Below are 115343 nucleotides of genomic sequence, written 5' to 3'. Positions count from 1 at the left end.
CCCATGGAAAACAGGCCATGCTCTGTTTCGGAGATACGGGCACCGATGCCCAGCATTCTTTTTTTCAGATGCTGCATCAGGGACGTTCCATTCCTCTGGAATTTATCGGCGTACTCCAGCCCCCACCAGGGGAAACGCTCCGCCACGAGGCCTTAACAGCCCATGAAGAACTCTGGATCAACCTTCTGGCCCAGGCCAATGCCTTTGCCATGGGACGCAGTCAGGGTCGGCTGGAACAGTTCTGCCCTGGCAATACCCCTTCCAGCATTCTGACTCTGGACGATCTTGGAGCCAGAAATATCGGTCGCTTTTTTGCTCTCCTGGAAGCGAGAACCGTTTATACGGGCTTTTTGAAAGGAATCAACCCCTTTGATCAGTTTGGGGTTGAAAACGGAAAAGAACTGGCAAAAAAGTTCCGTTCAGTGCTGCTGGATAAACCAGACAGTAAAAAAACGGACAATGGGAATCCGTATTTCGACGCCCTTGCCAGGGGAAGTTTCATGCCCCGCAGCTGAAAACAAAACGGACAGAAAACGGCTCTCATTTTTCTGAGAAACGGCTTTCTGTCCGTGAACCTCTCTTACCATGCAAAAATTTTATGATAAAAACTTGAAAACATATATTTTTCAGGTATCCCCCTGCCACCCTGTACAGGATTTGGATATAGACTTACAGCACCTGCAAAGACTCACTGGCAATCTGGGCAAAGGCACTGTGATTATGAATGGACTCATAATTTTCAGCACTTACGGAAAACCAGGTGATGTTCGAATCAGCCTTCAGTGACAGGGCCACATCCCGGACAATGTCCTCCACAAACTTGGGGTTTCGGAAGGCCTGCTCCGTCACCGCTTTTTCATCCACCCGTTTCAGTACAGAAAAAACATCGCTTGAAGCACAGCCTTCAATACGCTGAATCAGGGCTTCTATCCAGAAAAATTTCCGGAAACGTACGGAGACCGTCACCATCCCCCTCTGGGTGTGGGCACCGATATCACTGATCTCGAGGGAACAGGGGCAGACCGACATGACAGGAACCCGAACCGTGGAGATCAGATCCGTTTTTCCCTCAACGGAAATGGAACCGGATATGGTGCAGTTATAATCCATCAGACCTGGCTCACGGCTTACCGGGGCTTTTTTTTCTATAAAATAGGGAAATGTAATATCAATGTGGGCACTCGCTGCCTCCAGAAGCGTCCGCATTTCCTGCAGGATAGTGGAAAAAGACCGGAGAGAAACCTCCTCACGGAAAAGATGCAACATTTCCACAAAGCGGCTCATGTGGGTTCCCTTGGCATCATGGGGCAGATCCACATACATGGAAATATCCGCTATGGTCTGCTGCCGTCCCTTTTCCCTGTCCAGAACAGTAATGGGATAACGCAGATTTTTGATGCCCACCTTATCAATGGGAAGATTGCGCTCATCGCGCTGGCGCTGTACGTCTTTCATTCCGGATCGCTAACCCGCGTACGGGTTCCTTTCCCCTTCCTTCACGGGTGGATGCAGCATATACTCCATACGCACATTGGCCATCGACCTGAAAATATTCCCTTTGATCTTCTTATCCTGACGATAGAGGGTGTGAAGAAAATCCTTCACCTCTTTGCGTTTGGTCTGTCCCGCAGAGGGACAGGGATTGGTAAAAACCGGGAAAATTTCTGGGAAATTTCGAGTAAGCCGAATTACCTGTTGCTCATCCACAAAGCTTAAGGGCCGGATAATACGGAACCTGCCATGGAAAAGATCCTGGCGGGGAACCATGGTGCCAATTTTTCCGGCGTAGCACATATTCATGAAAAGGGTTTCGATAATATCATCTTTGGTATGTCCCAGAGCCAGAGTGCGGCACCCGAGACTCTCGGACAAGGCAAAAAGGCGCTTGCGCCGTAGGAGGGCACAGAGAAAACAGGGGCTTTTCTTCCGGTTTTCACTGCTGTGGGCCAGAAGGCCATGGGAGGTTCGCTCCAGCGTCAGCTCAAGTCCCAGATCCTGACACCAATCCGCAAGTTCCTGATGGAAGCCGCCCTCAAAACCCGGATCCACATAAATGGGATGCAGGGTATAGGGGAGGGAGGAAATTCGCTGTCTGTCCTTCAGAATACGTAAAAGGGTCAGGCTGTCCTTACCACCGGAAATTCCTACAGCAATGCGCTCTCCTGCATCAAACATCTGATACCGGAAAGCGGCTTCTCCCACAGCTTTTGAAATTTTGCTGTACTGCTTGTTCTTTTCCAGCAAGCTTATTTTTCACCTTTTTTTTTAAGGCTCTCTTCACTCTGAACGACCCGGCCTGCGGCAATTTCCCGAAGGGCCATGACCACGTCTTCATTTTTTGCCCGCTGTACAAGATATTCGGATCCTTCCCGGAGCTGACGAACCCGTTTTGCAGCCATGTGTACAAGCTGAAAGCGGTTGGGTACCTTGCTCAGGCAATCTTCGATGGTTACACGCGCCATATCCGGCTCCTTTCATGGAAATTATAAAATCTGAACAAGCTCATAACATCGTTTTCCAGCGGGAGCATCCACAATGACTTCATCCCCGGGTACTTTTCCCAAGATGGCCCTTCCCAGGGGAGAGGAAACGGAAATTTTTCCCATTCCAATGTCCGATTCATCGGGGCCTACCAGCTGATACGTTACCTCATCTCCGGAATCCACATTTTCAAGAAGGATACGACAGCCAAATACCACTTTATCCTTGGACAGCTTGGCTGGATCAATGATGTCCGCATTGGCCAGTTTGTAACTCAGTTCAGAAATTCTGCCTTCAACAAAGGACTGCCTTTCCTTTGCCGCGTCATATTCGGCATTTTCTGAAAGGTCACCATGGGCACGGGCAACTTCAATGGCCTTGATGGTTTGTGGCCGTTCCACGCTTTTGAGATGTTCAAGCTCCTTTTTCAGGCGCTCATACCCTTCTTTCGTAATGGGGATGCGTTCCAATTCTAAAACTCCTGTTTTTTGTTCAACAACATAAGTAAAGAAGATGAAGCTTCTCTTTGCCAGCACACCGGTGAGAGGCTTCATCCCCTTGTAAGCTATTGCCTGCATTGAATTTTCAGAAAAAATACTTCCTGAAAGTAGTGTATTTCAAACTTTATGGCCCTTACAGATATTTTTCTGCAAGCAGTTCAGCGATCTGTATGGCATTGGTGGCGGCCCCCTTACGGATATTGTCCGCCACAACCCAGAGATTAAAACCGTTTTCTATGGATTCATCTTTCCGGATACGTCCGACCAGGGTATCATCCTGTCCGGCAGCCTGCACGGCCATGGGATAGACATTGTTTGCAGGATCATCCAGCACCCGAACTCCGGGAGCGGAACTCAGGATAGAGCGGATATCCTCCATGGTGAAAGGCGCACGGGTTTCCACATTCACCGCTTCGGAATGGGCATAAAAAACGGGAACCCGCACCGTTGTCGCCGTCACACCAATGGACGGATCTTCAAGGATTTTGCGGGTTTCATTCACCATCTTCATTTCTTCCTTGGTATAGCCATTTTCCAAAAAAACATCAATATGAGGAAGACAGTTAAAGGCAATACGATGCGGGTAGACCGTACGTGGCACATCAAGAAAGTTGATCATGGCCCGTGTCTGGTCAAAGAGTTCGTCAATGGCCTTTTTACCGGTTCCGGATACGGCCTGATAGGTGGAAACCACAATACGCCGGATCGGATATTTGCGGTGGATGGGAGCAAGAGCCACCAGCATCTGGATGGTGGAGCAGTTGGGATTGGCGATGATCCCCTTTTTGGTATAACCTGCTATGGCGTGAGCATTGGCTTCCGGAACCACCAGTGGTACATCGGGATCCATACGCCATGCACTGGAATTGTCCACCACCACACAGCCCGCTTCCGCAGCTTTGGGGGCAAATTCAAGGCTGGGGCCTCCTCCTGCGGAAAAAAGTGCGATATCCACGCCTTTGAAAGCGTCCGCAGTCAGTTCCTCAATGGCAATGTTGTCTCCCAGATATTTCAGACTCCGGCCCACAGATCGTTTTGAAGCCAGCAACTTCAGGTTTTTTACCGGAAAGTTACGGGATTCCAGGCCACGAATCATCTCATTTCCTACGGCTCCTGTGGCACCAGCCACTGCGACAGTGAACATTTTCCGGGACATAGACTTCTTTGGCTCCTTCAGTACTTAAGGTTTAGGAGCATCTGTTTCAAGGGAGGCTCCTTATTGCAAAAAAGAGGGATCCACCCCCAATACCATCAATCCGGATTCGGGATGGATCCTTATCTGGTTTTAAAAAAGATCATCAGCCCTTCAGTTTATCTTCTTTGATATCATGCTCCAGAGAAACAGTATCGGCATGATGTGCTCTGCCTCTGTTCAGAAGCCCCAAAGGGCCGGAAAGAACGTAGGCAAGGGAAATCAGAAAAAGGGCAACGGGAGGTTCTGCTGCTATAAAAACGAATATAAGAATACAGGCCACCAGTACATTAAAATTGAAACGTTTGAAAAGGCTGTGTTTTTTAAAACTGCTGTAACGGATATTGCTGACCATCAGAAAAGATAAAAAATACAGCATGATCATGGGAACAACCGGCCAGTCTACAAAATTGACCAGGGTTCGCTCGCACAGCAGCAGGGTTGTTGCCGCCATGGCAGCAGCCCCAGGAATGGGAAGCCCTGTGAAGTCACTACCCGGAGCAGAATCCGTCATGGAATTGAATCGGGCCAGACGCAGGGCACCGCAGACCGTAAAAAGGAAAGCCGCAAGCCAGCCAAGACGTCCCATGGGCTGCAAGGCCCAGAGGTAGATAAGAAGACCGGGAGCAAGGCCGAACGAAATCAGATCTGCAAGGGAATCATATTCCACCCCAAACCGGCTGGTGGTGTTGGTCGCCCGTGCCACCTTACCATCCAGAATGTCAAAGACAATGGCCACAAAAATAGAGATGGCTGCATTTTCAAAATTCTGATTGATGGCAGCGATAACGGAATAAAAACCACAGAAGAGGTTCATTGAAGTAAAAAGGTTGGGCAATACATAGACACCTTTACGGGCACGACTCATTTTTTTTCCTTTGATCATTGCATGCTCCCCAGTGTTGTTGTGCCAGCCTGGGTAAGCTCCCCCTCCCGGACGGCACAATTGAAATCAGGCGGCAGATAAAGATCCAGTCTGGAACCGAAACAGATAAGACCGAAACGGGTTCCCCGGGATACACTATCACCTTCCTGAACATGGCAGATGATCCGGCGGGCAATGAGTCCGGCAACCTGCACAGTCCAGAATTTTCCAGCAGAAGGGGTTTCAATGAGAATGGCATTCCGCTCGTTTTCCGTAGCAGCCTTGTTGAGGCTGGCATTGAAAAAACGGCCAGGATGATACTGAACTTCCCGAATCGTACCGTCAAAGGGAATACGGTTGACGTGTACGTTGAAGACGGACATGAAGATGCTGATCTGAAAAGCCGGGCCTTCTCCGTAAGGATAGGAATCCACCCTGCGGGCCACCACTACTTTACCGTCTGCCGGGGAGACCAAAGCTTCCGGATTTGCAGGAATCACGCGATCCGGATCCCGGAAAAACCAGAAACAGAAAAGGCTTGCGCAAAGTCCTGGTACCGTGAGCCAGTGCCATTCTGATAGGGCTGCAATAGAGGTGATGAAAACAGCAAGAAAAATAAAGGGATAGCCTGCCTTTGCAATGGGAAATCCGCTTCCAGAAGGTGTGTCCGGTCTCAAAAATGTCTTCATGTCGCGTATCATATCCGTCTTTAGGGCTTTAAAAAAAAGAGAATCCGGAATGCCATCAGCGCATTCCGGTTTTCTGTCATTATCCGAGGCAGTTAGGAAAATAAGGGGAAAAAACGACCCGGGAGGCATCCCGTTAATTCCAAAGAAATTAACAAATTCAGTATCCGGTGTCAATCCTCATGGATTTTCTTGAATGAGGTATATTTTTTACGGCTTGCAGTTTTACCCTCACGTTTGATGCACAAGAGTTTAAAAAAACTAAGCATTCTTAAGAAGACCTGATTTTTCTGACAAGCCATTTTAATTCCGGAAAAATGTCAAGGCGGGCTGATGTTTTCGGATCATTTCCATCCTACCAACTCCTGCCCCCACCGCCACCGGAACCGCCTCCGGAGAATCCGCCGGAAGAGGAACTTCCGCTGCTTCCAGAGCTGCTGCTGGAAGAAGATGATGAAGCAGGTGCTGCGTTCATGCAGCGCGTAAGGGAAACCATGTCATTGTTGAGGCGTCTTTCAAACCCCCGTGTGTCGAAGCGGTTCTGCTCTCCCCCTCTGTACCAGGAAGGCGGGGCAAGGGCCATGCCCTCAAAACAGGAGAACCACCGGGTACTGAGACCCAGCACAATGGCATAGGGGAGGATACGGAAGAAATACTGGGGGTCGGACTCAAACATCCTTTCAAGCTTGTCCTTTTCAGCCTTTTCAATGAACTCCCTGAATCCCAGCACCCTTCCCAGAATTTTGTCGCCATAGGGCGTTCTTTTCGGCATGAGAGCGATGAAGAAACTGCCGCCAACCGTTGCTCCAAGGGCCGCAAGGTATTGGATAACCGGGATGTCGGTGAAATATACCGTGGCAAAACCAATTCCCACCGCCGAGACAATAACAAAATACAGGGTGGCGATGAGGAGGGCTTTTTTCTTCACGCCCCCTTTTACGCTTAAGAATTTTGCCAGTGCGACCATGGGCCCCATGACAAAAATGACGGCAAAAAATGCCAGCATGAACCGCATGATGGCGACACCCCAGTCCGTGCTTTCAGGTTCAAAGGCTTTGGCAAGCTCCGTTGTGATAAGAAAGAGGGGGATAAAGGCAAAAAATCCCACAACAAAGCCTGAGGAAAAATAAAGACCTCCCAGTTTCACGGTCTGGCTTTTCACATCATAAAGGGCTTTTTCCGGATTGCCAGAAAATGTGGTCATCACATCATGCTGGGTCTCAGCGATGGTGCCGTAAAATTTCAGGTTCAGATTCTCCGTGGTCACCCGGCCATCTTTTCCAAGCTTGAACATCTCCCGGAACATTTTCTTTTCATAGGGTTTTGCCTCACTATCCAGATCCTTTATTTTCGTGAGAACCAGCCCGCCATCCTTTTTTCCCTTTGCTCCGGGAAGTTCTTCAATGCTGAGGCAGCCCTGCTGTGCCCAGTGGATGACCAGGGCGGTAACGTCTTCGGTATCAACACTGCCATCCACGATATAACCGATCTCCGCCGGGTTCATTTTGTCGGGCGGCCAGAATTCAACCACGGGTATGACAGGATTGTCCCTGCCCTTTATAAACCACAAAAGAAAGCTCAGGAAAAGCATCAGGGCATAAAGGGGATAACCCAGAAGGAGCTCCTTCATGGGAGGCCAGTGCCGTTTGGCTCCGACCCAGTAACCTTCGGGAAGGGGCAGTGCCACCGTGAGTCCTTCATAACTGTCAAGGGGCTTTTTGATGCTGCCCCGGATACGGGTGCCCTCAACGGTCCAGGTGACACCCGTACTGTCTGTGGAACCATAGGGCCCTGAGGTCACATTCACATCTTTGGCATGAAAGGGTTTGGGAAGCCGGATCTCAAAGCTTGCCGAGGCAATGGGGCTTGCCCACTCCACACCGATGAGGTTGTGGTTGAACTCATCCATATCCTTAAGATTATCCGTGCCCACATCATAGACATAGCGGATCACATACCGCTGTTTTCCATGAAGAAAAATGTCCGGATCACCGATGCGGATCAGAATTTTTCTCTTTTCTTTCATAATTTTGTATGGGTGAGACAAAACCGAGATGGAGTGGATCCGGATCCGCTGCTGATCAAAAAAAAGGGGCAGCTCCCGGATGATCCCCCGCCGCTCCTCCCTGAAATCAAGCTCAATGATTTCGGTGATGTGATAGGCATTGGTTTCCATCACCTCCATATCGATGTGATAGTTTTCAATGTCAAAGGCTTCCATGGCGCTGGAAGAAAGAATAAAAGCTGCAAAAAAAACGAACACAAGGCAGATGATTCTCATGTTGTCACCCCAAAGCTTATTTCAACAGTGCTCCGCTCGGATCCATCAATATGAAAATATTCCTTTTTCTTTAATTTCATCAGAAAAGCAATGAGGGACTGGGGAAAAAGCTCCCGTTTGGTATTAAAGGCCTTGACCACGGCATTGTAGTATTTCCGGGCCTGAAGGATGTCCGTTTCAATGTTCTGCAACTGGTTCTGAAGGTTAGTGAATCCCTCGTTGGCTTTAAGATCCGGATAGGCCTCGCTCAGGGCAAGGAGGTTTTTCAGCCCCTGACCCAGGGCGTTCTCGTTTTTCTGAAGCTCCCCTATGGAAGCAGAGTCCATGGCCCTGTTCCTGGCCTCAATCACCTGATTGAAGGTTTCCTTTTCATGGGAAGCGTAGCCCTTTACCAAGGTCACAAGATTAGGAACAAGATCCCAGCGTTTCTTGAGATAGACATCCATGGTGGCAAAGGCTTCCTCGCACTGGTTTCTGAGCCTGATGAAGCCGTTGTAGATGAGCACAAAAAACAGGAAAAGCAGAAAAAACGGGCCGACAACTGCGATCATCATGGTTGTTGTCATGGATTCATCCCCATAGGTTGAAAAAAAGTTTGGGTTGTCAGTTTATGGGCAAGCCCAACCAGAATCACCGCCCGTTTTTCAAGCTCTTATCCTTATTTTTAACGGACTTGATGAACCTGCCAAAATCCCGGTCTTTTTTTCGTTTTTCCGCATAGGAAAGCTGATTGAATCCGGACTCGGCTTTGAGCTTCACGTAGTTGTCAAAATGATCCTGACAGATCTCTCCCCTGTGCAGGGCGCTGAGAACCGCGCAGTCCGGCTCGTCCGTATGCGTGCAATCCCGATACCGGCAAAGGGGAGCAAGATCCGTGATATCGGAAAATCCGCTCCCGATGCCAGCGTCCGAAGCCAGAATGCCGAACTCCCGCATTCCAGGGTTGTCGATCACCAGCGCACCGCCTTCAAGGCGGATCAGCTCACGACGAACCGTGGTGTGCTTTCCTTCGCCTGTCTCGCTGACAGCCTGGGTTTCCTGCATCTCCCGGCCGATCAGGCCGTTGATCAGCGTACTTTTGCCAACACCGGAAGAGCCCACAAAACAATAGATTTTTCCGGGCAGAAGCCGTTCATGCAGTGCTGCCACGCCTTCTGTTGTCACGTTGCTTAAGGTGTGAACCGGCGCACGGATGCCCGCAGCATGAATGGCCGCCACCTGATCCGAAAGGACTTCCGGGGTCACAAGATCGGTTTTCGTGAGCAGGATGCAGGGCATTGCCCCGCCGTCCATCACCATTACCAGATACCGCTCCAGCCGCTTCAGATTAAAATCCAGATGACAGGACTGAACGATCATCACACAGTCCACGTTGGCTGCGATCATCTGATAGTCGATGGCGTTTCCCACAGCTTTTCTCCGCAGAAACGTTTTCCGTTCCAGGAGCGTATGCACTACAGAAGGGCCATCGGAAGAAGATTTCTCCACACACACCCAGTCTCCCACACAGGGCCTCTCATGGGAAAAAAGATGACGGTGACGATAATTGCCCGCAAGTTTCGCCCTGAAAACCCCTGTGGCATCCACAAGGAGAAGCATATCGCCACGATCCACAGCCACAACACGGGCAACACCACTTTCCGCTTCACATGGCATCATGCGGTTCCAAAATTCTCCCCAGCCGAGGGCCTTCAGTTCATCGAGATCCTTGCCGCTCACTTCCTGGTCTGTTTTCAATTCCTTCTCCGTTTTTCCGGGTAAAATTCTACGAATTTTTCCACCATCGTAAAGGCGGAACTATCAGAACCAAAAAGCTGGGGGATATCCAGAAACCGTGCAGGCCTCGCCAGACACTGAAGGCCCCTTGCGGCGTTCCCATGCCGGAACATGGGAACCCTTGCTGAGACAACGGAGTAATCAGTCAAAAAAGGTCTTATGCAGGAAGATCCGCAGGCAGGTCACCGGGTCGGTAACGGCGCAGTACACCCAGAGTTTTTGTACGTTCGAGTTCTTCAAAAAGTCCGGATTTTTTTGCCGTTTCATACACATACCATGGGGCCTGCCCCCCCTCTTCGGGATGCTCAAAAATATCATGAACCACCAGAAAACCATCGGGCTGAATATGGGAAACCCAGCTGATGTAATCCGTAAAAGCAGCTTTGAAGGTATGTCCGCCATCAATGAAGACCAAAGCCAGAGGGGTTGACCAGAAACGGGCAATGTGGGCGGATGCACCAACAAGGGGCACCACCGTATGCTCCAGATCCCCTGCCGCCAGGGTGTTCCGGAAAAAAAAGAGGGTATCCATGCGCCCGGTTCTGGGATCCACAAGATCCGTATCATGATAAAACTCACCAGGCTGCTGTTCCTCGTTTCCCCTGTGATGGTCAATGGAATAGAGGATACTGTCGTTGCTACGGCAGGCAGGCCCCATGTACAGGGCGGATTTGCCGCAGTAGCTGCCGATTTCAAGGCAGGGCCCCTGCTGACTGGCTTTCAGGGCCAGCCGAAACAGACGTTCTCCCTCTTCAGGATCCATAAAGCCCTTTGTTTTTTCAATCAGATCAATGTTGTACACAAAGACATCCCTTCACTTTAATCTCGGTTTGTTGGACGGATTCGCAAGGAAATCCTCCGGTATATCTGCAAACGTTCCCATTACATGGCTTCCAGATTGGGAACAAGAACCTCTCTGGGACGCGCACCATCCGCAGGCCCGATCACCCCTTCCTGTTCCATGGATTCAATAATGCGTGCTGCCCGGTTGTAGCCGATACGTAAGTGACGCTGCACCATGGAAATGGATGCCTGACGGGTGCGTGCCACCAAAGCGAGGGCTTCATCATAGCGGGGATCCATGGCATCCCCCTCCCCTTCTTCTCCGGTATTCTCTCCGCCAGCAGAAATTTCCGTTACTTCAGCAATGTATTCGGGCGTCCCCTGGGCCTTCAGAAAACTGAGAATCCGCATCAGCTCCTCTTCTCCGATATACGCCCCATGTATCCGCTGCAAACGGGCGGTTCCGGGCGGGACAAAAAGCATGTCCCCGTTGCCGAGCAGGGCCTCCGCCCCTCCCGTATCCAGTACGGTTCTGGAGTCGATGCGGGAAGAAACCTGAAACGCCATGCGGGTGGGAAAATTGGCCTTGATAACACCGGTGAGCACATCCACAGAAGGTCTCTGGGTCGCGAGGACAATGTGAATTCCCGAAGCCCTGGCCATCTGGGCCAGACGGGCCAGGGCCACTTCCACATCTTTGGAAGCCACCATCATGAGATCTGCAAGTTCATCAATGATAATAACAATATAAGGCAGTTTTTCTTCCGGTGCAGTCTCCCCTTCGGGTACCGTATCGGTGTCCGCTGCCTGCGGCGCAGGTCTCACCTTTTCATTGTACTGGCCAATGTTGCGGCATCTGAAGGATGCCAGCAGTTCATAGCGCCTTTCCATTTCCTTGACAGCCCAGAAAAGAGCGGAAGTGGCTTTTTTCATGTCCGTGACAACGGGGGTGATGAGGTGGGGGATGCCGTCGTAAACCGACAGCTCAATGCGCTTGGGATCAATCATGATGAGCTTCACCTCTTCCGGACTTGCCTTGAAGAGGAGACTTGTGATCATGACATTGAGACCGACACTCTTTCCCGCTCCCGTTGCACCTGCAATGAGCAGATGGGGCATACGGTCCATTTCCACAGCCACGGGAAGGCCCACAATATCCTTTCCAAGACAGACTGTGAGGGGAGAAGGATTTTTTCTGAAAGATTCTGAAACCACAATTTCCCGAAAATGAACCATTTCCCGTACCACATTGGGAACCTCAATGCCGATGGCTGCCTTTCCGGGAATGGGAGCCACAATGCGTATACTTAAGGCCCTCAGGGCAAGGGCCAGATCATCGGCAAGGTTGGTCACCTTGCTGATCTTGATACCCGGAGCAGGCTGGTATTCAAAGGTGGTGATGACAGGGCCGGGGGTTACCGTTACGACTCGGCCCTGAACACCAAAATCCGAGAGTTTTTTTTCAAGGATATCCGACTGGGTCTTGAGAAAGTTTTCATCCACAGGGCTGATGTTTTCAGGGATTTTGTCCAGAAGATCCAGAGAGGGCAGCGAAAACTTTCCGGCAGGATGCAGGGGAAGTTCTTCCTGAACCGGACAGGGTCTGCTTTTCAGTTTCACGGGGAGACGGGATGCAATGACAGGGCCGGATGGCGTGGCAGGCAGGCTGGCAGGCGGGAGACTGTCCTGGGCATTCCGGGAAGATACTTTGTCTATAACAGGAATTTCTTTTTTCGGGGGGGCGGGTGCAGGTCGCAGACGACTTCTGAAGCGGCCATTTTTTTTTCCCAGCCGAATAAAAAAACCAGGAATGGCCTTCAAACAGACCCATAAAAGCAGCCCGGCCCTGGCGCAGCCCCTGACAAGAACTCCCGGCCGGATACCCGTTGCCAGCATAAGGCCTGAGAGCTGTAAAAAACAAAGTACCAGAACAGCCCCTTCAGCCTTGGCGTAATAATTGAGAAAATCCCGGAACAACCCCGCCACCAGGCTCTTTTCACCAAAACGGCCTTCCATGGATAAAAGTCCGCTTCCCAGGGCACCGGTGGACAGAATGAGCATGAGGCCGCCAAGAGCCCGAAAAAAAGGTGAAAAGGGATGAAGCTGATTCTTGACAAGCCTCCGGATACTTTCTCCCATAAGCAGAGGCAGCCAGAAAGCCCCAACGCCAAAACATCCCATCAGAAAACCTCCCACCCAGGCACCTGCAAGGCCGAAAAAATTGTGTACCTGGGGATCTCCTGAAGCATGCAGGATGGAAGGATCTTCAGGATGAAAACTGGCAAGGCTTCCAAAAACAAAAAGGGCCGCAAAGATAAGAACCAGTATGATAAAGTCCCGTCGCATGGGGAAACTCCGCTTGACCTTTGAAATCAGACCTCAAAAATCTGGGCAAGGATAATAGGTCTTCTGCGGATGGCAAAATAAAAATACTGGCGCAGGGCTTTTTGCAGTCTGGCTTTAATGATCTCCACCCGGTTGGCAACATCCGGCCCCACATCCTCCACAATTTCCAGAATGACACATTGGGCGTCATCCAGCACATGACCCGTTTCCGTCCAGAACACAAAGCCTCTTGAAATCAGCTCAGGGCCATAAAGCACCACCCCGGTTTCCTGGTCAATCACCATGGTGACAACGGCAATACCGTCTTCGGAAAGAATCCTGCGCTCCCGGAGAACGCTGCGTCCCACATCTCCGACGCCCTTGCCATCAATGAGAATTCTGCCCGTATGGACAGTGCTGCCCATGCGTCCGCCCTTATCATCAAAGAGAATGGTCTGTCCGTTTTCAGCAAGCAGCACCCTCTCTCTGGGAATCCCCGTTTCAACGGCCAGACGGGCATGATGCACCAGATGTCTGTATTCCCCATGCACAGGAATAAAGTAGCGGGGACGGGTGAGGTTCATCATCAGCTTCAGCTCTTCGCGAAAGGCATGGCCGGACACATGGACATCTGCCATCTTGTTGTAGATGACATTGGCCCCTCTGCGGTACAGGCTGTTGATGATCGCCGTGATGGCCTTTTCATTGCCCGGAATGGATTTGGAGGAAAGGATGACCGTATCTCCCTCCCGGATGCGGATCTGTTTATGGTTGCCCTCGGCCATCCGGGACAGGGCACTCATGGGCTCTCCCTGACTGCCCGTGGTGATCATGATGACCTTTTCATCTGTTCTCTGGGAAAGATGGGCAAGATCCATCTCCATACCTTCAGGAATGGACAGGTATCCCAGTTCCCGCGCTACCCGGACACTCAACTCCATACTGCGACCATTGAAAATGACACGGAAATTGTCTTTTCTGGCAATTTCAATGATCTGCTGGATACGGGCCACGTTAGAGGCAAAAAGGGCCACGATCACCCGTCCCGGTGCATCCAGGATCAGTTGTTCCAGGGTACGGCCTACGGTCTCATCGGAAATGGTATAGCCTTCCTTTTCCACGTTGGTCGAGTCCGAGAGGAGAGCAAGAACCCCTTCTTCTCCGCAGAGGGCAAAGGCATTTACATCCGTGACCATGCCATCCACAGAATTGTGGTTGATACGAAAATCTCCCGTATGTACCACAAGGCCCTGGGGCGTCCGGATGGCCAGCCCCACCCCGTCCACGGTACTGTGGCTGACACGGATAAACTTTATGGAAAAAACACCGATATCCAGCACATTGCCAGGACAGATTACCCGGAGATCCGGGTCTATGGGATAGTCAAAATCTTCGAGTTTGTGGCGGATCATGCCAATGGTAAAAGCGGTTCCGTAAACCGGAACACGCAGATCCTTAAGGAGATAGGGCAGGGCACCGATGTGATCTTCATGGGAATGGGTGATGACAACGGCTCTCACCTTATGCATATTCCCCCGGATATACTCCATGTCCGGGATCACAATATCCACACCCAGCATGTAATCTTCCGGAAACATGAGGCCTGCATCCAGTATGAACAGATCCTCCCCATGTTCAAAGACCATCATGTTCAGTCCAATTTCTCCAAGCCCGCCAAGGGGAATAATCTTCAGCATACAGATGGTTCTCCAAAAAGAAAAATAAAGGAATAAGCCCGTCAGAATTCCGTATTTTTACGAAATTTTCTTTCCCATTCCAGCAAGAATACGCTCAGGCAATCACAGAAGCTTCTCCAAGGAGATCATCCACCATGTCCATGATCCAGATTCGCTGCTCCGCTGTGGCATAGGCCATGCAATCGCAACGAATGACTTTCATGGTTCTGATGAGAAATTCACAGGAAATGCGTCCTTCCTCAAGAAGAAGGGCCACCACATGGGGGGCACATTCCGCATGGGCTTTCTGGATGGGGGTCAGCACGGCCTCGGGTACCGGAACCCAGTAAATCGCTTCCAGTACGCGCGTTCCCAGACGGACATCCAGAACCTTCTTCAGACGATGGGTGTCCTGGATACCCAGGCCATCTACCAGATATTGCTTCACGGGACTCTCCAGCAGGTGAGGTGTTTTCCTGATAGGTTTTTTTAAGGATGCGCTATCATACGGGCAGGATTTCCATATGGACAAAACAGCGCAATGAAATTAGCATGGTTTTTCCTTGCAGGCAAGGTACATGCCTGTATCATGGCAGGAGCCTTGCCATACTGAAAACAAAACTTCAGAAAAATTTTTCTCAGGAGTGTTCATGGTTTCAGAGCCTCTCATCCTGTTATTTCTGCTGCCCTACCTTGCGGCGTCAGTTTTTGAGCATTTTCTTGTCTGGTCCAACGACCGCCATCAGGCCCGTATGGGAAAACGCATCCCTGAGGTGTTCCAGGGAACCCTGGATCAGCAAGGTGTGGAAAAAATGCGGCGCTATGCCTCGGATCGCAACCGCTTCAGCACCCTGCACCGCATCACGGCGGATCTTCTTCTGATAACAGCCCTGCTGTCCGGATGGATACAGGCCCTGGATCGCCTGGTACACCCCCTTCCTCCCCTCCTTGCCGGGCTTCTTTTTATGGGGATTCTGGGTCTGGTCTCCCTCCTTGCCAGTCTTCCCTTTGACTGGGCCCATGCCTTTATCGTGGAAAAACGACACGGTTTCAGCACCAAAACGCCCAGAATATGGGGACAGGATCAGATCAAAGGATTTCTTCTTTCCCTGGTTCTGGGAACCCCCCTTCTTGCCGCCGTTCTGGCCAGTTTTCTCTTTGCCGGATCCTCCTGGTGGATTCTTGCCTTTGCCCTTATCATGGGATTTCAGGTTCTCATGATCTTTGTCTATCCTCTCTGTATTGCTCCCCTCTTCAATACCTTCACCCCTCTCCCCGAAGGTTCCCTGAGGGAAAGGATTTTTCAGCTATGCAAAGAAACGGGACTTGATGTACGGGATGTGCTGGTCATGGACGCTTCCCGGAGAACGGCCCACACCAATGCCTACATGACAGGGCTGGGGCGCAGTCGCAGGGTGGTACTGTACGATTCCCTTCTGGAAAAACATCCGGAAGAAGAAATTCTCGCCATCCTTGCCCATGAGATCGGACACTGGAAGTTCCGTCATCTCCCGCGTCAGGTTTTTTTCTTCGGCTGTATCGCCTTTCTTTTTCTGGCCCTTGCGGGAAAACTTCTCGCCTGGCCCTTTCTGTATCAGGTCTTTTCCTTTGAACAGGCCAGTGCCCATGCAGGACTTTTTCTCCTGATCCTCTTCTGGACACCCGCAGCCCTGATTCTTTCTCCCCTGTCCAGTACCCTTTCCCGCAGAGCCGAATACAGTGCCGATGCCTTTGCGAGAAAAAGCACCGGTTCCGGAAAAGGCCTGCAAAAAGCCCTGCTGCGCATGGCAAAGGACAATCTGGCCAATATTGCTCCCCACCCCCTGTATGTTTTTTTCCACTATACCCACCCCCCCCTGAAGGAACGCATTGAGGCCCTGGAAGATGACCCTGGCTCCGGCACAGTGAACTTCTGAAAAGCTTAAAACACAAACCCCAGCGCCGTATAAAACTGATCTTCCCCAAGATCCGCATCCAGTCCCCTGGCATATCCCAGGATCAGGGGAACCCGGAGGTGGTAGGCAAGAAGAAGATCCATGCGAAACTCCAGCCCCAGACCCGTCAGCTGATGCATGCTTTCCCCTTGCCGCCAGGCACTTCCGGAGTCCAGAAACAGGCTTGCGGAAAGATCGCCCATACCAAGAGGCATCAGAGAGAGATTCCGTTCCACCCGGTAAAGCCAGGGATTAAAGAAAATGCGCTGGGTAAAATAACGGTCTCCCCGCTGTACGGATCTGGGATAACCGCGCAACTCCGCTTCCTCCCTGCCAAAAAGATCCCTGTCTCCCAGAGCCTGCACCCCACCAATATAAAAAGGCCTTGCCTCCTCATCCCCATGGCCTCCGGCAAGACGGATACCCAGGGTGGAGCGACCCGGAAGATCCCAGATTTTCCTGATCCGGGACTGCACCACAAGGCCCCTGTAATCTCCGGGCAAGAGATCGTTGGATTCCACCGCAAGATCAGCGTACAGGCCCCAGCCGATCCCCGGAACATTGAGGTACATTTCCTCATCCTCAAAGGTGAGTCCCAGCCCCGCAAGGGAAGTTTCCGTATCCTTTCTGCGCACTGGAAAGGGAAAATCAAGAAGACTTTCCCGTTCATGGACAAGGCCTGCATGCAGGCTCATCCGGTCTTCAAAAAAACTCAGCAGGTGACTGCGCTGGAGAGTGACTTCATCCTTGCGAAGGGTGTACTTCAGAGTCCCCTCTCCCAGAGACCGTTCAGAAAAACGGTGACTGCGTTCCAGCATCAGGGACCAGCGGTTGTCATATCCATAGACCAGCTGTCCGTTGGTGAGATCATTTTTCACATCAAAGGTTCCTGAAAACAGATAGACATGACGGCCCAGAGCATCGTTGCCGCCGGTCTGTATCCCGATCTGCCCGGAATCGCCGTCAAACTGCCACACCGGAAACCAGTACCGGGGCTTGAGGCTGGGCCAGGGACTGTAATTTTTTTCCCTGATCAAGGGAAAAGAGCCGGAAAGTATCGGGGAAGACTGTCTGGACAGGGGCTTGTCTTCAACGGAAAAAGCCCGCAGGGGCTGAGGATGCTGAACCTGGAAAAGCCGATACCCTTCTGCCGTATAGGCCTGATAGAAAAGCCCCTCCCTGCCCGCCCACCTGGGACGAAAGGCCCCTCCGGAAACATCCGTCCACTGTTCCACCCAGCCCGTTTCCGGATCCAGTACATGAATGTTGTAGGTTCCCCCATAATCCGCACTGAAGAGGATGCGGCCATCGGGCAGAAACTGGGGCTCGTTCTCAACTTCAGGGGTTCGGGTCAGGGGCTGCCAGCTTTGGGCAGCAAGATCCAGCAGTTCAAGGTTCCAGCCCAGACCCGGCCGCTTCAGAGCTGCGACCACCGGCCCCTTTTCCCCTGCCACATCAAAGGCGGCCAGCACCTCTCCCTCCTTTCCCTGCCATACAAGCCGACTCTGCCCCTTTAAATCCAGAATGTGCAGTTCGCTGATCCCCCCTTCCTGCCGACTCACCAGCAGGGCCTCTTCCCCAGGAAGCCAGCGTACCCTTTTAAACCGCATACCGTAGGTCAGCCGCCGCCATCCACCGGAAGCTTCATGGAAAAAGACATCATGGAAAAAACGGCCATCTGCCCGGCCTGTTATGCGGGTGGCAGCCATGCAGCCATCTTCCCGGATGCTGAGATCCGCCAGGGAGCGCGTGAAAATTTCAGCCTTTCGGGTGCCTCCCCCATAGCGGAAAAGACGACGCCGGTCTTCCCCGGAGTCTTCCACAAGGTAAAAGGCATCCCCCCGGGAAGCTGCCACCTGCATAAAAAAATTTCCGGAAGGCCGCATCTCCCCTGCCAGAACGGTTTCCGGAGCTTCTTCCGAAAACCTTGAAACCATATCCTGCCTGAAATCCTCCCACAGGCCGGGAAAGTTTTTCCCGAATACCCGCCGGGCCTGGGCATTGAGCGTAAAAAAGGGGATCAGCTCCCCGCTCTGGCGGTAGAGAAACTCAAAAATGGCATCTTCTCCGTATTCCCTTGCCAGATAGTCTACAAAAAATGCACCGTAAAGATAGGCCTTGCCCAGAGGCCATTCCCGCAGATCCGCCACCACCTGGGAAAGGCTCTTCCAGCGGTTTTCCACAATTTCCTGCCGCATCTGCGCTTCATAATGGCTGCCATGCAGACGGCCCGCCCCCTCTTCACCATACCCCTCAAAATAAACGGCCAGCCCTTCCAGAAGAAAGGTCGGGGTAAGGGCATGGGGAAAAAACAGGGGAAGGCGGCCAAAGATGTTGCGGCCAACGGATACAAAGCCCTTTCCCATTTCCATATGAAGAATATGAACATACTCATGGCGGATCAGGATACGCATCCACTCATCATAGCGTTCCAGAGTGGCGGCATCCTCGGGCCGGGACACAAAAAGACGGATCTGGGCAAAGGGCAGCACCGTTGCCCAGCCATTGGCAAAATCCACCTCATCGCTCAGTACCATGTGCACAGGTGCTGCGGGCTGAGACCGGAAATGGGGAAGAAGCTCCCTGTGCACATCCTCTGCGATGACGAGACAGCGCTGGGCCAGATCCCGCAACTCTTCCTGAAAATGAAGCTCAAAATGGGGGCTTACGAGGGTACGCCATTTTCCTCCCCAGGCTACGGGCTGAGCGAGGGCAAGGTCAAAGCCCGGAAGAGAAATGAAAACCCCAGTCCCCATAAAGCAAAGAGCCGTCAGGATCCATCGCCAGAAGCCTTGCCGTTTCCGGTATGGGCTGCACGGTTTCTTCTTGTCAGAAAAACAGGGGCCGTCATGTTGTGGTTCCAGGACTCTTTTTTTCATTGTCACCTGTCTCCATACCGAATAGGGTCATCCCATGAGAATGCTTTGCAAGGTTTTTTTGTATGTCTTCTTTCCAGAAATGCTGTTATACACCCTGTTTTCAATAAAATCCTTAAAAACAAGGGAGAATCATTTTCCCTCATAAGATCAGGGCACTGTCATGCCATTTTTTCACATTCATTCTTTTTTTTCACGACTCCCTTTACGGACGAAAACAACGGCAGCCATAGGACTCACGGGTACACTGATTGCCGGTGTTTCCATTTTTCTTTTTTTTATGAAAAGTGCCTTCCTTCTCCATCAGGACTTCAACAGGAACCTTACCCTCAGCATTGCACTTCTGGAAAGCCGCTGCCTTCTTGCCCTCTATAAGGGGGATCCCGGAACCTTTGTCTTCCCTTCGGATCTTCAGCCTTCCGTTTCCGCCATGGCCCTTCATCTGCCCGATGGCAGCCCCTTTGTCTCCTGGAATCGGAATCCGGCCAACGTTTTCCCCTGGGAAACCTTTCTGCATCGGAATCCCCCGGAGCAGAAAGCCACGATCCGTTCCGGAGAATTGCACCCTATTCTGGAAATCAGGGATCAGGGAAAAATTCAGGGGATACTGTCCCTTCAGATGGATTTTTCTTCATACCGAAACAGGCTGGCCCTGCATGCACTGTTTGCCCTGCTTCTTTTTCTTGGCAGCAGTGTCTCTGCCTTTTTTCTTTCGCTGTATTTTCGCCGTATCCTTCTGATGCCAATTTTCAAGCTGGTGCATACCGTAAAAAAAACCATCCGCCAGCAGGAAGCGACCATTCCCCCCACCCTTGATGTTAGCGATGAGCTGAACCTTCTGATCTCAGAATTCAACCATCTCCTTCAGGAAATCGAGGGCAAGAAAAATGCCCTGGCCCACCACAGATCCAGGCTTCAGGATGAGGTGGTGAGGCGTACCATGGCCCTTATGGCAGCCAACACCAAACTGGCACATCTGAACATGGCCTTGCGGGAAGCCAAAAAAAGGGATCACCTGCTCTTAAAACGCAGTGAAACCCTTGAAGGTCAGGTCGTGGAACGCACGGTGGCCCTTACCCAGGCCAACACCCGCCTGACCCGGCTGAATATGGAACTGCGGGAAGCCAAAAAACGAGCAGATGATGCGAGCTTTGCCAAAAGTACCTTTCTGGCAAGCATGAGCCATGAACTCCGTACACCCTTGAATGGTATTCTGGGCTATGCCCAGCTTCTGCACAGAAATGGAGACTATTTAAATCCAAAAGACCAGGAACGGATTCACATCATCCGTCAGTGCGGAGAACATCTGCTCCGCATGATCAATGACATCCTGGATCTTTCCAAGATTGAAGCCGGTAAAATGGATCTGGTATTGCAGCCCTTCAGGATTTCCTCCTTTGTCCAGAGTACGGCGGGGATGGCCAGAACCCGTGCAAAAGACAAGGGGCTTTCCCTGGAGATCTCCATGGCCGAAAATCTTCCCGTGACCGTATTGGGGGATGAGCACAGACTGCGTCAGGTTCTTCTGAATCTTCTGGGAAATGCCATCAAGTTCACGGAGCGCGGAAGTATTCAGATGGATGTTCAAATGGCCGGTGACCGTGTACTTTTTGAAGTTTCCGATACGGGCATGGGAATACCGGAAAAGGATCTGCCCCTTATCTTCAAGCCCTTCTCCCAGGCGGACAGCATCCGTAAAAAGCCTGAAGGAACGGGCTTGGGTCTTTCCATCAGCCAGTATCTTGTCCGTATGATGGGCGGATGCATTCAGGTGGAAAGCCGTATGGGATCAGGCAGCCGTTTCTGGTTCGCCATTCCTCTGCCCCAGAGTGGTGAAGGATCTGAATCCTCCATGGAAACCTGCTGCGATCATATCATCTCCTACAAACGGACGGATGAGGAAAAATCTCCCCTGCGTATCCTGCTTGTGGATGATGTGAAGGAGAACAGGGGCTTTCTTACGGATATCCTTTCTCCCCTTGGATTTGATGTGGATGAGGCCGGGGATGGTGAGGAAGCGCTTCGTCTCTGCATGGAGAAAAAACCGGATATTGTTCTTATGGATCTTGTGATGCCAGGCATGGATGGCTTTGAAACAATTGAAAAAATACAACTTGTTTTTTCAATGATCCCCCCACCTGTCATTGCCGTTTCCGCCAGTGCAACCCCGAATGTCATCGAAAAATGTATGAAAGCGGGCTGTGTCTCCTTTATTTCAAAACCCGTTCATATTCCAAAACTCTTTGAGCTTTTATGCAAAACCCTTCCCATGGTATGGATTTCAGAACGTCCGTCCCGGTCTTTCCCCACGGAGTCCTCCCTTGTATCCATACCGGATTCAGCCGCCATGGAAAAACTCGAAGACGCTGTGAGCCGGGGAGATATTTCCGCCATAGAGAACTGGTGTGACAGTGAGCAGGCCATGATGTATCCGGACTTTACGCGTCATGTCAAAAACCTTGCCACAGCTTTTCAGATCCGGGAACTCAGTCTGTGGCTTGAAGCGATCCCCAAAAAACAAAAAGAGCAGAACGCCCTATGAAAACCATACTTGTCGTGGACGATAATCCCGCCAATCTTGGCATTCTTTTCCACTGTCTGGATCAGGACGGCTACCGGACGCTGGTGGCCCAGGATGGTGAGACGGCTTTTAAAATGGCGAAAAGGACAAAACCGGATCTGATTCTTCTGGATATCGTCATGCCGGAGATGGACGGGTACAATACCTGCCATATCCTCAAATCCGATGCGGAAACACGGAATATCCCCATTATCTTCATTACAGCGCTTTCGGATACGGCGGATAAGGTAGCAGGTTTTCAGGCAGGTGCTGTGGATTACATTTGCAAACCCTTCCAGCAGGAAGAAATTCTTGCCAGAATCCGCCTCCACATGATGTTGCAGGATCAGAAAAATCAATTGCTCCGCATTAACCGGGAAAAGGAAAAAATTCTTTCGGTGGTGGCCCATGACCTGAAAACCCCCTTTGGCAGTATGCTCGGTTTTATGGGGCTTTTAAAGGAAGGTTATGAAGACTACACGGAAAAGGAACGCAAAGCCTTCATTGGCCATGCCCATGCCTCCACCGTGAAAGTATATGAAATGCTGGAAAAACTGCTGGAATGGGCACGTTCTGGGGGAGGCTTTCAGGACTGTCAGGTTGAGCGCATCAACCTTTCCCCCCTGATTCATGCCACCCTCTCCCTTTTCAAAGAAAGTGCTGAAAAAAAAGACATCCGCATACGCGGCAGGATACCCAAAAGTCTCCATATTGCTGCGGATGCGAATATGATGGCTTCCATATTGCGAAATCTGCTTTCCAATGCCATCAAGTTTACGGAACCCGGTGGTACCGTGACATTTTCCGCAAAAAAAAAGGGAAACCAGGCAGAAATCCGCATTGCGGATACGGGGACGGGAATGAGGGAAGACCTTCTTGAGAACCTGCTTTCCGGTTCCTGCACCGCAACACATCCTGGAACATGCGGAGAAAGGGGGACGGGTCTGGGGATGGCAATATGTCTTGAATTCGTTGAAAAAAACAATGGGATACTGTCCGCTCAGAGCAGACCGGGCGGAGGCAGTACCTTCATACTGCGCTTTCCCTTGTCACCTGCCTTCACAAAATGAGGCTGATAGGCCCCGGTTTTAAGACCCCTGCTGCTGTCCTGATAGCACTTCCTTACATCCGGCTTCGCTTTATGGCCAGAAGGGTAAGGGTTTTCAGTTTCTGCATCAGGACTTTGACATCATTGGAAAAGAGCGGGGTACACTCCTGGCTCCAGTCCACGTAGATCAGACCAATCTTTTTTTTCTGTACAAGAATGGGATAAAGGGCAAAGGCCTCCGAAAAATTTCCTCTCTGATACCATTCCGGAACCCTGCTGTTCCAATCCCGGTTTTCCACATCCTCTATCACAATATCCAGTCCCGTATTCATGGCCTTATTAAAGATATCCCCCCCATAGTCATCCACAGGAAACTGAAATTCTTTTTTAAAATTCTGGATATCATCCCCAAGGACAAACCGTGGGATCATGAGATTGTCTGCCTTGTTTAAGATACAGATAGCAATTCTTGAAAAAAAGAAACCTTTATAAATCGCCGTAATAATTTCAAGAAGCACATCACTGAGACGAAAATCGGACATCAGGATCTTTTCAATGGCACGAATACGCTCTTCAAGCCAGGAACTCTGCACCTCCAGTCCCTGAGTCTTGTCTTCAGAGCGGGAGGAACATATCAGCGAAGGCTGTTGCAGAGAACGAACCCCGGCACTGCGACCCGAAGTACGGTCAAACCGGGTGTCTTTCAGTTGGATTTTCAATATTCTGGCATGGCGTTCCATCTGGGTAAGGGCATGATCCAGCAGAGTTTCTGCCTCTTCCGGACTGATGGAAAGAAAACGGCTGTATTTTTGAAGAATTTCCTCAATCCGGTTCTTTCTGAAAACGGCATCCATGGGCCGTTCCATGTTGCACATCTCATAGGTAAAGGAAGCCACAAGGCGTTTGAGATGTTTCAGGGAAAGTTTTCTCTCCTTTCCGTCAAAACCCTGAAAGGGATACAGGCCTTCCACGATAGCCTCCGGAAATCCCCATCCCATGGCAATCCCCCTGCCGACTTCACTGAAAGAAACCCCCAGCATTTTTTTCGCCACGAGATCCTGATCCAGTTTTTCGGCCTGTGCATAGGTGGCTATCCTCTGATAGACTTCCGGCTTACAGAAAATTAAAACCTGTTCACCAATATCATGAAGCATGGCAATCAGCTGAAAGGCATCCTTTTCTTCTCCATGAAGACTTTCTGCAATCTGCCTTCCCATGATCCCCCGCATCAGACTGCTGAGGGATTTATCCTGTAACAGATCACTTTTGGCAATGTCCCGCATAAATTCAAACAGCAGTACCGTTGCCGCCGTCTGCTGCACGGCTTCAGTGCCCAGAATCACCATGGCTTCTGAAATGCTGGCAACGCCATCCTTTCCAAAGTGAGCATAAAATGCTGAATTAACAAGGGAAAGAACCTTTGATGCCACGGAAACATCCTTGAGGATCACCTGGGCGATATCCCGGCTGGACGCATAATCTGTTTTGATAATCCGATTGATTTCCGCAATCTGCGCCGTAAAGGTATGGAGAAATTTTCCGGCTTTCATTTCTTTGTCAAGGTTTTCCAGTATACCGGAAAGCAGATCATCCACCCGGTCTCCCGGTCTCTCCTCCTGAGCACCGGGGACACTTTCCATATCTTCCAGGTCTGGAAGATCCAGGGGATCCAGCTCAATCCCCAGGCCCTTCGGTTGCTCCGTATTCATTCTGTCTTCCTCCACCATAGCGTATGCACTTTCTGTCAGATCCTTTAAGGCCTGACAGAAAAGTTTTTTTTGCCTCTTTATGGGTTTTAGGATAGAAAATCAGGATAAACGGGTGCCCACTACAAAATCCATAAGGAGTCCCTTTGAGTCCACCTGAACTGTCTTCCCCGTCTTCTAATATCGCCGCGACCGACCAGAAGTATGTTCTGCTGCTCCATGAAAATCCCCAGATTCTGTCTGAATTGACCAAGGCAGTCCATACATTGGGTTTTCATCATACGCTAGCCACCCAGGTTTTTGAAGAGGCCGTTCAGGAAAGCCTGAAAAAAAATATTGCCTGCTTTTTTTCCGCTTTCTCCACAGAACAGATCAACGGTCTCGATTTTCTTCGTACGATTCGAAAAAACAGCAGGTTCCATCATACCCCTTTTTTTCTCATGGATCCTGAATTCACCTCCCTCAAGGTGATGAAGGCTGGCTACAGCGGGGTAACGGGACTGATCGTTCTGCCTTTTACGCTTCCTGTGCTTCAGGAAAAACTGAAAAAGGGCATAGCTCCGAAAAAAGATCTTCATATTCAGAAAGCGGAAGCCCAGATCAACCAGGGCGTCTCCCTGATTCAGGAGGGCCACTACAAAGAAGGTATCAAAAAGCTGAAATCCATTCTCGACGACAGGGAAGGGCCTGAATATCATTACAATATCGGCTATATCCGCAGTATTCAAAAGCGTTACCCTGAAGCCATTGATGCTTTTAAAAAAGCCACAGAACTGGATCGTCTTTTTGCCAAAGCTTACGAAGCCATGGGGCGGGCATACAGAGCCATGGGACGGGATGACCTTGCGGATTCCCATATGCACCATGCAGCCCAGATTTATCTGGAAAGGGATCATGATGGTCATGCTGAAGACATCTTGCAGGAAATGCTTGCCATTGGCTATGAATCCCTGAATGTCTTCAATTCTCTGGGTATTATCTACCGGAAAAGGGGGGATCATGAGAAAGCCATGCAGCATTACGCCAAGGCCCTGAAAATCCATCCGGATGAGCCCAATATCTATTACAATATGGGACGGATCTGTCTGGACACCAAAGAGGTGGAAAAGGCCAGGCATTTTTTTGAGAAGGCAATTTTGTTCAAAAAAGACTTCAAGGAAGCCAAGCAGGTATTGAAAGCCATGGATCTTGGCCTTCTCTGATGTCTGCAACAGGCAGGTAAGGGAGGTTTTTCTGAAGCCTGACTGCCACAGTTTCGGAATGAAAAGGAAAAAAGGGGCTTGACGAAATCCTTCCCCGTCTTAATGTTTCAAAAAAGAGACAGTATGTATCTTTTATCCCAAGACAAGGAGTGTGTTTCATGGCCACTGTTACCCTTAAGGGTACCCCCGTTCAGACCGCAGGCATCCTTCCCGTCCCAGGTACCCAAGCACCGGAGTTCACCCTGACATCCACCGATCTCGGAGAAACCGGCCTTGGGGATTTTACCGGAAAAAACCTGGTGCTCAATATCTTCCCCAGCATTGACACCGGCGTATGCGCCGCATCGGTACGTCGTTTCAATGAAGAGGCCGGAAAACGGCCCGATGCCGCCGTGCTCTGCATCTCCGCAGACCTGCCCTTTGCCCACAGCCGCTTCTGCGGCAGTGAAGGCCTGACGAACGTGCATTCCGCTTCCACCTTCCGCACCCCGGAATTCGGAACAGCCTATGGTGTCACCCTCACAGACGGCCCCCTGAGGGGCTTGCTGGCCCGTGCGGTGGTACTCATCGACAGGGAAGGCAAGGTTGTCTACACGGAACTGGTTCCGGAAATCGGTCAGGATCCGGATTTTGAGGCCGTTCTCAAGGCCCTTGATACACTGAAATAAAAAAACAAAAACGGGAGAAGAGCAGCATCCAACGCTCTTCTCCCGGAATTTTATTCAGGAATCTTATTCATATGACATGGGATTTCAAGGGGGGGGCCACATCCGCCTTTGCCAGGATATCCGCTCCTGTGATCACCGCAACTCCCCGCTGATCCGTTTGTGAAAGAACACGTCCTGCCACCTCGCAGACCCCCTTCTTGTCCACCTGAAGCAGTCTTTCCTTGAAACGCTTCCGTTCTCCATCAGAAAGTCCCACCAGATCCCGTATAAAGGCTTTACGGGCCGCAGCAGAGGGGGTATCCGGCTTGTCCATTTCAGAACAGACCTGCAAGAGCGCCTCCTTGATATCCGTTTCATCAAATTTCCCCGAAAGCAGAAAATCCGAAGCTCCGGCAAAGACATCAAGGGTTCTCCGGATGTGGGGATCGCGATAGGAGGCCATGGAAAAAACCCCTTCCTCGGCATTGTAAAGGGCAAAACCACCATAGGCTCCCCCTTTTTCCCGAATTTCCCGATGCAGGTAAGCAGAACGCAGAAGCTTGGCCACCACGGAAAGCACCGCTGCATCCGGGTGATCCAGGCGGGGGGCTCCCAGAGAGAGGGCTACAAAATTCACCGCAGTGGACGTTGTCCAGGCTTCGCGGACAGCCCCGGCCTCCTGTCCAAAGAGAGAAGGCAGGATAAAACCCGGCTGTCCTTCCTTTCCCAGATCGGCCTTCAGACCTTCCATGCCGGAAAGGGCCTCCTCCCGGATACCCTGTTCGGAAACAAGAGCCGCCCGCAGGTTTTCACCCGTAAAAAGCGTTTCCGCCATGGTTGCAAAGTGCTTCTGAAGGGTTTCAAGGACTCCGGTATTTCCGGCCATGATGCTGTCCGTGAGGGTCTTGATGCGTTTAAGCTGATGTACCCCATTCCAGTCTTCGGAAAGAGCACAGCCGGGACTTAAATTCCGGGAGGAAAGGGAGATGGCCAGCCGGTGTCCGCTCTGCACCACAGCGGACTCCATGGCGGCCCGGTATTCAAAGAGAAGCTGGCGCAGACGTTCCGTATCGGAAAAATCATAGCGGGCCGTGAAATCCCCCAGAAGTTCCAGCATGGGGGTAAGATTGCGTTCCAGGGCCTTAGCGCTCAGGGTGACAAAGGGCGAAAGGCTGCCATTGTCCAGACGGGTACGACTGTGGCTGGCAGCACCGATGCCCCCTGTCGTGGCGTCCATTTTCCGGGCCACGGCCACATAATCCATGTCCCGGGTTCCCATCCGGGTCAGCACATGGGAAAAAAGCGGTACCAGGGCCAGATGCTCCGGCTCCAGATCCGCCGTACCAAAGGCCAGGGTGGTATAGACAATACCCGATGTGGGAGCATCGTAATACACAAGCCCGTTCCGCTCTCCCGAAGGTGCTACGGTTTTCACATCCGGCGAGATATCTTCCCGTTCCAGGGTGGGCAGCAGGGAAAGATCTTCCTCGGATTCCTGCAACACCTTCAGGGTCTCCGCTTCCTTACGGATGCTTTCCATATCTGCCGGCGTGAGAGAGGCTGCAAGGGCATCAAGGGTCTGACGTTCCTCCGCATCCATCCGCCGCTGTTTTTCCGCGTCCGGTGCGAGAACAAAACGAACCCTGTGAGGATTCTCCAGAAGATGGCACCGGATCAGGTTTTCAAAATACCCGGCATCCAGCCCTTTCCGGATGGCTTCCAGATCTTCTTCAAACTGAAGTACCTTAAGGGGGTCTCCCCCGTGAAACCAGGTACCCGACATTCCCAGGATGAGCTTCAGACCATAGGGATAAGGTGTGTTGGAAATTTCCTTTTTCTGGAACTCCAGCTGATGGATGGCCGCTTCCACCAGTTCCCGGTCAATGCCCTTTTCCGCAAGATCCTGAAGGGTTGTCAGAATCAACGTTTCCAGGGCAGGGGCATCCTTTTCCGCCATGCCCTTCAATCCGCAGGAAAAGGCCGTGTCCCGGTTATCCCCGTCAAAGCCCGCGCCATCACAAAGTGCCGTGCCCAGCCCTGAATCCATGAGGGCTTTGCGCAAGGGGGCTCCCGCATTGCCCAGAAGCACCTGCTCCAGAAGTACAAAACCCAGAACGGAACGGGTATCCAGAATATCCGGAGTCAACCAGGCCAGGGCCACCTGACACTCCTTTTCAAGAGTGCTTCCATCCACAGCGGGATAGGTTTCCCGGATTTCTTTGGGAGTTTTCCAGCGGGGCTGAGAGGGCACATCGGTTTTGGGATCAATGCGGGAAAAACGGGAGAGTACCTCTTTTTCAATGACAGCCAGATGGTCTTCCAGGGGCAGATCCCCATAGGTAAAAAACCAGGCGTTGCTGGGATGATAATGATGGCGATGGAAGGCCAGAAGATCCTCGTGACTCAGATCCGGAATAAAGGCGGGATCTCCACCGGAATTGTGTCCATAGGTGACATCCGGGTACAGGGCCTTTAAGAGACCCCGGCCCATGATCTGGCTGGGAGAACTCATGGCGCCCTTCATTTCATTGTAAACGACGCCCATGCGCTGGAGCACCCCTGCCTCGTCAAACTCCAGACGGTGTCCTTCCTGACGAAAACTCAAAAGATCCAGTTTTGGGAAAAAAGCCGCATCCAGGTACACCCCGAGAAGGTTGTAGAAATCCTTGGGATTCTCGGTGGCAAAGGGATACATGGTCCAGTCTGAGGCGGTGAAGGCGTTCATGAAGGTATTGAGGCTGCGCTTGATCATGGAAAAAAAAGGATCCCGCACAGGATACCGGGCTGAACCACACAGTGCCGTATGTTCCAGAATGTGGGCCACCCCCGTTTCGTCCGCAGGTACGGTCTTGAAACCAACGGCAAAGGTATTTTCACTGTCGGAACAGGCAATGTGCACATGCCGGGCTCCTGTCGCAGGATGCTCCAGAGCATAATAACAGCCACGGATCTCCGGCAGAAGCGCCGTTTTTTGGACAATATATCCCCCCAGACACTGACCCTCGGACAGCAGCGCTATGCTGTGATCTTTCAGTATGGACATGAAATTCTGGTTATCCTTTCATCATGATAGCTCTGACAAAAAATACGTTCCCGGTCAGTTTATTTTTCTGCGATTTCTTCCTGAGCTTCGGGGATAATCCGATAGGTTCCCCGGCCTTCCCGAAAAATCTTTCCCGTTTTGAACAGGCGGAAAACAATGTTCCTCAGTTTCTTGTCATCGTAACCGGTTTTTTGACGGATCTCCTTAAACTCCATGTCACTGCCATGGTCACGCAGGACGGACAGCACCACATCCGAGGCACTGAGACCACTCCGCTTTCCCCTGCGACCTGCCCCCTTTCGGGATCCTCCCATGTCCGTTACAATCTGAACCTGCTTCATCAGATTTTCAAGCTGGGCCATTTTACCCATAAGGTTTGCGAAATCCTTGCGGGTCGGAATATCATGCTGCTCCATCACTTCTTTAATCAAATCATGCAATGCGGGATGTACGGCATTTTTTCTGGCCATGGAAGTACTCCTTCTGCATAGGGGGTGTAAGGGCTTTTCAGGATGAAAAAGACAACAATGAGTTAAAAATACTTTCTTCTGAAAAAAATTCAAGAAAAGAATTCTTCTTTATCCAGAAAAGAATTAAAAAAATAAAACCATTCAGAATTAGAACCACGGTTTTTCTTGGAAAAACATTTTGAAAAATTGATTTCCTCCCTAAGGACAGGGCAAGCAAAAGAAAGGGATCAATACATCACACCCTGACAGAAATAAAAAACAGGGTCAGATATTTCAGTCTTTCTTTTTGAATGCATATGAGTACAGGCCGAAACAATACTTATACCTTGCGGTGTATGGACATCCTGCCCCAGTGATGGGCCGGACAGTGTGTGTTGCATCCCATGAATTTTCGGAAACCCTGCCGGAGATGTCATCTTCTGCACCACTGTCGCATAAAGCGACACTTTTCCCCCTGAATATCTGTACCCTTTTGTGACATTCCCCGGCCTGCCCCTTATTTTACCCAGCTCTTGAAGACCCAAAAAAACGGCACACAACTTGCTAAACTGGCGGAAGGCATTTTTGGCGCAAAGGAGACTTTCCATGCCTGTCCATGTCCTCATCGCAGAAGATGAAAATCATACCCGCTTAGGACTTTCCCTGATTCTTCGTAAGTCGGGCTACAGGGTCAGTCTCGCTGAAGATGGAGAAGAGGCCCTTGCCCTTCTGCGCAGAACCCAAAATGAAGACTCTCCCGTTGACATCCTGCTCACGGACGTGCAGATGCCCGGCCTCACGGGCCTCGAACTGCTGGAGGCCATGCGGGAAGAAGGCCTCAGCCTGCCCACGGCGGCCATCACGGGATACGGCGACAAGGACATGGTTGTGAGCCTCATGCGTCGGGGGTGCACGGAATATCTGGACAAACCCTTCAGTCCGGAAGATGTTCGAAAATGCATGGAAAATCTGTTGCAACAGAAAAAAAACAGCCAGGAAAGGGGCACGGGAGGACAGGCCAGAGACGTGGAACGTCTGCGTCTTAACCTCGCATCCCGGCAGAAGGAAATGGAGGAAGCCCGCAGGGCCCATGCCTCCCTCACCCGCGTTCCCAAAGCCCAGGGAAAAATAGGTCTCCGTTTTCTGACCCATGCCTTTGGGGAAATGGGTGGGGATTTTCTCGATTTCCGGGAACACGAAGGGGGGTGTGATCTGCTGCTTGCCGATGTGGCGGGCCATGACATGGGTGCTTCCTACCACACGGTCATGCTCAAGGCTTTTTTTGAGGACAGGCCGGAAAGGGACGGGGCCACATTCTTCAAAGCCCTCAACACCCAGCTTCTGAATTCGGCCAATGAACGCATGATCAGCGCCCTCTTTCTGCGCATTGACCTCAGAACAAACTGTCTTGAGATCACCAGCGCCGCCCATCCCGCCCCCCTGCTTCTCCAGAAAAAGGGCTGTCTTCAGCCCCTTGGCACAGCCGGAGACGGCATCGGTCTCTGGCCGGACGCCACCTTTTTTACCCAGACCTACAGCCTTCAGGCCAGGGACCGCATTCTTCTCTTTACGGATGGTATTTCCCAGGCCAGACGCATCCATGGGCCTACGGGAGAAAAAAAAATTCTCGGAGAAGAAGGGGTCATGACCCTCGCCAGAACCCACGGGAAAAGGGATCTCGAGACCTTTCTTTCCCGCATCTGGGATGGGGTCATGGATTTTTGCCGTCATAAACCCGCAGATGACATGCTCATGGCCGTTCTGGAGATGCCCGGCCTGTAACTGAAAAAACAAGGGAAGCCTCTGGCTTCAGAAAGGATGCGCCATGTTTGCCATCCAGGAGAAAGAAAAAGAACTCCATTTTTCCATGGCTTCGGACATGCAGCTTGTGGACCGCCTTGTGGCCCTGGCCAAGGACTTCATGGAACGTGCGGGCTGTCCCCGTTTTTCGGAAATCATCATTGTGCTCCGGGAGCTGCTCATCAATGCCGTGGAACACGGTAATGGCCGTCAGCGGGGAAAAAAGGTGGAGGGCCGCATGGAGACCCTGACGGCAAACCGTTTTTTCATTGAAGTAACGGATGAAGGCAGCGGTGTCGATCCGGAAAGCCTTTCCTTCACCATGCCCGAAGATCCCTCCCAGGACCGCAGCCGGGGCTTTGCCCTGATCCACGCATTCTCCGATGAGATCCGCTTTTCCCGAAACCCTTCTGCTGTCCGGGTCTGGGTGTCTGTCCCCCTTCAGACCACGGCAGACTGCCGCATGGAAGGGGAGAGGGCCTGCATCCTGCCCGGAGGGGATATCACCGCGGCTTCCGCAGAGGTGCTGCGCCGCCTCCTCGTCAAGGTTCTGGATCAGGGAGTGAGACATTTCACCTTTGACATGTCCACCACCTCCGACATTGACTCCATCGGTCTCAGCCTGCTCATCGGCTTTGCCCGTATGCTGAAGGAAAACGGCGGCGGCAGTCTTGAGATTCTTCATGCGCCCTCTTCCCTCACCACCCTTTTCCGTATGACCCGGCTCGACCGCATCTATACCCTGATACCGGCCAATGGTGCCCAAGGAGACCCTTCATGCTGAACGACAAGGCCATTCTTGACGAATTTGTCATTGAGGCAAGGGAGCATCTCAGTGCCGTGGAAACGGATATTCTGGGGATGGAAGGGGCCATGGAAGGGACAGGTTCGGAAGAAGGCAGAGAACTGGTGGACCGCCTGTTCCGTGCCGTGCATTCCATCAAGGGCAGTGCCGGATTTCTGGGGCTTACGGCCATTGGCAGCCTCACCCATGCCATGGAAGCCCTGCTTTCCCTGGTGCGCTCCGGGGACATGGTGGTGGACAGCCTCCTTGCCGATGCCCTGCTTTCCGGAGTGGATCATGTACAGACCCTGCTGGATGATGTGGAAAACAGCAACAGCGTGGATGTTTCTGCCCTGCGCAGCCGTCTGGAAACCCTTCTGGAAAACCGCCTTCCCGATACCGCAAAAAAAGAACGTGAAACCCCGGCTCTTCTCTGCACACGGGAAAGTCTCCTGCCTTTTTCCGTTTCTGCCTATACCCTGAACCGCATCGATAAGGCCAAAAACCTCTACCTCCTTCGCTACAATCTGGCTTCCATGGAAAGGGATGGCAAAAAACCCATGGAAGTGATTGCAGGACTTATGACCGCAGGGGAGATCGTGGAAGCGGAACTCTCCCTGGAAGCCTGTGACCTGCGCCATGCCCTGCCCTCAGGCCCCCTCACCTACCAGGTCCTCTACGCCAGCATTCTGGAGGCCGATCTCATTCCCATGGTGAGCGGCCTTGAAGACCGGGCCATCCTGCCCGTATCCCGGGATGAGGCCTGCGCTTTTGGTGCTGCCCCGGAAACTGCCGGTGAAAGAGACGTCCTGCCCCAGGAAGAAAAAAGGCAGGTGTTTCTGCCTCCGGCCCCACTCAGCCCACCAGAACTCCCGGCCCTTCCCCGGCAGAAAAAGACCGAAACCGGCCTTCCTGTACCGGAAAAAATCCACGGTACGGGTGACAAGGCTGCCAGCATCCGCATCCGTCTCGATATCCTCGACCGGCTCATGACCCTTGCCGGTGAGCTGGTGCTGGTACGCAACCAGCATCTTCTGGCCTCCGATCTTTCCGCTGATCTTTCCGCAAGCCTCGCCCAGCGCCTCGATGGGGTCACCACGGAGTTGCAGCAGACCATCATGCGTACCCGGATGCAGCCCATCGGCAATGTGTTTGCAAAGCTTCCCCGCATGGTGAGGGATCTTTCCCAGAAACTTGAAAAATCCATAGACCTGGAGATGGAAGGCCAGGATGTGGAGCTGGACAAAAGCATTCTGGAAGCCCTGGCCGATCCCCTGACCCACCTTATCCGAAACGGCTGCGACCATGGCATCGAATCCCCTTCCGAGCGCCGTGCCGCGGGAAAATCTGAAACGGGCCGTATCCGCATTACAGCCCGCCACGAGGCTGGACAGATCTGCATCCTTCTGACGGACGACGGGCGGGGCATGGATACGGAAAAAATCCGGGCCAAAGCCCTGGCTCTCGGGCTTAAAAAAGAGGCGGAGCTGAGTGCCATGTCCAGGGACGAAATCTGCCAGCTCACCCTGCTGTCCGGTTTTTCCACGGCAGACCGGGTCTCCGAGGTTTCGGGCCGGGGTGTAGGCATGGATGTGGTGAAAACCTCCATTGAAGCTTTGGGGGGAAGTCTTGTGCTTTCCTCCACCCCCGGGGAGGGAAGTGCCTTCCGCATCGCCCTGCCCCTCACCCTGGCCATCATTCCCTGCCTTACGGTACGGGTGGGAGAAGACCGTTTTGCCATTCCCCAGGTAAATCTCGAAGAACTGGTCAGGCTTTACGATGCAGAAATTTCCGAACGGATTTCCTGCGTGGGTTCCCACGAGGTCTGCCGCCTCCGGGAAAATCTTCTCCCCATGGTGAGGCTTGGGGAAGTGCTCCGCCGTCCCCAGCCCTTTACGGAGGCTGTTCAGAGTGCCATTGCCCGGACAGCCCGGAAAAAGGAGCAGAAAGCCCTCACCTTTGCCGTGGTCAAGGTAGGCAGCTTCCGTTTCGGGCTTGAGGTGGATGAGGTCATGGGCACAGAGGAGATTGTGGTGAAACCCATGCACCCCGTCCTGAAATCCCTTCCCCTGTACTCGGGAGCCACCATCATGGGAGACGGAACGGTGGCCCTCATCCTCGACATTGACGGCATTGCCCGGCATACGGGCATCCCCCTTGCCCCACGGGCGGAAGAAACCCTCCGCAAACCCGTCACCACCCAGCCCGTGCTGCTCACAGCCTCAGGCCCCCATGAGCAGTTCGCCATGGCCCTGCAACTGGTGAGGCGGGTGGAAAAAATCTCGAAAACCGCCATTGAACGCATGGGAGAGCGGGAATTCATCAACCTTGACGGCATTCCCACCCGCATTCTGAGGCTTGAGAACCTGCTGCCCGTATCCCCCTGTCCGGACAGCGACAGCTATCACCTGCTCCTGCCCAAATTTTCCGAGCGGCCCTTCGGCATCCTCTTTTCAGAAATCCGGGACATTGAGGACATCCCCCTGGATCTGGCCACCCGGAGCGTTCCGGGAAAGGGCATACTCGGTGCTGCGGTGATCCGGGAAAAACTCTCCCTTTTTCTCGATCCCTTTCAGCTCATTGAAAGTGCGGAGCCGGACTGGTTTGAGGATAAGAAAAAAAGGCAGGAGAAACGGGAAAGCCGGATTCTCCTTGCCGAAGACACGGTTTTTTTCACCCAGCTGGTGCGCAGTTATCTGGAATCCGACGGGCACAGGGTACAGACCGTGGTCAACGGGAAAGAAGCCCTGACACGGCTTAGGGAAGAACCCTTTGATCTTCTGGTGAGCGACATCGAAATGCCGGAAATGAACGGATGGGAGCTGATCCGGGAAATCCGCAAAGATCCTTCCCTTGACCGGACACGGGCCATCGCCCTCACGGCCCTGGCTACGGAGGCGGATCGCAGCCGTACCCTGGCCGCAGGCTTTGATGCCTTTGAGGTCAAGATTGACCGGGAGACCCTGCGCCGCAGGATTGCACAAATGCTCTCCCAGGATACTGAAACCCGGAGGAGCTTCCCATGACATCCCAAAGCGGAAACGAACGCCAGATCTGCACCTTCCGCATTGCAGACGAGCATTACGGTGTCGATATTCTCCAGATCAAGGAGATTCATACGGAAAACCGTTTCACCCCCGTTCACCACGCCCCCTCTTCCGTGCGGGGCTATGTGAACATCCGGGGTCAGATCCACCTCATTGTGGATCTCCGGGTACTTCTCGGTCACAGCCCCCTTGGGAATCTGGAAGGCAGCCGGATTCTTCTGTTCAAGCCGGAAGTGGGAGAAGCCTTCGGGGTGCTGGTGGATGCCATCGGAGATGTATGTCCGGCCCCGGAAAAACACCTGGAAGCTGTGGACAACCAGCCGGGCCGAAGCCTGTCTTCGGACAGCCTGCTTCGTTTGCTGTCCACAGGAATTCTGAAAAACGAGAGGGAACTGGTGACCCTGCTGTCAGCCAGCAGCATCTACCGTTACCTGAGCGGTCTTTTTAATGAAAGCGGTTCCGATTCTGTTTTTTCATCTTCAGCAACATCAGGTAAACAGACTGACTTCATACCGTATTGAACCCAAAGATGCCTCCCGGCATCCCACAAGACCCAATAGAAGGAGCACAGCGTGAAACTGAAAGATCTTGGGATTGCAAAAAAACTCGGGCTTGGTTTTGGCAGTGTCTGTCTGGCCCTTATCCTGCTCAGCGGTGCCAGTATGCGGGGCATGTTCCGCATCGGTCAGGATATGACCCGTACCGGAACGTATACCCTGCCCGTCGCCAATCTGGTCACGGATCTGGAAAAATCCACCCTGGCCGCCATTGTGGCCATGCAGAACTTCATCATGCAGGAAAATCCGGCTGAACTGGAGGAAGCCCGCAGACAGATCGGGACTTTCCGCAAAACCCTGGATACCCTTTCCGGTCTGCACCAGCAGCATATCGGCGACAACACGGCGGCCAATGATGCGGGAAGGGCCGCCATGGCACTTTTTTCCCAAAGTGTGGATCTCAGCGAAAAACAGATTCAGGAAAACCAGCGGAATCAGGAAAAATTCAATGCCTCCGGCCAGGAAGTGATCACAGCTTTTGTGCTGCTGCTCACCCATTACGACTCCCTTCAGAAAAATACTCAGGCCTCCCTGGCTGCGGCCAATGAAATGAAATACCTCATGGCCATGATGCGTCTTGCCCTGACCGCCAGTGCCCTTTTTGACAGTGAAGAACGCTTCCGGGAGATGGATGGCCACAATGCCCGCATGACGGGTCTTGCCGAGGAACTGAAAAAGGGAGAACAGAATGAGTCCCTCATCCATGCCCTTGCATCTCTTGTGGATCTGTGCAGGCAATACCGGGAAACGGCGGATGCTTGGCTGAGTGCTTTTCGCCAGAATCCCGATACGGTGCGAACCGGCCCCCTCGCTCAGAAACTTGTGCAGCAGGGAAATGGCATCACCCAGCATGTGGAAACCTTTCTTGCCGCCAAAGAAAAGGCTGTGGAAGAGACCCTGAACGAGGGGGAAGTCATGGCAGCCCTTACCCGTCAGGTGTCCCACATGCGCATCCTGGAAAAAACCTATATTCTGGATCGCAATGAAGAACACCGGAAACTCTGGCTCGAAAACTACGCGGATCTCAACAAGAAGGTTCAGGACGCGGAAAAAAGACTCCATGAACCCGGCACCAGAAAACATCTCGAGCTTGTGATCCGCAACCTTGCCCTCTACCGCCAGAACGCCAGCACCTGGGTGCAGAACCGCCTGACCCTGGAGAACACGACCCTTCCGGAAATGAAAGAGCGGGGCAATGCCATGCTGGCACTCTGCCGCAATGCAGGAGAGCTGACCTGGAAACAGTTCCATGAAGCCACAGACACCACCCGCGCCATTGTGAAACGGGCGCTCTGGGGGATTTCCCTTGTGTCCCTCATCGGTCTTGCCTTTGCCCTTTCGGCAGGACTCACCATCTCCCACAGCATCACGGCTCCCGTACGGCGTCTCGTAAAAACGGCAGAAGCCCTGGCAAGGGGGGACATGACGCTGAAAAGCCGCCTCTTCCGTAAAGATGAGATCGGTCAACTGGGGGTGGCTGTGGATCAGTCCATGGAACAGCTTGCCCTTGTCATAAGGGATGTGAAGGCCAATGCCGATACCCTGGCCGGGGCTTCCGAGGAACTTTCCACCGTTTCCCGGCAACTGGCTTCCGGCTCCGAAGAAGTGACAGCCCAGGCCGCCAATGTGGCCAGCGCAACGGAACAGATGAGTACCAATATCAGCACCATGGCTTCGGCTACCGAAGAGATGAGCGTCAATATCCAGGGCATTTCCAGTACGGCTGAACAGATGAGCAGCAATATGAAGGCCGTAACCCAGTCCATCGAAGAAGTCAGCCAGGGGATCCGGAAAATTGCGGAAAACGCCAGCACCAACACGGCCATTGCGGAAAAGGCCATGGGCCTTTCGGGAAGTGCCACGGAAACCATGAATCTTCTGGGACATGCGGCCAAGGAAATCGGGGATGTGACGGAGGTAATCAAGCGCATTGCGGAACAGACCAACCTTCTGGCGCTGAATGCCACCATTGAGGCTGCCAGCGCAGGAGATGCGGGACGGGGCTTTGCCGTTGTTGCCAGTGAGATCAAGGTGCTGGCCAGCCAGAGTGCCCATGCTGCGGAAAATATCGCAGCCAAGATCCGCAGTGTTCAGAACACCACGGGCGAGGCGGTGAAAGGCATTGCCGATGTTTCCGGTATCATTGCAGACATTGCCGGCCGTACCCGTCAGACCACGGAAGCGGTGAAAGATCAGACCCGGATTTCCGAGACCATTTCCAGCAACATTGCCGAAGCCACAGCGGGTATCCACCACATTGCCGCCTCCATCGCCGAAGTGGCCCAGGGAGCCAATGATATGAGCCGCAACGCAGGCGAAGCGGCTCAGGCGGCGCGGGATATTGCGGCCAATATTCAGGGAGTCAGCGCGGCAGCCCAGGAATCCAGCGCCGCAGCCAGCCAGGTGCATGGGGCTTCCACCGATCTCAGCCGCCTTGCCACGGATCTGCGTCAGCACATGGCAGGTTTCAAAACCGAGTAGCCCAAGTTCGTCAAAATAGTGACCATACTCCTGAAGGCTTAGGCTCTGTTGACATTTGATCAGATAGCAAGCCAGTTCAGATAGTTAGCAATAGTCTAGCTCGACCACACAAATAAACATAACTTATTGCAATCAATGACTATTAATGAAATTTAAAAAACGAAATGTCAACAGAGCCTAGTTTAAACGGCTGAAAAGTGAATATGTAGTACCCATAAAAAATCACTTCGTTTGATTTTATTGGGTTTTCAGAAAAAAAATGACGAACTTGGGGTAGCTGTTTTTTCTGGCAGATGTGCTGGAGCGGGCTCCACAGCCCCTCCAGCCTCTCCTCTCCGCGTCACAATTTTCCGTTTGCCGTTCCAGGAACCTTCGGCCTATACTGACTTCCATGGCCGGAGGGGCTGGCCGCAACGGATTTTTTTTTACAAAGCCCTGCACTTCACTGGAAATGGAGTTTTTTCATGTCCTCCCCCATTACCGTACTCATCGTAGATGATTCCCGCATTTTCCGGAATGCCCTGGCCTTAAGCCTTGGGGAAGAAACGGACATCCGTGTGCTGGGCTCTGTGAGAAACGGTAAAAAAGCCCTGGAATTTCTTGAAAAACAGCCTGTGGATGTGGTGACTCTGGATCTGGACATGCCGGAAATGGACGGTATGGAAACCCTGAAGGCCATCTCTGCCTTAAACCAGAAAAACCGGCATCTGCCCCCCATGGGCGTTCTCGTGGTCAGCGGTCACGCAGGAAGCGCCGAGGATCTCCGGAGGGAAAGTCTTGCGGGGGGAGCCTTTGCCTATGTGCCCAAACCGGTGGCCGTTGCGGATGAACTTCCCCTGGAACGTCTGCGCAACGCCATTGCCCCCCGTATCCGCTCCTGGCTGCGCCAGCGCCGTCTCATCCTGCCCGCTGCGCCTCGGCCTCTGACGCCTCCCCCCTGCACGGCCGCTCCGGACAGAATCGAGGTGATTCTCATCGGTGTTTCCACGGGCGGGCCCAAGGCCCTGCACACCCTTCTCCCCCAGCTCTGTGCCCTCTGCGATCTGCCCATCCTGGTGGTGCAGCACATGCCAGCGGAGTTCACCCTTTCTCTGGCGGAAAGCCTTTCTGTCACCTGCCGTCATACGGTGGTGGAGGCGGAAGAGGATATGGAAATCCTGCCTCAGAACGTTTATATCGCACCGGGAGGCCGACATATGCTGGTTCGCAAAACCGGTGCCCGTGTCCGGGTACAGCTCAGCAACGGCCCTCCGGAAAAAGGCTGCCGTCCTTCGGTGGACATTCTCTTCCGGTCCGCCGCTCCCGTATGGAACCATCGCATCCTGGCCCTGGTCTTGACCGGCATGGGCAGAGACGGTACCCAGGGGGCGGCCACCCTGAAACGGGCCGGAGCCACCATCTTTGTTCAGGATGAAGCCAGCAGCGTGGTCTGGGGAATGCCGGGCAGTGTGGTGGCCGCAGGACTCTCCGATGCCATTTTTTCCCTGAACACCCTGGCCAAAGCCGTTGACCAATACCTTCATTCCTGCTCCGGAGCCTGATCACCATGGAACTTTCCCAGACCGCCTTTGACCAGATCCGTGCCTGGATCCACGAAGCCTGTGGCATCTACCTTCACCCGGGCAAGGAATACCTCATTCAGCAACGCCTGGGAGGCATGGTGCTTTCCGAGGGCTGCCGGGACTTCACGGCCTTTGCCCAGAAACTCCGCAACACGCCGGATCCGGATCTCAAAAAACGGGTGATTGCCGCCATCACCACCAATGAAACCTATTTTTTCCGGGATCAACACCCCTTTGACACCCTGAACAGCCAGCTTCTTCCCCATTTTTCCAAAAAAATCCGTCAGAAACGCAGCAAGGGACAGAAGGCTGTAATCCGTATCTGGAGTGCCGGGGCTTCCACGGGTCAGGAAGCCTACAGCATTGCCATGCTCATCCATGAATACTGTCAGAAAAACACCGCTGCCGGATTGAGGGTGCAGGACTTTGAAATTCTGGGGACAGATATTTCCACTCCGGCTCTGGCCCGCGCCCAGGCTGGAGAATACTCGGATCTTGAGATCGGACGGGGACTCTCCCCTGCCCGCAGGGACAAATATTTTTCGCGCATTGCAGAAAATCGCTGGAAACTTTCCCATGAAATTCGTAATATTCCTGTTTTTCGTACCATGAACTTCATGGAAAATTTTTCAGGTCTGGGCGTTTTTGATCTGATCTTCTGCCGCAACGTGCTCATTTATTTCGATGAAGCCACCAAAAACCGTATTTTCGACCGTTTTGCCGCCATGCTGGAGCCCGATGGGCACCTCATTCTCGGCGGAAGCGAAAACATTTACGGACTGAGCACCGCCTTTCGCAGCAGAAAAGAGGGCATGACCCTTCTTTATGAAAAGAACGCCAGCCATGGCAGCCTCTGTATCTCCGGCAGTACACGGTCATTCTGAAGCGCCCTTCTCTCAGGGCTTTTTTACCGGAGCGGCAGCCATATCCCCCCTTATCAGAGAAAAGCATTTCGGAAAAAACATGGCCCTTTCTTCGGATGCAGCACACATCGAGACGGTAAGGCTTCTGGAAGCAGAACTTGCGGAAACCCGTCAGGCCCTGACCCATGAACGGGAAAAACGCCAGCGCCTTGAAAAAGGACGGCTTTTCAACGACAGGGTGGCCGATGCCCTCCTGGATGCCATCAGCGATGCCCTGCTCCTGATCACCCCGGAAGCCCGTATTCTCCGGATCAATCAGGCCATGCGCAGGTGGTACGATATCCCCGACTCCCTTGAGGCCACAGGACAGCGGCTCTGGGATCTTCTTTCCGAAGAAGAGAGAGTCCGGCGTAAAAAACGCCTGACCGCTGTACTGGCAACGGGGCGGCCCCTGCATTACGAAGACCAGAATGCTTCCCGCCATATGGCCCTTTCCATCTGGCCCGTCTTTGACTCCGATAAAACGCTCATCGCCCTTTTCGTGCTGGGCCGGGACATCACAGCCCGCAAGGAAGCCGAAATCCGAACCAAACACCAGCAGGAACAGCTGATCCAGGCCGCCAAAATGGTGGCCCTCGGCACCCTGGTTTCCGGTGTGGCCCATGAAATCAACAACCCCACCAACTTCATCATGCTGAATCTTCCCCTCATCGAAGATTCCTGGGAAGCGGCCCGGCCCATTCTGGAAGAATTCTTTCATCGTGAGGGGGACTTTGACTTCGGGGGGCTTCCCTATTCGGAGATGAAAGAACATCTTCCAAGTCTTTTTGAGGGCATCCGCGAAGGGGGCCGCCGCATCCGCAATATTGTGGAAGACCTCAAGAATTTTGCCCGTCAGGAAAGCTCCGATATTTCCGGGAAGGTGGACATCAATGCCGTGGTGCGGGATGCCATCAGCCTCCTGGGTAATCTCATCCGTAAAAATGCCCCCCGGTTCCGGGTACGCTATGGGGAAGGGCTTCCCCCCATCCGCGGCAATGCCCAGAGGCTGGAGCAGGTAATCATCAACCTGGTACAGAATGCCTGTCAGGCTCTCACAGACCGGGATCAGGCCATCCGGGTATTTACCGTCCATGATGCGGAAAAACAGGAGATCCGGATTGAGGTGCAGGATGAGGGCCGAGGCATTCCCAGCCATGTCCTGCCCCACATTCAGGATCCTTTTTTCACCACACGCAGGGATCAGGGAGGCACGGGACTGGGGCTTTCCATATCTGCCACCATTATCCGGGAGCACGGGGGCAGAATGGATATCCGGAGTAAAGAGGGGGAAGGCAGCAGCTTCAGTCTTTGTCTGCCCCTGCGCCCTCCGGCCCTGCGCAAAAAAGTACTGGTGGTGGATGATGACAGGGATACCCGGCTGGTGCTTTCGGAGATGCTGCGTGCCAGTGCCCTGCTGGATGTCCATGAAGCAGACTCAGGCATGGCCGCCTGTCTCAAGCTCGGCTCCCTGAAACCCGATCTCCTTGTCCTGGATCTGCACATGCCGGACATGGACGGACTGGAAGTCTGCGAATGGGTTCGTACGGAGCCGGAGCTGAAGAATCTCAAAATTCTGGTGGTCACGGGATATGCGGGACAGAAGGCTCAGAATCAGCTCCAGGCCTTAGGAATTTCCCATATCCTCACCAAACCCGTCAGCCTGAAAACCCTGCGGCAGGGGACGACGGATCTGCTGGGGCCGCTCAATGAAGAGGAGCTGTCATGAGAGCCGGGGGCAGTTCCATCCTGGTGGTGGAGGATGAAATCCACAGCCGTAACGCCTGCCGTCTCATCCTTCTGAAGGCGGGATATGACAGTGTCCACCTGCTGGACTCAGGGGATGCGGTGCTTCCCTTTCTTTCCGCCCATTCCGTTTCCTGTGTACTTCTGGATCTCAACCTGCCGGGTATGGACGGCGAAACCCTTCTGCCCCGTATTCTTGCCGAACATCCTGAAATTCCCGTACTGATCCTCACCGGTGCCCATTTTGTGGAAACAGCGGTACGCTGCATGCAAAAGGGAGCCTTTGACTTCATGACCAAACCCGTGGAAAGGGACAGACTGCTGGCGGGTATCCGCAGGGCCATGGAAATGCGGGATCTCTCGGATACCACCCGTCGCATGGCCCTCCCCATGGGGACGGAACTCCAGCATCCGGAGTACTTTCAGCCCATTCTCTCCCGGAACCCCGCCATGACGGCCATTTTTCACTACATGGAGGCCGTTGCCCCCTCGTCCATGCCCGTGCTCATCACAGGGGAAACGGGAACAGGGAAAGAGCTGGTGGCCCGGGTACTCCACAGCCTCTCTGGTCGTAAAGGGGCCTTCATCGGCCTGAATATTGCGGGCCTTGAAGAATCCCTTCTTTCGGACACCCTTTTTGGGCATGAGAAAGGGGCCTTCACCCAGGCGGACCGCAGCCGTGAGGGGCTGGTAGCCCAGGCCGCACAGGGTACCCTTTTTCTGGATGAAATCGGTGACATGCCGCCCATGACCCAGGTCAAGCTGCTGCGGTTTCTGCAGGAGGGCGAGTACCTGCCCATTGGTGCGGATAAACCCCGCCGCTCCACAGCCCGCATTCTGGCCGCCACCAACCACAGTCCCGCCACCATGAAGGCCGGGGAGGGATTTCGTAAAGACCTCTTTTTCCGTATTGCCCCCCATGCCATCCACCTGCCGCCCCTGAAGGAAAGACGGGAAGATATTCCCCTGCTCCTTGCCCATTTTACCGCCCTTGCGGCAGCAACCCTGGGCCGACCGCAGCCGGGAATCCATCCCCAGACAGAAACCCTCCTTCAGCACTATGCCTTTCCCGGTAATGTCCGGGAACTGCAAGGCATGGTGCTGGATGCGGTGAGCTGCTGCCGGGAAGGCCTTCTGCTCCCGTCCCACTTTCCGGCCCTGTGTCAGATTCTTCCCGATTCCACAGAACCGGAGATCAAAGAGATGGAACCTCCCTTCCCCGATTTTCTTTCGGATCTGCCCACCCTGGCCGAGGCCGAAGACCGCCTCATCGCCCGCGTCCTCCATCTTGAGGCGGGAAACCAGACCCGGGCCGCAAAACGTCTGGGGATTTCACGTCAGACCCTGAACCGGAAACTGCATCGGCATCCCGGGATCCAGGCTTTTGAAGAGAGAGGATAACATTTCCCATGCGCCCCTCCGTTTTCGTCAAATTGATGGGGGCGCTGCTGCTTCTGGTTTTCATTGTCCTCGCCGCTTTTTTTTTCATGCTCAAAGACCTGTCCCCCCCCCCTTCTGCCAGCCCCATTCCACCTCAGCGTTCTCTTTCCATCCCCCCCCTGTCCTCCCCCCCCACGGCCCCGTCCGTCCTTTCCCCCCCTCCGCCGTCACCTGCTCCCCAAAAGACAGCGGAAAACACTGTACCTCCGGAGCTGTATAAGCCCCTGCGCCACTGTATCCGTACATGCAGTCAGGAAGAACTCCTGCATTTCATGGAAAACAATCCCGTCGATTTCCATATGCAGTGGCGGGAAGGACGGGTCTTTACGGTTTTTGACACCATCGTCCGCTTTCGTCCTGAAACGGCCCTCCATCTCCTGCGCATGGGGCAAATTGTGGTAAGCCGACATCCCCAGGCCCTTTCCGCTGCGGTCATCAGCGGTAACGCAGAGCTGGTCTCCCTGCTCCTGGCCCTGGGGGCGGATCCCAACGGCCATGGCAGCACCGGGCCTTCTCCCCTTCTCCTGTCCATAACTCTGGGGAAAGTCGCCATCATGGATCTTCTGCAAGCTTCGGGAAGCCGTATGGATCCTGTATACAACAGGAAAAATGCCATGGATCTGGCCGTACGCTCCCAGAAGACACGGGTCAGCAACCTGCGCCGTCTGGTGGAAGAGGGATTTCCCATTGAAAGCCAGCACATCGAAAGCACCCTGCGCCACGGCAACCTCGGAAGCCTTGCCTATCTTCTCAAACTGAGACCGGATCTGCGGAATATGTGGCACCGGAACACGGATATCCTTTCTCTGGCTATCCAGTATAACCGCCCCCTTTCCTTTATCCGTTATCTGCACCTGACCGGCAGTCCTCTGACCGCAGAGCATCTGGATCTGGCCCGTACGCTTTATGAAAAAAAGGCCGGAAATAAAGATCCCTTATCCCAGAAACAGGCCCGGATCCTGGAAGCGATCCTTCCCTACATTCAAGAACAGATACAGTAAGCCTGAACCCAGCCATGAAAGGACGATGGATGCGGAAGACATCGCACGCTCAACATCCCCGGACGCTGTCCGGACACCCCTACCTTTTACGCCCCATTTTTCTCATGCTCTGCCTTGCCGCAGGCATCTGGATGCTTTCTCTGCGTCCGCCCGTCCTCCTGTCCGCCCTGGCCGCAGCCCTCAGTGACACCTATTATACCTTCAACGCCCGCAAGCCTTCTCCGGAACTCCTCTTCGTGGACATTGACCATGAAAGTGTTAAGAATTTTGGCCGCTGGCCCTGGCCCAGGGATGTACTGGCACGCGGGCTTTCTGCCCTGTCCCAGGCCAGGGTGCTGGGGCTGGATGTTATTTTTGCGGAAAAAACGGAGCCGGAAAGGGACAGGGCGCTGGCCGATGCACTGGCCGATCTGCCTGCCATTGGCGGGGTTTTTCTCAATGGTCCCCGCCTCTCTTCCCTGGGAGATGCGGTTTATCAGCAGCTTCTCGACTCTTCCCTCATGCAGACGGACAAGGCCACCCTCATCGAAAGTGAGCGGCTGGAAGCCCCCGTTTCTCCCATCCGGGAATCCATTATGCTCCTTGCGGCGCTCAATACCCTGCCCGATGCCGATCAACGTTTCCGGCACTACCCGCTGGCCTTCTGGGTAGGGGATCTGGCCCTGCCCAACCTGGGGGTACAGATGGCCCGCATGGCCCGTCAGGAAGATCTGGTTTTTAAGGATGAGTCTGTTTTCATGGGAAAACAGAACATTCCTGCGGACAAAAGAGGGAGTATCCGCCTCAATTTTTACCATCCCCAGGACTATGCACGGATCAGCTTTTCCCGGCTTATGGAAGCCGATTTTGACCCCGCCTCCCTCAAGGATAAACTGGTCGTTGTAGGGGTCAGTGAGGCCGGAGTCAGTGATCTGCGGGCCACCCCCACAGGCCAGTTTCCCGGGCCACTCATGCATCTCACCTTTGTTGCCAACCTCATGGACGGCTCCATCCCCAGGGAACTTTCCGGATGGATGATGGCCGGAGTACTCTTTTGTCTCTGCCTGCTCTGGTGGCCCTGCCTCTTTCTTCATGCCCCCTGGAAAAGGATGGGACTGTACCTGCTCCTCTTTGGGGGGCTGTACGGAGCAGGTCTCAGTGCCTATCTTCACGCCGGAATCTGGCTGGAAATCTTCTATCCCGGACTCTGGCTTATCCTTGCGCTTATCACCGGAGAGGTTCACCTGTTCATGGAAAGCCGTGCGGGCAGCGAGGCGCTGCGTTCGGCCTTTTCCAGCTACCTGGCACCGGAGGTGGTGGAAAGCCTCATTGAAAATCCGGAAAAACTGCGGCTTGGCGGAGAGTCGAGGGAGCTGACCCTGCTTTTCACCGATCTCAGGGGGTTCACAGCCCGCTCTGAAACCATGGCTCCCGAAGACATGGTTCTTCTACTCAACGCCTATTTTGAACCCATGACCCGGGCCGTCTTTACCTACAGAGGCACACTGGACAAATATATCGGAGATGCCATCATGGCCATTTACAATGCGCCCCTTGAGGATACAGACCACGCCTTCCACGCCTGTCTCACGGCCATCACCATGCTGCGGGATCTGGAAGACTTTAATGCCGCCCACCCGGAACACACGCCTCTGCAAATGGGGATCGGTATCAACACAGGCCCGGCTGTGGTGGGCAATCTCGGCTCTTCCTTCCGTTTCAGTTATACGGCCATCGGTGATACCGTGAATGTGGCGGCCCGGCTGGAAAGCGCTACCAAGGAAGTCAATCTGGAACTTGCGGAACAGCGTAGTCGGGGAGAAGAGATTCCTGTGGCTTACGGGGATATCCTGCTGGGGGAGAAAACCTGGGAAGCGGTACGGGATCGCCTTCCCTGCTCGGCCCTTCCCCCAAGGCCCCTGAAGGGAAAAAGCGCTTTCCTGGCCCTCTATGCCCTGCGCTGGAAAGAAGTCCCCGAAGATCTCATCATCGCCCATCGGGCACGATGAGGAAGATTCTCCTGCACACTGGGTCTGGCGCTAACCCTGTCCTTGACCCTATCCATCCCAAAGCGTATATTTCCGGACTTCTCTTCCCTCTGCTCCTTTGGGCCGGGAAGACGATATGGGTCATTTTGCCATGGAAGCACCCTGGTTTTTCCCTGGCTTTCATTTTTAATGGTATCCCCAAGGCAAAAAAGGAAATGCAATGAGCGAAACCGTAAAGCTGATCATTGAGGGCAAGGAATACGAACTTCCGATCATTGTCGGGGCAGAAGGCGAAAAAGCCTTTGACATTACGTCACTGCGCCGGAAAACGGGGTATATCACCTATGATCCCGGTTTCGGCAATACGGGAAGCTGCGCTTCGGCCATTACCTTTATGGACGGTGAAAAGGGCATTCTGCGCTATCGGGGCATTCCCATCGAAGCCCTGGCGGAAAAAGCCACCTTCATTGAAACGGCTTTTCTCCTGATCAACGGTCATATGCCAACCCTCGATGAACTGAATCAGACACGGGTACTGCTCAATGATTTTTCCATGGTGCACGAAAACATGCAGGTTTTTTTCCAGAATTTCCCCCAGGGTTCCCATCCCATGGGGATTCTGTCCGCCATGATCATGGCCCTGCGCAGTTTTTATCCGGATATGGGCCGGGAAGAAGATATCCATACCCATTTTCTCTATCTCATCTCGAAAGTACGCACCATGGCGGCCATGTCCTACCGCATGTCCAAAGGGGAAAAGGTGGTCTACCCCAGACATGATCTGTCCTACTGCGCCAATTTTCTGAATATGATGTTTGACAGTCCGGTGCATCCTTATATTGTGGACGAGGATCTTGTGAAGGCACTCAATGTTTTTTTTATCCTCCATGCTGATCATGAACAGAACTGTTCCACAGCAGCCGTCCGTGTGGTGGGTTCCAGCCGTGCCCCCCTTTATGCCTCCATTGCAGCAGGCGTTTCCGCCCTCTGGGGGCCCCTTCACGGGGGAGCCAACCAGGCCGTGATTGAAATGCTGGAAAAGATTCACAAGGACGGAGCAACCATTGAAGAGGTCATCCGCAGGGCCAAGGACAAAAAGGATCCCTTTCGTCTCATGGGCTTTGGTCACCGGATCTACAAGACCTATGATCCAAGGGCCAAGATCATCAAAAAAATGTGTGACCGGATCATGCCCAAGCTCAAGCAGGAGGATCCCCTCCTTGACATCGCCAAACGTCTGGAGGAAGTGGCCCTTACGGATCCCTACTTCATCGACCACAACCTTTATCCCAATGTGGATTTTTACTCCGGTATTGTACTCAGGGCCATGCGCATCCCCACGAATATGTTTACCGTCATGTTTGCCATTGGCAGATTGCCGGGATGGATTGCCCAGTGGAAGGAAAGCATGGAAGATCCGGCCCACCGCATCAGCCGTCCCAGACAGATTTATACCGGACTCACGGAAAGCCCCTTAATTCCAATGGGAAAAAGATGAACTGACCAGCAGGCGGACTTTGCCTTTCCCGCCGGATCCCCAGCGTATTTTTTTTACTTCTGTGCAAGGTCAGGTCAGCCCCTGACCTTGTGGCACACCGCAGAAAAACAGAGCTGCACAGTTTGTTACACATTGCTACATCTTGCAGACAGACTTTCCCGGAAAAATCCCGTATACAGGCAAACAAAGCATGGGGCTTTGCACAGCGGCGCAAAAAGCCTTGATCTTTTAACGGATACACCCTAGCTTTCCAGAATGAAATTCTACTCCCAGCCGTTCTCTTCAGGGCGTTCAGCAGAAGCTCCTCCTGCCAGCGTCTCCCTGCACAGGGTTCCTTTCTTCAGGTGAATGTGATGATGCATTACAAAACAAGGTTTCTTTTCATCGGGCTTTTCCTTTTTCTCTCCGCCCTCTCTACGGATATCATGGCCGCAGAGCCTTCCCCCCCCGCTTCCTTCACCCTGGAAACGCTCTACCGTCTTGCCCTTCAGGATGCGGAGCGTATCCGTCTGGCCCGGGAATCCGTCCGTATGGCAGCGGCTGTACAGGATCAGGCAAAATCCGTGCTGCGGCCTCAGATCACAGGCTTCGCCTCCCACCGCCAGTATCCGGATCCCGGCTATGGAGAACCGGATCGCCTCAATACCTTCGGGGTGCGCATGGGGCAGTCCTTCACCCTCAATGGCAAGGAATGGATTGCCATGCAGATCAGCCGCAGTGCCCTGGAAAAATCCGGAGAAGATCTGGAGGCCGTACGCGCTGCCTATCTTTTTGAAGTAGGAAGCCGTTTTTATCAGGTAATCCGTGCGGAAGAGGAAATTGAGATCGAGGAAGCGGAGGTGAGAAGGCTTTCACAGCATCTGGATCAGGTGATGGCCAGGGTACGGCTCAACGATGCCACACGACCGGATGTCCTCCGTACCCAGGCGGAACTGTCCGGTGCAAAAAGCCGTCGGAATGTGGCCAGAGAAGCCCTTTCTGACCAGCGGGCCATGCTTGCAGCCCTGGTGATGCTGCCCCCCCGGTTTTTTCTGGCAGCTCCCGCCCGTTCGGGTGCCAAAAAACTGGAAAAGGATCTTGAAGCCCTTATTCATGAAGCCCTGGAAGCAAGGCCGGAGCTTGCCGCCCTCAAACTTGAAACCCGCATTGCAGAAGACAGGGTCAGACTGTACAGGGGGGATCTCTGGCCCGTTCTCTCCTGGTCGGCCCAGTATCAGGATACCCATCCCTCCCCCTCGGAGACAAAAGACCCCCATTCCCTTTCTCTGGGACTGGAGCTGAGTATTCCTCTGTACACAGGCGGTCTGACACCTGCACGTATCCGGGAGGCAGAGGCGGAAAAGCATCAGAGTGACCTTCGCTATGCCCAGACCATCAAGGATGTGCGTCTTGAGGTACAGCGGGCCTACCATGGTCTGGAAAAGGCCTTGAGCGGCCTGGATGCCCTTGAAGATCAGCTTCGTTTTGCAACGGAAAACTATCTTGCCGTCAGCCGTCAGTTTGAAGTGGGCCTTGCCGACATCGTGGATCTTATGGATGCCAACAGCCTGATGCTCACCTCCCAGAGCAGTCTGGCCACCACACGCCTGGACAGTCATCTGGCCCGACTGGCCCTGGATTACGCCACAGGCAGACTGAAGCAGCAGATCCGGGATCTGCTGACCGATCCGCATCCCTGAAATCTCCCTGACAAGACCCGGACACCCCAAATTACACCGACAGACCTGGAAGATCCCATGAAAAGCAATGAGAAAAAACCATCCCTCCCTGCCCTGCTGTCCAGAAAGCTGCCCCTCATCACCCTTATCCTCCTTGTCCTTCTGGTCACGGGTATGGTCTTCGCCCTTGCCCGCAAAACGGAACATCTGGAGAAGGAGCGTTCCAGTGCCATGGCCGCAGAAGATCCCGGCGTTAATGTGGTGGTGCTGACCCTCAGCCCCTCGCGTATCAAAGACCGCATCAATCTGCCGGGCATGACAGCTCCCTGGGTACGTCTGCGGGTCAGTGCTGAAGTGGCGGGCAAGGTGGCGGAAAAACTGGCGGCGGAGGGAAACTTCATTCAGAAAGAGGCGCACCTGTACCGTCTGGATGACAGGGATTACCAGAATATCTACAACGCCGCCAAGGCTGCCTTTGAAACTGCAAAGGCCACCCATGCCCGTCTCAAGGAACTCTACGGGGAACAGCTGGCCACAAAGTCTCTCCTCGACACGGCCATTGCCGATCTGGAAGGTGCCCGCTCAGCCATGGACACGGCCAGACTCCAGTGGGATCGCTGCCTGGTACAGGCGGGCATGGGCGGCGTCATCAACCGTATGCTGGTGGAGCCAGGACAGTTTGTGGCCGTCGGAGATCCCGTGGCAGAAATTCTGCAACTGGATCCCATCAAGGTGACGGTGGGGATTCCCGAGTCGGATATTCATGCCGTCCGCCAGGTGGATACCTTTGAGGTACGGGTGGATGCTCTGGGCGGAAAACTCTTTACCGGGAAAAAACACCACTTTTCCCGTTCTGCAGAAAGTACGGCCCGGCTTTACGACCTTGAAATTCTTATTCCCAACCCGGATGGAGAGATTCTTTCGGACATGTTCACCCGTGTGGACATCGTCAAACGCCTCAGCCCCGAGGCATTGACCCTTCCCCTTTATGCCGTGATCTCTTCAGGAGGTACCCACGCGGTTTTTGTGGTGCAGGATGGAAAAGCGGAAAGACGCGAGGTACGCCTTGGGATTCAGGAGGGCTGGGTCGTGGAAATCACCTCAGGCCTTGAAGCCGGAGAACAGGTTGTGGTGGTGGGACAGCGGGATCTGGCCCAGGGGCAGAAGATCAATATCATCAAAGAAATTCAGGATATCAAGGAACTGTAATCCATGATCGTCTCCACAAGTGCCGTTAAAAACCGCACCAGTGTCATGGTGCTGGCCGTTCTCCTCTTTCTCTTTGGCATGTATACCTACAATACTCTGCCCAGAGAAAGCGCGCCGGATATTTCCATTCCCTATGTATTTGTCTCCACGGCCTACAAGGGCGTGGCCGCTTCGGATATAGAAACCAGCATCACCATTCCCATTGAAAAAAAACTCAAGGGGATGAAGGGTGTCAAGCGGGTCAAATCCATCAGTTCCGAGGGTCTCTCCCAGATCAACATTGAATTTCTGCCCGATGTGGACATCAACGACGCCCTGCAGGATGTCCGCAACAAGGTGGATGAAGCCAAGGGAGAACTGCCCACGGATCTTGAGGATGATCCCGCTGTCTTTGAAGTGAATTTTTCCGAGTTTCCCATTGCGGTCTTTTCCCTTTCCGGCACGTCCGGTGTTGCCGACCTGAAAAAAATGGCTGACGATCTGAAAGACGCCATAGAATCCATCCCCGGCATTCTGGAGGTGGATATCACCGGTGGGCTTGAACGGGAAATCATCATTGAGATGGATCCGGACAAGCTGGCCTATTATCGCATTCCCATCACAGCCTTTCAGGAGGCGGTCAGCCGGGAAAACCTCAACACCTCCGGAGGGGCTATCACCCTGGGACACGGGAAATACCAGCTTCGGGTTCCCGGTGAATTCTCCACTCCCGAAGAAATTGATCTCCTGGTCATTGCTACCATGGAAGGGCAGCCCATCTACCTGAAAGACGTCGCCAGGGTACAGGACAGCTTCAAGGAAGAAACCAGCCGTTCCCGCATTGATGGACGGTCTTCGGTGAACATTGCCGTCAAAAAACGCTCGGGAGAAAACATCATCAGCATCAGTGAAGCCATTGATGCCCTGATTGAAAAGGAAAAAACACGGTGGCCCAAGGGAACGGAAATCACCAAAACCATGGATGCGGCAAAGGAAATCCGCATGATGGTGGCCGACCTTGAAAACAACATCCTCTCCGGCCTTGTGCTGGTGGTGGTGGTGCTTTTCTTTGCCATGGGCGGACGCAACGCCCTTCTGGTGGCCATGGCCATCCCCTTTTCCATGTTCATTTCCTTCACCGTGCTCTATGCCCTGGGTATCACCCTCAATATGGTGGTGCTCTTCAGTCTGACCCTGGCCCTGGGCATGCTGGTGGACAATGCCATTGTCATCGTTGAAAACATCTACCGCTACATGGAACAGGGCGTTCCCCGCTTTCAGGCCGCCATACAGGCCAGTGCCGAGGTGGCCTGGCCCGTCATCGGTGCCACCCTCACCACCCTTGCGGCCTTCATGCCCATGCTGTTCTGGCCCGGTGTCATGGGGGAGTTCATGAAGTACCTTCCCCAGACCCTGATCATCACCCTTTCCGCAAGTCTGTTTGTGGCCCTTGTCATCAACCCGGCCATGGCCTCCCTTTTCATGCGGGTCAGGGGAGAAAAACCTGCAGGAGACAAGGTTTCCGACAAGGATGCCCCCCTTTCCCCTGGCGGTGAAGAGCCGATTCTTATCCAGGGCCCCATCCTCAAATTCTATGAAAGGCTGATGGAAATTTCCCTTCAGAACCGGATTACCATGATTTTTCTCTCCTTCATGGTACTGCTTGCCTGCTTTTCCTGGTGGCTGCTGCGGGTCGGGCTGGAAAGGCCTGTGGAATTTTTCCCTGCCGTGGATCCCAAAAACATCTACGTGAATTTCAGAATGCCCGAAGGTGCGGATATCGAGTACATCGATCATGTGGTCAAACGTGCGGAAATGGCCATTGCACGGGAAACCTACAGCGGTGAAAGGGGACTTGAACCCATCACCCGGGAAAGTTATGCCCAGGCCCTTTCTCCCCTTGTTCATGAGACCCTTTTGGGAAACTCCTTTTCCGGACCCAGCGATTTTGACAATATCGAGCACATCTACACGGAGTCTGTCACCGGAGCCACGATTTCCGGCTTTGGCGGCAACACTCCCACCCACATTGGTATTCAGTTCATTGATCTGGAAGCACGGAAAACCCCTTCCCCCCAGACCCTGGAGCGTATCCGGAAACGTCTGCGGGACATCCCCGGTGCCTATATCACCGTACAGGAACAGGAAGAAGGCCCGCCCACAGGCCCGCCCATCAATATTGAAATATCCGGAGATGATTTCACGGTGCTGGGATCCCTTGCACGGGAAATCCGGGAGCAGGTTTCGAGAATCCCCCACGTCCAGGACGTGGAAGATGACTACATTGCCGCCATCCCGTCCATACAGGTCAAGATTGACAGACAGAAGGCCGCACTCTTTGGTCTTTCCACCAGTGCCATCGGCTTTGCCCTGAAAACCGCCTATAACGGCCTCGAGGTTTCCAGTTTCAGGGAAGGGGATAAGGACTACGATATCACCGTCCGTCTGCCCGAAGCGGACAGGCGGGGCAGCGCCGTGCTGCGCAAGCTGATGATCACCAGCCCCTCAGGTCAGCTCATCCCCCTCAGCACCCTTGCGGAAATCTCCTATGTGGGAGCCATGGGCAATATTGTACGGATCAATCATGAACGTGTGGTAACGGTAAAAGCGGAGGTGGATGAAACGCGGGTTCCCGGTGCCACGGCAAGACTGTATGCGGAACAGCTCATGGAAAAAATTCCCTTCCCCCATGGCTATACCTACCGGTTTACCGGGGAGGAGGAAGAACAGCAGGAATCCCAGGAATTTCTCAGCAAGGCTTTCATGGTGGCCCTGCTCCTGATCTTTCTGATCCTGGTCAGTCTTTTCAACTCCGTTTCCCAGCCCCTGATCATCATGACTTCGGTGATTCTTTCCCTTGGGGGGGTTTTCCTGGGACTGACCTCTTTGAATCTGCCCTTTGGCGTTATCATGAGTGGTGTCGGTGTGATTTCCCTGGCCGGGGTGGTGGTGAACAACGCCATTGTGCTCATTGACTACATCAATAAGCTGAAGGAAAAAGGATATGATGTGCAAAAGGCCGTCATCGCCGCAGGTGCAACCCGTCTCCGGCCCGTTCTTCTCACCGCCGTGACCACCATTCTGGGCCTGATCCCCATGGTGACGGGAATCTCCTATGACTTCAGGAACCTGAGCCTTTCCCTGATCAGCGAATCCTCCCAGTGGTGGCGTTCCATGGCCATTGTGGTCATCTTCGGGCTTCTGGTCTCCACCTTCCTCACCCTGGTGGTGGTGCCTGTGCTCTACTCCCTCTTCCACAGCGTGCAGGAGGGGCTGGGGAAAATCCTAAAACGCATTTCTCCCGGAAATAACCGTCCCTGATGCCTCAGGCCGGGAACAAAGCCGTTACGGCATGACCTCGCTTCAGTTTTTTTGCTTCCTGTACTCCCCCTCCTCCATAACCGCGTTCATAAAGGCATGAAGGTTTTCCCTGCTGCATTCCCTGTCCATCAGAATCCGGGTCAGACCGGAGGGATCGGACAGGGGGGAACCAGGGAGAACTTCTTCCGACCAGAGTGCAAGGATGGGAGTGCAGGGTTTTTCAGCAAAATGTTCCCAGTTGCGGATCTGGGCAATGGCATTGCGGTTTTTTTCCGGGCAGAAATGCATAAGGACGGCATCAAAAGCACCTTCCTCCGCCACATAGGCCGTCACCAGCGCCGAAGGCTCAAAAAGGGCCTTGCGCCGATATCCCGAGGCATCCAGCAGGCCTGTCAGAAGTGTCTCCGTCTGTTCTTCCCCCGCGAGGAGACGAAGATTTTTTTTCTTCACTTCGCGCAGTCTGTGACGGGTCAGCATTCCCTCCCGGTGCCCCCCCTCCAGAAGACCGGCCGACATGGACACAAGAAAAGAACGGGATACGGGCTGGGTGAGATACCCCGCATAGCCCATAAGGCGACAAAGTTCCGCGCTGCCCTGTACCGGCCTGCAGATGGCAATGACGGGAACTCCCTGAAAGGGCAGAGCCGCAGGACTTTCCGCGACTGAAGGCTCCACATCCTCCAGAGCCTGTACCAGAAGATCCGGTTTTTCATCGGCTGGAAGTTCATGCATCTTCCGAAAAATGCTGACCCGTCCCCCCGCAGCCGTGAGATACTGCGCGCAGACCCTGGCCTGCCCGCCGTGGCTGTCCACAAGAAAAATGCGGCTGCCTCCAAGATCCGGAAAAAACCTTTCCGCACCAGAGTCCCTGTCCATATCCTGGTCTGCCACAAGGGTGAAGGAAAAGGTACAGCCACCATCGGGGTTGTTTTTTGCCCGGATCTTCCCCCCCATCATGGAAACCAGGCTGCGGCAGATGGCAAGGCCGAGACCCGTTCCCCCGTACTGACGCTTCCAGGTACCTTCGGATTGGCGAAAAGCGGCAAAAATAGCTTCCTCATCTCCTTCGCTGATACCGATTCCCGTATCCTTCACCGATATGGCAAGGTGAAGCCCCTTCTCCGTCTCGGCCTCCAGGGAAACGGAAAGGACAATCTCCCCTGCTTCCGTAAATTTCACGGCGTTGCCCAGAAGATTCACCAGCACCTGGCGAAGTTTCTGGGGATCTCCCACCACACGGGAAGGAACACTGTCCTCAAAGTGGGAAATCAGGGTGACACGACTGCCGTCCACACGGCTGCGCAGCATTTCCATGGCGTCAAAGCAGAGGAGCTCAAGATCATAGGGGATCTTCTCCACAGTCACCTTACCGGCTTCAAGGCGGGAAAAATCCAGCAGATCATTGAGAAGATCCAGAAGCACATAACTGCTGGATCGGATGATCCCCAAAAATTCCCGCTGCTCCTCGTCGAGGGAGGTATCCAGTAAAAGATCCGTAAAACCGATGACTCCGTTGAGGGGGGTGCGGATCTCGTGGCTGATGTTGGCAAGAAATTCACTTTTCGCTCTGGATGCGGCTTCCGCACGGGCGGTGAGCTGGCCGGAAACGGAAACAAGACGTTCCAGAGAGTGGTTCATTTCCCGCAGGGAGGCCATGGCGGCGTGCTCCCGCTCCACACGACGGATACGGGCCATGAGTTCCCGCCGTTCAAAGGGCTTGTTCACATAATCCGAGGCTCCGGCCTCCACGATATCTGCATAATTGTACTTTTCCGACATGCCCGTCATGATCATTACGTCGAGACCGGGAAAGCGCTCATGGAGCAGCCCCATCAGCCTGACGCCGTCCATACCCGGCATGGTGATGTCTGTCAGCACAAGATCCGGACGTTCCGCTTCCGCAAGAGACAAGGCTTCAGAAGCACTGGACGCCTGTCTGCATTCATAATTTTCATGGGTCAGCATACGATGCAGCAGCTGAAGCAGAGCCGGATCATCATCCACCACAAGAACCTTGCGGAAACGGAACATAAAACCCCTCTCACAGCCCTATTGCCTGAAGATTCAGATGAAAAACGGGGATCCCGATCAAGATCCCCATGTGAAAATCAGCCCTTCACCCGCTCCACATATTCCCCTGAACGGGTATCAATGCGGATTTTTTCTCCTTCTTCCACAAAGGACGGTACCTGTACCGTAATTCCTGTTTCCAGAGTCGCCGGTTTGGAATTACCGGATGCCGTATCTCCCTTGACCCAGGGTTCTGCCTTGGTCACCACAAGCTCAATGAAATTGGGCAGGGTCACGCCAAGGGCTCTGGATCCCCAGAACAGAACGCTGCATACGGTGTTTTCCTTCAGAAAACCCACCACGTCCGCCACCTGGTCCGGCGTCAGAAACTCCTGCTCGTAGGTGCTGGTGTTCATGAAACAGTAATTTTCCCCATCCATATAGGAAAATTCCATGGTGCGTTCTTCAAGGTCGGCCTTGTTGAACTTTTCACCGGAACGGAAAGTTCTGTCAAACTGACTGCCGTTCACCATGTTTTTCAGACGACATTTATAAAGTGCCTGTCCCTTACCCGGCTTCACAAATTCAAACTGGGTGACAACATAAGGATCTCCCTCATATTCTATTTTCAGGCCCTTGCGAAGGTCTCCACATTCCAGCATATTTCCTGCTCCTTAAAAAAAATCCCGATTGAAAGAATACCGGCGGTTCTTCAGGAAGCCGCCCCCAAAAAAAGCTTCCTTACGGAAGCTGGGCCAAGACCGGAAGCCATCATATTTAAAGGTATAAAAGCCTAAAATAATAATAAAATGGTATAAATATCCAATCTTGACAATACCAGCGGTATCTACCATATTCCAAAAAGGTTCGCAATTGTTCATCTATCCCCGGCCCCTTCCTTTCCCCTTCCGGGATTCCGGCTTGCAATTTCCGGGATTTTATCGGAAAAGGAAACAGCTTTTTTGTACTTTCTTTAAAGACCCCACATCTCCTACCTTGAGGAAAACCCATGATTCTCATCATTGATTTTGGCTCCCAGTTCAACCAGCTCATTGCCCGCAGGGTACGGGAGCATTCCGTTTATTGTGTCATTGAACCGCCCTCCATTTCCCTGGAAACGATCCAGGCCTTCAAGCCCGAAGGCATCATCCTCTCCGGCGGTCCGGCCAGCATCTATGATACCGGCAGCCCCAGGGTCAATCCGGCCATTTTTGACCTCGGCATTCCCGTTCTCGGCATCTGCTACGGTATGCAGTTCATGGTGGATCATTTTCAAGGTTCGGTTAAAAAATCTGAAAAAAGGGAATACGGCTTTGCCTCCCTCAACGTTCACCAGAGAGACGGTATCTTTACCGGTGTGGAAGATACCACCTGCTGGATGAGCCATGGTGACTCCATCGATGCCTTGCCCAAAGAATTTCAGATCACGGCCAGTACGGCCAATACCGCTGTGGCGGCCTGTCGCCATCCGGAAAAAAAGCTTTATGGCGTACAGTTCCATCCTGAAGTGGAGCATACAAAGGAAGGTCGCAGAATCATCGATAATTTTCTTGCCATCTGCGGCTGCTCCCGCACCTGGACCATGGCTTCCTTTGCCAAGGAAACCATTGAAGACATTCGCAAAACCGTTGGAAGCAAAAACGTGGTTTTAGGGCTTTCCGGCGGTGTGGATTCCTCCGTAGCAGCCCTGCTCATTCACAAGGCCATCGGCGATCAGCTCACCTGCATTTTTGTGGACAACGGCCTGCTCCGCAAAGATGAAGCGGCAACCATGGAAACGGTACTCACCCAGAACCTTTCCATGAATATCCGCTTTGTGGATGCGAGAAACCAGTTTCTTTCCGCCCTGGAAGGGGTCACAGATCCTGAAAAAAAACGCAAGATTATCGGCAACCTCTTTATTGAGGTTTTTGACGCCGAAGCCCATAAGGTGGAAAATGTGGCCTTTCTGGGGCAGGGTACCCTTTACCCCGATGTCATTGAATCCCGATCCGCCTTTGGCGGCCCTTCGGCTGTCATTAAAAGCCATCACAACGTGGGCGGGCTGCCGGAAAAAATGAACCTCAAGCTGGTGGAACCTTTGCAGTATCTTTTTAAAGATGAGGTTCGCGCCTTAGGAACGGAAATCGGACTTCCGGATTTTATGGTCTGGCGCCAGCCCTTTCCCGGCCCGGGTCTTGCCATCCGCATTTTAGGAGAGATTACCGAAGATCGGCTCGCCATCCTCAGGGAGGCGGACGCCATTCTGCTGGAAGAGGTCAAGGCCGAAGGCCTGTACAAAGATCTCTGGCAGAGTTTTGCCGTGCTGCTGCCCATCCGTACCGTTGGTGTGATGGGCGACCACCGCACCTATGAGTACACCTGCGTCATCCGGGCCGTAAACAGCAAGGATGCCATGACAGCAGACTGGGCCCGCCTGCCCCATGAATTCCTGGCAAAGGTTTCCAGCCGTATCATCAATGAGGTTCGGGGAATCAACCGTGTGGCCTATGATATCAGTTCCAAGCCTCCCGCAACCATTGAGTGGGAATAAGCCTCTCCCCAATCGTCCGGTTTTCCGAAACCGGACGATTTTTCCGAGTCCATTGCAAGGAGTCATCCGGTATGCAGATCCGGCGAGATCTTTCCGAGACCGCCTTTGAGACCGAAAACCTGCAAAAACAGGTAGACGGTCTCTCCTTTCGTTTCACCCTGATCCTGCTTTTCTTTGCAGGTCTTCTGGCAGCCATCCTTTTTGTGGTCTATGGACAGCTTCAGAAACAAATTCAAACCCTTGAAAGCAGGAATCAGGAGATTTTTTCCCCCAGCTCTCCCAATCACCCTGTTCAGCAGCAGATCTTTCAGCTTTCTGTGCAGAATGAGGAGCTGAGCTTGCAGGTCAATCAGCAGAAAGCCGCCATGAAACGGATACAGGACAGTGCGGATAAGACCTGGAAAGAAACGGGCAGCAGCCTGGATATCTTTGAAAAAAGCCTGGAAAATCTTGCCCAGGGTATCCGGAATATGGGAAAAGGTCTGGAAACCCTGGATAAACGCCTGACTTCCATTGAAAGCCAGGAAAACACAGACCCAAAGGCCATCACAGCTCTTGTGGAGAATCTGCACCAGCTTCGTCGCACCCTTGCCACCGAAGGGGAGGAGCGTAAAAAAATCGCCAGTGAACTGGCAAACCTGAAACGGGAAAATACCCAGGAAGTTGCTGTTCTGAAAAAAGAGAACCTCCATCTCCGGCAAGCTCAGGAAACCCAGAAAGGCCTGATGGAACGCCTGCAACGGGATATGCAGACCCTGATTCAGGCCCAGCAGAATGATCAGAAAACACTTCTGCAAATTCGCAGTGAACAGCAGGCGCTGCAAAAACATCTGGAAAAACTGCCAAAGGATGCCATTGGCAGGACGGATTTCGAGGCCCTTCTCCGCCGCAATGACAATGAACGGACAGCCCTTGAAAACCGTATCCATCAACGCTTCCAGCAGATTCAGATTTCTCTGGATGCCGCGATCCGATCCGGAACATCACCGGTGGAAACAGGCCCCGTGCAGAGGCCGACACCCATTGTGGAACAGGAACTGCTTCAGCAATAAGACGGAGACTGTCCTATGTCAGAAAATCCCGTACTGGCCGCCCTCAATCATCCCTTTATCCGAAGGGTGCTCTTTCACCCCAGACCCGATGAAGAAACACCTCCCCTGCATCCTGCGGCCTACAAAGATATCCAGGGGCCTGAAGGCCTCCGTCTTTCCGGAGAAATCCATGCCTGTGGCATACCCGATGCGCCCCTGCTCCTTTTTTTCCACGGCAATGGGGAAATCGCCTCGGACTACAGGGATATCGCTCCCCTCTTCACCGCTCTAGGCTGGGATTTTCTTGTCATGGACTACCGGGGCTATGGCAGATCCGAGGGAGAACCCACAGCTGCCAACCTGCAAGAAGATGCCCTGTACATCTTTGACACCCTCCGTGACGAGGCCCCAGACCGCCCCATGGCCCTCATGGGCCGCTCCCTGGGATCGGCGGCAGCCCTCTACATTGCATCCCGGAGACCGGAAGCGTTCCGTGCCCTCATCATCGAATCCGGCTTTGCCGATACCCGTCCCCTGATCCGGCTGCTCGGCGCAGATCCGGAGATGCTGGGCATCTCAAAAGATGCGGATTTCGGTAATCTTACTGGCATCCGCAGCTACCAGGGACCCACCCTCATCCTCCATGGAGAAAATGACCATGTCATCCCCCTGGCCCAGGCGGAAAAACTGAAACAAAACGCCGCAGGCAAGCCCTTTTCCATGGTGGTGATTCCCATCGCAGATCACAACAGCCTGCTCTATTACGGCATAAAAACCTATTTTTCGGCCCTGGCCACAGTGCTGGGGGAGGCGCTTCATGCCCGGTTATAAAGCCCACCTGGGTTTCGGAATTTCCCTCGGTTTTTTCACCCTTGCGGGTCTTTTTTTCTGGGGTGTTTTCAAACCTTCTCCGGAAACCATGGCCGTTCTTCTGGGTCTTTGTCTGATCGGCTCCCTCACACCCGATGTGGACACGGATTCCAAGGGACAGAACCTGGTCTATAGCCTTCTTGCCCTCTTTGATCTTTTTCTCATTTACAGGGAAGAATACAAGTGGGCCGCCATTCTGGGATTCTGTGCCATGCTGCCTGCCCTGGGACATCACAGGGGCTGGACCCATTCCTGGTGGGCCATGCTTCTCATTCCCCTGCCCATTCTGGCAGTGCCGGTCTTTCTGTTTCATCAGCCCTGGGAAGTGGCCCTCCCCTACTACCTTGCCCTGGTGCTGGGCTATTTTTCCCATCTGCTTCTGGATAAACAGTTTTTCTGAAAAAAGCCTGATCGCCCTCAGCAGCTCGCCCCACACATCCTCTCCCAGGCATTGACAAAAACTTCCGCTTCGGCCTATGCCATCTTTATCATGAGCACGCAGGGCGTCTCCTTGTCTGTGCTTTACGGATTAACCCCAGACCAGGATTTCCCCATGCACACAGCTCCGGCCAAGGCCAGCCCCTGGCAGGTTTTCTTTTTGGTGGCCATCGGTGTTTTCATGTCCACCCTGGACAGCAGCATTGTTAACATTGCCCTTCCCACCATCCTCAGGGACTTTGACAGCAGCCTCGCCATCACGGAATGGGTGGTGATGATCTACCTTCTCACCATCACTTCCTTTCTTCTCACCTTTGGCAGGCTGGGCGATATTCTCGGCAGGAAACGCATCTATGCCGCGGGTCTTTTGATCTTCACCCTTTCTTCCCTGTTCTGTGCCCTTTCCCTCCACATTGCCATGCTCATCGCCGCCCGCCTTTTGCAGGGCCTGGGATCGGCCATGATCATGGCCTGTACGCCCGCCCTTCTCGTAGACGCCTTTCCCGACTCCCAAAGGGGCAGAATCCTGGGAATCAACGGAGCTGTTGTGGCCTGCGGTCTCACGGCAGGCCCTGCCATCGGAGGCTTTCTCCTCTCCATGGCCTCCTGGCGCTTGATTTTTTACGTAAACATTCCCATCGGTCTGGCCGCCACCCTTCTGGTGCTGCGCTATCTTAAAGAATCCACCCGACAAAAAGGTCTCCGTAATTTTGACTGGCAGGGAACCGTCTTTGCCGCCATCAGCATAGGGTTCTTGCTCATGGCCCTGACCCATGGCTATGACTGGGGATTCACATCCCTGCTCTTCCTTGGCACCCTGGCCTTCAGCATGGTTTTCGCCATGCTTTTTCTTCTTACGGAAAAGAAGAAGGCCGACCCCATGCTGGATCTCTCCCTTTTTCAAAACCGGCTTTTTGCCCTGCCCGCCCTCTGCGGTCTCCTGCTTTTTTGCAGCCTGTTTTTCATGGTCTTTCTCATGCCTTTTTATCTCATGCTGCCAGCGGGATTTTCCAGCATTCTTACGGGAAAAATGCTCATGATTCCCTTTGCCTTTCTTCTCATCCTGTCTCCCCTTTCCGGAAGCCTTTCGGATCGTATGGGATCCCGCTTTCTCTGTACCCTGGGACTTTTTATTATGGCCACAGGTCTCTTTTTCCTCTCAAGACTTCCGATTACCCAGAACCTCTGGGATATTGCCTGGCGTCTTTCCCTGGTGGGCATCGGAACCGCCATCTTCGTGTCCCCAAATTCTGCAACGGTGATGGGAGGCGTACCCGCCAGCCACAGGGGCTCCGGAGGGGCTGTACTGGCTTCCGCCAGAAATCTCGGTATGGTACTGGGGGTGGCACTTGCCGGTGCCATCTTCCACTTTGTCTTTGACCGCAAAAGTGGCGGTGCATCCCTCTCCGCCTTAACGCTGGAACAGGGTGAGGTCTTCATGCAGGCCTTCCGTACCGCCATGGGGACAGGGGCGGCCATCGCCCTTTTTTCCATGATTCCCTCATGGCTGCGGGGATCGGAGAAAAAAAACTGAACGCATGAAAGCCTTGACGAAAAGACGGCCCCTCCTTATGGTGCAGGAACGATAAAACCTCTACCTGTCTCCAGCCCCTGTAAAGGAGTTTCCCATGTCACAAAGTGCCCCTCTGGAGGGCTATGTCCTTCATCCCCAAAAAGGCCCCCTGCACTATATCGACTGGGGCGGCAAAGGCCCTCTGGCCCATCTGCTTCATGCCAACGGTTTCTGTGCCGGCACCTATGACCCCCTCATCCGTAAAATGACCGAAGAAATCCACATCATCGGCAGTGATGTCCGGGGGCATGGCAGCTCCCTATCGCCAGCTGAAATGCCCATTCGTCACTGGAAGATCTTTGCGGATGACCTCCAGTTCATGCTCTCTCGTACCACCACCCCTCCTGTCATCGGCATCGGTCACTCCCTGGGAGCCGTGACCACACTGATCACCGCAGCCAGACATCCGGAACTTTTCTCCTGCATCATTCTCATGGATCCCGTCATTCTGCCGAGACGCTATCTCCTCTTCATGCAGCTTCTCCGCATGACAGGACTCATCGGACACTTCCCTCTGGCCAAAGGCGCCCGCCGCAGAAAATTTGTCTTCAAAGGAAAACAGGAAGCCCTTTCCCGCTTCACCTCAGGCCGGGGAATTTTTAAAACCTGGGATCCCGCCTTTGTGGATGCCTACCTGGAATGCGGCCTTCTGGAGGTGGATGAAGAAACAGCCATCTTAAAATGTGATCCTGAACTGGAAGCCCAGATCTTTGAATCCGTTCCCGCAGACATCTGGGCCTACGCCCGCAGGGTGAAGTGCCCGGTACTGGCCATCCGGGGAAAAAAATCCGATACCTTCCTCGGGGATGCGGCCAAACGCCTTGTCCATACTATGGCCGACTGCGAACTTCAGGTGGTGGACAAGGCCGGGCATTTTGTTCCCATGGAGCAACCGGATATCTGTGCCGCCCACATTCTGGACTTTATCCGCCGCAAAGGATTTCTGTCCCATGTACCTGCAACGGCTTGAAAGGCAGCAGCACCTTTACGGAGACCTGGCAAAGATCTGGGCCTTTTTCGCCGATCCCGCCAATCTTGAAAAAATCACACCGGAATGGATGCATTTTGACATCCGTTCCGGCCACAAAAGCCCCATGTTCCCCGGCCAGATTCTTTCATACCGCATCCAGGCCATTGCAGGCATCCCCATGACCTGGATCACGGAAATCACCCACGTGGATGAAGGCCGGTTTTTTGTGGATGAACAGCGCTTCGGGCCTTATGCCTTCTGGCATCATCTGCACCGCTTCACCCCCTGCGACAAGGGGCTTTTGATGGAAGACTGTGTACACTACGCCCTGCCCCTGGATCCCCTGAGCCGCCCTTTCCATCCGTTCATTCGCAAAAAACTTGAAGCCGTATTTGATTTCCGGGAACACGCTGTGGCGGCCCTCTTTGGATATCCGGAAACAAACTGACCGCCAGTCCATCCTCTGGGGATGTTCTGCAGCCCCTTCAGTTCCCGGTATCCCCCTCTATGGAGCGCAATGGAGGTTTTCATGAAAGTTGTGTTTGACCCCGCTTTTTATGAGGTTTATTCCCGGGATCCGGCTGCGGAACCTGGCCGTATGCAGGCCATTGTGGAAGAAATCCGGGATATCGCTGTGTTCATCTCACCGGAACCTGCCACAGAAGCGGATCTCCTCCTTGCCCATACCGAAGGACATCTGGCGGAAGTCCGTTCCGAAGGGGTCTTTGACATCGCAGCCCTTGCCGCAGGTGCTGCCATACAGGCCGCCCGCATGAGCTTCCGGGAACCGGTTTTCGGGCTGATACGTCCGCCGGGACACCATGCCTCCCGGGACAGTTTCTGGGGCTTCTGCTATTTTTCCAACATGGCCATCGCCATTCTGGCCATGAAAGCCGAGGGCCGTATTGAAAAGGCCCATGTGCTGGACTTTGATCTGCATTTTGGCGATGGTACCACCAACATTCTCGGCCCCCTGCCCTGGGTGAGCCTCCACAATCCCATGTCCGGCAAACGTCACGACTACATGGCCGACGTTGCCGAACGTCTGGAAAGCCTGGAAACGGATATTATCGGTATTTCGGCGGGATTCGACCACCACAGGGAGGACTGGGGAAAACTGCTGACAACGGATGATTATTTCATGATGGGAAAATGGGCAAAGGAAGCCGCAGAACGCTGCAAGGCCGGACTTTTTGCCCTGCTGGAAGGCGGATACAATCACAGGGTACTGGGAAAAAATGTCCGTGCACTGATGGAAGGCATGGGCGCTTGAAACAACAAAAGCCGTATGAAAATTCTCATACGGCCCCAACCTCACTCCGAAGACTTCAGGGAACAGGAAGAATCTCTTCCCCCGCCGCCTTCCATGCGGAAGCATCAAATCCCCGGACATGCCATTTTTCGTGGAGTTTTTCCAGCTCTCCAGAAGCTAAAAGGGCCGCCATGCCCTCATCAAAGAGGGCCATCAGTTTCAGGGAAGAGGGCGTATTGGAAAAGGCCAGATAGGCCTTCTGGCCCCAGAGGTTCACCACACGGTACACAGCCATATCCACGAGCTGCTCTTCCACATGGGTATCCACATCCACGGTGGCGTCAATCAGTACATCCACCCGGTCGGCCTCCAGCATACGCCAGGGCTTACTTTCCGAGGGAAGTTCCATCCAGCGCATGGAAATATCCGCAAGGGGCTTTCTTAAATGGTAGTTGTAGCCTTTAAACCAGACAACGGAACGGTTCTGAAGGGAACGGATTCCCTGCCACCCGGGAAAGGTCTTTCGCTTGAATACAGCCGCCGTATACTCAAGATAAAGGGGGAGATCTGGCACCTTCAGTCCTGCTGCATCGGCATCTTCTCTCCAGACACTGGGCATGGCATCCGCATACCCCCTTTTGACAAGATCCATGGATCTTTCCCAATTGGCAAATTCCCAGGTCACCTGAATTCCCCTGGGTTCATAAATGCCTCGGATGATGTCAAAGAAAAATCCCGTCCCGTCAGCCTGGGTCTGTCCTTCCCAGGAAGGGGTCGCGATGTGCAGTACGGAAGGACGTTCTTCCGCAGCAAGGATTCCTGGAAAAAAAAGGCAGAAAAAAAGCCCCAGTGCTGCCCCCATCATTCCGGAACAAGGTTGCATTTTTTTTCGGAAAATCGTCATCTCCTGTACCCTTCTTCAAAAAATCAGCCCCGGTTGTATCCATGGGACGCCGTTCCGACACCCCTGAATCCTGTCATAAACACCGTTTCTTTATAGCAGTTTCCGTTCTGGAAACAAGTCCCGGCTTCTTCTGCATCGGCCTTTTTACCTATCCAAAGATCTTAAAACACGCAAAAAAATCCACTGTCCCCGCATTGGCAAGCATACAAAACAAAACTGTCAGGAAAAAATTCGGCCTTGCCCATTTCCGAAAAGCACCGACCGTGATAACCATAGGAAAATTTTATCCTGTACCGCCTATGGGCTGCAATTTTTTAAAAAAATGCATTACGGGAGTTTTCCATGTCCCTCTTTGAAAAAAGTAAGAATCCGACAGTCCTGGCCTATGGTCTTGGGCTTTCCATCATGTTTCTCATCGTTCTGCTGATGATGGGAAATGCCTTTCTCCGCTATGGAGAAAAATTTCAGTCCGCAGAAAAAAAAGCCCTGGAACTGAGCCGTATGCTGGCCTTAAGCTCCACCCAGCATCTGGGCGGCATCAAAATTCTTTTCCAGAGCATCGCCTTCACCCTGTCTTCCTGTGAAAAGGATGCGGAAAGCCAGAGGTGCGGGAATCTCTCCGCAGAAATTCAGACTCTGTGTCAGAACAATCCCCACATCATGAATTTTCTTGTCATTGATCCGGAAGGTGAAATTTCTCACTGGGGGGGAGATGGCCCGCCACCGGATGTCCGGGACAGACCCTACGTCCGTACGCACCAGGCCAGCCGGATTGAGGGTCTTGTCATCAGCCCTCCCCTCCAGTCCCGTGTTCCGGATCAGGGCTGGTTTTTTGCCATCTCCCAGGCCTTTTACAGTGAGACAGGACATCTCCAGTACATCCTTGCCGCACTCATTGATCTCGAACACCTGCGCCAGCGCTATACCTCCATCCTTCTTCCCGAAGGCGGCACCGCAGGACTGATCATGGGGCAGGGACAGATCCTCATCCGTATCCCGGATCATGAAAAATTTGTGGGCAAATATGCCCATATCCGGCCGGATCATACCAACAGCTATGAAACAAACGCCATGAGAAGCAAAGGACTGGACGGTATCCCCAGGGTACTGGCTTTTCAGCCCATAACCCCCTATCCCCTCTTTGCCTGGGTTTCCTTGTCCGAAGATGAAATTTTACGGGAATGGTGGCGGCACGAACGGATTTCCCTTGGTATCGGTCTTTTCATCCTGCTCTTTTTTGCCTTCCTGACCCATGCCCTGGCCAGGGCCGTCAAGCGTCAGGAACAGGAAAAACATGCCCTGTTTACACTGGCAGGCACCGACGCCCTCACCGGACTTGCCAACCGCAGGCAGGCACTTTTGGCTCTGGATCGGGCCATGGCCCGATCCAGACGCACGGGCCAGCCTTTAAGTCTTCTGATGATGGATCTGGATCATTTCAAGGCCGTTAACGATACCTTTGGACATCCCAGGGGCGATGCCATCCTCCAGCTGGCAGCCAAAAACATTGAAAAACGGCTGCGGGCTTCGGATCTTGCCGCCCGCATCGGTGGGGAGGAATTTCTGGTGGTTCTCCCGGACACGGATCTGAATGGGGCGAGTATTCTTGCAGAATCTCTCCGCCTGGGGTTCAAGGAAAACCTGAAACTGCCGCATCCGGTATCCTGGAAGCTTTCGGCCAGTATCGGGGTCTGCGAAATGCACCCCGAAGACACGGCGGAATACCTTCTCTGCCGGGTGGACTCGCTGCTTTACAAGGCCAAAAAAAACGGACGGGATCAGGTGGTGACGGAAGACCCCTGAATCTATCCCCTTTTTCCCCGGAACAAGGCCCCCACATCCTCCAGAATCATATAAAAAGCCGGGACAAAAATCAGGGTGATGATGGAGGCGAACAGAATACCAAAGCCGAGGCTGATGGCCATGGGGATGAGAAAACGGGCCTGACGGGAGGTTTCAAAAATCATGGGCGCCAGCCCCCCGAAGGTGGTGAGCGTGGTCAGCAGAATAGGACGGAACCGGGAAACTCCCGCTTCCCAGATGGCGGGCAGGGATTCCACTCCCTCAGATCGCCTGCGGTTGGCCAGGTCGATCATGACCAGCGCGGCATTGACCACCACGCCACAGAGGGCCACGATACCAAAAAGACTCATCATGGAAAGGGAATATCCCATGACAAGATGCCCCAGAACAGCGCCCACAAGACCAAAGGGGATACAGCACATAATGATGATGGGCTGAAAATAACTTTTGAAGGGGATGGCTAAAAGGGCGTAGATACTGATCATGGCGAGAAACAGCCCCTGAAAGAGACGTTGGGTGCTCTCCTGCATATCCGCCTGTCTTCCCTCAAAGCCCGCCGTCAGCCCCGGATAACGCTGCACAAGATCCGGAAGCAGCTCGGCCTGGAGTCCCTGTACCACTTCACCCGCACGGGATGGGGGGGTGATATCCCCCGTTACCTGAAGAATCCGCCGTCCCGACCGCCTGCGGATTTCCGTATAGGCCCTTCCTCCCTCCAGAACCACCACCTCCCGCAAGAGCACCTCTCCTCCCGAAGGTGTCCGAAGCACCAGACTTTCCAGATGTTCCAGGCGAACCCGTTCCTCTGCTGGCAGTCGCACCCGCACCGTGACCTCACTCCTCCCCCGCTGAAAGCGCAGGGCTTCCACCCCCTGAAAGGCGGCCCGTACCTGCCGGGCCACTTCCCTGGCATTCAGTCCCAGCGCCTCACCTTCGGGCCGCATCCGGAAATCCATCTGCCGTTTACCCCGGGCCGAACCGTCATCCACGTCACTGACCAGGGGGAAATCCCGGATTTCATCAGCCAGATACCGTGCCGCGGCCTCTAAGGTGGCAATATCCCTGTGGGAAAGCTCTATGGTCAGGGCCTTGCCCGAACCCGGACCTCCCCGATCCGACTGAAAGGAGAGCGTCTCCAGACCGGCAAGTCCCCCCACATCCTCCCGCCACTTCCGTACCAGTTCCGACGTTCCCACGGGCCGCATGGCAGGGGGCGTCAGGTAGATGCGCACCTGGATGGTGTTCTCCTGGATATGGGAAAAAATTCCCAGAGCCAGGGCATCGCCGCCATGCAAGGTGACCAGCTTCCGGGCTGAGGCCATCAGACGGTCGTGAACCTCCGTGGCCCTGTCCCTGGCGGAACCATAGGGAATCACCGCCTCACAGAAGGCATAATCCGATTCGATACGGGGAAACAGCTCCATTCCCATGCGCCCGCTTTTCACATACCCAAAGGTAAGCAGCAGCATGGCAAAGCCCCCTGCCAGCACGGTATAACGATGGACAAGACAGCGGGAAAGCAGAGGACCATAAAACCCATTGATAAAACGGATCAGTCCCTGACTGAAAGCTTCCTGAAAAGCGGCAAAAATTCCCAAGACCCCTTTGCCCCTCCTCTGGTATCCGAGGTGTGCCGGTAGCACAAAAAGACTTTCGATGAGGGAGACAGCAAAAACCGCAGCCACCACCACAGGGATGGTTCCAAAAATTTTACCCAGCATACCGGGAATAAAGGCCATGGGCAGAAAGGCCACAATATTGGTCAGTACGCTGAAGGTTACGGGAACGGCCATTTCCCGGGCTCCGACAATGGAGGCTTCCAGAAAGGGCAGCCCCCGCTGCCTCAGGGAATAGATGTTTTCTCCCACCACAATGGCATCATCCACCACAATCCCCAGGGTAATGATAAAGGCAAAAAGGGTGATCATATTGATGGAAAAATCCGTCATGGGCAGAAAAAGAAAGGAACCCAGAAAACTGACGGGAATACCGAGACTCACCCAGAAGGCCAGCCGGATTTCCAGAAAAAGGGCCAGGCAGACAAAGACAATGAGAAGTCCAAGCCCCGCATTGCGCAGCAAAAGATCCGCCCGCTGCTGAAACACCTCGGAAAAATCCCGTACCACATGCACATCAATCCCATGGGGCAGAAAAAGCGAAGCGTCCGCCAGTACGCCCCGCGTCGCCTCTGCAACGGCGATGGGGGTTTCTTCTCCGACACGATAGACATTCACCATCACCGCAGGGTGGCCATTGAAAAAAGCCCGGACGTCCGTATCCTCAAAGCTTTCTTCCACACGGGCAAGATCTCCCAGACGCAAGCGTGATCCGTCCCCATGGGTCAGTATGGCCACCTCCCGGTAATCCGCTGCGGTATACCGCCGCTCCTTCATGCGCAGCAGAATTTCACCGCCAGCCGTGTCCAGACGTCCGCCGCCCATTTCCACGGAAATTTCCGCAAGCCGCTTTGCCACCGTCTCCAGGGTCAGACCATAACGTCGCAGGGTGTCTTCGGAAATGCCCACCGTGATCTCATGATCCCGAACCCCTTCCAGGCTCACCTGGGTGATTCCCTGCTCCTGAAGAAGCCTGTCCTTGAGCTGCTCCGCAGCTTCCAGCAGCACCGCTTCCGCATGGGCACCTGAAACGGCAATGGAAAGAACCTCCCGCATCCGGGCATCCACAACAATACGGGGTTTTTCCGCACCTTCCGGGAAGGTTGTAATCCGGTCAACCTCCCGCTGCACATCCTGGGAAAAACGGCTGATGTCCGTGCCTTCCACGGTTTCAATCTGTACCTGTCCCACACCTTCGGAAGCCACACTGGTAAAGGTATCCATCCCTTCCAGACCCTGCACCGCCTCCTCCAGAGCCAGTACAATCCCCTGCTCCACCTCCTCCGGGCCGGCTCCGGGATAGGCCACGGAAACCGTCACCGTCCCCAGGGCAAAATCCGGAAAGACCTCCTGCTTGATTCCCCGGAACAGTACCAGTCCACCGACCATACAAAGCAGCATGAGCAGGTTGGCCGCCACATGGTTGCGGGTCATCCAGGCCATGGCCCCCCGTGTTTCCTCGCTTTTCATGGCGTCTTCCTTTTCTGTCCGGAAGGCTCCCCGGAATCCCTGTCCGTCCATTCCCTCTCCACAGCCATATGTTCCACGGCAAGACTGAGATCCGATACCACAAGCAAAGCCCCCTCTGCGACATCAGCCCTCACGTATACCCCCCTCTCATCCCTTGCCATGGGATCCACGGAAAGAATCTGCAAACGGTTCTCTTCATCCAGCAACCAGATACGGTTCCCCTCCCGCAGAGCACCGTGGGGCAGCAGGAAGCCCGTTTCAAGCCGTCGCCCTTCCAGATCCAGGGAAAGCATATCCCCCAGAAAAAGGGGGGGTTTTTCCTGGGAAAGCCCCAAAGGATCCTCCACCTCCACCAGAATCCTCACCATGCGGGAACTTTCCGAAAGATCGGGAAGTATTTTGAAAACAGAGGCTTCCTCCAGGGCGGAACCGTTCTGAATCCAGGCGGCGGAAGGCCCGTCCGGATGCCCCTTTTCCCGCAGAAAAGGGACATGATCCAAAGGAACACGGGTTTCAATCCAGAAGCGCTCCCTGCCTGCCAGCGTGGCCAGCACCTCCCCCACGGCAACCCGCCCCCCGACCATCCCCTGACGCCGGGTCAGCACCGCAGCAAAGGGGGCTGCAATGCGGGTACGGGCCAGCTGGACTTTTGCCAGTTCCAGATCCGCAGCCGCCGCTGCCACAGCCGCTTCCATCTGCCGCATCTGGGGCTTGCGAAGGGTAAGATCCGTTGGACTCAGCCCTTCACCCGTGAGGGTTTCCAGGGCTTTTACCTCAGACCGGGCCATGGCCGCCCGGCCCTTTTCGAGATCCAGATCCGCTCTCGCCTTGGCAAGCGCAGCCTCCGCACGCTCCAGTGCGATACGATAGTCCTCAGGATCGACCACCACCAGAAGCTCCCCCTGCTCAAACTGCCCGCCAGGATAAAAATGCGGGCCCATGGAGACCAGGGTTCCGGCAACAGGACTGCGGATCTCCACCGTCCTTTCCGGTATCACCGTACCCATCACACGGAAACGTTCCACAAAAACGGATCGCTCCATGGAAAGCACACGCACCAGGGGAAGCACCGCTGTTGCGGGACGCTTCTGGGCTACAGGCCGGGTTTTCATAAAATAAAGGCCGAAGGCCCCACCGAAAACCAGCAGCAGCAGAGGAATCAGAATACGCAGCCACAGGGCCATACGGGATACCGCTGCTCTCTGGGCTGGAACAAGGGAATGTGCTGTCATATCAACTCCATTTTACGAGGCTTCATCCATGGATCCTTTCAAATTTTCCCCCGCAGGCAGCCAGTGTCCTCCCAAAGCTCTGTGCAGACTGATACGGGCCTGGGCATGACCGGTCTCCTGGGTCAGACGCCTTTCCTCCAGCTCCCGGATACGGCTGCGGGCCGTCAGCACAGCGTCAAAATTATCCCCGCCCAGTCCGTACCGGCGCAGGGCTTCCTCCAGGGTCAGACGGGCCGCATGCAGGCGCAGGGCCGTTTCCTCAAGAAGGCTCTGCTGACGGGCCTCCAGTATCAGGGCATCTTCCACTTCCTTCACAGCCGTCAGAATACTGCGTTCATAGGCAGCAAGCTTCTCCTGCATCTGGGCTTCCATACGCCGCACATCGGCCTTTCTTTTTCCCGCATCAAAAACAGGCAGGGCCACACCTGCCGCAGCATCCAGCAGCCAGCCCTGACCGATAAGCCTCCAGGAGGCTGCACTCAGCCCCCCTCTGGCCGAAAGGGTGAGGCGGGGCAGACGCAGGGCTTCCGCCGCATTCCTGTCCCATCCTGAAGCCAGCAGGCGGGCTTTTGCAGCACGGATATCCGGTCTGTTTTCAAGAAGTCCCAGAGGAAGTCCCGGATTGGGAAGGGCAGGCAGGAGAGCAGGCTCTTCCGGACGGCTTTCCTCGGAAAGGGAAAACAGGGCCGGACTGGTTCCCGTGAGAAGGGCCAGACGATGGGTCTGCATATCAAGATCCGCCTCCAGCTCCGGCAGACGGGAGACCATGGCCAGCAGTACCTCCTGCTGACGCAGCACATCGAGGGCTGAGGCCATGCCCTGGACAAAGCGGGCTTTCTCAATGTTCAGGAGGGTTTCTTCTTCACGGATCTGGCGTTCTACCAGAGCCTTGAGGGCCAGCGTCTGGCGGTGTGTGAGCCAGATTTCCACCACCGTTGCCGCAACCCCCATGGACACACTTTCCAGATCTTCCGCCGTTGCCCGGAACCGCTCCCCATCCGCAGCGGAAGCGGCAGCGATTCGGCCCCAGGCATCTATTTCATAACTGGCTCCAAGAAAGGTGCTGTACCGGTCCGCTGTCCGGGTGTTCCCGGTTTCCCCATCCCCTGTCCGCTGCTGCCCCAGCTCTCCGGAAAGGGAAAGCTCCGGCCAGAAAGCGGATCTGCCTGCCTCCACCCCCGCACGCGCCGCCTCCACGCGGGCCACAGCCTCCCGGATATCAAAGTTTCGGAGCAAAGCCTCACGTACCAGCAGATTCAGTTTCCTGCTGCCAAAACTTTCCCACCAGGCCCCAGGGGAAGTGGCTTCCCCGTCTTCCGGAAAAATTGCCGCAGCATAGCCATCCGGCAGCTCAGGCGGTAGGGCTTCGGGGAGAGACGGGCGGGAAGAAGCACAACCCCAGAGCAGCATCCCCAGTCCCAGACCGGCAAGAAAACGAAACCCTGGCACCCCGTATCCCCTTTTTTTTTCTGACAGGTATCGGGGCATCAGCTTTCCTCCTGAACAAAAAACATGCGGGCATAGGCCCTTGCCGCAGAACGGCCTTCTCCTGTTCTGGCAAGTCCTTCCATGACGAGAAAACGCCTCCCCCTTTCCACGAGATTTGTCTGAATTTCAATGGATTCTCCAGGACTCAGGGGACGCAGAAAAGAAGCGTTGAATTCCAGGGTCAGGGCAGAACGACCGGACTCCAGAATGGAAAAAGGGCCAAACACATTGTCAAAGGCTGCCATGAGAAAGCCGCCCTGCACATAGCCCATGGGATTGGCAAAGGATGCCGGAAGAACAAGAACGGCGGAAAGAAAACTGCCGGGAAGATAGCCCGTAAACCGCATCTGCATGGTATCGAGACAGGCTGGATGGATAAACTCTGCGCCAAGATGCCGCCCCGCATGGTGCAGGCAGGCGACAATGTCATCGTGGGTGGTGAGGGGGTTTTGCATCCGTGCTCCTTAGGGCCTTGGGGAAGAATTGCCACACATCGGCAGCAGCTTTCCTTCAATGCCTGAAAGAGGTCAAGTAAAGTTGGGTAAAGCTGCCAAAAACAGGAAGGGGGTTCCGGAAAAAAGGCGTCCCTCCGTTCCGCAGATTTTCACGCCTTGATGGATAGCCTGAAAAGGGGTAAGGACAGCCATCCCTGACCAAAGAGGGAAAACCCGGAAAAACCCTACACCAAAGGAGGAAAAGATTCCATGTATGCATCAGCACCAGAACACCTGGAAATCCGGAAAGAGACTGCGGAAAAGGAAGAGGGAAGAATCCCCTCCCCCATGGAAGACCCCGCTGCCATTGCCCTCATAGAACGGGCACTTTCTGGGATTTCTCAATAAATTTCGAAGAGAAAAAAGGATTGCCCCCTTTTTTCTCTTCGCACCGCCCCCGTACCCCCTTTTATGGTTCATGAGGAATGTTCATGCTCAGTGATTTCATGGATACCGTCATCGTCCTGGGAGCCGACGCCGTGCTGCCCCACAATCTTTCCGATACCTGGCTGGAACCCATCTGCCGGGCTTCTACCCGCTTTTTGCGCCATGTGGCCCGAAATCTTCCGGTGGATACAAGCCAAGGCCCCCTTGATCTCTTTGAAGACATGGAGGGTTCCCTGTTTCTGGCCGCTGTCACGGAAATCCTCCAGTCCCGTTACGACTACCCCGCCCATTTTCAGATGGAAACCCTGCCGGAAGACGTACTTTTTGAAAGCATTGCCTGCTATGCCCTGTACGCGGCACTGGAAGATCTTGCCCGAAAGCATGGCATCTCCTATCCCCATCCGGATGCGGACACCCTTCTTGAAACCGAGCGCATCCGGGAACTTGAATCGGAAAATCCCCGTCTTTCCCGGCTTCTCCATGAGAGCTACAGCCCCTCGGGAGACAGGGCCTGAAGAAAACCCCCCAGCCCCATACGCCTGCCCAGGCCATACCGCCACTCAGGGAAGACCATGGATATGTCCCCCCCATCTCCCAATCTGCTCCCCCCCTGTACGGAAAAAAGGGACTCCCCCGCCTTACGAAAAATCCTGCATATCGACATGGACGCCTTTTATGCTTCGATTGAACAGCGGGATCATCCTGAACTGAGGGGCAGACCCGTAATTGTGGGGGGAAACCCGAAGGGCCGGGGGGTTGTCGCCACATGCAGTTATGAAGCCAGAAAATTCGGTATCCACTCGGCCATGGCTGCCTCTGTGGCTGCGCGAAAATGTCCCCAGGCCATTTTCATCCGGCCCAGAATGGAAACCTATGCCGCCGTATCCCGACAGATTTTCAGCATATGCCAGGAATTTTCCTCCTGCATTGAACCCCTGTCCCTGGATGAGGCCTTTCTCGATGTGAGTGAGGATATGCAGGGCCTGGGATCCGCAACCCTTACGGCCCGCAGGCTTCTGGAAGCCATCCATGTGGCAACGGGACTCACGGCCTCTGCCGGAGTTTCCTACAACAAATTTCTTGCCAAAGTGGCATCGGACATCCGCAAACCCGGGGGACTCACCGTGATCCGACCGGAAGAGGCACCGGCCTTCCTTGAAAAACTTCCTGTCCGCAAATTTTACGGTATCGGAATGGTAACGGAAAAAAAGATGCTGCAATACGGTATCCGTACGGGAGGGGATCTGCGGAAAAGGGGAAGGGAAAATCTCATCGCCCTCTTTGGAAAGGCGGGAGGGGATTTCCATGATTTTGCCATGGGAAAGGATGAGAGACCCGTTTCTCCCCACAGGGAAAGAAAATCCGTTGGCCGGGAAATCACCCTGGAAAAGGATATCCGGGATCTGCCTGCAATGCTTGCCATCCTGGAAGAGCTGGCCACAGACGTGGAAGCCTCCCTGGTACGAAAAAAATGTGCAGGCCACACCCTGACCCTCAAGGTGAAATATCAGGACTTCAAATGTGTCACTCGGGCCAGCAGCCTGCCCCTGCCCATCTGGCGGGCAGAAGACATGCTCCGGGAAATTCCGGCCCTTCTGGCCCGCACGGATGCGGGAAAAAAAGAAGTACGCCTGCTGGGGATCAGCATCTCCCATTTTCCAGGAAACGACAGCGAAAGGAAAAAGGGACAGATGGTTCTCCCTTTTCAGGAAATTTGAAAAAAACGGCAACGCACCGGCATAGCGCAACGTTATTCTGGATTTTCCGGTGGAAAGAGGGTTTCCGGAATCTCCACCCATACGGCACGGGCAAGGCCCAGCACTTTGCCGGATTCGGAAAAAACCGCCGATCCCGCCATCCGTTTTCTTCCTGCCACCCCAAGGGGCCAGCCCATGGCAATACAGCGCTCTCCAGCCCGTACTTTTCCCTCAATACGTGCCGTTAACTGCCCCAGAACCAGGGTATTTCCCTTTTGTACGGAAGCCACGGCAAAGGCCCCCGGACAATCCAGGGCCGCCCAGATGAAGGCCTCAGGCACACCGTCCTCCTGCACGAGGGAAGCGTCCACCACCCAGGGCGAGGCCACCACGCCACGCTCCTTTACGCCACCCGCAAAGATCCTCAGTCCATCCCCTTCTTCACGCAGGGTCCCGCAGACAAAGCAGCGGGGAAAACTGTGGTGACGGAAGCCCGCATAATTTTTCGATGCCGCCACAGCCTCTTCAAAGGAGAGGCAATCCGGTACTGTCATCTCCAGTTCTGAGGAAACCCCTTCACCGATCAGCATCTCTCCGGACAGCAGCCGGACGACGTCTCCCGTCTTTTCAATGCGGAGTTCCGTATCCAGAGGCGGCGGAACACGCAGGGAAACGGAGGCTGTCCCTTCAATATGATGTGCAATACGACCGCAGACATAGCCCCCGTTCCCAGACTGGGAGGGGCCGCAAAAACGGGGATGGATTTTCAGCGTTTCCAGTAGCATCTTCTTCCTCCAGGTCATTTTACAAAAGGTGTTCAGGTAAACAGAACAAAGGGGGGATGGCGAAACTTCAATTCAGAAAACGGTATTTTTACAGCTTTCTGTCCTCCCCCGCACAGGATGAAAAAAAATTACAGGGAACGGTTTCCGGAAGCAAAGGGGCACTCCGTTGAAATCCGTTCAAGAAGACTATTCAGAAAACGGAAAACCGTATCCATCTCTTCCGGGGAAAAGCCTTCATGGATCACGGCATTCAGGGCAGCCACCATGGGCAGGGCCTCGGAGGTGATCCGCAATCCTTCCGGGCTGAGATGGATACGAAACCCCCTGGCATCCTGAAAACAGGTTTTTTTTTCAATGAGGCCATTTTTTTCCATCCGCTGCACCAGCCCCGTGATACCGGAACTTTTCAGCTGAATCCCCTCTCCCAGATCCTTGAGCAGACAGCCGTCATGCTCCCGGATATAAAACAGGGCCATGAGCTGCACACTGGTGATTCCCAGTTTTTCCGAAAGATACTGATCCAACGCGTGAAGAAAGCGGGTATGTACACGATGAATAAGATAAAAAAGCCTTTTATCCTGCATGAGAAAATTCCTTGAAACCATAAATTCCGATGGCTGTCAGGCCTGTTTAAAAAGGCAGGGAAAGGTGGATACCGCTTCCCTCAAGGGGCAGGACGGCATCTTTTCTGAATTTCTGCATCAGATCTGCCTCGTACCTGTCATCCAGATAGCGGTTGGTAAGGCGGGCTTCTTCCATCCCGCCTTTCATGCTGCCCCCGTAAAACCCCAGGGTAAGGAGAGCAAACACCGTACCAAGAACCGGCATTTCCTTGTCAAAGGCTTCCCAGGCGGCAAGACCTGTACCCAGGGTCAGGGTCAGAGCCAGGACTCCGGACTGCTTCCGGCCCGTGTAGAAATAACCGCCTCCGGGAAAGAGTCCCAGAATCCCTGCCAGAAAGGGACTTTTTCTGCCCTCTTCCGGCCTTTTCTGCCAGGCCAGCCACAAAGCCTCTGCCCGGGCCCTTTCCTCTTCCGGCAGACCTTTCCAGCGCAGCGCCGTTCCCTCAAGATCTCCGGCAAGCAGGTACTGACCTCCGGACATCCAGAGGGCCAGAGCCTGTAAATTCGCATCCTCCGTACTGCGCAGCACATTTTCCGCCCAGAGGGCTGCCTGTCCCGCCTCTCTGGCTTCAGCATACAGGGAAGCCAGAACAAGCCCTGCCGCAGCAGCCAGCGTTTCTTCACCGCTGCGGCTGACTTCCCGTAAAAGGCTCTCCGCTCCGTCCCGGTCTCCCTGTTCCTTAAGACAGAGGGCAAGATACATGCGGGCCGTATCCCTGCGGTCATCTTCAGGGCAGAAAAAAAGAAAACGATCGAAACCCGAAGCCGCAAAATCAAACTGTTTTTCCTGGTACCGGGTCAGGCCATAGCTGAAAAGAGACGCTTCAGGACAGGAAGTCCGCTCTCCGGCACAAACCATCCGTGGCAGAACAGATACAGTCAGTGCCAGAATCCATAAAAAAAAGACGGTTTTTTTCATGATATCTCCTGCTGAAAACGGATCTGAAGCGGCTCCGGGGAAGCCTCCGCAGATCTTAAAACAACACAGATTCTGCCGTTCTGCCAGTCCTGATGATCAGCCAATGAGCAGCCTATTCCTCGGGCAGATGTTCCTGAAGATACCGGAACAGGTTGCGTCTGCCTCCTTTGGGGCTGCCCAGGGTCTTTTCCTTCACCGCCTGATCCACAAGAAAAAGAAAATGAGCGGTATCGATACCGGGTGTGGCAGCCAGGGTTTCCCGGAGGCTGACGTCACCGGCGGCAAGGCGATCCCTCAGGGATTCAAGATACTGCATCCGTCCCTTCTGCCGTCTGTCCCTCCCCTCCCTGTCTTCAAGGAAGCGGGCAATGGCTTTGAGATCGGCCTCTTCCTGCTGACGCATCAGGGTACCGATACGTTTTTCATGGCGGCAGCGGGCACCATGGCTGCGGATTTTCTCAGAGTCCATAAGTGCTTTGCGCAGTTCCGGAGAAAGACGCAGTTTCCCCCAGGCCGTTTCTCCCAGAGCGGCCAGAGCGACTCCCATGGCTTCCAGGGCTTTCACTTCCCTCTTCTTCTGGGAACGGCTCTTGTACGTATCGCCCTCCTCTTCATCCGTATCCCAGGCATTTTCTTCCCCCTCTTCCCAGAGGATATCAGCTTCCAGATCTTCTGCATGTTCCACTTCCCGACCATCGTCGGTTCCGTACAGCACTTTCATAGACTCTCCTTCAACGGCCCAGGTTCCTTGAGTTTTTCACACCCAGGGCTTCATAGATGCGCAGGGTGACGGGGGAGCGGTTCAGGGTGTAAAAATGAATCCCCCGTACACCATGATCGATGAGATCCCGCACCTGCTCCGTGGCCCAGTGCACCCCCACATTTTCCACCAGGGCATCGGATTCCGCCCTGTACACAGCCTTTAAAAGGGCAGCCGGAATACGGGCACCCGCCGCCAGTTCCGCCATCCGCTCCATACCTTTGCGGGTGGTGACGGGCATGATCCCCGCCAGTATGGGAACTTCAATCCCCGCCAGCATGCAGCGATCCCGGAAATCATAGAAATCCCGGTTGTCGAAGAAAAGCTGGGTGACAATATAGTCCGCCCCCGCATCCACCTTGGCTTTGAGGTATTCGATTTCCATCAGACGGTTGGGCGTTCCCGGATGCCCTTCCGGAAAACCTGCCACACCGATGCACATGCCTGGAAAATGTTTTTTGATATAGGCCACAAGGTCTGCCGCATAGGTAAAACCATCGGGGTGGGGGGTAAAGGCCTGACCTGCTGGCGGATCCCCCCGGAGTGCCAGGATGTTGCGCACGCCGAGTGCATCATAAGTGCTGAGAATTTCATGAATCTCCGCCTTTGAAGCCCCCACACAGGTAAGATGGGATACAGCCGTAAGCGGGGTTTCCCTGTGAATACGGGCAAGAAGCTTGTGGGTACGATCCCGGGTGGAACCTCCCGCTCCGTAGGTGACACTGACATAGGCCGGCTCCAGAGGCATGAGATCGGCAATGGTATGAAAAAGACTCTCCCAGCCCTTTTCCGTGGCAGGCGGAAAAAATTCAAAACTGAAGGTCATGGGGTTTCGGGCAAAAATATCCCTAAGCAGCATAAAAAATCTCCTCTTTGACAGAAAAGCAGCTCCTGTGCCATAGATGTCCCGTCCTAAAGCGAAGCAACGGGCAGACATTTCCCGGTTTTTAAGGCATAAGGCTCCGGAAAGCACTTCCAGAATGGTGACTGTACCATGGCATGACAATACACAGCGTTCGGATCAGAGGCCCAGGCGGGCCTGCGGAACCGGAAATTTTTAAAGAAAGTCTGAAATTATGACGGATATCGGTGACATTGTTCTCATCTATTTTGAAGACGAACCCACATGCTACGCCCGCATTGAGGATATTGAACCGGATATCAAACGGGACTGGTATCACCTGACCATGCGCCTTCTCCAGGTTCCGGAAGCTCCGGAAACCCTTACCTGGATCCTCCGGGATACTTACATCAACGGAGTGGAATTTACCATGCAGGGAAAACGTATCCGCCTTGAAAAGCTGGAACCCCCCGAAGCCCTGACAGCCCGTGAAAAAGAAGCTGAAGCCCTTGAAAAAAAAGAAAAGAATCCATCCGCCCCCGGGCAGGTGATCTCTTTTTCGGACTTTAAAAAATCCTGATGCCATGGCTCTGCGCCGCATTCTTTCCGCTTCCCGAAGGACGGATCTGCCCGCTTTTCACCTCCCCTGGTTCCATGAAGGACTGAAAAAGGGCTTTTTCATGGTGGAAAATCCCGTGTCCGGAAAGAGCCTTCATGTGCCGGTATCGGAGAGGGACGTCGCGGCCATTGTTTTCTGGTCCAAAAACTATGGGCCTTTCTTAAGGGAAAAAACCGGAGAAAAACTGCTTTCCATGGGAATTGGGGTGTATCTGCAGTTTACCCTCAACACGCCCTGCATACTGGAACCGAATCTGCCTGCTCTGCACGAAAGACTGGGGCAGATGGCGGCCCTGGGGCAGCGCTTTGGAAGCGACAACATCGTCTGGCGTTTTGACCCCATCTGCCACTGGAAGGACATCCATGGTCAGAGCCAGCACAACCTTGGAGCCTTTCTCCGGATTGCCGAAACCGCAGCCAGGGCAGGAATCCGATCCTGTACCACAAGTTTTCTCGATCTCTACCCCAAAGTGCTGAAAAGGGGGGAAGCCGCAGGCATTTTTTTTTCCGATCCGGAAAACGCCCGCAAAATGGACATCCTCCACCGCATGGCCCGCAGGCTGCACAGTCTGGACATGGGCCTTTTTCTCTGCTGTGAACCGGAAATGCTGGAAGCCCTCAAACCCGCAGGGGTTCTGCCTGGGGCCTGTATACCGGGAAATCTGCTCAAAGCCCGTTTCGGCACCCTTTCCCTGCAAAAGGAAAAGGGACAAAGACCGGACTGTGCCTGCACCCGTTCTACGGATATCGGCAGTTACCGCAGGCAGGTCTGCGGGCACAACTGTCTTTACTGCTATGCCCGATAAGAAATTTTAAGGATTTTTTATGCATCCCCAGCCTTCAATGTCCCCGGATGTCCGGGAAATGCCCTTTCCCCTTCCCCAGGCCGGATTCTCCATAGGCGGCCTGACCATCCCCCAGCCCACGGTGCTGGCTCCCCTGGCAGGTGTCACGGATCTGCCTTTCCGGCTCATGGTGAAGGGCTTTGGCTGCGGACTTGTCTGCTCGGAAATGGTCAGTGCCAATGGTCTTGTGTACGGATCAGAAAAAACCCGTGAACTCATGGAAAGCCGTTCCGCAGAAAGACCGCTTTCCATCCAGATTTTTGGTTCGGATCCCGATATTCTGGCCGAGGCAGCTGCCATGGTGCAGGATGCCGGAGCCGATATCCTGGACATCAACTGCGGCTGTTCCGTACGCAAGGTGCTCAAGTCCGGATCCGGCTCAGCCCTTATGCAGGATCCCCGGAAAATGGAAACGATCCTGAAAAAAGTCCGCCGTGTGCTTTCCATTCCCCTGACCCTGAAAATGCGTTCCGGCTGGACTCCCGATGGCCGGGATGCCGAAATTCTGAGCCGCATTGCCGAAGACTGCGGGGTGGATGCCCTTACCCTCCACCCCCGGACAGCCCGTCAGGGCTTTGGCGGCAAGGCCGATATTTCCCATATCCGCCGTATCAAGGCCCTGGTTCGTATCCCCGTAATCGGTAACGGAGATATCACCACAGCCGAAGAGGCCCTTTCCATGTTCCGTCAGACAGGGTGCGATGCCGTCATGGTGGGCAGGGCAAGCCTCTACGCCCCCCATATCCTGAAAGACATCCAGGAGAGCCTTCTGGGAGAAAGGGCACGGGGCAGGGAAAAGGCTTCCCACTTTGCTGCCATGCGGCGTTACATCGAAGATATGAGCGCCTTCTACGGCGAGGATACCGCATGTCGGCTGCTGCGTTCCCGTCTGGGCTGGCTGGCCAAAGGGCTGACGGGAAGCACCCATTTCCGGTCTGCAACATCCAGAATGCAGTCCTGCCAGGAAGGCATGGCGCATATTGAAGCCCTTGAAAACCAGCAGGTGTGAGGCTGTACAAAAAAATTATTTCATAAAAAACCATAAAAAAGCAGGCACCAGAATCGCCAGCATCACCAGAACACCCGGGAGAGTCATATATGCCTTATAAACCGGCTGTTTCTGTGCCTTTACCCGCTTGACCTCCGCAAGAAACCAGTGTCCCAGCAACATGGCGGAACCCAGTGCCGCCCCCATTTTCACAAGTTGAATCACCCATTCCACAAGCTTTTCCTCAGTTAGAGTCCAATTATCCGGTTTTATTTTTACCAGCAGCCTATTACGCCAAACACCCCTTCCTGTCAAAACCCATATGGATCTTTGGCCAGCTCTCCCGACCTTCTTCCAGCATCAGAAACTGCCGCAGCAGCATCTTCCAGGGTTCATGCAGAAAAAGCACTTTCTCTGTTGACAAAAGCGTATGGACCCATATAGAGAAGCCCCATACGATGAACAACGATTCAAGTTTCAAACTTCGGATCAAACAATGGTTTTACAATCAAACTCTGTAGGAATGGTCACACAAGGCTGAATTGGGGATTCAGCCCTTTCAGACAAAGAAAAAATTGTCTGAAAATAGTTCTAGTACAAACTTTATGGATACGAACTAAAACGAGGGAGAGGAAAAATGAAAAAATTTGTCTGCATGTGTGCAGGGCTGCTTCTCATGGGGAGCAGCGCCTATGCGGGGCTGGTACAGCCCTTTGGTATCGGTGCACGAAACGCAGCTCTGGGCGAAGCCGTTTCCGCCAACGTCACGGACGCCTTTGGCGTATATTACAACCCTGCCGGTCTCAGCAATATCACAGCACCTGTGGTGACCACAGGAATAACTGTTTATGATGTTCAGGGATATTATAAAAATTTCAGAATTCTGGATAAAAATGGGAATCCCCATCCCAAGGCACCACAAGGTGTTCAGGGCAGACGCTGGGATACGGAAATGGATCCCGTCATCAATCCCCACATGGGTTTTGCCATGCCCATCAATGACAAGATGAGCTTTGCCATTGCAGCCTATGCACCCTATGGTCTGCACCTGAAAACGGACAAAGATCCCTTTGAAAAACCCTTAGGTTTCAACGCCTGGGAATCCATGTACACCCGTGTAACCGTAACTCCTGGGATTTCCTACAAAGTCAGTGATAAGCTGGCTTTTGGTTTTGCGGTCAGTATGGGACGCTCCACCTGTCAGGCTGGTAAAACGAACCTCATTGATCCTTTTCAGACACTTGTCATTCCCCAGCTCCAGGCAGGTTTCCAGGCTGAACTGAAAAAAAATCCTGCCATGACCGATGCAATGATCGCACAAAGTACAAAAGCCGTATTCGGAAACATACAGCCGGATCGCAGTACCCCGGGTTCCCTCATCACATCTGAACTGGAAATGGAGGACAGTCTGAACTGGTCCTGGAACGCAGGTATCCAGTACAGACCTACGGAACGTCTGAGCCTCGGGTTAACTTATCGCTCACGGACTCCCGGCGATTTTTCCGGGGACTTCATTCATAACGGTCAGAAGGTAGGAACCGTTACCATGCCCTATGACCATCCGGAAGCTGTACAGGCGGGTATCCGTTACGCGTTTACAGACCGGTTTGCCATGTCCTTTGATATGGTCTGGGCCAACTGGAGCATCAACGAATTTCAGCACGAATACATCACATCCACAGAACTCCCCCGTGGCGTCGTGGCCATCATTGATCAGACGGCTACAAATATTGCCAACATGGCTGTGGCTACAAAACAGATTCCCCCAGAATTGCATGCAGGTTTTAAGGCACAGAAAAAAGCAGACCTTACTCAAAAAATCAGTGCTGCTACAATCGGAAAAACAAAGGATATGGGCTACAATCGGCAATGGACTAACGAAATCCAGTACAAACTGGCAGGTGAATACCTCTTCAACGAGCGCCTGACACTCATGGCCAGTTATGTCTATGATCCAACACCTGTACCTGCAGAAACCTTTGACAACGGCTGGCCCGATAACGACCGTCATATCATGAACCTGGGCGCTTCCATAAAAGCCACTCAGAACTGGACCATTGACCTTGCCTTCCAGCATATCCGCACCTTTGACTGGGGCTACAGAGATGACGTCACAGGAACATCAGAAAACCTTAATAAAACAATTGGTTATTATACAACAGGGGATCCCGATGCCACAGTCCATGTAGAAAACCAGGGTTTCCTCTGGGGATACACCCTGACCGCGAATTACCGTTTCTGATTTCCAAGAGATTCCCGTATAACTGAAAAATGCCTTCCGGGAAAATTTCCTGGAAGGCATTTTGGGTTTTTGCTGAAGCAAAATGGTAATCAGTTAATATTTTAAGCTCAAATAAAAGAACCGCATCCTGGGGATAGGATACGGTTCTTTTTACTGGGGAGGAAGTCTGGGAGGGATGAAGTTGTATTCTGGCAAGAACAGCGTTCATCTGTTGAAACAACCTTTCCACAAAGGTCGGCATTCTGTCAAGAAAAATTTTTGAAAAACAGGACTCTTTTCCCAAACAATGCCATTCTGCAAAAATCTGTCTGTAAAGCCTCCGGACAAACTGCCAGAACCCGTGACATTCTGTCCCCCCATACATGGAACAGGCAATCCGGTTTAACCGTTGCAGCTGCGGGCTTTTTATGAAATGTTCATTTTCTATTAAATTGGTACGCTATTTGCTGTAACAAATTCTGTTTCTTCAAAAGAAGAATTTCACACCCCGCCCTTTTCTCCATAAAAAAGGAAACACCCATGGAAATTTTTTTTCCCGTATCCGGTCTGTCCCTCAACCCCCTCATCCCTGTTCTGACAGGCTTTGTCCTGGCTTTTTTCTGTGCCATGGGGGGCATTTCCGGAGCCTTTCTGCTGCTGCCCTTTCAGATGAGCTTTTTAGGCTTCACCAGTCCTTCGGTCAGTGCCACCAACCAGCTTTACAATATCGTGGCCATCCCCAGCGGGGTCTGGCGCTTTTACAAGGAAGGCCGTCTCATCCCCCCTCTGGTACGGGCTGTGGTCATCGGCACCCTTCCGGGTGTTTTTATCGGTGCCGTCATCCGGATCTACTACCTCCCCAATCCCTCTCTCTTCAAACTCTTTGTGGGATGTGTTCTGCTGTATATCGGTATCCGCATGATCCGGGATCTTCTCGGAAAAAAGTCCCCTGTCGCCGCAGGTGTCCAGGGAAGCGGCAGAGTGGAAATTCTGGCATCCGGCTTTTTTGAGGTACGTTTTCTCTTCAGGGAAAAAGAATACCATGTCAGCGCCAGGGGTATCATGGCCTTAAGCGGTATTGTGGGAATTATCGGCGGGGTGTACGGCATTGGCGGTGGTGCCATCATCGCGCCCTTTTTTGTTTCCGTCTTCGGACTTCCCGTGTACACCGTGGCCGGTGCCGCCCTCATGGGTACCTTTATCACCAGTGTTGCGGGGGTTATTTTTTACCAGGGGCTGGCCTTGCTGAATCCGGAACAGGCCATTTCCCCGGACTGGCTTCTCGGCCTGCTCTTTGGTCTGGGCGGCTTCTGTGGGATGTACTGCGGGGCCAGAGTTCAGAAATTTGTTCCGGAACGCTGGATCAAATGGGGGCTTTGCCTTGTTATTGCCTGGACGGCCTTCTCCTACATTTTTGGCTATTTCTTCTGACCAGTACCCAGGGAAAGACGCCGCAGTACAGAAGCCAGAAGCATTTTCACCCGTTCTTCCTGATCCTTGTCTTTTTTTTCCCTGGCCGCATCCCGGATAAAAACGGCCAGGGTTTTTCTTTCCTCAGGTTCAAGAAAATTCCACAGCCCCTCCCCGCCGCCCATTGCCGTATCTCTCGCGGCATGGGTGCGTGTCACAAGGGCATGAAAAAGAAGCAGGCTTCGATCCAGTACCATCCAGGGAATCCGCATATCCCGCACAGGGCCGACGGAGACCGTAAAGCCACTGACCCGGATACCCGCCACCCTGCGGACATCGCCACTCCGGGTTCCGAGATAGCTCCAGGCCGCACCGGCAAGCCCTCCGGCTGCGGTGACAAGGCCCAGAGCCGCTCCGCCCAGAGCCACATCCAGCCCCGCAGCCACAGCGGCTCCCGCTCCCCCACCGATGGCGGCCAGATGCAGGCGGGAAAGTCCGAACATGCGAAAAGCCTCCCGTGAAAGAAGATCCGTTTCCACAAGGGCCAGCAGATCCGGAGACGGGGCAAAGAAACGGTGACGGAAAATCTCCCTCAGCCGTTCCCAACAGTTCTCCTCCAGTCTGCGCACCCCCTCCTGCCAGCGGCTTGTGAGGGTTGCCGAAAGCAGGGGAACCTCCTTTGCATCCGCAGCTTCCGCGCACAGGATATAGGTTGTCGCCCTGGTCACAAGATCCCGGATACTTTCTGCAGAAAGCAGGATACGCTCTTCCCAGTCCTGTTCCAGTGCATGGATCACGGGATGCAGCAGGGGATCCACATCGGGATCCATGGATTTTAAAGCCAGAAGCAGGCGTATTCTTTCTTTGAAACCTGCGGTGAGGGCGTTAAAGACATGGACGGCATTGAAGGTTTTCCGCAGGGCGGTTTTCCATTCCTCCACAGCATCGGAAGCCCCCTTGGGATTGATCACCGCCATGCGGGGAAGCCCGACAAGGCGCAGGATCTCCATCTCCGCAAGATCCGTTTTCCGTACAGGCCGTCCCGCATCCACCACATACAGGATCCCGGCGCCACGGGCCAGGACGGAAAAAATCTGACACTCATCCACAAAATCCGGATTGTTCGCATGGGCCTCACAAAAGGCCTGGGCCAGATCTTTGCCCGTCTTCTCTTTTTCGTGTTCCTGAATCCAGACAAGGGTGCTCCTGGGCGACTGAAATCCTGGGGTATCGGAAAAAAGCAGGCGCACCCCCTCCCCGGCCTGCACGGCATAGGCCCGGCTTTCACGGGTTTCCCCCGGCCAGGGGCTGATGGGGATGGTATCCTCCTCCACCAGGGTGGCCACCACCGAAGATTTTCCCTCATTGGGATGGCCCACCACGGCAAACTCCAGTTTCCGGTTTTCAGCGGTCATGGCTTAGCTCCTGCAAGGATAAAAGGTCTCGGCTCCCGGAGTCCTTCCAGCTTTTTATTCCAGATGGCAATGTCCTCCGGAGCCGGAGGCTGCAATGTCACCTCTCCGCAAGGTTTTCCCACGGGCCAGATCCAGAAAGGTGCCGCATTCTTTTCCGAAACCTCCCGTAAGGCCTGCAAATCTTCCCGCACAGGGGGCATAAAAACTTCGAGGGCCAATACCCGGGACAGGGGCGGATTCTGCGGGATTTCCGGAAAAGCCTCCATGTCCACGCAGAGAATCCGGGAAGGGGGATGCCCCATGATACCCGTCACGTCTTCAGACAGGATTCGGTGCAGCTTCTCGGGAATTTCCCGGATGATCCAAAGTTCCCAGGCATTGATGGAAGCTGTTGCCAAAACCGTCTCCCCGTCGGGAACGGACAAATGCTCCCCTCTGGATTCCAGCCTCCCCTTTTCCCCAGAGCCGGGTTCAGAAAAGGGCTGTTTTGCGCAGAGTTCAGGGCCTGCCGTCATGGCCGCCCGTCTCAGAAAAAAACAGAGCCGCTGCACGCGGCTGTCCTGCACCGCACTCTCCCCTGCCCTGCGGTGCATGTGCCAGAGGGCAAAACAGAAGAGAAGCCCTCTCGGCAAAATACCATAGACGAGAAGGCCCATTCCGAGAAAGGGCCACCAGGCGGTGAGATGCCGGGCCTCAAGGGCAGCCATGCCTTCCTTTAAAATGACCCGTGAACCTTCGATCTGGGCAGGATCCGGCAGGGCATGGGGAAGAAAAAAACGCCAGGGTGCGGCCAGCGTATGGGTCAGGGGATGGAGGATTTCCGTTCCCTGCGTCAGGCTGCTCTGCCAGGCAAAGGCCAGATCGCTGCCGATCACCTTTAAAAAAAAGGCCGATGCCATCCCCAGTACCAGGGCAAAACCTCCCAGTTGAAAAGCAAAAAAAACAAGGGCCGGCACAAGCTTGCGGTAACGGCTGGCAACTTGTTCAAGGTGCCTTCCCCTTGCCTGACAAAACGCCTCCACTTTGCCCGGCATCCTCTGTCCGGCCCCCTTCAGAAGACGAAAAAACAGGGAAGAAACCATGGAAAGAAAAAGCCGGTACCCCAGCGGCAGGCGTTTTTTCCGGAAAAGCAGAAAGAGGAGGGTAAGAAAGGCAGTACTCAGGGGCAGAACCACCAGCACAAGGAGGGCATAGAGGAGATTGACAGGTCTTGTACCATCATAATACAGCACTCCCAGGGTCATGGAAAAGCCCGTGAGAGCCCCCAGCACTGCCAGCACAAAGATGCCCAGCTTCAGGCTCAGCACCACCTGTTCTCCGGGCAGAACCGCATTGCGGCCGGAACCTGCCTTTTTTCTGTGAAAGGCAAGCCAGAGGGCAAGGCAGGCATCATCGGACATTTCCGGCGAAAGGCTGCGCACAAGGCTCTCCTCCGGAGACTCCGGCGTCCCTTCTTCGGCCTCCAGGGCAAGAAACCATTCCGTATCCACAAGATCGGAGATTTTTTTTTGAAGTTTTCCGGACATTCTGCTCTTCCATTATGGGGAGATGGCCATTAAATAAGGATGGAGAGGATCGTCATGCGCAGGCATCCCTGCTGCTTCTGCCCGATCCTGTCTTCCCATGCGAGGCAAAACAGACGGTATTTTAAAGAGTACGCCCCGTTTCTTCAAGGGCTCTTCCGGGAGTGTGACATGGATGAGAAAAAAATCGTTGGAAAAATTCTTTCCCAGTACAGGCTCAATCCCTTCGGCACCCATGGGGTTTCCCACTGGGCGAGGGTCATGGAAATCGGACTTCGCCTTGCGGAACAAAATGGTGCAGACAGGCATGTAGTCTGCTATTTTGCCCTTTTCCACGATTCCCGCAGAAAAAATGAGGGCCTGGATTTTAACCATGGACTCCGGGGGGCCAATCTTGCAAGACGTCTGCGGGAAAATTTCATCCATCTCGACGATGCCCGTTTTGAACTGCTGGTCTCCGCCTGTACGGACCATACCAAAGGCAAAACCCAGGGGGACATCAGCGTGCGCACCTGCTGGGATGCGGATCGTCTGGATCTGGGGCGTGTGGGCAAGATTCCCGATCCGGAACGCCTCTGCACGGATGAAGCAAGACACCCCGACATGATCGCCTGGGCCACGGAGCGGGCTTCCCGCAGAATGGTTCCTGAAAGGGTCTGGGAGATTTGGGGGCTTTCTTCCCTCCGTTTCAATGAAAGGGGCCTGCCCTGGCTGGATACGGAAATGGTGGATCGCATTCTGGAGCGGGTCTGCGTCGGCTTTATCCCCCAGGAAAATCTGCGCCCCTGTACCGATAAACAGACAAGGGATTTTCTCCAGACCCTGACCCACATGCAGCACTACAATTACCGTTACCGTTCCGAGGCCTTCATGGAACTCTATCCCTTCCTTGCTCCCCTGATTCCCGATACGTCCCATACGGACAGGGTGCGCATGTGGCTGGCTCTGGGCCTGGCCTTAAAAGACCTGTATCATATGCGGCGCAGCACCCTTGCGAGCATTCTCTCCAAAGGCCAGTATCCGAAAGATCCGTCCTGATAGCGAGGAGGTTTTCCCCATGAAAACATTCAAAGAATCCGGTATTCCCATCCGATCCTGGTGCCCGGATCCCGATGCCCTGGCCCTGGAACAGGCAGAAAATCTCTCCCGCCATCCCAGAGTTTTCGGACACATCGCCCTCATGCCGGACTGTCATGCGGGATACGGTATGCCCATCGGCGGAGTGGTGGCGCTGCGCAACGCTCTGATTCCCAATGCCGTAGGCGTGGATATCGGCTGCGGCATGTGTGCCCTGTCCACGGATTTTCAGGGAAAACCGGACAAAAAAACACTGGAAACCCTTACCCTTCTCCTGCGTCAACGGATCCCTTCGGGATTCGAGCGCCACAAGATGGCCCAACGCTGGAAAGGCATGGAAGACTATGCCCAAAATCTTGAACAAACACCGGGCTGGATGAAAAAGGATACCCTGCACGTGGCGGCTCAGAGCCTCGGTACCCTGGGAGGAGGCAACCATTTCATCGAAATCCAGTCCGATGCGGAAGGCCGTCTCTGGGCCATGCTCCATTCGGGTTCCCGCAACCTGGGAAAGACCATTGCCGAATACTATCATCAGCAGGCCCTGCGGGAAAACCAGCGGGAAAAAATTGTCCTTCCCTCCGAGGATCTGGCCTTCCTGGATGCAGAAAGGCCTAAAGGGCAGGACTATATCCGGGATATGAACTTTGCTCTGGATTTTGCACGGGAAAACCGCAGGCGCATGATGCAGGTGGTCAAGGAAGTACTGGAGGATGTGCTGCACTGCTCCTTTGGCGAAGAGGTGAACATTCACCACAATTACGCGGCAAAGGAGAGGCACTTTGAAACCGAGGTCTGGCTCCACCGCAAGGGAGCCACTTCGGCCAAAAAGGGGGAAAAGGGCATCATTCCCGGTTCCATGGGTGCCCCTTCCTATCTGGTGGAAGGTCTCGGCAACCCGGATTCCTTCTGTTCCTGTTCCCACGGAGCAGGACGTATCATGGGCCGAAACGAAGCCTGCCGCATCCTCAGTCCCGCGTCCGTGGCCGCATCCATGAAGGGGATTGTACACTCTCCCTTTCCGAAGCTTACCCGGGGAACCCTGCGGGGACACACGGATTTTGGCGAAGCCCCCGGAGCCTACAAGGACATTGACCTTGTCATGGAACAGCAGAAGGATCTGATCCGGATACGGGTACGCCTCAGTCCCCTGGCCGTGGTCAAGGGCTAATCTCAACCAACAGAAAACCCGGAAGATTCCAGTGAAATCTTCCGGGTTTGTAAAGCAGCGGTTCCCCAGACAGGAACATTAAAGGCCCTCAATAACAATGGCACCAGGTTCACAGACTTCAATACAGCTTTCGCAGCCAAGGCACTCATCGGGATTTACGGGAACAGATTTGTCATCTTTCATTTCAAAAACATCTACGGGACATACATCCACACATTCACCACAGCCCACACATCTGTCTTCATCCACAACGGGGTAGTAGCCACTCATTTTCTGTCCTCCTTTCAAAAATCTGAATCATGAATTTAGGTACACTACATGTTCTCTTTTGCATCCGGTATCAGCCTTTTTTAAAAGGCCATCTGCCCGACGGATTGCCCCCGGAAGGGGTTTACAAAGAGTTTCAGAGGGAATTCAGCGAATTTATAGGAGCTTCACCAAGCTTCTGTCAACTCCATTTACGGGATTCCTGAAAAAAGAAAAGGCACCTCTTCCCTTTCCACATGAAACAGCCCGTCAGGAATCCGTATTCATACAAAAAATCCATAAAAATTCCGGAATCTTTTCACGATCATGGAAAAAGGATGCCATCTCCCTGCTTCCAAGCCCCAGCCTGAAAAGCCTGCCCTGAACCCCGGAGGGCAGATCCAGGGGCACCCCGGCTTCCCGTACATTCATTTCATCCGCCTGTCCTTCAGGAAAGAAATGTTCAAGGACACCGGCAAGACCCGGCATATCCGTTACCCATACATCGGGAACCCGGCGGCAGTGCTGCACCAGCCGCATCCAGGCCCGGAGACGGTCTTCCATCCGGCAGGGCAAAGGAGGGGGCAAAAACCGTCCATTCTTTTCCTCTTCCCCTTTTAACGCAGCCATCATGGTTTTTCTGGCCTTCTCCACACGGCAGAGATCCTCAAAAACATCCTGCTGCATGCGGTCAAAGGCTTCGGCTTCCAGGAGAAAAAAAGCTGCCATGGCAAGGCTGTCTTCCTTCCTTTCCCTTGAAGCTGCCTCCGTTGTTTCTCCAAGAATCTCCAGGGCCAGGGATGCGGGGGGCAACTCTTCATCCCTTTCCTGAAACACCTCAGAAAATGCATCTTTGCCCAGAAGCTGCGCACGCTCCCTGAAACTCTGCATCATGGCACGCAGCAGCTTTTCATCCAGCTTTTCCGGAACGAGAAACGAAGGTTCCGCTTGCCGCTCTTCTTTTTTTTCACCGGAGAAAGGCTTCACAAGAACAAGATTCGGAAACAGGGAACGCATACGGGTCAGAACCGCAGGTTCAGGTTCCAGAAAGGGAAAATACAGAACATCCATCATGGGACAAGGCTCCTTGACTGCATTTTGGCAGATTGCATTTCAGCATCCTGTTCCGGTTTTAACCCGATACGGGCGTCAGCATCTCATTGTCGGTTTTACCATCCTGAATCACAAGTCCCATACGGCCCAGCTCAGCCCGAAGCCGATCCGCCGCCTCCCAGTCTCCCCGGTTCCGCGCCGCCTCCCTTTCCGCAAGCTTGCGGGTGATATCCGGATTCTGATGAACGTCCACCACATTGAAAATCCCCAGCACCTGATCCAGCTCCCGGAAAACCTGCAAGACCCGGGCTGCCCCCCTGCGGCCAACTCTGCCGTCACTGAGAAGACGGTTCAGGCTGCGGATCTGGTTGAAAATCCCCCCCAAAGCCGCTGAAATATTGAGATCATCATCCATGTCCCGGACAAACTGTTCCCTGAGTTCCCCGGCCAGACGTACCGCTTCGCCTTCCTCCTGATCCCCCGTCAGGGAGGAAAGACGTTGCAGACAACTGTCGATGCGGGAAAGGGATCGCCGTACGGAAAGCTGAATGTCCTGGGTAAGCAGGGCAGGTTTGCGGTAGTGGGCGGACAGGAGCCAGAACCGGATTTCCCGATCCGTCATGCCCCGGGCTTCGAGATCCCCCAGAGTGATGCGGTTTTCAGAACCCACGGCCTGACCATCCACAAAAACCCGGTCGCAGTGCATCCAGCAGCGGGCCAGGGGAGCGCCCGTGGCGGCTGCGGCAATGGCAATCTCGTTTTCATGGTGGGGAAAAAGCAGCTCCCGTGAACTGGTATGGATATCAAAGGTCTGGCCCAGATATTTCATGGACATGGCGGCGCACTGAAGATGCAGGGACGGACGGACATTCCCCCATTCCGTGGCGGCATAGATGCCCCGTTTCAGCTCGGAAAGCCGGATACGTTTCAGCAGGGTGAAATCCCTGGGATTGTCCTTTTCATACTCCTCCAGATCCACAGTGGCTCCCAGGTGAATTTTATCGAGATCCACACCGGAAAGGGAGCCGTATCCCGGAAAGGCGGAAATATTAAAATAGATGGAATGGTGTTTTTCGTAGGCAAGACCTGAACTGACAAGCTTGCGGGTCAGGGCCACCATGTCTTCAAGGTGCTCACTGACCTTGGGATAGTGCTTGGCAGGCTCCACACCGAGACGGGCAAGATCCCCATGAAAAATACGAATCCACTGTTCCGTGAAGGCTTCAAGGGGCAGACCTGCCGCTTCGGAGCCGGCAATGGTTTTGTCATCCATGTCCGTAATGTTCATGACATGGGTGACATCAAAGCCCCGGAACTTGAGGTAGCGGCAGAGCAGATCACTGAAAAGGGCCCTGCGGCAACCGCCAAGATGCATACGGTCATGCACCGTGGGGCCGCAGGAATAAATGGAGGTTTTTCCTTCGTGGATGGGTGTAAAACTTTCCCGGGTACGGGTCAGGGTGTTGTAAAAGCGTAAGGAGACCGGAGCCTTGCTGGCAAAAAGTTCGGTGGAAAGGTAACGTTCCCCGCTGTCCGGCAGGATCGCCACCACAACACCTTCTTCCATGGAAGCCGCCACATCCTGGGCCACGGCCATGGCCGCACCACTGCTCATCCCCACAAGCAGTCCCTCTTCCAGGGCCAGACGCCTTGCCGTTTCAAAGGCTCTGGCATCCTCAATGTTCACCTTGACATCCAGCCGCTGCTTTTCATACAGCTCGGGCTGATAGGCTTCCTTCATGTTTTTCAGGCCCTGAATGCGATGCCCGAGGTAGGGTTCCACCCCGATAATGCGTACTTTGGAATCAAAGGCTTTCAGCCCGCGTGAAAGTCCCATGAGCGTTCCTGTGGTGCCCATGGTAGCCACAACGGCACTGACCTTTCCCCCGGTCTGCTCCCAGATTTCCTTCGAGGTTCCTTCGGCGTGGGCCCGCCAGTTGGCTTCGGTATTGTACTGGTCAGTCATGAAATACCGATCCGGCTGTTCCCGCACCAGGCGGTAAACCGCCTCAATGGCCCCGTCTGTCCCCAGATGACCGGGGGTAAGGAGAATTTCTGCTCCCCTGGCCTTCAGAATACGGCGTCGCTCCAGACTGACCGCCTCGCTCATGGCCAGCATGAGCCGGTAGCCCTTTACGGCGCAGACCATGGCAAGACCAATCCCCGTATTGCCGCTGGTGGCTTCAATCACCACCTTGTCCTTTGTGAGGATACCGGCCTCTTCCGCCATACGGATCATGTAAAAGGCGGCCCGGTCCTTTACCGAGCCGCCGGGATTCATGTATTCGAGCTTGGCCAGAATACGTACCCGGGGATTGGGGTTCATGCGCCGGATTTCCACCAGCGGGGTATTGCCTATAAAATCCAGAAGGGAGTTTGCCATAAAAAATCCTGATGCAAAGGGGTGAAGGTCTGGGTTTCAGACAGATCAAGACACGCTGGCGGGTGGCCGGATGCTGCAAAAAATTTACAGGACAGCATAACAAGATCACTCAAGGGCGTCCACCCAGGAAACATAGTCCCGGATACGGCTTTTACGCTCCAGTCCCGATGCCGTCATAAACCGGATACTGCCAAAAACAGGGCGGGAAGGCCAGGGTCTGTCATGAAGCCCCAGGATCCAGCCGCAGCCCGCATAGGAACAGGGATCCCGGCCATCGAGAAAGTGCCGGTTGTTGAGAAAAAGCAGCCGTTCAAAGGCCTCTTCCGGAGAAGGTGACCATTCGAGAATCTTTTTCCCCCAGTACATGCGCATCACATTGTGCATATAGCCCGTCAGCCGCATTTCCTTCATGGCGGCATTCCAGTAAGGATCATGACTTTCCCCCTTCTCCAGGGCCTCCAGGCTGTAAAGAAAAGGCCGGACATCCTTGCTGTGTGCCGCCAGGGTTTCCTGTGCCCAGGAAGGCAGGGCCTCGTAGCGGTCATAGTCCGGCGTGTACTGCACAAAATTCATGGCCAGTTCCCGCCGTACCACAAGCTGCTCCACAATGGCATCCCGAACTTCCGGCTTCAGAGGACTGGCCTGAATCCGCCGCAGCACAAGGGTCGGGGCAATCATGCCAAAATGCAGGTAGGGGGAGAGAAAGGAAACGGCATGACAATGGGGCAGGCTGCGTTCCTTCACATACCGGTCCGCTTTTTTCAGAAGAAAATCCTCAAGACAGCGCCTTGCCGCATCTTCACCCCCCTGAAAAGGCGAGGCCGGGGGAAGGGGCGAAAAGGGAACTCCTGCCCGCCGTAAAAGGGCCTCTCCCTCTCCGGCATCTTCCCCCGCAGGCGGCAGGCCCCGGAAGGGCAGGGCTGCGGGCATATGGGGCTCCTCCAGAAAAAACGGCAGCAGGGGCAGGATTTTCCGGCGCAGCACATGGGCGGCCCAGGCCCTGCGCTCCAGAGCCTGGGCCAGGGGCACCACCACATCGGACTCCACAGCGAAAACAGCACATCCGGCTTCCCGGCCAAAATGCTCCCGCCACCGTTTCTGGTGCCGCAGATAGCCCACATCGAGAACCAGTGCTTCAGCCTTGTGAATCAGGGCAGGCAGCACGGCTTCAGGCTCTCCGATACGCAGCACAAAGGGAATGTTCAGGGCCTCAAACTTCCGGGAAAGCGCCTTCAGGCCCTCCAGCATAAAGACAAAATGCGGCCAGCGGGCCTCAGGGTAGCCCCCAAAAAGGCAGAAGGCCACCACCAGAGGTTTTTGCAGAAAGGACGCCATTTCCAGGGCAAAGGCCAGGGCATGGTTTTCCGCCACCCTCTGGGACTGCTGCATCCAGTAAAGCACATAGTCCCCGTCCCCACGGAAGGGGACAGCATTCTGCCGACGGATACGCGCCTCCGCCACCCCGGACAGGGAAGACCGGAAAGTCTCCATGGCTCAGATACGCTTCAGGGGAGAAAGCCCGCCCCGCCATTCGGCAAGGAGGGATTCCAGAGCCGCAATTTCCGCAGAAAGCCGTACTTCCTGAACAGGGCCTCCCCCATCCCAGCCATGCCCATAGCTCAGGTAGCGGTCATTGAGACGGGCCTCCAGATCTCCGATGGAAAACCGGGGACTGGCGTCCTTCTGACGCCGCACTTCGGCACAGATACGGTCAAAGGTTTCCTCAAAAAGTATTTCCCGCCATTTTTCCGTTTCTTCCAGACTGCTCATGGCCTCTCCTTTTTCTTTTTTTCCAGCAGGGCAAGACAGATCTCAAGCATTTTTTGCGTGAGGGTTTCCACAGGTTCCAGGGCATCCAGAAGACAAAAACGATCTTTTTCCTCCACAGCCAGGGCAAGAAAACCTTCCCGGATCTTCTGGTGAAAAACAAGGCTTTCCTTTTCAAAGCGGGTTTCATCACCGGGTCGCCCGCCTGTTCCCACCTCTGCCAGGGCACGGGCAAGGCCTTTTTCGGGGGGGAGATCCAGAAGAAAGGTGATATCCGGTTTCAGCCCCTCCAGCACAAGCGCATGGACATTACGGATACGCCGGGGATCCAGCCCGCGGGCCACCCCCTGATACACGGTGGTGCTGTCGGCAAAACGATCGCTGATCACAATCCTGCCTGCGGCAAGGGCAGGCCGAACCACCTCGCCAAGGTGCTGGCAGCGGTCTGCGGCATAAAGAAAAAGCTCCGTTTCCCCTGTCATCTCCCGATTTTCAGGATCCAGCAGCAGGGCACGGATTTTTCTGCCGATGGCCGTTCCTCCCGGCTCCCGTGTACACACCACGGAAAAGCCCCGTCCTTTCAGGGCTTCGGAAAGCCGTTTCACCTGGGTGCTTTTGCCTGCGCCTTCGCCGCCGCAGAGGGTTATGAGCATGATCGTTCCTTCTTTGAAATCGTATGGAGTTTTGTTGGTTGTTTTGTCCTTTTTAGGCCTTCCTGCCCTTGTCCGGTCAGGAAAGTGCATGTATAGTCCATAACCTTCAGAGGTTCAAGGGAAAGCCCCAGCCCCCTTCTTCTCCTCCAAAAAACACAGGATTTTCTGCCAATGCGTTTTTCTGTCTGCCTGGGTCTCTTTTTTTTCTGTCTCATGGCGGGGGGCTCCCCTGCCCTCGCCCAGGAAATGCATCCCTATGACTTCCATGCCGAAAGCATGAGCTATGATCCCGCATCCGGAACCTATACGGCAAGGGGCAATGTCCGCATCGAAAATGAGACCATGGTGCTCACTGCGGATCAGGTATCCTATGCACCGGATACCGGATACATTACCGGAGAAGGTACCATCGTTCTGCGTATGGATGCAGACCGCATGGAGGGAGACCGGATTGTCTATGATATGAAGACACAAAGGGGCTTTCTTGAAAATGGCCGTCTCTTTGTCTCCCAGTCCCAGTTCCGCATCCGGGGTCAGCGCATTGAACGCACAGGAGAACAGAGCTATGTGATTGATGATGCGGGTCTGACCACCTGCGATGGGGAAACACCGGACTGGGAGATCACCGCAGCCCGCATTGCCCTTACCCTTGAAGGCTACGGCACCCTGAACCATGGAGCCTTCCGGGTGAGGGGGGTTCCCACCCTCTACACCCCCTGGCTTTTTTTTCCGGCAAAGGTAAAACGGCAAAGCGGTCTGCTCCTGCCGGAAATCCATCTTTCCGAACGTTATGGGTATGAGCACCTCCAGCCCCTCTATCTGGCCCTCAGTGAAAGTTCGGACGCTACCTTATATTATCATCTGATGGAAAAGGGCCGGGATCGCCTGGGGCTGGAATACCGGAAAATGTGGAGCAGTGAAGACAGGCTCACCCTGCGTCTTGATGGCCTCCAGGGCAGTGACCCCACGGAAACATCCCGTCAGGATGGGGTGGCACAGGATCGCTACTGGTTCCGCATGAAAGAAAATTTTGTCCTTTCCGAAAGCACCCAGGGTTTTGTGGATCTGGATTTTTTAAGCGATACCCATTACTTCGATGACTTCAAGAGCGGCAGCCTCGGTTTTGTCAAAACCAATGCCCTTTTTCAGAAGGAATTTGGCCGGGATGTGGATCCGGAGAAAGAAGAAACCCGCAGCAACCGTCTGCTCCTTTCAAAAACCGGTGAGGTTTTCCGTATGGAAGGGGAAGTGGTCTGGGAGGATGCTGTGAGAAAACGCAGCCAGGATCTTCAGGACGACACGGTACAGCGCCTGCCCCGCCTTTCCCTTTCCAGCCGGAGACAGCGGATTGCCACCCTGCCCCTTTACCACAATCTTGAAGGAGAGAGTGCCTATTTTTACCGTATCAACGGCGAACGCGGAACACGGGTGGATCTCGCTCCCCGTCTCTATGCCCCCTTTCGCCTGGGGCCCGTTTCCGCTGAACCTTCCTTTGGGCTGCGTCAGACCGTCTGGTACAGTGAAAATCCCCTGGAGGACAGCAGGGAGGGCTACCAGACCGACAACCGCTTTCTCTATGATGCCCGCATGGATCTTTTTACGGAAATCTACAAGGTTTTTGGGGGCGGTTTTACCCGTGCGGACAGAATACGCCACAGCCTGCAACCTCGCATCACCTTTGAATATGTGCCGGAAAAAGACCAGGAAAACCTGCCGTTTTTTGATGATCTTGACCGTATCGGAAAAAAACGGCGCATGACCTACAGCCTCACCCAGACCCTCACGGCCCGTTTTCAGGAAAAAACCGGAGAGGAAGAACAAACCCGATCCGTCTACCGGGATTTCCTGCGTTTTAAAATTTCCCAGGACTATGATATGGACAGGGCCGAGACCAGAGGGGAAAAACCCTTTTCCGATGCCAAAGGGGAACTCTCCCTTTTCCCCACACCCGGTGTCCGGCTTTTCGGGGATCTCACCTGGTCCCCCCAGGAAGCGGAATGGACGGCCTACAGCTCCGGAGCTGAAATCACAAGGGGGGTACATTCTTTTTATATTGAACACCGCTACGCCAGTGCGCTTTCTGCTTCCCTGCACCTTCGCGGCTATCTGGGGATCCGGGATAATCTGGGCCTGCTCTGGGACTATGAACGCAACCTGAAAGAAGACCTTACCCAGAAACAGGACTATGGCCTGCGTTACCATGCCGGATGCTGGCAGCTGGATCTCATCTATTCCGATGACAAGGATGACCGGAAGATCGCTTTTTACTGGACACTCACGGGGCTTGGGGTGATGGAACACAGTCTGGATGGCGGCTTTTTACCCTGAAAGTCCCCTGAACTTTTCCCTTCGTTTTCCATGAAGGGCGTTTTCTGCCGAAAGGTGATCATGATCATTGCACAAACCCCCTTACGTTTAAGCTTTGTGGGTGGCGGGTCCGACATGCGGGCCTTTTATGACAAGCAGGACGGGGCGGTAATCTGCACCGCCATTGATAAGTATGTCTACGCCATTGTGAAGGAACGCTTTGACGAGGATATTTATCTCAATTACTCCGAAAAAGAACGGGTCAGGCGGGTGGCGGATATCCGTCATGGTCTGGTACGGGAAGCCATGCGTATGGCCGGAGTGGAAGGCGGGGTCGAAATCACCACCCTTGCCGATATTCCCTCCTCCGGTTCCGGACTGGGCAGCTCCAGTGCCATTACCGTGGCCCTGCTCCATGCCCTGCATACCCATAAAAACAATCTCGTAACCGCAGAACAGCTGGCCGAAGAAGCCTGCCGGATTGAAATCGATATCCTGAAAAAACCCATAGGCCGTCAGGATCAGTACGCCGCCGCCTATGGCGGACTCAACCGTTTTATTTTTAAAAAGGGCGAGACAGTGCTGCGGGAACCCGTCCGTCTGGCTCCCGCCCTGCGACGGAGGCTTTGTGAGGGGATGCAGCTTTTTTTTACGGGCGTCACCCGCAGTGCGGATACCATTTTATCGGAACAGCAGAAGAACCTGGGACAACAGAAGAAAATGGAGGCCCTTTCCGCCATGGTGGCCCTGGTGGAACCCTTTACAAAGGCCATGGCCGAAGGTGATCTGGAAACCTGCGGTCTGCTGCTCCATGAAAACTGGCAGCTGAAACAAAGCCTTGCTTCGGGGATCTCCAATGAAGCCACGACCGCCATGTACGAAGCCGCCCGAAACTGCGGTGCCACGGGCGGCAAGATCGCAGGAGCTGGTGGCGGGGGATTCATGTTCTTTTTCACCCCCCCCAGTCAGCAGGCAGCGGTACGGGAAAGTCTTGCGGGATTCCGGGAATTCCCCTTCCTTTTCAGTGAATCCGGCAGCCGCATTATCTTTGATGGCCGGTCCTATTCCGCCAAATAGACCCCTTTCACACATCCTTTTGCCCCTTTTCCGGAAAAAGGGGGGGGAGAACCCCATGCATATTCTCATCACCGGCGGTGCCGGATTCATCGGTTCCCACACGGCGGACGCCCTCATTGAAAAGGGCCATACCGTGAGGGTTCTGGACTGTCTCCAGGAAAACGTCCATCCCAAAGGCCTTCCCGATTACCTGCATCCGGAGATTCAGTTCATACGGGGGGATGTGCGCTGCAAGGAAGACTGGATCAAAGCCCTTGAGGGGGTGGATGCGGTCTATCACTTTGCCGCCTACCAGGATTATCTTCCGGATTTTTCCACCTTCTACCATGTGAATGCCATGGGTACGGCCCTTCTCTATGAGATCCTCGCGGAACAGGGAACAGGCCGCAGGGTGAAAAAAGTCGTGGTGGCGGCCAGTCAGGCGGTGATGGGGGAAGGCCGCTATGCCTGCCCTGCCTGCGCCTGGGAGGGCATTCCCGACATCCGGGAGGAAAGCCGCCTGCGTCAGGGGCTCTGGGAACATCCCTGCCCTCTCTGCGGAGCGCTGCTCCAGTGGCGGCCCTCGGACGAGACCATCGCCAACCCCTGCAATCCCTACGCCCTCTCCAAGGACGCCCAGGAAAAAGCGGCCCTGCGTCTGGGCGCACGGGAAGACATCGACACCACAGTGATGCGCTACTCCATCGTACAGGGCCCGAGACAGTCCTTTTTCAACGCTTATTCCGGTGCCATGCGCATCTTCTGCTTAAGCCTCTACTGTGGCCGAAGCCCCCTCATCTTTGAGGACGGCATGCAGGTGCGGGATTTTGTCAACATCAAGGATGTGGTGGACGCCAACCTGCTCGTGCTGGATCACCCCAAGGCCAGGGGGCGGATCTTCAATGTGGGAGGGGCAAAGGCCTGCACGGTAAACGCCTTCTATGAAAAGCTTCAGGAAGTGACGGGAAAACGCCTCCCCGTTCAGAGGGGGGGGCACTACCGCTACGGCGACACCCGCCATATTTTTTCCGACACCCGGGCGCTGGAAGATCTGGGCTGGACACCGGGCCGAAGCATCGAAGACAGCATTGCCGCCTACTGGGAGCACCTCAACCAGCAGGAAGCCAGGGAAGAGATTCTGGCCTATGCGGACAGCCACATGAAAAAACTGAAAGTTATCCGGGAGGTTCAGGGATGAAGGCCTTTCTCCTGGCCGCAGGACTGGGCACCCGGCTCAGACCCCTCACGGATCACACGCCCAAGTGTCTCGTACCCATCGGAGACATGCCCCTCATGGGACTCTGGCTCACCCGGCTTTACGCCTGTGGTGTGAGGGATGTGCTGATCAACACCCACCATCTGGCAGAAAAGGTGGTGGCCTTTCTGGAAACCTGGCCGGAAAAACGGCTGCGCATTGAGACCCGTCATGAGCCCAAACTGTTGGGAAGTGCGGGCACCCTCCTTGAAAATGAAAGTTTTGTAAAAAATGAGGACACCTTCCTCATCGTTTATGCGGACAATCTCTGCAATTATGATCTGACCCGCCTTGCGGCGGCTCACGGAGAAAACCAAAAAAGGGGGGCGCAGCTCACCATGGCCCTTTTTGAGGCTCCCAATCCTTCGGCCTGTGGTATCGCCACCCTGAACGACGAGGGACGGATTACGGATTTTCAGGAAAAACCCCCCTCTCCCACATCTTCTCTGGCCAATGCGGGAATCTATGCCGCAGGCCCGGAATTTCTCCCTGTTCTGAAACGCCATCAGTGCGGGCCGCCCTATGATCTCGGCCTTCACGTTCTGCCCCATATGAAAGAGACCCTGTTCGGTCTTCCCATGGCAGGCTATCTCCGGGACATCGGAACTCCCGAAGCCCTGGACGCCGCCCAGAGGGACTGGCCCCCTGCATCAAGGAGAACCCATGGATTTTGAGACCTTTGCATCCGGATATATCGATACCCTGTACCACGCCATGAAAAAAATGGATAAAGCCCCCTTCACGGCACTCTGTGAGGCCATGCTGGAGGCGTATGCGCACCAGAAGACCATCTTCATCCTGGGCAACGGCGGCAGTGCGGCCACCGCCTCCCATGCCCTTTGTGACATCAACAAGGGTTCCTGTCTGGAGCTTGAAAAAAAATTCCGCATGCTCTCCCTTGCGGACAACATGGCCATGATCACAGCCATTGCCAATGATCTGGACTACAGCCGGATCTTTGTGGAACAGCTCAGAAACTACCTTCAGGAAGGGGATCTCATTCTGGCCATTTCCGGCAGTGGCAACTCGGAAAATGTGCTCAAGGCCGTGGCCTATGGCAGGGAAAGGGGAGCCAAAACCGTGGGAATCTCCGGTTTTGACGGTGGGATGCTCGCAAAGATAACGGACATTGCCCTGGTGGTTCCCATCCATGACATGCAGAAGGTGGAAGATGGTCAGATGATGGTACTGCACATGCTGATGCAGGCTCTGCGCAAAGGCCTCGGACTGCACACTCCCGGATGCAGCCCCCAGGACAAAACAGACAGTCTGACGGGAAAGCCCCGTCCCATGGGATAAGTCCTTGACTTCCGGAGGCCTTCCTTTTATGTACTTCGCTTGAATTTCTTATCGCCGGTGAGGAGGCAGACCATGAACAAGCTTGAGCTGATTGCAACGCTCAAAAATGAAGCCGATATTTCCAAAGCAGAAGCTGCGGAAGTGGTGCAGATCTTTTTTGATTCCATGACAGAGGCTCTGGCCCGGGGAGAGCGGGTAGAAATCCGGGGACTTTGCAGCTTTTTTATCAAGGAATACAAAAGTTACACAGGCCGTAACCCCAAAACAGGGGAAAAGGTACAGATTCAACCCAAAAAACTGCCTTTTTTCAAGTGCGGCAAGGAACTGAAGGAACGTGTGGATTATCCCCACAAAACGGAAAAAAATGTCAGGGGATAAACCTTGACCCTTCCAGCCCAGCCCCCATACGGATTCTGGAATCTCAGGGGACAGGACACGGTCATCCGGGCCCTGGAGGGTATGCTGTCTTCCCGACGGCTGCCCCAGGGCCTGCTTTTTTCCGGTATGCCGGGATGTGGCAGGGGTCTTGCCGCCAGAACCCTGATGATGCAGGCCAACTGCAAGGCAGAGTCCCCGCCCTGTGGGGAATGCCGGTCCTGCCGCAGAATCCTTCTGGATCAGCACCCGGATTTTCTCCGGATCAGCCCTGTAAACGGTATCCTCCGCATTGACAGCATCCGGGATCTGTCCGAAAGACTGATGCGCAGACCGCATGAAGCCCGGATGCGTTTTGTCATCCTGGAAGAGGCGGAAACCCTCAACCGGGAATCTGCCAATGCCCTGCTCAAAATACTGGAAGAACCTCCGGACGGCACGTACTTCATCCTCCTGAGCAGCCATCCCCATTGGCTGCTGGAAACCATACGTTCCCGATGTCAGGAGTTCCGTTTTCGACCTTTGTCCGATGAGATACTGGCCGGAGAGATTGCCCCCCTTGCTCCGGACAGTGCAGCGGCCCTTGCCGCAGCACGGCTGGCCTGCGGGGATCGCCAGCAGGGAGAAAAACTGGCAAGGGCAGGCAGCAGGCGACGTATCCTGGCCCGTGTTCTGGCTGAAAACCTCCCTCTCCCCCCTTCCAAAGCCATGGTTCTGGCTGAATGGCTGGCACCGGACAGGGAAAATGCGGAACTGGCTCTCGATATTCTCGAAGGTCTTTTCCGGGATATCTGCCTTGCGGCCATGGATGCGGACATGCTATGCATCCATGGACTTTCTTTGGACTGCCGGGAGGATCTTCTTGCCGCAGGCCGGAAAATTTCCGCAGAGGAGGCCCTGGGTGTTATCCAGAACATCCACGGGGCAAGAAAACGCATGGAACAGAACGCCCTGCCCCGTCTCCTGCTGGAGATCCTGCTTCTGCATCTGACGCAGTACAGAGGTTCCGGCTTTTCCCTTGCATAAGCACAGCCTTATTCTATCTGAAACACGCCGAAATCCGGCGCCAGGTCTGTCCTGGAACCGGATTTCTGAGCTTTGGGGGTATCATGATCCGAATTGCGGGAGTACGCTTCAAGGCCGCAGGTAAAATTTATGATTTCAATGCCGGTGACCTGGATCTGTCCCTTGGGGATGCGGTCATTGTGGAAACGGAACAGGGCCTGGGCTTTGCCAACCTGGCCACCCCGGTACGGGAGCAGGACAGCCCCTATACGGGATTTCCCTTAAAAAAAATCCTGCGTCTTGCGGATGAAACGGACTTCCTGCGCATGGAAGAAAACCGCGAAACGGAGGAAAGGGCTGAACATTTCTGCAAAAGGGAAGTGGAAAACCTGAACCTTTCCATGAACCTTTTTTCCGTGGAAAGCACCTTTGACGCTTCCAAGCTCACCTTTTTTTTCACCTCCGAAGGACGGGTGGATTTCAGACAGCTTGTGAAAAATCTGGTCAAAGAGTTCCGGGTTCGCATTGAAATGCGCCAGGTGGGCATACGGCATCAGGCCAAGATGTGCGGCGGTATCGGTCGCTGTGGTCGTCAGACCTGTTGCAGTGCCTTTATTGAAAAATTTGAACCGGTTTCCATCCGTATGGCCAAAGAGCAGGGGCTTTCCCTGAACCCCACCAAAATTTCCGGACTCTGTGGCCGTCTGATGTGCTGCCTGACCTATGAAAACAGCACCTACAGGGATCTCAAAAGCGGTGTGCCTAAAATCGGCAAACTGGTGGATACTCCCAAGGGCAAGGGCAGAATCATTCGGCACAATGTCATTGCCGCCCGCCTTGCCGTACGTATGGAAGACGGACAGGAACTGGAATTTTCCGTTTCAGAACTCAAACCCCTCCCCCCCTCCCAGCAGCAGCTCCAGACTCTCCCTCCTCTTCCCGAAGAAGGAGAAGAGCCGGAAAGCAATGGAGATATTGCCCTGCTGGAGGATCTTATGGATGATCCCGTTTAATATCCGCCATGCCGCCCGAAAGGGCTGCGTTCTCTTTGCTGCGGAAGCCCAGAGAGGGGCTTCCGCCTGACCTCATGACTCCCGGAGATCCCATCATGTCCGAGGTTTTTTACATCACAACACCCATTTATTATGTCAACGCCCGTCCCCACCTGGGCCATGCCTATACCACCATTGCTGCGGATGTGGCGGCCCGCTTTGCCCGTATGCAGGGCAAAACCACCTATTTCCTTACGGGAACGGACGAGCATGGCGATAAAATTGTGAAAGCCGCTGCCAAAGAAGGACAAAGTCCCCGTACCTACGTGGACACCATCAGTGCCGCCTTCCGGAATCTCTGGCCTGAGCTTTCCATCTCCCACGACCAGTTCATCCGCACTACGGATCCCGCCCATATCCGGGTGGTACAGCATCTGCTCCAGAAAATTTATGATGCGGGGGATATCTATTTCAGCGAATATGAGGGGCTTTACTGCTACGGATGTGAACGTTTCTATACAGAAAAGGAACTGGTGGACGGAAAATGCCCGGATCATCTGACGGAGCCGGAAAAAATCCAGGAAGCCAACTATTTCTTCCGCATGGGCCGTTACCAGCAGTGGCTGATCGATCATATCCAGAAGCATCCGGATTTTATCCGTCCGGAACGGTACAGGAACGAAATTCTTGCCTTCCTGCGGGAACCCCTGGAGGATCTGTGCATTTCACGGCCCACCTCCCGCCTGCAATGGGGAATTCCCCTGCCCTTTGACGACCGCTTTGTCACCTATGTCTGGTTTGACGCCCTCAGCAATTACGTTTCTGCCCTGGGCTATCCGGAGGGTGAAAAATTCCACACGCTCTGGCCCGGTGTTCAGCATATTGTGGCCAAAGACATCATCAAGCCCCACGGCATTTACTGGCCCACCATGCTGAAAGCCGCAGGAATTCCGCTTTACACCCATCTCAATGTACATGGCTACTGGAACATTGCGGAAACCAAGATGTCCAAAAGCCTTGGCAATGTGGTGGATCCTCTGGACATGAAAACGACCTACGGTGTGGACGCCTTCCGCTATTTTCTCATGCGCGAAATGGTCTTCGGTCTGGATGCCTCCTTCTCCGAAGAAGCCCTCGTCGGTCGTATCAATGCGGATCTCGCCAACGATATCGGTAACCTCTTCAGCCGTGTCATTGCCATGACCCACAAATATTACGGCGGTAAAGTGCCTGTACCCGATGTCTTCCAGGAACCGGCCATGGACTTTGGCCTTATGGCCGGTGCTTCCGACGCTGTGGAACACTTTACCACGGAGATGTCCGTACTGGCCTTTCATAAGGCCCTCATGGCTGTATGGAGCTTTATCTCCCAGCTCAATAAGTACATTGACACCACAGCTCCCTGGGAATTGCAGAAAAACGGGCAGCAGGCCGAGCTGGATACGGTCATCTACAATCTTCTGGAAGGCCTGCGCATCATCTCCGGACTCATCTCTCCTGTCATGCCGGAAACGGCGGTGAAGATGCAGCAGCACCTCGGCCTTTCCGATCCGGACTTCAACACCCTGGAAAAACTGAAAACCTGGGGACTTCTGCCCACAGGCCATGTCCTTCCCAAAGCCTTGCGCCTTTTTCCCCGTATTGAGACCAAAAAGGAGGAGGCCGGAGAAAAAGCCCCTTCCCCTCCTGTCCTTTCCAAAGGACTCAAGGACGCCAAACCCACCATTTCCATAGAGGATGTCAGTCGTCTGGATCTTCGGGTAGCCACCATTCTGGCCGCAGAAACGGTTCCCAAATCTGAAAAGCTGCTGAAACTTCAGGTGGATCTTGGCGGTGAAACACGGCAGGTGGTGGCAGGTATCGCCCAGGACTACAGTCCGGAATCCCTGGTGGGCCTTCAGGTGATCCTGGTATCCAATCTGAAACCTGCCAAACTCATGGGGATCCGCTCTGAGGGAATGGTACTTGCTGCCAATGGCGAAGCGGGACTCTGTCTTGCCAGTTTTGATAAACCGCTGGTACCCGGTACTGTTGTGAAATAATGCACTGCCCCCCTGCCTTTTCAGGGAATGCTACACGAAAAAAGGCAGGCCTTGTTTCTGGTATTTTCTCCGGTCTGGATTTTCATGCATCGATTTTCGTACAAGCCAGAACCCTCATGGCGGAAAAAACAAAGCCTGAGGGTTCATAAAAAGTCTCAGAGACAGAAAACAAGCAGTGCTGCGCCCAAAATCTGTTTTCTTCTCCTTCTCCTGCTGCTGCTCTTCTGGGGGATCTGGTACAAGACCTCCCGTCCTCCTGAAAAGGAAAAGGAACAGCAGGCGGATATCCCCCATGAGCCTGCGGAAGCACCGGAAGCGGTCTTCACCGATGCCCTTCTCCAACGGGTATTGCAGAAAATGCCTCCCCACTCTCTGGGAAAACCTGGCATGGACATCCTTGTCCAGGGCCTTTCCTTCAAAGCCCTGACAACGGTCAACCCGCAGCTTCAGGAGCATCTTCAGGCCGCCATACGTCAGGCCGAAACTGCGGGCAGGGGAAGACCGGAGCTGCTTTCCCTTGTGGTGATGCAACCGGAAAACGGTAAAATTCTGGGGCTTGCGGGCAGCCGCTCGGATCAGAACGGAGGAGATCCCTCCGTTGCCCTCACCCTGCACCCTGCGGCCAGCCTGTTTAAAATCATTGCGGCTTCCGCAGCCATGGAACTCCATGGACTGACACCGGAAAGCCCCCTTTTTTTCAACGGGGACATGTACACCCTGTACAAACGTCAGTTAAGCCAGCAGATCCATCGTTCCACCAACCGCACCACCCTGAAGGATGCCTTTGCCAAAAGCGTCAATCCCGTATTCGGTAAACTGGGGTACCACGACCTTCAGGAATCCGGACTGCGTCAGTATGCTCTGCTCTTTGGTTTTGAAACGCCGTCTCCGGGGAATCTCCCCACGCCCGCATCCCGCATTGAGATCAGCGAAAAGCCCTATGCCTGGGCGGAAATTGCCTCAGGCTTCAACCGGAAAACCCTCATCAGTCCCATACACGGTGCCCGTATTGCTGCCGCCATTGTTTCCGATGGCATACTGCCTCCGGTACGGATCATTGAGAAAGTCATGGACGCCGAAGGCGGGATTCGCTATCAAGGATCGGAAGAAAGTGGACGGCGGGCCATACGGAAAGAAACGGCTGATGCCATGCGGGATATGATGGAAAGAACCATTCGCTCCGGCACCGTCAGCCGTATTTTCAGAGGATATACCCGGGATGCCGTTCTCTCCTCCCTTCAGATGGGGGGCAAAACCGGCTCCATTTCCAACCAGAACCGGGATATCCGGTATGACTGGTTTGTGGGATATGCCCTCCATCCCGATGGACGTAAAATTGTGGTCTCCATCATGGTGGGGCATGGAGCCTATATCGGAAAACGGGCGGGAGAATATGCAAAGGGTATTTTTTCCTTCTGGTTTGATCCCGCCCGCATTCCCGCCTCAGCGGAAACAAGCCTGTCCGATGCAAAAAAACAGCTCTGAAGGATCTTTCGCACGAGATCCGATGCCTTTTAAAAAAATCCTGTGATCCATGACGGTTTGTCCATATCCTGACCAGATACTGCTTATTTCAAGGAGATCCACATGCCGGGTTTTGAAATTTTCGGAGAAGAAGAACGCAAAGAAGTGCAGGAAGTCCTCCAGACCGGGGTACTCATGCGCTACAATTTTGATGGCCCCCGCAAAGGCATTTTTAAAGCCCGGGATTTTGAAACCACCCTCGCCGAACGGCTTGATGTCCGCCATGCCCATCTGGTTTCCAGCGGAACCGCAGCCCTTCAGGTCATGCTGGCCGCCTGCGGTGTGGGTGCAGGGGATGAGGTAATCGTTCCCACCTTCACCTTTGTGGCCACCATCGAAGCCGTTGTGGCCGCAGGTGCCGCCCCGGTTTTTGCGGACATTGATGAAACCCTCTGCCTCTGCCCCAAAGCGGCGGCAGCGGCCATTACCCCGAGAACCAAAGCCATCATGCCCGTACACATGTGCGGCTCCATGGCCCACATTGATGCCCTGGAAGCCCTCTGCCGGGAAAAGGGACTCATGCTTCTAGAGGATGCCTGTCAGGCCATGGGAGCCAGCTATCAGGGAAAGGCCCTGGGCAGCTTTGGCCGTATGGGCTGTTTCTCCTTTGATTATGTGAAAACCATCACCTGCGGGGAAGGCGGTGGACTCATCACCAACGATGCCGACCTCTATTTCAAGGCCCATGCCTTTTCCGATCATGGACACGACCATGTGGGATCCGACAGGGGGGCCGAGGGCCACCCCTTCATTGGTCTCAACTTCCGCATCAGTGAAATGAATGCCGCCGTAGGGCTGGCCCAGCTGAGAAAACTGGATACCATCCTTGAAATCCAGCGAAAAAACAAGGCCATCCTGAAGGATGCCCTGTCCCGCCAGAAGGGTGTCCGTTTCCGGGAAATCCCCGATCCTGCAGGGGACAGCGCCACCCACTTAAGTTTTTTCATGGAATCGGAAGACAGGGCCCGCGCTCTGGCCAAGGCCCTTCCCGCCCAGGGTGTGGATGGGGTGTTCTACTGGTATGACAACAACTGGCACTACATCCGACGCTGGGATCACATCCGCAACATGGCAGGTCTTGCCCGTCTGCCTCTGGAGCTGCGCCACGATGTCCCGGACTATACGGGCCTTTCCAAACCCGTTTCCGATGCCATCATGGGCCGTGCCCTTTCCATGCAGATCCGTCTGGCCTGGACAGAAACAGATCTTGAAACCCGCATTCAGGGCATTGAAAAAGCCTTTGCCGCCCTTTAAGGCGATTTCCTGACATAGAATACCTTATGGCACCCTCTCCCCTGGGAGAGGGCCGGGGTGAGGGATCCGTTTCAGGGGATCTTCAGTCCCGGAAGTGGCCTAAGGCGACAGCACATACAAAATATCATAAAAGGATACCTTTCCATGTACCGCAACCTTAAAGTTGTCCCCCGCGTGGTCTTCGGACGCGGCGCTCTGAATCAGCTGGATGCCATCCTGGAGCCGAAAAGAACGGGAACGGGCATCATGGTGTTTGTTCTGGATGCTTTTTTTACGGGAAAAGCCCTGGAAAAACGTCTTCCCCTGCGGGACGGGGATCTGCTCCTGCGGGTCAATGTGGATCATGAACCCAAAACCACAGGCATCGATGCCCTTACGGAAGAAGTACGCCAGTTCTGCGGCAAAGATCGCCTTCCCGACGGGGTCATCGGTATTGGGGGCGGCTCCATCCTGGATACGGCCAAGGCCATCTCCCTCATGCTCACCAATCCCGGCCCCTCCCATGAATACCAGGGCTGGGATCTCATCAAATTTCCCGCCGTCTATCATGTGGGCATTCCCACCCTGGCCGGTACCGGTGCCGAGGTTTCCCGTACGGCGGTACTCACAGGCCCTGTACGCAAGCTGGGCCTCAACTCGGATTACACGGTCTATGACCAGGTGGTGCTGGATCCCGATCTTCTGGCAGGCGTACGTGAAAGCATACCGGAGCAGTGGTTCTGGACAGGCATGGACTGTTACATCCACAACGTGGAAGCCCTCGGCGGCACCTTTGTCAATGAATACGCCAGGGCCTTCGGAGAGCAGTCCCAGGTACTGTGCCGGGAGGTTTTCCTGGATCACCACGAAGAGTCCGATGAAAAACTCATGATGGCTTCCTACTTCGGCGGCATGAGCATCGCCTATTCCCAGGTGGGGGCCTGTCATGCCCTTTCCTATGGCTTAAGCTATGTGCTGGGCCTGCACCACGGTATCGCCAATTCCATTGTCTTTGACTACCTCGAAGATTTCTATCCCGAAGGGGTAAAGGAATTCCGTGCCATGGCGGCCAGAAACGGTATAGAGATTCCCCGGAAACTCACGGCCGGTCTTACGGAAGCCCAGATGGAAAAAATGATTGATGTCTCCATGGGGATGGTGCCTTTGTGGGAAAACTGCCTTGGAAAAGAGTGGAAGGACAAACTGAGCCGGGAGCAGGTACGCGCCCTCTTTGAAAAAATGTAGCTCAAAAACAGCTCCCCATACCGGGATCTGATGCCCCGGTATCCCCGCTACGACAGCAGGCTGTACTTTTCTTTCCTGCACCTGAAAAGGATCTTCCTCCCTGAAAGTGCTTCCGCAATGAAAGCGGAAGCACTTTACAGATACCTCCATATCCTTTACATTCCTTTCCGACACACCCAGCAGGCAACGCTGACACCATCTTTAAATGGTTCCGGTGATGATATTTTTTCATGTGACTTTTCTACATCCCGGCATTTCAGACCTGCATTTCCAGGGAGCGGCCCATGCCGCCCCCTTTTTGTCTTGCGGGTTATCCACAAAACCTCTTACATCCTTGAGGTATCCATGGCCTTTTTCAGAAAATGTCCTTCCCTGATCACTACCCTTTCTCATTTATCCAGAAAAATATGCCTGGGGCGTACCCCTGACTCCGTGGCTCCGGGCAGCCTTGTACTCTTTCCCCTCAGCAGCACCACGCTGCACTGCGGCCTTTCCGGGCTGATCGCTTACAAAAAAAAGACGGAAGAGACCTTTTCCGATACCACCTTTACCGAAATCATCGCAGAAATTCGCAGGCTGATGGCGGAAATTCCGGCTCCCCAGGATATGGCGCTGGAAAAAGGCACCCTGCAAAGCACCTTCCTCGGGGGAGACGCTCCCGTGGAAGCCCTGGCCCTTCAGGTTGAAAAGCTGCGATCCGAAGCATCCATCGTGCGCATTCTCTGTGATGACAGCCTCGCCGCCAGACTGAAGGATCTCAGCACTGCCCTCGGCAGCATGATGGACAGCCAGCAGCGTCTTCTCCTGGCAAAACAGGACAGGCTGGATATGGACACCCTGAAACTCCTGCTGCGGCGTCTGGAGCAATTGCAGGACACCCACTGGCACCTGTCCAGGGATATCCTTGGAAATGTGGAAAAAATCCGCCAGCTCATGGCCAGAAATACCGCTGCCTCACCCCACAGGGCAGCCCCGGTCTTTCACCGCAGCAATATGGTGATCAACAGCATTGAAATCCTTGAAGTCAGAGGAAGGGACTCTGCGGGAATCTCCCTCTTTTTTACCCTGGAACCTGAGGTATGGCGGCTTTTCCGTTCCATGGTGGAAAAAGAGGGGCTGGTGGATCAGATCCGGGAACGCGCCAACCCAAAGGTACTGGGCAACCAGTCCATCAGTATCCAGGACACCGTGCGCAAGGGACAGCACAGGATCAGCCTGGCCTTTTCCTACAAGGTTGCCGCAGAAATCGGCTCCCTTGGGGACAATGGTGCCTTTCTGCGCAGCCAGATCCGCAATGATGCCCTCCTTCACCTGCTGACCACCCTGCCCCACCTCCATTTTTCCGTAGCCGCCCATACCCGCTGGGCCTCTGTCGGGGAAATCTCCGTTCCCAACTGCCACCCCGTTGACAACCAGACCCAGGATCCCAGGGCCATCCGCTCAGGCATTCTCCAGGTGGCCCTCAACGGTGATATTGACAATTACCTTGATCTCAAAAAAGCCTATGAAAACCGCTGGGACACCATTCCCGAAGAAATCACAACGGATACAAAAATGATCCCCCTTCAGGTGGAACACCATCTCCGGGAAGGCCATGACATCCGGGAAGCCTTTCGCAGAGCGGTTTCCGACTTTGAAGGTTCCCACGCCATCTGGATGCAGACAGATCTTGCGCCCGGAAAGCTCTTTCTGGCCCAGAAGGGTTCCGGACAGGCCATCTTTGTGGGCATCGGCAAAGACCATTATCTCGCGGCATCGGAGGTCTATGGCTTTGTGGAAAGCACCCCTTCCTTCATCAAGGTCGAGGGGGAAAAGGTGGTGGAAGGTCAGACGGGCCCCACCCAGGGGCAGATTTTCATTCTCGATGAAAATGCGGCAGATTCCGTAGCCGACATCGATGCCTTCTACTACGATGGCACCCCCCTCACCCTGGGGCCGGAACAGCTCCGGCATACGGCCATCACCTCAAGGGATATCGACCGTCAGGATTTCCCCCACTACTTTATCAAGGAAATCAGCGAGTCCCCCAATTCCGTTGCCCGTACCCTTCAGGGAAGGTTCCGGCTTGCTGAAGATGGACACTCCGGCTACCGGATCAGCCTGGAAAACAGCGCCGTGCCCGAGAGTCTTTCCAGAGATTTTGCGGAAGGCAGACTGCGCCGGGTCTTTTTCATCGGCCAGGGGACAGCCTCCATCGCGGCCCAGGCCTCAGCCGATCTTCTCCGCCATTACCTTTCTGATCCCGCCATCCAGATCCAGGCCATGAAGGCCTCGGAACTCAGCGGCTTCGGACTTTCCGATACGGACAGCGAAGATGCCATGGCCGACTGCCTGGTGGTGGCCATCAGCCAGTCCGGCACCACCACGGATACCAACCGCAGTGTGGATATGGTGCGCCAGCGGGGAGCGAAAACCATTGGCATCGTGAACCGCAGGGACTCGGATCTCACCTTCAAGGTGGACGGGGTGCTCTACACCAGCTCGGGCAGGGATATCGAAATGTCCGTAGCCTCCACCAAGGCCTTTTATTCCCAGGTGGTGGCAGGAGCCCTTTTAGGGCTGCACCTCACCCATGTCCGGGGAAAACGGAGCCAGGAATTCATCACCTCGGAAATTCAGGAACTTCTGGCCATACCGGAAAAAATGCGCAGGGTGCTGGCCAGAAAGGATGTTATCGGAGAAAGGGCAAAGGAGCTTGCCGTCTCCCGTACCTACTGGGCCACTGTGGGTTCCGGACCCAACAAGAGTGCTGCGGATGAAATCCGCATCAAGCTCAGCGAACTCTGCTACCGCACCATTTCCTCGGATTATGTGGAGGACAAAAAACACATCGATCTTTCCGCAGAACCCCTGATTGTGGTCTGCGCCGCAGGCACAAGGCCTTCGGTGATCGGCGATATCATCAAGGATACGGCCATTTTCCATGCCCACAAGGCCCTTCCCGTGGTGATCGCTGCGGAAG

93 protein-coding genes (2 of these 93 cut by a window edge) are annotated in these 115343 nt (G+C 54.2%); 53 read left to right on the top strand and 40 right to left on the bottom strand.

The features are described 5' to 3' along the window. Positions 1 to 515, top strand: the 3' portion of a protein-coding gene (locus BR04_RS03440) for a phosphoglucose isomerase-related protein (RefSeq protein ID WP_496354592.1). It extends 1072 nt beyond the left edge of the window; only the last 515 of its 1587 coding nucleotides appear in the window; its start codon lies beyond the left edge, outside the window; the stop codon is at positions 513 to 515. A 154-nt stretch (positions 516 to 669) separates the two neighbouring features. Here BR04_RS03440 and folE2 read toward each other — a convergent pair whose 3' ends face one another. From folE2 to BR04_RS03370, 14 genes are all read right to left on the bottom strand, one after another. Next, entirely contained in the window at positions 670 to 1455 is a 786-nt protein-coding gene (gene folE2 / locus BR04_RS03435; protein WP_496354591.1) for a GTP cyclohydrolase FolE2, read from the bottom strand. Positions 1456 to 1464: 9 nt separating this feature from the next. After that, on the bottom strand, positions 1465 to 2244 hold the full coding sequence (locus tag BR04_RS03430) for a tRNA lysidine(34) synthetase (protein WP_496354590.1): 780 nt from the start codon (positions 2242 to 2244) through the stop codon (positions 1465 to 1467). A gap of 2 nt (positions 2245 to 2246) precedes the next feature. Continuing rightward, a complete protein-coding gene (gene rpoZ / locus BR04_RS03425; protein WP_496354589.1) occupies positions 2247 to 2462 on the bottom strand; it encodes a DNA-directed RNA polymerase subunit omega in 216 nt (71 codons plus the stop codon). A gap of 21 nt (positions 2463 to 2483) precedes the next feature. Then, complete coding sequence (gene greA / locus BR04_RS03420; RefSeq protein ID WP_496354588.1) at positions 2484 to 2951, bottom strand: transcription elongation factor GreA; 468 nt, start codon at positions 2949 to 2951, stop codon at positions 2484 to 2486. Between the two features lie 163 nt (positions 2952 to 3114). After that, on the bottom strand, positions 3115 to 4137 hold the full coding sequence (locus BR04_RS03415; RefSeq protein WP_496354587.1) for an aspartate-semialdehyde dehydrogenase: 1023 nt from the start codon (positions 4135 to 4137) through the stop codon (positions 3115 to 3117). A 142-nt stretch (positions 4138 to 4279) separates the two neighbouring features. After that, on the bottom strand, positions 4280 to 5041 hold the full coding sequence (gene pssA, locus BR04_RS03410; protein ID WP_496354586.1) for a CDP-diacylglycerol--serine O-phosphatidyltransferase: 762 nt from the start codon (positions 5039 to 5041) through the stop codon (positions 4280 to 4282). Between the two features lie 14 nt (positions 5042 to 5055). Further along, positions 5056 to 5727 carry a phosphatidylserine decarboxylase family protein gene (locus BR04_RS03405; protein ID WP_496354585.1) on the bottom strand — a complete coding sequence of 224 codons (672 nt, stop codon included), beginning with the start codon at positions 5725 to 5727 and terminating at the stop codon, positions 5056 to 5058. Between the two features lie 352 nt (positions 5728 to 6079). Next, positions 6080 to 8005 carry a DUF2207 domain-containing protein gene (locus BR04_RS03400; protein ID WP_496354584.1) on the bottom strand — a complete coding sequence of 642 codons (1926 nt, stop codon included), beginning with the start codon at positions 8003 to 8005 and terminating at the stop codon, positions 6080 to 6082. Further along, positions 8002 to 8571, bottom strand: coding sequence for a LemA family protein (locus BR04_RS03395; RefSeq protein WP_496354583.1), 570 nt, complete (start codon positions 8569 to 8571; stop codon positions 8002 to 8004). Before BR04_RS03395 ends, BR04_RS03400 begins: the two co-directional genes overlap by 4 nt. Before the next feature lie 64 nt (positions 8572 to 8635). Next, the gene (gene rsgA, locus BR04_RS03390) at positions 8636 to 9742 is read right to left on the bottom strand and encodes a ribosome small subunit-dependent GTPase A (RefSeq protein ID WP_496354582.1); all 1107 of its coding nucleotides are present in this window, start codon (positions 9740 to 9742) and stop codon (positions 8636 to 8638) included. 196 nt (positions 9743 to 9938) lie between these two features. Next, positions 9939 to 10583, bottom strand: coding sequence for a class I SAM-dependent methyltransferase (locus tag BR04_RS03385; protein WP_496354581.1), 645 nt, complete (start codon positions 10581 to 10583; stop codon positions 9939 to 9941). Positions 10584 to 10663: 80 nt separating this feature from the next. After that, the gene (locus tag BR04_RS03380; protein ID WP_496354580.1) at positions 10664 to 12910 is read right to left on the bottom strand and encodes a DNA translocase FtsK; all 2247 of its coding nucleotides are present in this window, start codon (positions 12908 to 12910) and stop codon (positions 10664 to 10666) included. Positions 12911 to 12936: 26 nt separating this feature from the next. Then, positions 12937 to 14586, bottom strand: coding sequence for a ribonuclease J (locus tag BR04_RS03375; protein ID WP_496354579.1), 1650 nt, complete (start codon positions 14584 to 14586; stop codon positions 12937 to 12939). Positions 14587 to 14680: 94 nt separating this feature from the next. Beyond that, entirely contained in the window at positions 14681 to 15013 is a 333-nt protein-coding gene (locus tag BR04_RS03370) for a hypothetical protein (RefSeq protein WP_496354578.1), read from the bottom strand. A 202-nt stretch (positions 15014 to 15215) separates the two neighbouring features. Here BR04_RS03370 and BR04_RS03365 point away from each other — a divergent pair, with 202 nt between their 5' ends. Then, on the top strand, positions 15216 to 16481 hold the full coding sequence (locus tag BR04_RS03365) for a M48 family metallopeptidase (protein WP_496354577.1): 1266 nt from the start codon (positions 15216 to 15218) through the stop codon (positions 16479 to 16481). A gap of 5 nt (positions 16482 to 16486) precedes the next feature. Here the strand turns inward: BR04_RS03365 and BR04_RS03360 are convergent, their stop codons facing one another. After that, entirely contained in the window at positions 16487 to 19255 is a 2769-nt protein-coding gene (locus tag BR04_RS03360; protein ID WP_496354576.1) for a TolB family protein, read from the bottom strand. 283 nt (positions 19256 to 19538) lie between these two features. On the opposite strand from BR04_RS03360, the gene BR04_RS03355 reads away from it, so the two are divergent. Together BR04_RS03355 and BR04_RS03350 are read left to right on the top strand one after the other, a co-directional pair. After that, entirely contained in the window at positions 19539 to 21917 is a 2379-nt protein-coding gene (locus BR04_RS03355; protein WP_496354575.1) for an ATP-binding protein, read from the top strand. Further along, positions 21914 to 23005, top strand: a complete 1092-nt coding sequence (locus BR04_RS03350) for a hybrid sensor histidine kinase/response regulator (protein ID WP_496354574.1) — start codon at positions 21914 to 21916, stop codon at positions 23003 to 23005. Before BR04_RS03355 ends, BR04_RS03350 begins: the two co-directional genes overlap by 4 nt. Positions 23006 to 23057: 52 nt before the next feature. On the opposite strand, the gene BR04_RS03345 is transcribed toward BR04_RS03350, so the two are convergent. Beyond that, positions 23058 to 24692, bottom strand: coding sequence for an HDOD domain-containing protein (locus BR04_RS03345; RefSeq protein WP_496354573.1), 1635 nt, complete (start codon positions 24690 to 24692; stop codon positions 23058 to 23060). Positions 24693 to 24835: 143 nt separating this feature from the next. Between BR04_RS03345 and BR04_RS03340 the strand changes: the two genes are divergently transcribed. Further along, positions 24836 to 25891, top strand: a complete 1056-nt coding sequence (locus BR04_RS03340; RefSeq protein ID WP_496354572.1) for a tetratricopeptide repeat protein — start codon at positions 24836 to 24838, stop codon at positions 25889 to 25891. A 158-nt stretch (positions 25892 to 26049) separates the two neighbouring features. Continuing rightward, positions 26050 to 26559, top strand: a complete 510-nt coding sequence (gene tpx / locus BR04_RS03335) for a thiol peroxidase (protein ID WP_496354571.1) — start codon at positions 26050 to 26052, stop codon at positions 26557 to 26559. 67 nt (positions 26560 to 26626) lie between these two features. Here tpx and BR04_RS03330 read toward each other — a convergent pair whose 3' ends face one another. The 3 genes from BR04_RS03330 to BR04_RS03320 all read right to left on the bottom strand — a co-directional run bounded on the left by BR04_RS03330 (position 26627) and on the right by BR04_RS03320 (position 30638). Continuing rightward, on the bottom strand, positions 26627 to 29581 hold the full coding sequence (locus BR04_RS03330; protein WP_496354570.1) for an insulinase family protein: 2955 nt from the start codon (positions 29579 to 29581) through the stop codon (positions 26627 to 26629). A 59-nt stretch (positions 29582 to 29640) separates the two neighbouring features. Next, complete coding sequence (locus BR04_RS03325) at positions 29641 to 30051, bottom strand: hypothetical protein (protein ID WP_496354569.1); 411 nt, start codon at positions 30049 to 30051, stop codon at positions 29641 to 29643. A 227-nt stretch (positions 30052 to 30278) separates the two neighbouring features. Further along, the gene (locus BR04_RS03320) at positions 30279 to 30638 is read right to left on the bottom strand and encodes a hypothetical protein (RefSeq protein ID WP_496354568.1); all 360 of its coding nucleotides are present in this window, start codon (positions 30636 to 30638) and stop codon (positions 30279 to 30281) included. Between BR04_RS03320 and BR04_RS03315 the strand changes: the two genes are divergently transcribed. The 15 genes from BR04_RS03315 (at position 30637) to BR04_RS03245 (ending at position 54982) form a co-directional block, all read left to right on the top strand. Further along, positions 30637 to 31812, top strand: coding sequence for a PP2C family protein-serine/threonine phosphatase (locus tag BR04_RS03315; RefSeq protein ID WP_496354567.1), 1176 nt, complete (start codon positions 30637 to 30639; stop codon positions 31810 to 31812). The two genes, BR04_RS03320 and BR04_RS03315, sit on opposite strands and share 2 nt — an antisense overlap. Positions 31813 to 31855: 43 nt before the next feature. Then, a complete protein-coding gene (locus BR04_RS03310) occupies positions 31856 to 32614 on the top strand; it encodes an ATP-binding protein (RefSeq protein ID WP_496354566.1) in 759 nt (252 codons plus the stop codon). Continuing rightward, entirely contained in the window at positions 32608 to 35640 is a 3033-nt protein-coding gene (locus BR04_RS03305; protein ID WP_496354565.1) for a hybrid sensor histidine kinase/response regulator, read from the top strand. Before BR04_RS03310 ends, BR04_RS03305 begins: the two co-directional genes overlap by 7 nt. After that, positions 35637 to 36182: a chemotaxis protein CheW gene (locus BR04_RS03300; RefSeq protein ID WP_496354564.1), complete on the top strand. Its 546-nt coding sequence runs from the start codon at positions 35637 to 35639 to the stop codon at positions 36180 to 36182. Before BR04_RS03305 ends, BR04_RS03300 begins: the two co-directional genes overlap by 4 nt. A gap of 51 nt (positions 36183 to 36233) precedes the next feature. Continuing rightward, positions 36234 to 38699 carry a methyl-accepting chemotaxis protein gene (locus BR04_RS03295; RefSeq protein WP_496354563.1) on the top strand — a complete coding sequence of 822 codons (2466 nt, stop codon included), beginning with the start codon at positions 36234 to 36236 and terminating at the stop codon, positions 38697 to 38699. A 464-nt stretch (positions 38700 to 39163) separates the two neighbouring features. Next, entirely contained in the window at positions 39164 to 40240 is a 1077-nt protein-coding gene (cheB, locus tag BR04_RS03290; protein WP_496354562.1) for a chemotaxis-specific protein-glutamate methyltransferase CheB, read from the top strand. 5 nt (positions 40241 to 40245) lie between these two features. Further along, positions 40246 to 41145, top strand: a complete 900-nt coding sequence (locus BR04_RS03285) for a CheR family methyltransferase (RefSeq protein ID WP_496354561.1) — start codon at positions 40246 to 40248, stop codon at positions 41143 to 41145. After that, positions 41105 to 42892: a hybrid sensor histidine kinase/response regulator gene (locus tag BR04_RS03280; RefSeq protein ID WP_496354560.1), complete on the top strand. Its 1788-nt coding sequence runs from the start codon at positions 41105 to 41107 to the stop codon at positions 42890 to 42892. The genes BR04_RS03285 and BR04_RS03280 overlap by 41 nt, the downstream gene beginning before the upstream one ends. Next, a complete protein-coding gene (locus BR04_RS03275) occupies positions 42889 to 44310 on the top strand; it encodes a sigma-54-dependent transcriptional regulator (RefSeq protein ID WP_496354559.1) in 1422 nt (473 codons plus the stop codon). The genes BR04_RS03280 and BR04_RS03275 overlap by 4 nt, the downstream gene beginning before the upstream one ends. Positions 44311 to 44318: 8 nt before the next feature. After that, positions 44319 to 45350, top strand: coding sequence for an ankyrin repeat domain-containing protein (locus BR04_RS03270; RefSeq protein ID WP_496354558.1), 1032 nt, complete (start codon positions 44319 to 44321; stop codon positions 45348 to 45350). A 29-nt stretch (positions 45351 to 45379) separates the two neighbouring features. Then, positions 45380 to 47338: a CHASE2 domain-containing protein gene (locus tag BR04_RS03265; protein ID WP_496354557.1), complete on the top strand. Its 1959-nt coding sequence runs from the start codon at positions 45380 to 45382 to the stop codon at positions 47336 to 47338. Positions 47339 to 47537: 199 nt separating this feature from the next. After that, positions 47538 to 48815, top strand: a complete 1278-nt coding sequence (locus tag BR04_RS03260) for a citrate synthase (protein ID WP_496354556.1) — start codon at positions 47538 to 47540, stop codon at positions 48813 to 48815. 353 nt (positions 48816 to 49168) lie between these two features. Further along, on the top strand, positions 49169 to 50494 hold the full coding sequence (locus BR04_RS03255) for a TolC family protein (RefSeq protein ID WP_496354555.1): 1326 nt from the start codon (positions 49169 to 49171) through the stop codon (positions 50492 to 50494). 57 nt (positions 50495 to 50551) lie between these two features. Further along, positions 50552 to 51682, top strand: a complete 1131-nt coding sequence (locus BR04_RS03250) for an efflux RND transporter periplasmic adaptor subunit (RefSeq protein ID WP_496354554.1) — start codon at positions 50552 to 50554, stop codon at positions 51680 to 51682. Positions 51683 to 51685: 3 nt separating this feature from the next. Further along, positions 51686 to 54982: an efflux RND transporter permease subunit gene (locus BR04_RS03245; protein WP_496354553.1), complete on the top strand. Its 3297-nt coding sequence runs from the start codon at positions 51686 to 51688 to the stop codon at positions 54980 to 54982. Between the two features lie 42 nt (positions 54983 to 55024). Here BR04_RS03245 and BR04_RS03240 read toward each other — a convergent pair whose 3' ends face one another. After that, positions 55025 to 57013 carry a response regulator gene (locus BR04_RS03240; RefSeq protein WP_496354552.1) on the bottom strand — a complete coding sequence of 663 codons (1989 nt, stop codon included), beginning with the start codon at positions 57011 to 57013 and terminating at the stop codon, positions 55025 to 55027. 77 nt (positions 57014 to 57090) lie between these two features. After that, positions 57091 to 57654 (bottom strand): elongation factor P, encoded by a 564-nt coding sequence (gene efp, locus BR04_RS03235; RefSeq protein WP_496354551.1) that lies wholly within the window; start codon positions 57652 to 57654, stop codon positions 57091 to 57093. A gap of 347 nt (positions 57655 to 58001) precedes the next feature. Here efp and guaA point away from each other — a divergent pair, with 347 nt between their 5' ends. The 8 genes from guaA to BR04_RS03195 all read left to right on the top strand — a co-directional run bounded on the left by guaA (position 58002) and on the right by BR04_RS03195 (position 65680). After that, on the top strand, positions 58002 to 59525 hold the full coding sequence (gene guaA, locus BR04_RS03230) for a glutamine-hydrolyzing GMP synthase (RefSeq protein ID WP_496354550.1): 1524 nt from the start codon (positions 58002 to 58004) through the stop codon (positions 59523 to 59525). Between the two features lie 71 nt (positions 59526 to 59596). Continuing rightward, a complete protein-coding gene (locus BR04_RS03225; protein ID WP_496354549.1) occupies positions 59597 to 60577 on the top strand; it encodes a hypothetical protein in 981 nt (326 codons plus the stop codon). Positions 60578 to 60592: 15 nt separating this feature from the next. After that, positions 60593 to 61387: an alpha/beta hydrolase gene (locus BR04_RS03220; RefSeq protein ID WP_496354548.1), complete on the top strand. Its 795-nt coding sequence runs from the start codon at positions 60593 to 60595 to the stop codon at positions 61385 to 61387. Continuing rightward, positions 61374 to 61826, top strand: a complete 453-nt coding sequence (locus tag BR04_RS03215) for a metal-dependent hydrolase (RefSeq protein ID WP_496354547.1) — start codon at positions 61374 to 61376, stop codon at positions 61824 to 61826. Before BR04_RS03220 ends, BR04_RS03215 begins: the two co-directional genes overlap by 14 nt. Before the next feature lie 153 nt (positions 61827 to 61979). Continuing rightward, on the top strand, positions 61980 to 63398 hold the full coding sequence (locus tag BR04_RS03210; protein WP_496354546.1) for an MFS transporter: 1419 nt from the start codon (positions 61980 to 61982) through the stop codon (positions 63396 to 63398). Between the two features lie 94 nt (positions 63399 to 63492). After that, positions 63493 to 64407, top strand: coding sequence for an alpha/beta fold hydrolase (locus BR04_RS03205; RefSeq protein WP_496354545.1), 915 nt, complete (start codon positions 63493 to 63495; stop codon positions 64405 to 64407). Next, positions 64388 to 64855: an SRPBCC family protein gene (locus BR04_RS03200; protein WP_496354544.1), complete on the top strand. Its 468-nt coding sequence runs from the start codon at positions 64388 to 64390 to the stop codon at positions 64853 to 64855. Before BR04_RS03205 ends, BR04_RS03200 begins: the two co-directional genes overlap by 20 nt. Positions 64856 to 64936: 81 nt before the next feature. Further along, positions 64937 to 65680 carry a histone deacetylase family protein gene (locus tag BR04_RS03195; protein ID WP_496354543.1) on the top strand — a complete coding sequence of 248 codons (744 nt, stop codon included), beginning with the start codon at positions 64937 to 64939 and terminating at the stop codon, positions 65678 to 65680. Positions 65681 to 65735: 55 nt separating this feature from the next. Here the strand turns inward: BR04_RS03195 and BR04_RS03190 are convergent, their stop codons facing one another. Beyond that, positions 65736 to 66542, bottom strand: coding sequence for a substrate-binding periplasmic protein (locus BR04_RS03190; RefSeq protein ID WP_496354542.1), 807 nt, complete (start codon positions 66540 to 66542; stop codon positions 65736 to 65738). 363 nt (positions 66543 to 66905) lie between these two features. Here BR04_RS03190 and BR04_RS03185 point away from each other — a divergent pair, with 363 nt between their 5' ends. Then, the gene (locus BR04_RS03185) at positions 66906 to 68366 is read left to right on the top strand and encodes a GGDEF domain-containing protein (RefSeq protein WP_496354541.1); all 1461 of its coding nucleotides are present in this window, start codon (positions 66906 to 66908) and stop codon (positions 68364 to 68366) included. Between the two features lie 2 nt (positions 68367 to 68368). Here BR04_RS03185 and BR04_RS03180 read toward each other — a convergent pair whose 3' ends face one another. From BR04_RS03180 to BR04_RS03165, 4 genes are read right to left on the bottom strand one after another with little or no spacing between them, the layout of a single operon-like run. Next, positions 68369 to 71452 carry an efflux RND transporter permease subunit gene (locus BR04_RS03180; protein WP_496354540.1) on the bottom strand — a complete coding sequence of 1028 codons (3084 nt, stop codon included), beginning with the start codon at positions 71450 to 71452 and terminating at the stop codon, positions 68369 to 68371. After that, positions 71449 to 72684 (bottom strand): efflux RND transporter periplasmic adaptor subunit, encoded by a 1236-nt coding sequence (locus tag BR04_RS03175; RefSeq protein ID WP_496354539.1) that lies wholly within the window; start codon positions 72682 to 72684, stop codon positions 71449 to 71451. Before BR04_RS03175 ends, BR04_RS03180 begins: the two co-directional genes overlap by 4 nt. Positions 72685 to 72696: 12 nt before the next feature. Then, complete coding sequence (locus BR04_RS03170) at positions 72697 to 74172, bottom strand: efflux transporter outer membrane subunit (RefSeq protein ID WP_496354538.1); 1476 nt, start codon at positions 74170 to 74172, stop codon at positions 72697 to 72699. Beyond that, complete coding sequence (locus BR04_RS03165; RefSeq protein WP_496354537.1) at positions 74172 to 74627, bottom strand: PaaI family thioesterase; 456 nt, start codon at positions 74625 to 74627, stop codon at positions 74172 to 74174. The genes BR04_RS03170 and BR04_RS03165 overlap by 1 nt, the downstream gene beginning before the upstream one ends. 249 nt (positions 74628 to 74876) lie before the next feature. Here BR04_RS03165 and BR04_RS03160 point away from each other — a divergent pair, with 249 nt between their 5' ends. The 3 genes from BR04_RS03160 to dinB all read left to right on the top strand — a co-directional run bounded on the left by BR04_RS03160 (position 74877) and on the right by dinB (position 76771). Continuing rightward, positions 74877 to 75014, top strand: coding sequence for a hypothetical protein (locus BR04_RS03160; RefSeq protein ID WP_496354536.1), 138 nt, complete (start codon positions 74877 to 74879; stop codon positions 75012 to 75014). Positions 75015 to 75097: 83 nt separating this feature from the next. Then, a complete protein-coding gene (locus BR04_RS03155) occupies positions 75098 to 75568 on the top strand; it encodes a hypothetical protein (RefSeq protein WP_496354535.1) in 471 nt (156 codons plus the stop codon). Between the two features lie 57 nt (positions 75569 to 75625). Further along, positions 75626 to 76771, top strand: coding sequence for a DNA polymerase IV (gene dinB, locus BR04_RS03150; protein WP_496354534.1), 1146 nt, complete (start codon positions 75626 to 75628; stop codon positions 76769 to 76771). A 32-nt stretch (positions 76772 to 76803) separates the two neighbouring features. Here dinB and BR04_RS03145 read toward each other — a convergent pair whose 3' ends face one another. The 5 genes from BR04_RS03145 to metF form a co-directional block, all read right to left on the bottom strand. Continuing rightward, on the bottom strand, positions 76804 to 77535 hold the full coding sequence (locus BR04_RS03145; protein WP_496354533.1) for a hypothetical protein: 732 nt from the start codon (positions 77533 to 77535) through the stop codon (positions 76804 to 76806). Between the two features lie 128 nt (positions 77536 to 77663). Beyond that, a complete protein-coding gene (locus BR04_RS03140; protein WP_496354532.1) occupies positions 77664 to 78119 on the bottom strand; it encodes a MarR family winged helix-turn-helix transcriptional regulator in 456 nt (151 codons plus the stop codon). A 46-nt stretch (positions 78120 to 78165) separates the two neighbouring features. Beyond that, positions 78166 to 79077 (bottom strand): tetratricopeptide repeat protein, encoded by a 912-nt coding sequence (locus BR04_RS03135; protein WP_496354531.1) that lies wholly within the window; start codon positions 79075 to 79077, stop codon positions 78166 to 78168. Between the two features lie 112 nt (positions 79078 to 79189). Continuing rightward, on the bottom strand, positions 79190 to 79798 hold the full coding sequence (yjgA, locus tag BR04_RS03130; protein ID WP_496354530.1) for a ribosome biogenesis factor YjgA: 609 nt from the start codon (positions 79796 to 79798) through the stop codon (positions 79190 to 79192). 10 nt (positions 79799 to 79808) lie between these two features. Further along, positions 79809 to 80696, bottom strand: coding sequence for a methylenetetrahydrofolate reductase [NAD(P)H] (gene metF / locus BR04_RS03125; protein WP_496354529.1), 888 nt, complete (start codon positions 80694 to 80696; stop codon positions 79809 to 79811). Positions 80697 to 80913: 217 nt separating this feature from the next. On the opposite strand from metF, the gene BR04_RS03120 reads away from it, so the two are divergent. The 3 genes from BR04_RS03120 to dusB are packed head-to-tail and all read left to right on the top strand — an operon-like array spanning position 80914 to position 83150. Continuing rightward, positions 80914 to 81258 (top strand): hypothetical protein, encoded by a 345-nt coding sequence (locus BR04_RS03120; RefSeq protein WP_496354528.1) that lies wholly within the window; start codon positions 80914 to 80916, stop codon positions 81256 to 81258. A 4-nt stretch (positions 81259 to 81262) separates the two neighbouring features. Continuing rightward, positions 81263 to 82102: a DUF1848 family protein gene (locus BR04_RS03115; RefSeq protein WP_496354527.1), complete on the top strand. Its 840-nt coding sequence runs from the start codon at positions 81263 to 81265 to the stop codon at positions 82100 to 82102. 19 nt (positions 82103 to 82121) lie between these two features. After that, on the top strand, positions 82122 to 83150 hold the full coding sequence (gene dusB / locus BR04_RS03110; protein WP_496354526.1) for a tRNA dihydrouridine synthase DusB: 1029 nt from the start codon (positions 82122 to 82124) through the stop codon (positions 83148 to 83150). A 15-nt stretch (positions 83151 to 83165) separates the two neighbouring features. Here the strand turns inward: dusB and BR04_RS03105 are convergent, their stop codons facing one another. Beyond that, on the bottom strand, positions 83166 to 83363 hold the full coding sequence (locus BR04_RS03105) for a hypothetical protein (RefSeq protein ID WP_496354525.1): 198 nt from the start codon (positions 83361 to 83363) through the stop codon (positions 83166 to 83168). 403 nt (positions 83364 to 83766) lie between these two features. Here BR04_RS03105 and BR04_RS03100 point away from each other — a divergent pair, with 403 nt between their 5' ends. Continuing rightward, entirely contained in the window at positions 83767 to 85371 is a 1605-nt protein-coding gene (locus tag BR04_RS03100; RefSeq protein ID WP_496354524.1) for an OmpP1/FadL family transporter, read from the top strand. Positions 85372 to 85890: 519 nt separating this feature from the next. After that, a complete protein-coding gene (locus tag BR04_RS03095; protein WP_496354523.1) occupies positions 85891 to 86781 on the top strand; it encodes a sulfite exporter TauE/SafE family protein in 891 nt (296 codons plus the stop codon). On the opposite strand, the gene BR04_RS03090 is transcribed toward BR04_RS03095, so the two are convergent. Together BR04_RS03090 and BR04_RS03085 are read right to left on the bottom strand one after the other, a co-directional pair. Continuing rightward, on the bottom strand, positions 86769 to 88175 hold the full coding sequence (locus BR04_RS03090; RefSeq protein ID WP_496354522.1) for a GTPase/DUF3482 domain-containing protein: 1407 nt from the start codon (positions 88173 to 88175) through the stop codon (positions 86769 to 86771). The two genes, BR04_RS03095 and BR04_RS03090, sit on opposite strands and share 13 nt — an antisense overlap. Next, on the bottom strand, positions 88172 to 89701 hold the full coding sequence (locus BR04_RS03085; RefSeq protein ID WP_496354521.1) for a DUF2868 domain-containing protein: 1530 nt from the start codon (positions 89699 to 89701) through the stop codon (positions 88172 to 88174). Before BR04_RS03085 ends, BR04_RS03090 begins: the two co-directional genes overlap by 4 nt. Before the next feature lie 168 nt (positions 89702 to 89869). Between BR04_RS03085 and BR04_RS03080 the strand changes: the two genes are divergently transcribed. Both BR04_RS03080 and BR04_RS03075 read left to right on the top strand, forming a co-directional pair. After that, a complete protein-coding gene (locus BR04_RS03080; RefSeq protein ID WP_496354520.1) occupies positions 89870 to 90736 on the top strand; it encodes an HD domain-containing protein in 867 nt (288 codons plus the stop codon). Positions 90737 to 90755: 19 nt separating this feature from the next. Beyond that, entirely contained in the window at positions 90756 to 91946 is a 1191-nt protein-coding gene (locus tag BR04_RS03075) for an RtcB family protein (protein ID WP_496354519.1), read from the top strand. 78 nt (positions 91947 to 92024) lie between these two features. On the opposite strand, the gene BR04_RS03070 is transcribed toward BR04_RS03075, so the two are convergent. The 6 genes from BR04_RS03070 to tmk form a co-directional block, all read right to left on the bottom strand. After that, positions 92025 to 92216 carry an ATP-binding protein gene (locus tag BR04_RS03070; RefSeq protein WP_496354518.1) on the bottom strand — a complete coding sequence of 64 codons (192 nt, stop codon included), beginning with the start codon at positions 92214 to 92216 and terminating at the stop codon, positions 92025 to 92027. Positions 92217 to 92462: 246 nt separating this feature from the next. Further along, positions 92463 to 93266, bottom strand: coding sequence for a hypothetical protein (locus BR04_RS03065; RefSeq protein WP_496354517.1), 804 nt, complete (start codon positions 93264 to 93266; stop codon positions 92463 to 92465). 58 nt (positions 93267 to 93324) lie between these two features. Further along, a complete protein-coding gene (locus BR04_RS03060; RefSeq protein WP_496354516.1) occupies positions 93325 to 95628 on the bottom strand; it encodes a cysteine synthase in 2304 nt (767 codons plus the stop codon). A gap of 105 nt (positions 95629 to 95733) precedes the next feature. After that, positions 95734 to 97119 (bottom strand): deoxyribodipyrimidine photo-lyase, encoded by a 1386-nt coding sequence (locus BR04_RS03055; protein ID WP_496354515.1) that lies wholly within the window; start codon positions 97117 to 97119, stop codon positions 95734 to 95736. A 3-nt stretch (positions 97120 to 97122) separates the two neighbouring features. After that, complete coding sequence (locus tag BR04_RS03050) at positions 97123 to 97398, bottom strand: hypothetical protein (protein ID WP_496354514.1); 276 nt, start codon at positions 97396 to 97398, stop codon at positions 97123 to 97125. After that, positions 97395 to 98048, bottom strand: a complete 654-nt coding sequence (tmk, locus tag BR04_RS03045; RefSeq protein ID WP_496354513.1) for a dTMP kinase — start codon at positions 98046 to 98048, stop codon at positions 97395 to 97397. Before tmk ends, BR04_RS03050 begins: the two co-directional genes overlap by 4 nt. Before the next feature lie 171 nt (positions 98049 to 98219). Here tmk and BR04_RS03040 point away from each other — a divergent pair, with 171 nt between their 5' ends. The 13 genes from BR04_RS03040 to BR04_RS02980 form a co-directional block, all read left to right on the top strand. Beyond that, the gene (locus tag BR04_RS03040; RefSeq protein ID WP_496354512.1) at positions 98220 to 100376 is read left to right on the top strand and encodes an LPS-assembly protein LptD; all 2157 of its coding nucleotides are present in this window, start codon (positions 98220 to 98222) and stop codon (positions 100374 to 100376) included. A gap of 60 nt (positions 100377 to 100436) precedes the next feature. After that, entirely contained in the window at positions 100437 to 101432 is a 996-nt protein-coding gene (locus tag BR04_RS03035; protein WP_496354511.1) for a GHMP family kinase ATP-binding protein, read from the top strand. Positions 101433 to 101487: 55 nt separating this feature from the next. Then, complete coding sequence (locus BR04_RS03030; RefSeq protein WP_496354510.1) at positions 101488 to 102609, top strand: NAD-dependent epimerase/dehydratase family protein; 1122 nt, start codon at positions 101488 to 101490, stop codon at positions 102607 to 102609. Then, positions 102606 to 103340, top strand: coding sequence for a nucleotidyltransferase family protein (locus BR04_RS03025; RefSeq protein ID WP_496354509.1), 735 nt, complete (start codon positions 102606 to 102608; stop codon positions 103338 to 103340). The genes BR04_RS03030 and BR04_RS03025 overlap by 4 nt, the downstream gene beginning before the upstream one ends. Further along, on the top strand, positions 103330 to 103965 hold the full coding sequence (locus tag BR04_RS03020) for an SIS domain-containing protein (RefSeq protein ID WP_496354508.1): 636 nt from the start codon (positions 103330 to 103332) through the stop codon (positions 103963 to 103965). The genes BR04_RS03025 and BR04_RS03020 overlap by 11 nt, the downstream gene beginning before the upstream one ends. A gap of 72 nt (positions 103966 to 104037) precedes the next feature. After that, entirely contained in the window at positions 104038 to 104343 is a 306-nt protein-coding gene (locus BR04_RS03015) for an HU family DNA-binding protein (RefSeq protein WP_496354507.1), read from the top strand. A gap of 3 nt (positions 104344 to 104346) precedes the next feature. After that, the gene (gene holB / locus BR04_RS03010) at positions 104347 to 105366 is read left to right on the top strand and encodes a DNA polymerase III subunit delta' (RefSeq protein WP_496354506.1); all 1020 of its coding nucleotides are present in this window, start codon (positions 104347 to 104349) and stop codon (positions 105364 to 105366) included. Positions 105367 to 105449: 83 nt separating this feature from the next. Beyond that, positions 105450 to 106358, top strand: coding sequence for a PSP1 domain-containing protein (locus BR04_RS03005; RefSeq protein ID WP_496354505.1), 909 nt, complete (start codon positions 105450 to 105452; stop codon positions 106356 to 106358). A gap of 95 nt (positions 106359 to 106453) precedes the next feature. After that, positions 106454 to 108379, top strand: coding sequence for a methionine--tRNA ligase (metG, locus tag BR04_RS03000; RefSeq protein WP_496354504.1), 1926 nt, complete (start codon positions 106454 to 106456; stop codon positions 108377 to 108379). A gap of 84 nt (positions 108380 to 108463) precedes the next feature. After that, entirely contained in the window at positions 108464 to 109864 is a 1401-nt protein-coding gene (locus tag BR04_RS02995; RefSeq protein WP_496354503.1) for a penicillin-binding transpeptidase domain-containing protein, read from the top strand. Between the two features lie 102 nt (positions 109865 to 109966). Continuing rightward, complete coding sequence (locus BR04_RS02990) at positions 109967 to 111157, top strand: DegT/DnrJ/EryC1/StrS family aminotransferase (protein ID WP_496354502.1); 1191 nt, start codon at positions 109967 to 109969, stop codon at positions 111155 to 111157. Positions 111158 to 111301: 144 nt separating this feature from the next. Further along, a complete protein-coding gene (locus tag BR04_RS02985; protein ID WP_496354501.1) occupies positions 111302 to 112381 on the top strand; it encodes an iron-containing alcohol dehydrogenase family protein in 1080 nt (359 codons plus the stop codon). A 345-nt stretch (positions 112382 to 112726) separates the two neighbouring features. Beyond that, positions 112727 to 115343 carry the 5' portion of an SIS domain-containing protein gene (locus BR04_RS02980; protein ID WP_496354500.1) on the top strand. Its footprint extends 1127 nt past the window's final position, so only the first 2617 of its 3744 coding nucleotides appear in the window; it begins with the start codon at positions 112727 to 112729; its stop codon lies beyond the right edge, outside the window.

The sequence above is a fragment of the Desulfobotulus sapovorans DSM 2055 genome (assembly GCF_059569355.1).
The sequence above is the reverse complement of the archived record's forward strand: the minus strand, read 5'-3'. Positions and strand labels throughout refer to the sequence as shown.

Coding starts and splice junctions, on each gene's coding strand:
- folE2 (WP_496354591.1), bottom strand. CDS start 1,455: ATGAAAGACGTACAGCGCCAGCGCGATGAGCGCAATCTTCCCATTGAT.
- rpoZ (WP_496354589.1), bottom strand. CDS start 2,462: ATGGCGCGTGTAACCATCGAAGATTGCCTGAGCAAGGTACCCAACCGC.
- BR04_RS03415 (WP_496354587.1), bottom strand. CDS start 4,137: ATGTCCCGGAAAATGTTCACTGTCGCAGTGGCTGGTGCCACAGGAGCC.
- pssA (WP_496354586.1), bottom strand. CDS start 5,041: ATGAGTCGTGCCCGTAAAGGTGTCTATGTATTGCCCAACCTTTTTACT.
- BR04_RS03405 (WP_496354585.1), bottom strand. CDS start 5,727: ATGAAGACATTTTTGAGACCGGACACACCTTCTGGAAGCGGATTTCCC.
- BR04_RS03400 (WP_496354584.1), bottom strand. CDS start 8,005: ATGAGAATCATCTGCCTTGTGTTCGTTTTTTTTGCAGCTTTTATTCTT.
- BR04_RS03395 (WP_496354583.1), bottom strand. CDS start 8,571: ATGACAACAACCATGATGATCGCAGTTGTCGGCCCGTTTTTTCTGCTT.
- BR04_RS03380 (WP_496354580.1), bottom strand. CDS start 12,910: ATGCGACGGGACTTTATCATACTGGTTCTTATCTTTGCGGCCCTTTTT.
- BR04_RS03375 (WP_496354579.1), bottom strand. CDS start 14,586: ATGCTGAAGATTATTCCCCTTGGCGGGCTTGGAGAAATTGGACTGAAC.
- BR04_RS03365 (WP_496354577.1), top strand. CDS start 15,216: ATGGTTTCAGAGCCTCTCATCCTGTTATTTCTGCTGCCCTACCTTGCG.
- BR04_RS03360 (WP_496354576.1), bottom strand. CDS start 19,255: ATGGGGACTGGGGTTTTCATTTCTCTTCCGGGCTTTGACCTTGCCCTC.
- BR04_RS03355 (WP_496354575.1), top strand. CDS start 19,539: ATGCCATTTTTTCACATTCATTCTTTTTTTTCACGACTCCCTTTACGG.
- BR04_RS03350 (WP_496354574.1), top strand. CDS start 21,914: ATGAAAACCATACTTGTCGTGGACGATAATCCCGCCAATCTTGGCATT.
- BR04_RS03345 (WP_496354573.1), bottom strand. CDS start 24,692: ATGAATACGGAGCAACCGAAGGGCCTGGGGATTGAGCTGGATCCCCTG.
- tpx (WP_496354571.1), top strand. CDS start 26,050: ATGGCCACTGTTACCCTTAAGGGTACCCCCGTTCAGACCGCAGGCATC.
- BR04_RS03330 (WP_496354570.1), bottom strand. CDS start 29,581: ATGTCCATACTGAAAGATCACAGCATAGCGCTGCTGTCCGAGGGTCAG.
- BR04_RS03325 (WP_496354569.1), bottom strand. CDS start 30,051: ATGGCCAGAAAAAATGCCGTACATCCCGCATTGCATGATTTGATTAAA.
- BR04_RS03315 (WP_496354567.1), top strand. CDS start 30,637: ATGCCTGTCCATGTCCTCATCGCAGAAGATGAAAATCATACCCGCTTA.
- BR04_RS03320 (WP_496354568.1), bottom strand. CDS start 30,638: ATGGAAAGTCTCCTTTGCGCCAAAAATGCCTTCCGCCAGTTTAGCAAG.
- BR04_RS03310 (WP_496354566.1), top strand. CDS start 31,856: ATGTTTGCCATCCAGGAGAAAGAAAAAGAACTCCATTTTTCCATGGCT.
- BR04_RS03305 (WP_496354565.1), top strand. CDS start 32,608: ATGCTGAACGACAAGGCCATTCTTGACGAATTTGTCATTGAGGCAAGG.
- BR04_RS03300 (WP_496354564.1), top strand. CDS start 35,637: ATGACATCCCAAAGCGGAAACGAACGCCAGATCTGCACCTTCCGCATT.
- cheB (WP_496354562.1), top strand. CDS start 39,164: ATGTCCTCCCCCATTACCGTACTCATCGTAGATGATTCCCGCATTTTC.
- BR04_RS03285 (WP_496354561.1), top strand. CDS start 40,246: ATGGAACTTTCCCAGACCGCCTTTGACCAGATCCGTGCCTGGATCCAC.
- BR04_RS03280 (WP_496354560.1), top strand. CDS start 41,105: ATGGCAGCCTCTGTATCTCCGGCAGTACACGGTCATTCTGAAGCGCCC.
- BR04_RS03275 (WP_496354559.1), top strand. CDS start 42,889: ATGAGAGCCGGGGGCAGTTCCATCCTGGTGGTGGAGGATGAAATCCAC.
- BR04_RS03270 (WP_496354558.1), top strand. CDS start 44,319: ATGCGCCCCTCCGTTTTCGTCAAATTGATGGGGGCGCTGCTGCTTCTG.
- BR04_RS03265 (WP_496354557.1), top strand. CDS start 45,380: ATGCGGAAGACATCGCACGCTCAACATCCCCGGACGCTGTCCGGACAC.
- BR04_RS03260 (WP_496354556.1), top strand. CDS start 47,538: ATGAGCGAAACCGTAAAGCTGATCATTGAGGGCAAGGAATACGAACTT.
- BR04_RS03255 (WP_496354555.1), top strand. CDS start 49,169: ATGATGCATTACAAAACAAGGTTTCTTTTCATCGGGCTTTTCCTTTTT.
- BR04_RS03250 (WP_496354554.1), top strand. CDS start 50,552: ATGAAAAGCAATGAGAAAAAACCATCCCTCCCTGCCCTGCTGTCCAGA.
- BR04_RS03245 (WP_496354553.1), top strand. CDS start 51,686: ATGATCGTCTCCACAAGTGCCGTTAAAAACCGCACCAGTGTCATGGTG.
- BR04_RS03240 (WP_496354552.1), bottom strand. CDS start 57,013: ATGTTCCGTTTCCGCAAGGTTCTTGTGGTGGATGATGATCCGGCTCTG.
- efp (WP_496354551.1), bottom strand. CDS start 57,654: ATGCTGGAATGTGGAGACCTTCGCAAGGGCCTGAAAATAGAATATGAG.
- guaA (WP_496354550.1), top strand. CDS start 58,002: ATGATTCTCATCATTGATTTTGGCTCCCAGTTCAACCAGCTCATTGCC.
- BR04_RS03225 (WP_496354549.1), top strand. CDS start 59,597: ATGCAGATCCGGCGAGATCTTTCCGAGACCGCCTTTGAGACCGAAAAC.
- BR04_RS03220 (WP_496354548.1), top strand. CDS start 60,593: ATGTCAGAAAATCCCGTACTGGCCGCCCTCAATCATCCCTTTATCCGA.
- BR04_RS03215 (WP_496354547.1), top strand. CDS start 61,374: ATGCCCGGTTATAAAGCCCACCTGGGTTTCGGAATTTCCCTCGGTTTT.
- BR04_RS03210 (WP_496354546.1), top strand. CDS start 61,980: ATGCACACAGCTCCGGCCAAGGCCAGCCCCTGGCAGGTTTTCTTTTTG.
- BR04_RS03205 (WP_496354545.1), top strand. CDS start 63,493: ATGTCACAAAGTGCCCCTCTGGAGGGCTATGTCCTTCATCCCCAAAAA.
- BR04_RS03200 (WP_496354544.1), top strand. CDS start 64,388: ATGTACCTGCAACGGCTTGAAAGGCAGCAGCACCTTTACGGAGACCTG.
- BR04_RS03195 (WP_496354543.1), top strand. CDS start 64,937: ATGAAAGTTGTGTTTGACCCCGCTTTTTATGAGGTTTATTCCCGGGAT.
- BR04_RS03190 (WP_496354542.1), bottom strand. CDS start 66,542: ATGCAACCTTGTTCCGGAATGATGGGGGCAGCACTGGGGCTTTTTTTC.
- BR04_RS03185 (WP_496354541.1), top strand. CDS start 66,906: ATGTCCCTCTTTGAAAAAAGTAAGAATCCGACAGTCCTGGCCTATGGT.
- BR04_RS03180 (WP_496354540.1), bottom strand. CDS start 71,452: ATGAAAAGCGAGGAAACACGGGGGGCCATGGCCTGGATGACCCGCAAC.
- BR04_RS03175 (WP_496354539.1), bottom strand. CDS start 72,684: ATGACAGCACATTCCCTTGTTCCAGCCCAGAGAGCAGCGGTATCCCGT.
- BR04_RS03170 (WP_496354538.1), bottom strand. CDS start 74,172: ATGCCCCGATACCTGTCAGAAAAAAAAAGGGGATACGGGGTGCCAGGG.
- BR04_RS03165 (WP_496354537.1), bottom strand. CDS start 74,627: ATGCAAAACCCCCTCACCACCCACGATGACATTGTCGCCTGCCTGCAC.
- BR04_RS03160 (WP_496354536.1), top strand. CDS start 74,877: ATGTATGCATCAGCACCAGAACACCTGGAAATCCGGAAAGAGACTGCG.
- BR04_RS03155 (WP_496354535.1), top strand. CDS start 75,098: ATGCTCAGTGATTTCATGGATACCGTCATCGTCCTGGGAGCCGACGCC.
- dinB (WP_496354534.1), top strand. CDS start 75,626: ATGGATATGTCCCCCCCATCTCCCAATCTGCTCCCCCCCTGTACGGAA.
- BR04_RS03145 (WP_496354533.1), bottom strand. CDS start 77,535: ATGCTACTGGAAACGCTGAAAATCCATCCCCGTTTTTGCGGCCCCTCC.
- BR04_RS03140 (WP_496354532.1), bottom strand. CDS start 78,119: ATGCAGGATAAAAGGCTTTTTTATCTTATTCATCGTGTACATACCCGC.
- BR04_RS03135 (WP_496354531.1), bottom strand. CDS start 79,077: ATGAAAAAAACCGTCTTTTTTTTATGGATTCTGGCACTGACTGTATCT.
- yjgA (WP_496354530.1), bottom strand. CDS start 79,798: ATGAAAGTGCTGTACGGAACCGACGATGGTCGGGAAGTGGAACATGCA.
- metF (WP_496354529.1), bottom strand. CDS start 80,696: ATGCTGCTTAGGGATATTTTTGCCCGAAACCCCATGACCTTCAGTTTT.
- BR04_RS03120 (WP_496354528.1), top strand. CDS start 80,914: ATGACGGATATCGGTGACATTGTTCTCATCTATTTTGAAGACGAACCC.
- BR04_RS03115 (WP_496354527.1), top strand. CDS start 81,263: ATGGCTCTGCGCCGCATTCTTTCCGCTTCCCGAAGGACGGATCTGCCC.
- dusB (WP_496354526.1), top strand. CDS start 82,122: ATGCATCCCCAGCCTTCAATGTCCCCGGATGTCCGGGAAATGCCCTTT.
- BR04_RS03100 (WP_496354524.1), top strand. CDS start 83,767: ATGAAAAAATTTGTCTGCATGTGTGCAGGGCTGCTTCTCATGGGGAGC.
- BR04_RS03095 (WP_496354523.1), top strand. CDS start 85,891: ATGGAAATTTTTTTTCCCGTATCCGGTCTGTCCCTCAACCCCCTCATC.
- BR04_RS03090 (WP_496354522.1), bottom strand. CDS start 88,175: ATGACCGCTGAAAACCGGAAACTGGAGTTTGCCGTGGTGGGCCATCCC.
- BR04_RS03085 (WP_496354521.1), bottom strand. CDS start 89,701: ATGTCCGGAAAACTTCAAAAAAAAATCTCCGATCTTGTGGATACGGAA.
- BR04_RS03080 (WP_496354520.1), top strand. CDS start 89,870: ATGGATGAGAAAAAAATCGTTGGAAAAATTCTTTCCCAGTACAGGCTC.
- BR04_RS03075 (WP_496354519.1), top strand. CDS start 90,756: ATGAAAACATTCAAAGAATCCGGTATTCCCATCCGATCCTGGTGCCCG.
- BR04_RS03070 (WP_496354518.1), bottom strand. CDS start 92,216: ATGAGTGGCTACTACCCCGTTGTGGATGAAGACAGATGTGTGGGCTGT.
- BR04_RS03065 (WP_496354517.1), bottom strand. CDS start 93,266: ATGATGGATGTTCTGTATTTTCCCTTTCTGGAACCTGAACCTGCGGTT.
- BR04_RS03060 (WP_496354516.1), bottom strand. CDS start 95,628: ATGGCAAACTCCCTTCTGGATTTTATAGGCAATACCCCGCTGGTGGAA.
- BR04_RS03055 (WP_496354515.1), bottom strand. CDS start 97,119: ATGGAGACTTTCCGGTCTTCCCTGTCCGGGGTGGCGGAGGCGCGTATC.
- BR04_RS03050 (WP_496354514.1), bottom strand. CDS start 97,398: ATGAGCAGTCTGGAAGAAACGGAAAAATGGCGGGAAATACTTTTTGAG.
- tmk (WP_496354513.1), bottom strand. CDS start 98,048: ATGCTCATAACCCTCTGCGGCGGCGAAGGCGCAGGCAAAAGCACCCAG.
- BR04_RS03040 (WP_496354512.1), top strand. CDS start 98,220: ATGCGTTTTTCTGTCTGCCTGGGTCTCTTTTTTTTCTGTCTCATGGCG.
- BR04_RS03035 (WP_496354511.1), top strand. CDS start 100,437: ATGATCATTGCACAAACCCCCTTACGTTTAAGCTTTGTGGGTGGCGGG.
- BR04_RS03030 (WP_496354510.1), top strand. CDS start 101,488: ATGCATATTCTCATCACCGGCGGTGCCGGATTCATCGGTTCCCACACG.
- BR04_RS03025 (WP_496354509.1), top strand. CDS start 102,606: ATGAAGGCCTTTCTCCTGGCCGCAGGACTGGGCACCCGGCTCAGACCC.
- BR04_RS03020 (WP_496354508.1), top strand. CDS start 103,330: ATGGATTTTGAGACCTTTGCATCCGGATATATCGATACCCTGTACCAC.
- BR04_RS03015 (WP_496354507.1), top strand. CDS start 104,038: ATGAACAAGCTTGAGCTGATTGCAACGCTCAAAAATGAAGCCGATATT.
- BR04_RS03005 (WP_496354505.1), top strand. CDS start 105,450: ATGATCCGAATTGCGGGAGTACGCTTCAAGGCCGCAGGTAAAATTTAT.
- metG (WP_496354504.1), top strand. CDS start 106,454: ATGTCCGAGGTTTTTTACATCACAACACCCATTTATTATGTCAACGCC.
- BR04_RS02995 (WP_496354503.1), top strand. CDS start 108,464: ATGCATCGATTTTCGTACAAGCCAGAACCCTCATGGCGGAAAAAACAA.
- BR04_RS02990 (WP_496354502.1), top strand. CDS start 109,967: ATGCCGGGTTTTGAAATTTTCGGAGAAGAAGAACGCAAAGAAGTGCAG.
- BR04_RS02985 (WP_496354501.1), top strand. CDS start 111,302: ATGTACCGCAACCTTAAAGTTGTCCCCCGCGTGGTCTTCGGACGCGGC.